Raw genomic sequence first — 84,932 nt, forward strand, 5'->3', positions numbered from 1 at the left:
GGGATGTGTTGCAAGTGGGACGATGGAAGACGATAGGCGATATAGTGGGATTTCATGCGCTATATTGTAATGAAGGATACGTATTGTGTGCTCTAAATTTTGCTTTATAACATGGTACAGTTTGTCTTCTCGTTCTTGCTTGCTAAGTTTCTTAAAACTTGTAAACGTCATTGTTTTGGCAGGAGAACAGTCCCAGAGTGCCATTGCATGTGAGACATATCCAAACCGTATAATCATATGAGATACACCTCTTTTATTCATTGTCTTTCCTATAAAAAGAAAGCAAACATTGTTCCAATCCATTCCTTTCCTCTATCGATAAGAGAAGGCGGGTTTACATCGCTATAGGAAAGTACGGATGCATTCTCTAGATCTTCATGGAATTTATTTTTTACTGTTTGAATGAAATGTTTATTATATAACAGGCAGTTTATTTCATGATTAATATATAAACTTCTCATATCAAAGTTTGCCGTTCCGATATCACAAATATCATCGTCCACTATAATAATTTTGGCGTGAAAAAACCCTTGTTGAAATGCATAAATATTGCAACCAGCCTGTATTAATTTTCGGCAGTACGGGAATTTTGCTTCCCGAACGAGAGGGTGATCAGCTTTTTCTGGAACAAGAATTGTGATTTGAACCCCTCTTTCTCTTGCTTTTAATAAGGCATTCATAATTTTTTTTCCAGGAATGAAATATGGTGTACCGATACAGATTTCTTTTTTTGCCGCGTTAATTAAATGTAAAAAAGTATGCTGTAAATAAGCACCATCAGTCGGAATAAATTGATGCAGGATGGTACCTGGTTGTTGTTTTGGAAAATAAAGAGAAGCATCCAATAAATTCTGTTTCGTATCATCAAACCAATCATGCAAAAATTGCTTTTGTAAATCTTGAACCCCTTCTCCTGTAAGACGTAAATGATAGTCTCGCCATAATCCTAAGTGTTCATTATGCCCTAGATACTCTTCGCCAATATTAAATCCCCCGATATAGCCGGTTTTCCCATCAATCACTGTAATTTTTCTATGATTTCTCTGATTAGCAGAAAAGAAAGGCAGAGGAAATTTTACCTTATGACAAAATGAAAAAGATATACCATGTTTTTGCAGGGAGCGAATAGCTTCGTTTGATAAAGAATGGCTGCCAAATCGATCAAGTAAAAGTCGTACTTCAATTCCTTCCTGAGCCTTATCAATCAGCAATTTTAAAAATTCACGACTGATTTTATCATTTTTTACAATGAAGAATAAAATATGAATGTGATGCTGTGCTTGTTTTATATCAGTAAATAAAGCGTCATATAAATCTTTCCCGTATGTATAAAGGTGAAAATCACTTTGACGTAAAGGGAAAGTGCGAGAGCTTACTCGTTTTAAATGAAGAAGTCGCCCGTATGAAAGGTCAATTGTAATCCAAAGAGCAACGGATATTAACAAAAGAGATAAGTAGAGCATCAGTGAATTCCCTCCTTCGCATTCTTTTCACCTTCAGTATGTTACAAATGATACGGGTAGCACGGCTGTTATTATAAATTTCTTTAGAGGATAGATGTTGTACTAATTAAAGTTTCACTTTATCCTGCTTTAACGGGCAGTAAGCCTTTCACCTCAAAAACTGTTGGATAAGTAGAAGTTAGTTAGGAAATCAACTGCCCGTAAAAGCCCGATTGGTTCAACTAATAATCAGTGGGGGATGAACCACCCCTACTGATTAAAGTTTCACTTTATAGTTTCACCGAAATAAACAGCTTTATGAAAAAATGTGTTGTTCTATAACAAAAAACTGTTGACTGAATGCTCACTCATTATATAATGGGGATAGGGGATATAATTCAGAAAATTATATATTTTTGAAGATTCAAAAAGAAAGAGGGCTTACAAAGAGAGGGGTAGCATAAAAATGAATAGCTTACTGATTATTAATTGGCTGGCTGCCATTGCTGTTATTGCTTATGCAGGATATTTGTTTGTATATCTTATACGGACGAGAATGGCCTACATACAATTAGGAAAAAAAATTGAGTTTGACCGTCGTTTTAAAGAGCGTTGGGATCTCCTTAAGGTCAATGTTTTCGGTCAGAAAAAGCTGCTGAAAGATAAGAAAAGCGGCATCATTCACGTTATGTTCTTTTACGGATTTATTCTTGTCCAATTTGGAGCAATTGACTTCGTTTGGAAAGGACTCGCACCAGGATCACATCTTCCACTTGGACCACTATACCCTGCATTTACATTCTTCCAGGAAATTGTCACACTTGTTATTTTAATTGCAGTATTTTGGGCTTTTCATAGACGTTATGTAGAAAAGCTTGTTCGTTTAAAACGTAACTTCAAATCAGGTCTTGTTCTTATTTTTATCGGTGGTTTAATGATTTCTGTGCTACTTGGTAACGGTATGGGACTTATATGGCATGGCGAGGAGCTTTCATGGAGTGAACCAATTGCTTCTGCAATCGCTTACGTTTTTAGCGGGATAAATGAAACCGTAGCCATTTCAGTGTTCTATTTTTCTTGGTGGGTGCATTTACTAATTTTGTTAACGTTTTTAGTGTATGTTCCACAATCAAAACATGCGCATTTAATTGCAGGACCAGCTAATGTATTCTTCGGTCGTCTTTCAAACCCAGGGAAGCTTGAAAAGATTGATTTTGAAGATGAAACGCAAGAAACATTTGGTGTTGGTAAAATTGAAGACTTTAGACAAAATCAACTTATTGACTTATACGCTTGTGTAGAGTGTGGCCGTTGTACAAATATGTGTCCGGCAACAGGAACAGGAAAAATGTTATCACCGATGGACTTAATTTTAAAACTTCGCGATCATTTAACTGATAAAGGAGCTGCGGTAACATCAAAAGCACCGTGGGTTCCAGTAGTTGCCTTCAATAATACACAAGGAAATCAGTTAGCGATGATGGCAGCTGGAAAAGGGCAACAAGAATCAGCGTCTACAACGCTCGCTTACGATCCGAGTTTAATCGGAGATGTTATTACAGAAGAAGAGATCTGGGCATGTACAACGTGCCGTAACTGTGAAGATCAATGCCCAGTTATGAATGAGCATGTTGACAAAATTATTGACTTACGTCGATATCTCGTTTTGACTGAAGGAAAAATGGACGCGGAAGCACAACGCGCGATGACAAATATCGAGCGTCAAGGAAATCCGTGGGGGCTGAACCGTAAAGAGCGTGAAACATGGCGCCAAGGTGATGACGAAGTAACAGTTCCAACTGTAAAAGAAAAATCAAAAGCTGGGGAGGAATTCGAGTATTTATTCTGGGTTGGTTCAATGGGATCATACGACAATCGTAGTCAGAAGATTGCGATATCGTTTGCGAAGTTAATGAACGAAGCAGGCATTTCATTCGCAATTCTCGGTAATAAAGAAAAGAATTCTGGAGATACACCACGCCGCCTTGGAAATGAATTTGTATTCCAAGAGATGGCGACAAAGAATATCGAAGAATTTGAAAAGGCAGGAGTGAAGAAAATCGTTACGATTGATCCTCATGCTTATAACACATTTAAAAATGAGTATCCGGACTTTGGCTTGCAAGCAGAAGTCTATCATCATACAGAATTGTTAGCTCAGTGGGTGAAAGAAGGGCGCTTAAAGCCTGTTCACGCTATTGAAGAAACAGTTACGTACCATGATTCCTGTTATTTAGGAAGATACAACGAAGTGTATGAAGCGCCACGTGACATTTTGAAAGCGATTCCTGGAGTGAATCTTGTAGAAATGGCACGTAACCGTGAAACGGGAATGTGCTGTGGCGCAGGTGGTGGCTTAATGTGGATGGAAGAAACAACAGGTTCACGTATTAACGTTGCTCGTACAGAACAAGCATTAGCTGTACAGCCATCCATTATCGGTACAGGTTGTCCATATTGCTTAACGATGATCAGTGATGGAACGAAAGCGAAAGAGGTAGAAGAGAAGGTTCAAACTCTTGATGTGACAGAGATTTTAGAACGATCTGTTATCGGACAGAAAAAAGAAGCGATGTAGTTTGTAAGAATGTATACAACTTTAGAAAGAGGTGCAATGATTGCACCTCTTCTCAACGTAGGGATACCGAGCGAGCGCTCAGTGTTAAAAAATGAAATGGGGGAAAGAAACATGAGTAAAACAGTTATTTTAAGTGCTGCAAGAACACCAGTTGGAAAATTTGGAGGATCTTTAAAAGATGTAAAAGCGGCGGAACTTGGAGGAATTGCAATTAAAGCAGCGCTTGAAAGAGCAAATGTTGCGGCTAGTGATGTTGAAGAAGTTATATTTGGAACGGTTATTCAAGGTGGACAGGGGCAAATTCCATCGCGCCAAGCTGCAAGGGCTGCTGGAATCCCATGGGAAGTGCAGACGGAAACAGTGAATAAAGTTTGTGCATCAGGACTTCGTGCGGTTACGTTGGCGGATCAGATTATTCGTACTGGCGATCAATCACTAATTGTAGCTGGCGGTATGGAGTCGATGAGTAACAGTCCTTACATTTTACGCGGAGCAAGATGGGGATACAGAATGGGCAATAACGAAGTTGTTGATTTAAACGTTGCTGACGGTTTAACATGTGCATTTTCAGGTACACACATGGGCGTTTATGGCGGAGAAGTTGCGAAGGAAGATGGAATTTCTCGCGAAGCGCAAGATGAATGGGCATATCGTAGCCATCAGCGTGCGGTTTCAGCGCATAAAGAAGGGCGTTTTGAAGAGGAAATCGTGCCAGTAACGATTCCGCAAAGAAAAGGCGATCCTATTGTCGTTGCAAAGGATGAGGCGCCACGTGAAGATACAACGATTGAAAAGTTAGCAAAGTTAAAACCTGTATTTGATAAGACAGCGACGGTGACAGCTGGTAATGCGCCGGGACTAAATGATGGTGGTGCCGCACTTGTATTAATGAGCGAAGACAGAGCGAAGCAAGAAGGAAGAAAGCCATTAGCGACAATTTTGGCGCATACAGCAATTGCAGTGGAATCTAAAGATTTCCCAAGAACGCCAGGTTATGCAATTAACGCATTGCTTGAAAAAACAGGCAAGAAAATTGAAGACATCGATTTATTCGAGATTAATGAAGCATTTGCAGCGGTAGCAATTGCAAGTACAGAAATCGCAGGAATTGATCCGGAAAAATTGAATGTAAATGGCGGCGCGGTAGCGATGGGGCATCCAATTGGAGCAAGCGGAGCGCGCATTATCGTTACACTAATCCATGCACTTAAGCAGCGCGGCGGCGGAATTGGAATTGCTTCGATTTGTAGCGGTGGCGGTCAAGGGGACGCAGTGATGATTGAAGTCCACTAATTAAAGTTCGAGGGTATAAAATTTATTAACAATTAAGGGGGAAGAAAAAATGGGTGTACAAAACATTGTTGTAATTGGTGCAGGGCAAATGGGATCAGGAATTGCACAAGTATGTGCAATGGCAGGATATGACGTGAAGATACAAGATTTAAAGCAAGAGCAATTAGATAGAGGAATGGCTATCATTACGAAAAACTTAGCGCGCCAAGTAGAAAAAGGACGCATGAAGGAAGAAGAGAAGGAAGCGACATTAAATCGTCTTACAGTAACGCTTGATTTAGATTGTGTGAAAGAAGCGGATCTTATTATTGAAGCAGCTGTTGAGAAAATGGATATTAAAAAGAAAATCTTTGCGAATCTAGATGAAATTGCTCCAGAACACGCAATTTTAGCGACGAATACGTCATCTCTGCCAATTACAGAAATTGCAGCGGTAACGAAGCGTCCGGAAAAAGTAATCGGTATGCACTTTATGAATCCAGTCCCAGTTATGAAGCTTGTTGAGATTATTCGTGGTTTGGCTACCGATGATGCGGTATATGAAGCAATTGAAGATATTACGAAAAAAATTGGGAAAGTACCAGTTGAAGTGAATGATTTCCCAGGTTTTGTATCAAACCGCATTTTACTACCGATGATTAACGAAGCAATTTATACGTTATATGAAGGTGTAGCGACGAAAGAAGCAATTGATGAAGTCATGAAGCTTGGTATGAACCATCCGATGGGGCCTTTGACACTCGCTGATTTTATCGGTTTAGATACGTGTTTATACATTATGGAAGTGTTGCATGAAGGATTAGGAGATAGTAAATATCGCCCATGTCCATTATTACGTAAGTATGTGAATGCAGGATGGTTAGGGCGTAAAACAGGTCGTGGATTCTACGTTTACGAATAAATGCCCCCTTTGTTACAACATAGTGGTCTTACCAAATTATTTAAAGGATATATAGCAAATGGAGGCGGAATATATGAACTTTCGTTTTAATGAAGAGCAGCAAATGATGAGGAAAATGGTTCGGGATTTTGCACAGAAGGAAATAGCTCCCTTTGTTCCTAGTATGGAACAAGGGGTGTTCCCGAAAGAGATTTTGCAAAAGATGGGTGAGCTTGGATTAATGGGTATTCCAGCGCCTGCAAAATACGGCGGGGCAGAAATGGACTTTATTTCTTACATTCTAGCAATTGAGGAAATCTCAAAGGTAAGTGCAACAGTTGGTGTAATTTTAGCTGTACATACGTCAGTTGGAATGAATCCGATTTTATATTTTGGAACAGAAGAACAGAAGAAAAAATATGTTTCTAAACTTGCAACCGGGGAATATTTAGGTGCATTTGCTTTAACAGAGCCAAATGCAGGATCAGATGCAGGGAGTTTGAAATCAAGAGCTGTGAAAAAAGGTGATCATTATATTATTAATGGATCGAAAGTGTTTATTACAAATGGTGGTGAAGCAAGTACATACATTGTATTCGCTTCTACAAATCCAGAGGCAGGAAAAAGTGGTATTTCTGCATTTATAGTAGAGAAAGATACACCTGGTTTAATCATTGGAAAAGATGAACATAAGATGGGACTTCTCGGTTCTCGTACAGTACAACTTACTTTTGAAGATATGAAAGTGCCAGCTGAGAATTTACTTGGGGAAGAAGGACAAGGATTCAAAGTGGCGATGGCGAATTTAGATGTTGGGCGAATTGGAATCGGTGCGCAGGCTTTAGGAATTGCTGAAGCGGCGCTTGGCTGTGCAATTGATTATGCAAAAGAAAGAGAGCAATTCGGGAAGCCAATTGCGGCGCAGCAAGGGATTGGCTTCAAGCTTGCAGATATGGCAACAAGTGTCGAGGCAGCAAGGTTACTCGTATATAGAGCGGCATCTCTTAGGGCACAAGGATTACCATGCGGTAAAGAAGCATCTATTGCGAAATTATTTGCTTCTAAGACAGCGGTTGAAGTCGCGATTGAGGCGGTGCAAGTATTTGGTGGTTACGGTTATACGAAAGACTATCCAGTAGAACGATTTTTCCGTGATGCGAAAATTACGCAAATATATGAAGGAACAAGTGAAATACAGAAACTTGTTATTAGCCGTGCTTTATAAAAGGGCGAGGGGGAGACGGAGATGCATTTTAAACTATCAGAAGAACATGAAATGATAAGAAAAATGGTTCGAGATTTTGCTAAAAATGAAGTGGCACCAACAGCAGCTGAGCGTGATGAAGAAGAGCGATTTGATCGAGAGTTATTTGATCAAATGGCAGAGCTTGGTTTAACTGGTATTCCATGGCCTGAAGAGTACGGTGGAATTGGAAGCGATTACTTAGCATACGTAATCGCTATTGAAGAATTATCTCGCGTTTGTGCTTCAACAGGTGTAACACTGTCTGCGCATACTTCACTTGCGGGATGGCCAATTTTTAAATTTGGGACGGAAGAGCAAAAGCAAAAGTTTTTACGGCCGATGGCTGAAGGGAAGAAAATTGGTGCATACGGCTTAACGGAACCAGGATCTGGATCGGATGCTGGTGGAATGAAGACAATCGCAAAGAGAGATGGCGATCATTATATTTTAAATGGATCAAAAATTTTCATTACAAATGGCGGTATTGCTGATATTTATGTTGTTTTTGCGCTAACTGATCCTGAATCGAAGCAGCGCGGTACGAGTGCATTTATTGTAGAAAGTGATACACCGGGATTTTCAGTTGGGAAGAAGGAGAGCAAGCTAGGGATTCGCTCTTCACCAACGACTGAAATTATGTTTGAAGATTGCCGTATTCCTGTAGAGAATCTACTTGGAGAAGAGGGACAAGGGTTTAAAGTTGCGATGCAAACATTAGATGGAGGTCGTAACGGTATTGCGGCGCAAGCTGTTGGTATTGCACAAGGGGCTTTAGATGCTTCTGTAGAATATGCAAGAGAGCGCCATCAATTTGGAAAACCAATTGCGGCGCAGCAAGGGATTGGCTTTAAACTTGCGGATATGGCAACAGATGTAGAAGCAGCACGCCTTTTAACATATCAAGCGGCTTGGCTTGAATCAGAAGGGCTTCCGTATGGAAAAGAATCAGCGATGTCAAAAGTATTTGCAGGCGATGCAGCGATGAAGGTGACGACTGAAGCGGTGCAAGTATTTGGTGGTTACGGTTATACGAAAGATTATCCAGTAGAGCGTTATATGCGAGATGCAAAGATTACACAAATATATGAAGGAACACAAGAGATTCAGAGGCTTGTAATTTCTCGTATGTTAACGAAGTAGGAACGAAAGCGTAGGTATTTTCCTACGCTTTTTCCTTCCAAAAAATAATAGAGAGAGGTGAAGGGAATGGTTAAACATAATGTGCATGCATCGGTGAAAGATGAAAAATTAGTTGCGTTAAGACGTGAACAAATGATTAAAGGTGCGGTGCAACTGTTTAAACAAAAAGGATTTCCGCGTACAACAACGAGAGAGATTGCAAAAGCGGCTGGGTTTAGTATAGGGACACTTTATGAGTACATTCGTACCAAAGATGATGTTTTATATTTAGTTTGTGATAGTATATATGAACATGTAAAAGAAAGATTAGAGGAAGTAGTGTGTACAGAAAAAGGGAGTATAGAAAGTTTAAAGATAGCAATAACGAATTACTTTAAAGTGATGGACGAATTACAGGAAGAAGTATTGATAATGTATCAAGAGGTACGCTTTTTACCGAAAGAATCACTTCCGTATGTATTAGAAAAGGAGTTTCAAATGGTAGGAATGTTCGAGAATATTTTAGAACAGTGTACGGAAAATGGAACATTTACATTAAATAAAAAAGAAATACAGCTTCTTGCGCATAATATTTTTATACAAGGACAGATGTGGGGATTTAGACGCTGGGCGCTGCAAAAACTGTATACGCTCGAAGAATATACAGAAATGCAAATTAGGTATGTATTGCAAGGGGCCCATATGCTTCCGAAATAAGGAACAGACAAATTATAATTTTACTACCCTATAAAAGTTTCCCGTTTTTTTTGTAGCATATTTGTGCGACTTTTGTTTATAATGAATAGTATGGATTTTTTTAAGCAGGCCGTTATATATAAGGTTATATTTGATGAAAGGAAGTGCCGCATAAGTGGATTTTAAGCAATATTCACCAGAAGAGCTAAAAGAATGTTCAATGATTGAAGTTGTACATAGCGTTTTAGGGGATAAAAAACAAGCAACGACATTCAACGAGTTGGTTCAAGAAATCGCTCAAGTGCTGGGACTATCTCAAGAGCAAGTTAATGCGAAAATCGCACAATTTTATACAGACTTAAACATCGATGGACGTTTCATTAATTTAGGAGAAAATCGTTGGGGACTACGCAGCTGGTACCCATATGAGCAAATTGATGAAGAAATCTTGCCTCAACCAAAACCGAAGAAGAAACGTAAAGTTGAAGAAGACGGTTTTGACGACTACATTGAAGAAGACGAAGATGACTTCGACGATGCAGACGTAAGTGAAGATGAAGACGATGTAGAAGATTTGGACAAGGTTCTTGAAGAAGAAGACGGAGATGACGACGATCTTGATGATTTAGACGAAGATGACGACGACTTCGCTGAAGAAGAACTTGAGTATGATGAAACTGAAGAAGAAGAAGAGGAAGAACTGTAGTTCTTGACTTTTCATTATCGTCCATGTAGAATCATTTTTGGGCTCTTTAAAAAAGGACGATAATACTTTTAAAGTGTAAATATAAAAGAAAATTGCTCCCTACTTATTACTTTTTGTGATGAGGGGAGCAATTTTCTTTTTTGTTTTTTGTTTAGAAAATAAAAAGAGTCTAACAATAAGATGGATACAGTGTTATCTACATACGTTGCGCTTTGCAACGGTGATTATATAACAGCAAAATAGAAGGGAGCTTTTTCATGACTAAGTATATTTTTGTAACAGGCGGTGTAGTATCGTCTTTAGGAAAAGGTATTACAGCAGCATCTCTTGGAAGACTTTTAAAAAATCGTGGTTTAAACGTAACGATTCAAAAGTTTGATCCATACATTAACGTAGACCCAGGGACTATGAGCCCATACCAACACGGTGAGGTATTCGTAACAGATGATGGCGCAGAAACTGACTTAGACCTTGGTCACTATGAGCGTTTCATCGACATTAACTTAAACAAATACAGCAACGTAACAACAGGTAAAATTTACTCTTCAGTTCTTCAAAAAGAGCGTCGCGGTGAATATTTAGGAGGAACAGTTCAAGTTATTCCTCATATTACTAACGAAATTAAAGAACGCGTATATCGTTCTGGTCGTGAAACAAATGCGGATGTTGTTATTACAGAAATCGGTGGAACTGTTGGTGACATCGAGTCTCTACCATTCTTAGAAGCAATCCGTCAAATTAAGAGCGACATCGGTCGTGACAATGTAATGTACATTCACTGTACGTTAATCCCGTACTTAAAAGCAGCGGGTGAAATGAAGACAAAACCAACACAACATAGTGTTAAAGAACTTCGTAGCTTAGGTATTCAACCAAACATTATCGTTGTTCGTACAGAAATGCCTGTTTCTCAAGATATGAAAGACAAGCTTGCATTATTCTGTGACATCGATACAAAAGCAGTTATCGAAGCTCGCGATGCAGATACTTTATATGCGGTTCCATTATCTCTTCAAGAACAAAACATGGACCAAATCGTTTGTGACCACTTAAAATTAGACAATCCAGCTGCAGATATGACAGAGTGGACTGCGCTAGTTAACAAAGTGCGTAATCTTTCTAAGAAAACAAAAATCGCTCTTGTTGGTAAATATGTAGAACTTCAAGATGCTTATATTTCTGTTGTAGAAGCACTTCGTCATGCTGGTTACTCATTCGACACAGATGTAGAAGTAAAATGGGTAAATGCTGAGCACGTAACAGCAGAAAACGTAAAAGAATTAGTTGGCGATACAGATGGTATCCTTGTACCAGGTGGCTTCGGCGATCGTGGTGTAGAAGGTAAAATCGTTGCGATTCAATATGCTCGTGAAAACAAAGTTCCATTCTTAGGAATTTGCTTAGGTATGCAACTTGCATCAATCGAATTCGCACGTAATGTATTAGGTTTAGAAGGTGCTAACTCTTCTGAAATCAACCCTGACACACCATATGCAATCATCGACTTATTACCAGAACAAAAAGATGTAGAGGACCTAGGTGGTACACTTCGTCTTGGTCTATACCCATGTAAGCTTGCTGAAGAAACAAATGCTTACAATGCTTATAATGAGCCGGTTGTATATGAGCGTCATCGTCATCGTTATGAGTTCAACAACCAGTTCCGTCCGGATATGGAAAAAGAAGGATTTGTATTCTCTGGTACAAGCCCAGACGGCCGTCTAGTTGAAATCATTGAATTAAAAGACCACCCTTGGTTCGTGGCAGCACAGTTCCACCCAGAACTTGTTTCTCGTCCAAACCGTCCACAACCATTGTTCCATGACTTCGTAAGAGCTTCTATTACGAATAAAGAGAGCAAGTAATAAAAAAAGCGCCTGAAATAAGGCGCTTTTTTTAATATTCATTTAACATTTCATCGATTGTAAATTTGATTCCGTGATAAGCAAATAAAGCTACTATTAAACTTGGGAATCCGTAGCGATTACCTTCATCGTCTGGAATAAGACCTTTTAACAGTTTTGTATCAATATGTACGTCTGTATATCGTTCGAGTGATTCCGTACCTTCTTGAAGAGCAGAAATGCCGACAATAGAGTGTCCCTCTTCGTGTAGTTTTTTTGCAATTTCTACAACCGCTTCATCTGTTGAAAAACGGCTAATAAGAAGTACACGATCCGCAGAGGTTACTTCTGCTTCTTTACCATTTTCAAATAAGCGTTTTGCTTGCTTCATTGGTTCAGCACCGAATAGTGCCTCGGCAACAACGCCTTCCATTTCATTTGTACCATGTAAATAAATGAAACCATCGCCAACTAGTGCTTGAGCAAGTAAACGAGCACTATCTTCTATATTCATTTCTTCTTTTTGAGAAACTCTGGAGAAATAACCACTTAATTGAGTTGAAAAAATTTTTAACATAATGTTACTCCCTTCGTACGTGTTTGCCGGCTTTCATTATAGTTTATTTTTTTAGAAAGGTGAAATCGTAGGGTAGCATAACAAAATAGGAAACGGTAAAATAAGAAAGAATAGGAAGGAATTTGCCAAAGAATAGCGAAAATAAATCGTTAAGATATAAGAAGCTTTAAATCTTGTACTTACACAGAAAGGTTGGGAATTATGGAAGGTAAAATTTTAATCGTTGATGATCAATATGGGATTCGTGTGCTATTACATGAAGTGTTCCAAAAAGAAGGTTATCAGACATTCCAAGCAGCAAATGGATTTCAAGCTTTAGATATCGTGAAAAAAGATAATCCAGATTTAGTAGTGTTAGATATGAAAATTCCAGGCATGGATGGTATAGAGATTTTAAAGCATGTAAAAGAAATTGATGAGAGTATTAAAGTAATTTTAATGACTGCTTATGGAGAGCTTGATATGATCCAAGAAGCAAAAGATTTAGGTGCTTTAATGCATTTTGCTAAACCATTTGATATTGATGAAATTCGTCAAGCTGTGAGAAATGAGCTCGCTGTAGAGGCGTAAAAATGAATTTTTTATAAAAAATATGGAAAAAAGCGTTTACATGGACTATTGTGCAGGTGAATACGGTTGAGTTTTTGAGTACAAGTTGTTATCCTATTGAGTGTAGAAAAAAGTCCGGTATGTAGATATACATATTTTACCTTATTCTGGTCATACTACCAGCGATAAGAACTTATCGGATACAAAAAACGTTTTTTAGGAGGATTCACCATGCCTTTAGTTTCTATGAAAGAAATGCTAAACAAAGCACTAGAAGGAAAATACGCAGTTGGTCAATTCAACATGAACAACTTAGAGTGGACTCAAGCTATCTTAGCTGCTGCGGAAGAAGAAAAATCTCCTGTAATCCTAGGTGTATCTGAGGGTGCAGCTCGTCATATGACTGGTTTCAAAACAGTTGTAGCTATGGTTAAAGCTTTAATCGAAGAAATGAACATCACTGTTCCTGTAGCGATTCACCTTGATCATGGTTCAAGCTTCGAAAAATGTAAAGAAGCAATCGATGCAGGTTTCACATCTGTAATGATCGACGCTTCTCACCACCCATTCGAAGAAAACGTTGAAACTACTAAACAAGTAGTAGAATACGCACACGCTCGTAACGTATCTGTTGAAGCTGAGCTTGGAACAGTTGGCGGACAAGAAGACGACGTAATCGCTGAAGGCGTAATTTACGCTGACCCAGCAGAGTGTAAGCACCTTGTTGAAGCAACAGGTATCGATTGCCTAGCTCCAGCTTTAGGTTCTGTACACGGTCCTTACAAAGGTGAGCCTAACTTAGGATTCGCTGAAATGGAACAAGTTCGTGACTTCACTGGCGTACCTTTAGTATTACATGGTGGTACTGGTATCCCAACTGCTGATATCGAAAAAGCTATCTCTTTAGGTACTTCAAAAATCAACGTAAACACTGAGAACCAAATCGAGTTTACAAAAGCTGTTCGTGAAGTATTAAACAAAGACCAAGAAGTTTACGATCCTCGTAAATTTATCGGACCTGGCCGCGACGCTATCAAAGCAACTGTTATTGGTAAAATTCGCGAATTCGGTTCTAACGGTAAAGCGTAAGAATAAAATTCCGTTTTGGAAACCGTCTAGTCTTTTAGACGGTTTCCTTTCGTTGTATAATGAAAGCGTGAACAAGTCTAAAGATTTTATCATTTTTGTTTTTAAATAGAAAATAATGTGCATAGTCCTATTAATAAATGTGATAACGTATCTAAATTGATAAAGTGAATTCGATGAATAGTTGATCTTTATCTATTCGTGCTATAGGAGAAATGAAGATAATGGTTTCCTATTTATTGAGTTTTGGGATGGAAAGAGTAATTGAGATTCTTAAGGGGAGCTTTCTATAAAAAGATAGAAAGTAAATACATTCACAAGAAGGGAGCTCAATATGGAAAAATTGCTAATTGAAGGCGGAAGAGCTTTAAATGGAACAATTCGAGTAAGTGGTGCAAAGAACAGCGCCGTTGCATTAATTCCAGCGACAATTTTAGCAGATACTCCAGTAACTATTGGTGGTGTCCCTAATATTTCGGACGTAAAAATGTTAGGAGACTTACTAGAGGAAATTGGAGGGAAAGTAACTTATGGACAGGAGGAAGAGATGGTAGTCGATCCTTCTAACATGGTTGCAATGCCTTTGCCAAATGGAAAAGTGAAAAAATTGCGCGCTTCTTATTATTTAATGGGTGCAATGCTTGGCCGTTTTAAAAAAGCTGTTATTGGGCTTCCGGGTGGATGTCATTTAGGACCGAGGCCGATTGATCAGCATATTAAAGGGTTTGAAGCGCTAGGTGCACATGTTACGAATGAACAAGGTGCCATCTATTTAAGAGCAGATGAGCTACGCGGGGCACGTATTTATTTAGATGTTGTTAGTGTAGGAGCTACGATTAATATTATGCTAGCAGCTGTACGAGCAAAAGGTAGAACTGTTATTGAAAATGCAGCGAAAGAGCCCGAGATTATTGATGTAGCTACATTGTTAACAAGCATGGGGGCACGTATTAAAGGTGCTGGTACAGATGTAATCCGAATAGATGGTGTGGACTCTTTACATGGTTGTCACCATACTATCATCCCAGATCGTATTGAAGCTGGTACGTATATGATTCTAGGAGCTGCATCAGGAGGAGAAGTAACGGTTGATAACGTTATTCCTCAGCATTTAGAATCAGTTACTGCAAAGCTAAGAGAAGCTGGTGTTCAAGTTGAAACGAACGATGATCAAATTACGGTGAACGGTAATAGAAAGTTAAAAGTAGTTGATATCAAAACGCTTGTATATCCAGGTTTTCCAACGGATTTACAACAGCCGTTTACGACGCTTTTAACAAAGGCGCACGGGACGGGAGTTGTAACAGATACAATTTACGGTGCCCGTTTCAAACACATTGATGAATTACGTCGTATGAATGCTCAAATTAAAGTAGAGGGTCGTTCGGCAATTGTAACTGGTCCTGTGTTACTGCAAGGTGCAAAAGTGAAGGCGAGTGATTTACGAGCGGGAGCGGCACTTGTTATTGCAGGTTTAATGGCAGATGGAATTACAGAAGTAACAGGACTTGAGCATATTGATCGAGGTTATGAGAATATAGTGGACAAGCTTAAAGGGCTTGGAGCAAACATTTGGCGAGAACAAATGACAAAGCAAGAAATTGAAGAAATGAAGAACGCATAAGTGATACTTCCGCAAGGGGGAAGCGAAGCATCACTACTTGCGGAAGTACACTTTATAGAAAAACACGGTTCACAAAATACGGCAGAAATATAAAGACTTAAAGGAGAGGGATTATCGTGGAAAGAAGTTTATCTATGGAGTTAGTACGTGTAACAGAGGCTGCAGCTTTATCATCAGCGCGTTGGATGGGGCGCGGGAAAAAGGACGAGGCAGACGGTGCAGCAACATCAGCTATGCGTGATGTATTTGATACAATTCCGATGAAAGGTACAGTTGTAATTGGTGAAGGTGAGATGGATGAAGCACCAATGCTATATATCGGAGAGAAATTAGGTACAGGATATGGACCACGTGTAGACGTTGCGGTTGATCCTTTAGAAGGGACAAACATCGTAGCAGCTGGTGGCTGGAATGCTCTTGCTGTTATTGCAATTGCAGACCACGGTAATTTGTTACATGCCCCTGACATGTACATGGATAAAATCGCGGTTGGCCCAGAAGCAGTCGGGGCGGTCGACATTGATGCGCCTATTATTGATAACTTACGTGCAGTTGCGAAAGCAAAAAATAAAGATATTGAAGATGTTGTAGCGACAGTTTTAAATCGTCCACGTCATCAAGAAATTATCGAAGAAATTCGTAAAGCTGGTGCTCGCATTAAATTAATTAATGATGGAGATGTAGCTGGAGCGATTAATACAGCGTTTGATCGTACAGGTGTAGATATTTTATTTGGATCTGGTGGAGCACCTGAAGGTGTATTAGCAGCAGTTGCTTTAAAATGTTTAGGTGGAGAAATTCACGGAAAACTATTGCCACAAAACGAAGCTGAATTAGCACGTTGTAAAAAAATGGGCATAGAAGACATTAATCGTATCCTTCGTATGGAGGACTTAGTAAAAGGTGACGATGCAATCTTTGCAGCAACAGGCGTAACAGATGGAGAACTATTACGCGGTGTTCAATTTAAAGGTAGCGTAGGAACAACGCAATCCCTTGTTATGCGCGCAAAATCAGGCACAGTACGCTTCGTGGATGGACGTCATAGCTTGAATAAAAAACCAAACTTGGTTATTAAATAAAAAGCGTAAGCAGCTCGTTCAGAAAGGTTAAAATGGTCGACTTTTCTAACTATCGGAGCTGGAACTAAATTAAATAAGAAGCGAAGACAAATTTTCTTGTCTTCGCTTCTTGTATTTGTGTTCCAACGTATTGATTAAAACTAGATAAAAGGGTTACAATAGTGAATATTACCCTACTTGAACTTATTGCCTTTCATTATTAATTATTTGCCTTCCGTATTTTTTCCCTTTACCCATGAAAAAAGAGAATAACGTTAAAGTGTGGTGTCTGAATGAATTTGTCAATTGCAGCATTAGAAAACATGAAATTAAAAGAGTTATACGAGCTTGCGAAAGAATTTAAGATTTCGTATTATAGCAAATTAACGAAAAAAGAGTTAATTTTTTCCATTTTGAAAGCTCGAGCAGAAAAAGAAGGTTTCTTTTTCATGGAAGGCGTATTAGAAATTATTCAATCAGAAGGATTTGGATTCCTACGTCCTATCAACTATTCTCCAAGCTCAGAAGATATTTATATCTCAGCTTCGCAAATTCGTCGTTTCGATTTACGTAATGGAGATAAGGTTTCTGGTAAAGTACGACCTCCGAAAGAAAATGAACGCTATTTTGGGTTATTACAAGTTGAAGCTGTAAACGGAGATGATCCAGATTCAGCAAAAGAGCGTGTGCATTTCCCTGCATTAACACCATTATACCCAGATCGCCAAATGAAATTGGAAACGGAACCTAAAAAGTTACCGACACGCATCATGGATTTAATCGCACCAGTTGGATTTGGACAACGTGGTTTAATTGTTGCGCCTCCAAAGGCTGGTAAAACAAGTCTATTAAAAGAAATCGCGCATAGTGTTACAACAAATCATCCGGAAGCAGAATTAATTGTACTTTTAATTGATGAGCGTCCAGAGGAAGTAACAGACATTGAACGTTCTGTTAAAGGAGATGTTGTAAGTTCTACTTTTGATGAAGTGCCAGAAAATCATATTAAAGTAGCTGAGCTTGTGTTAGAACGTGCGATGCGTCTTGTAGAGCACAAGAAAGATGTTATCATTTTAATGGATAGTATTACCCGTTTAGCTCGAGCTTACAACCTCGTTATTCCACCAAGTGGTAGAACATTATCAGGTGGTATCGATCCAGCTGCCTTCCATAGACCGAAGCGTTTCTTTGGAGCTGCGCGTAATATTGAAGAAGGCGGTAGCTTAACAATTTTAGCGACAGCCCTTGTTGATACAGGATCACGTATGGACGATGTTATTTACGAGGAATTTAAAGGAACTGGAAATATGGAACTTCACTTAGATCGTTCATTAGCTGAACGTCGTATCTTCCCGGCGATCGATATTCGTCGTTCTGGTACACGTAAAGAAGATCTATTAATTCCAAAAGAACATTTAGACAAGTTATGGGGCATTCGTAAAACAATGCGTGATACACCAGACTTCGTTGAAAGTTTCTTACGTAAGCTTCGTCAAACGAAGACAAATGAAGAGTTTTTACAAAACATTGTTGCAGACTCAAAAAGGTATGTAACAACTAAGTAAAGGGAAAAAATCAGGACTCGCTTATTTTATAGTAAGCGAGTTTTTTATGCTGTTTAGGTGATATTAAAGAGAGAAATAAGTGAGAGAACCTTAGCCAGTCAGAGCTAAACGAGCCGTCTCCACTTTAAGATAATATCCAGCTCCAGCGGCTAGAATGGTCGGTGGCTTCGCGTCTTCCTACGAGGTAAAAAGCACCTCTACGTCAGAAGCTCCATCCCCCTCCCATTCTGAACGAGCCGCGTGCGCTTTAAGGTGATATCCAGCTCCAGCGGCTAGAATCTCCGGTCATTTTGCTCTCTCGCATGAAGCAAAAAGCGCTTCAGGGTCGAGAGCTCCAATGCCCTGCGATTTTGAACGAGCCGTCTCCACTTTAAGATAATATCCAGTTCCGGTGGCTAGCTCTTCGCATCTAAGAACCTTCCGCCCAAAAGGTAAAAAGCACCTTTAGGGCGAAAGAACCTTAGCTGGTCAGAGCTGAGCGAGCCACCTCCACTTTAAATTTAATATCCAGCTCCAGCGGCTAGAATGGTCGGTGGCTTCGCGTCTTCCTACGAGGCAAAAAGCGCCTCTACGTCAGAAGCTCCATCCCCCTCCCATTCTGAACGAGCCGCTTGCGCTTTTAAAATTAAAAAGACAAAAACAGGTAGTTGCAAAATGAAGTTAGCCTTGTTATAATTTCATCATATGTGTTTCATCAATATAGTTGTGTATGCAGCTGAAGATGAAAAACTCTGTTTCGAAAATGATTCAGGGCGGAAGGAGATGAAAAGAATGAAAGCAGGAATTCACCCAGATTACAAGAAAGTTGTATTCATGGACACAAACACAGGCTTCAAATTCTTAAGCGGATCTACTAAAGGATCTAACGAAACTGTTGAGTGGGAAGATGGTAACACTTATCCATTACTAAAAGTTGAGATCAGTTCTGATTCTCACCCATTCTACACTGGACGTCAGAAGTTTGCTACTGCAGACGGACGCGTTGACCGCTTCAATAAGAAATACGGTCTTAAGTAATAAAAACATAAAACAGGCAAGTGTATGTATTCGCTTGTCTGTTTTTTTTGCGAAAATATTATACCTTTACCCTACTTTTAACTGAAAAGTAGATGAAAGGAGAGCTTCATGTACTTAATAAATCAAAATGGCTGGATTGAAGTGATTTGCGGTAGTATGTTTTCTGGCAAGTCAGAAGAGCTAATCCGCCGTGTGCGCCGTACGCAATTTGCAAAACAACATGCAATTGTATTTAAACCATGTATTGATAATCGATATAGTGAAGAAGATGTAGTATCACATAACGGATTAAAGGTAAAAGCAGTTCCTGTTTCAGCTTCAAAGGATATATTTGAACATATTACAGAAGAGCTGGATGTTATTGCAATCGATGAGGTGCAATTTTTTGATGGGGACATTGTGGAAGTGGTGCAAGTATTGGCAAATCGTGGCTATCGTGTCATTGTAGCTGGTTTAGACCAAGATTTCCGTGGTCTACCATTTGGACAAGTTCCTCAGCTGATGGCGATTGCTGAACATGTGACAAAACTACAAGCAGTATGTTCTGTATGTGGATCTCCAGCAAGTCGTACACAACGATTAATTGATGGAGAACCAGCGGCATTTGATGATCCAATTATTTTAGTTGGAGCTTCAGAAACGTATGAACCGCGTTGTCGTCATTGTCATGCAGTACCTGCAAACAAAGATAAGTAAAACTCGCTGCGCAAGGCGGGTTTTTTTCAAAATAGAGAGAATGAGCGGTGTGAGCCGCTTCCGCTTTTAAATATATCTAGTTCTGGTGGCTAGCTCTTCGCATCTAAGAACCTTCCGCCCAAAAGGTAAAAAGCACCTTTAGGTCGAAAGAACCTTAGCTGGTCAGAGCTGAAAGAGCCACCGCCACTTTTAAATATAATTTGCGTTTTTTTGAGTAAGTACCATATACTATTTGTATTAGATACTAGGATGTAGAGGTGAATGATGTGTTAGATCGTTTGCAAGCTGTAGAAAATCGTTATGAGAAGTTAAATGAATTGTTAAGTGATCCAGCGATTATTAGTGATTCAAATAAGCTTCGTGAATATTCAAAGGAACAGTCTGATATACAGGAAACGGTAGAGGTGTATCGTGAGTATAAGGATGTTCGTGAGCAATTAAAAGATGCGAAAGCAATGTTAGAAGATAAGTTAGACGCAGAAATGCGTGAAATGGTAAAAGAAGAAGTTTCTGAGTTAGAATCACAAGATAAAACATTATCAGAGCGTCTGAAAATTTTACTTGTTCCAAAAGACCCTAATGATGATAAGAACGTTATCGTTGAGGTTCGTGGAGCTGCTGGTGGAGACGAGGCAGCTTTATTTGCTGGTGACTTATACCGTATGTATAGCCGTTACGCTGAGGTACAGGGCTGGAAAACGGAGATTATTGAGGCTAGCTATACAGAGTTAGGTGGATATAAAGAGATTATCTTTATGATTAATGGTAAAGGTGCTTTCGCGAAGCTGAAATTCGAGAATGGTGCTCACCGTGTACAACGTGTTCCTGAAACGGAATCTGGTGGACGTATTCATACATCTACAGCAACTGTAGCTGTATTACCAGAGGCAGAAGAAGTAGAAATTGATATTCACGAGAAAGATGTTCGTGTTGATACATTCGCTTCTAGTGGACCTGGTGGACAGAGCGTTAATACAACGATGTCAGCGGTGCGTTTAACGCATTTACCGACTGGTGTAGTTGTATCTTGTCAGGATGAGAAATCACAGATCAAGAATAAAGAAAAAGCGATGAAAGTATTACGCGCACGTGTTTATGATAAGTTTAGACAAGAAGCGCAAGCTGAGTATGATCAAAACCGTAAACAAGCTGTTGGTACGGGAGATCGTTCAGAGCGTATTCGTACGTATAACTTCCCGCAAAACCGTGTTACAGACCATCGAATCGGTTTAACGATTCAAAAGCTAGATCAAATCTTACAAGGTAAGTTAGATGATTTCATCAATGCCTTAGTGATGGAAGATCAGGCTCAAAAGATGGAGGCAGCTGAGTAATGCGTGTCTATGAAGCCCTGAAATGGGCTTCTTCTTTTTTACAGGAAAATGGACGAGATGAAAATGCGGGAGAAATTGTCCTTTGTCATGTATTAAAGGTGAACAGAACAGGATTACTTATGAATATGCGTGAAGAAATAACTGAGGATCAAGAGAAAAGCTTTACGGAGTTTATCCACAAGCATGTAGAAGGTATTCCTATTCAATATATGATTGGTTATGAAATGTTTTATGGACGGTCTTTCTTTGTGAATGAAGAAGTATTAATACCAAGACCGGAAACAGAAGAGCTTATAGTGGGAGTATTAGAAAGAATCGAGCGCCATTTTGGTGATGAGAAACTACATGTAGCAGATATAGGTACAGGTAGTGGAGCGATTTCTATTACGCTTGCTTTAGAAAATGAAAATCTTCATGTGTATACAGTAGATATTGCACAAGAGTCGATTGAAGTTGCAAAAGAAAATGCAAAAGCTTTAGGTGCAGAAGTAACGTTCTATCACGGTGATTTATTGTCACCATTTCATAAAACGGGTCAAAAGCTAGATGTTGTTGTTTCAAATCCTCCATATATACCGGAAGAGGATTGGCGTGGTCTTTCTCCTGTTGTGAAAGAGCATGAGCCGAAGAGAGCACTTGTTGGTGGTGAAGACGGATTAGATTTCTATCGCCGTTTTATGGAAGAATTGCCGAATGTGTTGCAGAAGAAAGCGATTGTGGCGTTTGAAATTGGAGTAGGACAAGGTGGGGATGTAAAAAGATTGTTACAACAAGCTTTTCCACATGCTCATGTTGAGGTTGTTTTCGATATTAACGGAAAAGATCGTATGGTATTTGCAGAGATGGAGTAAGGTTCACACCTTACTCTATTTTTTTGTGGAAAAATTCATATAGATTTTGAATTTAATAGTTTAGAAAGATGAAAGTCTGTCCACACTGTTTGTAGAAGGGACGGTGGAGGAAATGAAAAAACAAGTTATTGCTTATCTTCTTATACTATTAATTGGTGCACAGTTACTTGTGCAGTTTGGATATATGAAAGCTGATGCGAAAGGGCCTTCAGTTATTCCGAAAGAGGCCGTTCGATTAAGAATTTTAGCAAATAGTGATTCAGATAAAGACCAGGCATTAAAGCGTAAAGTGCGTGATGAAGTAAAAGCACAAATTGATGGATGGGTAGCGGATTTAACTTCATTTGAAGAGGCACGCAAAGTAATTCAAAGTCATATTCCAGAAATCGAGAAAACGGTGGAAAATACGTTAAAAAGAGAAGGAAGTAAAGATTCATTTCAAGTGAAATTTAGTAAGAATGTAAAGTTTCCTACAAAGGTATACGGGAATTTTATTTATCCAGCAGGAGAATATGAAGCAGTATTAATCACAATTGGAGAAGGTGAAGGGGCGAACTGGTGGTGTGTATTATTTCCACCAATGTGTTTCTTAGATTTTTCGAGTGGGACAGCTGTAAGAAAAGAAGAGCACGTTGTAAAGGCGGAATCTCCTGAAGAGGAGCAGGTGAAACAACTAGATGAGGAAGTAATAGATAAAGAAGAGAAGAAAGTAGATAAGGTAAAAGAAACGAAAGCTGTAAAGCAGGAAGTAGTAAAAAAAGTAACAGCTTCTGAAAAGAAAGTAGTAAAAAATGAAACAAAAGTCGAAGAGCAGCCTGTAAGTAAAGAAGAAATAAAAACTGTGGAAAAAGTGGAGAAACCTGTGGAGAAAAAACAAGAAAAACAAAATGAGTATGTAAAAGTAGAAGAGGAAGAAGAAAAGCCAGAAGTTAAATTGTTTATTGTAGAAGCTTTTACATCTTTATTCTCTAAATAGTACTATTAATAAATCCCTCTTCATATATAAAAATGAGGAGGGATTTATTATGAAGAAAGTGTATTTTGCTACGAAAGCAGATGTGGAAAGATTACATTCTTTTTTCGGACAAGCTAATAAAAAAGATGATAAAATAAATGAGTTGTACGCACAATTTATGATTTTGGAAGAGGCGGAAGAAATACGAGCTGTAATTGGTTATGAACAAAGTGGGGAAGATGTGCTTATTCGTTCTTGTTTATTCACACCTCATGTGGATAAACAGACTTTCTTATATTTTTTTGAAATGTTTTTGCAGTATATGAAAGAAAAAAGTGTTCAACAATTGTACTTACTAACAAATCATCCACAATCTGTACCGATCTTTCAGTTTTTTGACTTTTTTACTATAGAAAAGGATGAGGTTCCAGAGGGAATTCAACAACTAGAACATTTTTGTAAAAATATAAAAGAGCAGAATGCAATAATACTAAATTGTCAGCTATTCACAAAGTTATCCACGGATTAATTAGGTTTATCCACATTTTGTGGATAAACCTTGTTTGTCTTTTGGATAAATCTCATAGTAAACTAAAAATATACAAGTATTTAAGGGTAGAAAAGGACGTGGAAAAAAATGCATACAAACATGTGGGTTGTGGATAATGTTGTGGAAAGAAAAAAATATTATCCACAGTTACAAGAAGCAGCAAAATTATTAAGAGAAAATGAGGCGGTGGCTTTCCCTACGGAAACAGTATATGGGTTAGGTGCAAATGCGATGGATGATGAAGCAATCGCGAAAATTTTCGAAGCGAAAGGAAGACCGAGTGATAATCCACTCATTGTCCATATAGGTACAAAATCTCAGTTAGATGGGATTGTGAAAGAAATTCCACCAGTTGCAGAGAAGTTAATGGCGCATTTTTGGCCAGGACCATTAACAATTATTTTGCCGAGAAAAGAAGGGATTTCAGAGAAGGTGACGGCAGGACTTAATACGGTTGGAGTAAGGATGCCTGATCATCCAATTGCACTTGCTCTTATTGAAGAGGCGAATGTACCTGTTGCAGCACCAAGTGCGAATCGTTCAGGGCGTCCAAGTCCAACATTAGCTTCTCACGTATATGAAGATTTGAATGGGAAGATTGCAGGTATTGTTGATGGTGGTGCAACTGGAGTAGGCGTTGAATCAACTGTAATTGATTGTACAAGCGCGGTTCCAACAATATTACGTCCAGGTGGGATTACGAAAGAACAATTAGAAGCGGTGATAGGTACTGTTTCTTTAGATCCAGCTTTAAAGGATGAGAAGGAAAAACCGAAATCGCCTGGAATGAAATACACACATTATGCGCCGAAAGCACCACTTAGTATTGTTGAGGGTTCACGTGAGTTTATTCAGCATCTTGTGGATGAGAAAAAGGAAGAAGGATTTAAAGTAGGCGTATTAACGACAGAAGAGTATCAGCATGTATATAGTGCAGATGTTATATTATCTTGTGGTGTTAGAAGTGACTTAGCTAGTGTTGCGACTAAATTATATGATGTACTTAGAACATTTGATGCAAGTGAAGTGGATGTTATTTTTAGTGAGTCATTCCCTAATGAAGGAATAGGAAATGCAATTATGAATCGTTTAACAAAAGCGGCAGGACATCATATTATTATTGAATGATAAGGTAAGATTAGCAAACAGAATATTTCTCCTTGGATAAGCATATTGTGAAGTAGCACGTCCAAGGAGGGGCATGAATGACGTTTGAACAGCTAATACCTTTAATAATTATGGCATTCGCCTTAGGGATGGATGCGTTCTCGGTGAGTCTTGGTATGGGGATGATACCCCTAAAGTTAAGACAAATCCTGTATATTGGTATGACGATAGGGATATTTCATATTATTATGCCGTTTATAGGAATGGTACTAGGTCGTTTTTTATCAGAGAAGTATGGAGATATCGCACATTTTGCGGGTGCTATTTTATTAATCGGACTAGGGTTTTATATCGTATATTCGAGCATTTTACAAAATGAAGAGACTAGAACAGCCCCTATTGGAATTAGTTTATTCGTATTTGCATTTGGCGTCAGTATAGATAGTTTCTCAGTAGGACTTAGTCTTGGTATTTATGGAGCACAAACAATTATTACGATTTTACTTTTTGGATTTGTTAGCATGTTATTAGCGTGGATGGGTTTATTAATTGGGAGACATGCGAAAGATATGCTCGGTACATATGGTGAGATAGTAGGTGGTATCATTTTAGTTGGGTTTGGATTATATATCCTTTTTCCTATATAATTTTATGTAGGAGGGAATTATGAACAAGCTATTGGAATGGTATGTTAAATTTTTAACCTTCTATCCTCGATGGCTAAGAAGACTTATAATTTGGGGTATTATTTTGCAAATTTCGATGTTAGGTTGGATTAAGTTAATTCGTGAATGGTGAGATAGTTCCTTTCTGTGAATATTTTGTTTGTACTATATTTATTGCGCTAAAAATTACAGATATAGAAAGGATGAGATGAATGACGAGATTGAAGCAAGTTTTTGGTATTATTATTAGTTTTTTTGTTTTTTGGTTTAGTATGCTCGGTGTACAAATGTTTGCTGAGTTTTTAGATATTGAGTCATTGAAATTTGTTGCGGGAAAGACTGAGGCGGCGCGTGCCTTTTACTCTCCGTACCCGTTTTTAATTGTTTTTCTTATTACATTGCTTTCCCTATACTTCTTCGTAATTAAGCTAGGGAAGCCGAAAAAAGAGAAAATGCCTACTTTAGAGGAAAAGAAGGAAGAATTACAATGATAAAATCCCCTGCTAAAAAGCAGGGGATTTTATATTTGAGTGATGGGAGGAATCTAGCCGCCTTGCTTTTAAATATATCCAGCTCCAGCGGCTAGAATGGTCGGTGGCTTCGCGTCTTCCTGCGAGGCAAAAAGCGCCTCTACGTCAGAAGCTCCATCCCCCTCCCATTCTGAACGAGCCGCTTCCACTTTTAGATATTATCCAGTTCCAGTGGCCAGCTCTTCGCATCTAAGAACCTCCCGCACGAAAGGTAAAAAGCACCTTTTGTGCGAGAGAACCTTAGCTGGTCAGAGCTAAACGGGCCACTTCCACTTTTAAAGATTATCCAGCTTCAGCGGCTAGAATCTCCGGTCATTTCGCTCTCTCGCATGAAGCAAAAAGCGCTTCAAGGTCGAGAGCTTGAAGTGCCCTGCGATTCTGAACGAGCCGCTTCCGCTTTTAGATATTATCCAGTTCCAGTGGCCAGCTCTTCGCATCTAAGAACCTCCCGCACGAAAGGTAAAAAGCACCTTTTGTGCGAGAGAACCTTAGCTGGTCAGAGCTAAACGGGCCACTTCCACTTTTAAACTGGCCTAACCAATTCAAATTGTTCTCCTAATTTTGCATAGTTGTGTCCTGCTAGGCGGCTTATTGGTTTGAGTCCTTCGGCGTGAATGCGCCCTTTTTCATATAGATGTTCGGCAACGTGGAAACGAACGACGCGTCCAATTAGTAGATCACAAGCTGGTGAGTCTTCCGTTCCGCCAAGTGGAATTGCACGTTCTAATACGCATTCCATTCGAATATTTGCTTCTTTTACACCTGGAACAGAGATGACTTCACTTTCGATTGGTGTTAGTTTTGCTAGTTCAATTTCACTTTCATTTGGCGGGAGGTTAGCTGCTGTTTCGTTAATTGCTGCTACATATGATTCGTCAGAAATATGTACGACAAATTCTCCTTTTTCAATTGCGTTTCGGGAAGTGTCCTTTCTTTCTCCGGCTTTTCGTTGTACAGATACTGAGATAAGTGGTGGATTAGCAGCGACAATATTGAAATAACTATATGGTGCTCCGTTTAGTACGCCTTCTTTTGTTACAGAAGTAACGAATGCGACAGGACGAGGGATGATACTTCCAGTAAGTAATTTGTAATTATCTTTTTCAGTTTGTTCATTTGGATTAATGGATAACATGCTTGTAATCCCCTTTCTAAATATGAATACTTATTGTTTGTTTACAAGATAACGATGAGAAAATCCTGCTGGAAATAATATTTTGTTTCATAAAAAGAACTTACTTCAATTGTAATGAAGTAAGTTCTTTTTTCAAGAATCTCAAATTTGAGATAAAAATTAAAGTAAAACGTATGCGCCAGGTCCGATTAAAGCTACACCAACAGCGACAGCGATTAACATTAAGTTATATTCATATCCGTTTTGTGTTACCCAGTAACCATTTTTTCCGTGAACAGTGAAGATAGCCATTAACATTGTTCCAACGATAAATAATGAACCAACTACAATGAAAATACCTGATGCAAATAAGAAACCACCTAGTAATTCAGTTGCGCCAGCCATAAATGCCATAAATACACCAGGACGTAAACCGATTGACTCCATCCAGCCACCTGTTCCTTTTAAACCGTAACCGCCGAACCAACCAAATAATTTTTGAGCGCCATGACCCATGAATGTAATTCCTATAATAAGACGAATAATAAGTAGACCGAAATCCATCATTTTTAAAAACCTCCTAAAAGTTATTAACTTACCTTACGTAAGTAATAATAAAATAGTTACTTACTTTAGTCAAGTGTATTTTGAAAAAAGTTTGAATTAAATTTTACAAATTAACAACAAAAAATAAAATGTAGTAAAGACCTCTAGACAAGTTGGGCAAAAAAAGAGAAAATATGAATAGAAGTTAACTTCTAATTGTTATTCAGACAATCAGAATTGACTGGAATTTTGTGAAGCGCTACAATAAGAGTCTATTAGTAATGACGTAATTTATTTCGAAAGCGTTTTTACAGTATAATATTCGAAGTATGAAGTCTTACATGTATCCCGAGCTTTACTAGGGATTGCCCTATAAACTTTTAGGTAAATTATAAGGAGGACTATCCTATGTTTAAAAAATTATTCGGTCTTGGTTCAAAAACAAATGAAGAAACAATCGTAGCTCCATTAACTGGAGCAGTGAAAAATATTGAAGAAGTACCAGATCCAGTATTTGCTGGTCGTATGATGGGTGACGGTGTTGCAATCGATCCTACTGAAGGTGTAGTTGTATCTCCAGTTGATGGTGAAATCGTACAATTATTCCACACAAAACATGCTATCGGAATTAAAGCGAAAAACGGTACAGAAATTTTAATCCACGTTGGATTAGAAACTGTAAAAATGGAAGGCGAAGGTTTCGAAGCTCACGTTTCTGAAGGCCAAGCTGTAAAAGCTGGAGATAAATTAATCTCATTCGACTTAGAATTAATCCGTGAAAAAGCGAAAAGCACAATTACTCCAATTGTTATTACAAACACAGATGCAGCTGAGTCTATTAAGACAACTGTAGGCGTAGCAGCTACAAAAGGTTCAACAGAAGTAATGAAAGTTACAATGAAATAATTGCAATATAAGAGGAATCCGTTTCGTATGAAATGGATTCCTTATTTTTGTTGCATGTTCAGCATGTATGTTAAAATACTCTAGGCACTTGGAAATAGGGTTTCACATATATGTGGATAAGGCGCATTTTTCTTAGAAAAAATATAAGAGAAATGCGCCTTTTGTATATTCACATTTCTTTTGTTCTATTCTAATGTAAGTTATGATGAATGGTAAGAAATCGAATATAGGGGTGGGTTTGAATGAAACGAGTGTTATTTGTTTGTACTGGCAATACATGTCGTAGTCCAATGGCTGAGGCGTTGCTTCGTCATCACGGAGGAGATAAGTTTGAAGTGCAATCTGCTGGTGTTTTCGCCTATCCTGGGAGCGATGCATCGGTACATGCGAAGGAAGCTTTAGCTGAAAAAGGAATTTTAATTGATCATGCGGCGCAGCAAATAAATGAAACTTTGCTTGATTGGGCTGATATTGTCGTAACGATGACAGAAAACCATAAGCAAATTGTACTTGGGCATTATCCGAGCGTTGAAAAGAAATTAAATACGTTATATGGATTAACTGAAGGTATAGGCAAGGACATTTCAGATCCATTTGGAGGCTCGCTTTCTATTTATAAAGAAACGTTAGATGAGATGGAAAAACTTGTACAAACTTTACTGAAAAAACATTCAGTAGGTTGATGTTTCGTGTATAATACGATATTGGAGATCACTTCTTCCTATGTGAGGTAGCGAGTGTGAAATGAAGATAATTGATTGAAACTTTGGAGGGGTAAAAATGAAAGTAGTAATAGCATCTGATCACGGCGGTATGAATATCCGCAAAGAACTTGTAAGTTTATTAGAAGAGTTAAATATTGAATATATTGATTTAGGTTGTGAATGTGAAGCTGGTTCTGTTGATTACCCTGACTTTGCGTTTCCAGCAGCTGAAATGGTAGCGAATGGTGAAGTAGATCGTGGTATTTTAGTTTGTGGGACAGGCATTGGTATGTCAATCGCAGCAAACAAAGTAAATGGTATCCGTTGTGCGTTAGTTCATGATACTTTCAGCGCGAAAGCAACGAGAGAGCATAATGACACTAATATGCTAGCGATGGGTGAGCGTGTAATTGGTGCTGGTCTAGCGCGTGATATCGCGAAAATCTGGTTAACAACTGACTATGAAGGTGGTCGTCACGAAAACCGCGTAGGAAAAATTAAAACATACGAAACAAAGTAATAGATTCTAACTATCAGTAGTGTGAAATATAATTTGGTGAACCAACCTGTGAAAGGAAGAGGCGTAATGACAGAAATCGTAAAGGTAAGAGAACAGCTACAAATGTCGCTTTCTGATTTCCAAGAACAAGCTTCATTACAAAGCGGTCAAATTTTTGTAGTGGGTTGTAGCACGAGCGAAGTGCTAGGCGAAAGAATTGGAACATCAGGAACGATGGAAGTAGCAGAGGCGATTTTCTCTGAGTTAAAACAATTTCAAGAGCAAACAGGTATTGAATTAGCGTTTCAATGTTGTGAGCATTTAAACCGTGCTTTAGTAGTTGAGAGAGAAGTAGCGATAAAATATCAATTTGAAATTGTAACAGTTACGCCTGTTAGATCAGCAGGTGGTGCATTGGGGACATACGCGTATCACAATTTGAAAGATCCGGTAGTAGTTGAGTTTATTAAAGCTGATGCAGGAATGGATATTGGTGATACATTTATCGGTATGCATTTAAAGCATGTAGCTGTTCCGGTTCGTACAAGTGTGAAGGCAATTGGAAGTGCGCATGTAACGATGGCCAAAACACGTGGAAAACTAATTGGTGGAGCGCGTGCTGTCTATGCGGCAGTGGAAGAGACTATCACTTGCCGTTAAATATGAGAAATTAGGAAGTCATATAGTAACTGTTTATCATAAGATAAAAGGTATGTTGTCTGACTTTATAATAGAAGAAAGAAAAGACCGATTTTCGGTCTTTTTTTTCTTTTATGATATAGAAAGTCATGTTAGAATGTAGTTGAAAACATGAAGGTTCGAAAGAATTACAACCTGAATTTTCGTTTTTTCTGAATAAATAAGAAAAAACTGTTGGGAATCGATGTAATTCGTTCAGAAAAGGGGGATTTTGGTGGATCATTTAAAACGTCAAGATGAAAAGGTATTTGCTGCAATTGAGGCAGAACTAGGAAGACAGCGTTCAAAGATTGAGTTAATTGCTTCGGAAAACTTCGTAAGTGAAGCAGTAATGGAGGCACAAGGTTCTGTTTTAACGAATAAGTATGCTGAAGGATATCCTGGAAAACGTTACTATGGTGGCTGTGAACACGTAGACGTAGTAGAAGATATCGCACGTGATCGCGTGAAAGAAATTTTCGGCGCAGAGCACGTAAATGTTCAACCACACTCTGGTGCACAAGCGAACATGGCAGTATACTTTACGATTTTAGAGCAAGGCGATACAGTACTTGGTATGAACTTATCTCATGGTGGTCACTTAACACACGGAAGCCCTGTTAACTTCAGTGGAGTACAATATAATTTCGTAGAATATGGCGTGGATGCTGACTCTCACCGTATTAATTACGATGATGTATTAGCAAAAGCGAAAGAACATAAACCAAAATTAATCGTTGCAGGTGCAAGTGCATACCCTCGTGTTATCGATTTCAAGCGATTCCGTGAGATTGCAGATGAAGTGGGCGCTTATTTAATGGTTGATATGGCACATATCGCTGGTTTAGTAGCTGCTGGTTTACACCCAAATCCAGTACCACATGCACATTTCGTTACAACGACAACACATAAAACGTTACGTGGTCCGCGTGGTGGTATGATTTTATGTGAAGAGCAATTTGCAAAACAAATTGATAAATCAATCTTCCCTGGTATTCAAGGTGGTCCACTTATGCACGTAATCGCTGCAAAAGCTGTTGCATTTGGTGAAGCACTTCAAGATGATTTCAAAACATATGCACAAAATATCATTAACAATGCGAACCGCTTAGCTGAAGGTCTTCAAAAAGAAGGACTTACACTTGTTTCTGGCGGAACAGACAATCACTTAATCTTGATTGATGTTCGTAACTTAGAAATCACAGGTAAAGTAGCAGAGCACGTATTAGATGAAGTTGGTATTACAGTGAACAAAAATACAATTCCATTTGAAACAGCAAGCCCATTTGTAACAAGTGGTGTACGTATCGGTACAGCAGCTGTAACATCTCGTGGTTTCGGTTTAGAAGAAATGGATGAAATTGCGTCACTTATTGCTTATACATTAAAAAATCATGAAAATGAAGTTGCATTAGAAGAAGTACGTAAGCGTGTAGAAGCGTTAACTAGCAAATTCACAATGTATCCAAATCTATAATAGATTGAAGAAGACTGCCGAGACTTAATTGTTTTGGCGGTCTTTTTTGTGGACATATATTATTTTTAAAGTATGTATACAAATGATGAATAAATTTTGGCGATATAATGAAGGATACAGCTCCCATAATTGGTAAAGATACTAGATAGATTCATCGTAAAATCATGATTTTGCCAAATTTGCCCTTGAATATTAGTAGCGTTTTCTTTACAATCGTAAATAGTGTAAAAAAGCGTGCAAACGCATGAATATCATCTAAAGGAGAGATTCACATGGGAAAACTGTATGTATTTGATCACCCGTTAATTCAACATAAGATTACATATATTCGCGATAAGAATACAGGTACGAAAGATTTTCGTGAATTAGTGGACGAAGTAGCAAGTTTAATGGCTTTCGAAATTACTCGCGACCTTCCACTTAAGGACATTGAAATTGAAACACCTGTAAGCAAAGCGACAACAAAAGTGATCGCTGGTAAAAAACTTGGTTTAATTCCGATTTTACGTGCAGGTTTAGGAATGGTTGATGGAATTCTGAAATTAATTCCAGCAGCAAAAGTAGGACACGTTGGTTTATACCGTGACCCTAAAACATTGCAACCGGTAGAATACTATGTGAAACTTCCAACGGATGTAGAAGAGCGTGACTTTATCGTACTAGATCCGATGCTAGCAACAGGTGGTTCTGCGGCTGAAGCAATTAACTCTCTGAAAAAGCGCGGTGCGAAACAAATTAAATTAATGTGTATCGTTGCAGCTCCAGAAGGGGTAAAAGTAGTACAAGAAGAACATCCTGATGTTGATATTTATGTAGCAGCATTAGATGAGAAATTAAATGACCACGGATATGTAGTACCAGGTCTTGGTGATGCTGGTGACCGTTTATTCGGAACGAAGTAAGACAACTGACGAGCAGGGGAGATTCCCCAGCTCGTCTTTTTTGTTGTAAGCAAGTAGGGGAGGGGGAGAGGATAAATATACATCGTATATACAACATAAGTTGCATACACCTCACATATAATATAGAAGTCTTACGTCTGAGGAACACTATATTATGGAAGAAAAGCGTTATATCTCGAAAATATAATAGTGACAAACTTGTGAACATTTCCTTCTATTATAAAGAGAAAACTGTTAGAAATTGCATATATGTAACCAGTATTTAGAAGGGGAACGTTTTCATTTTTGGGAGGAAATGCCTAATACTCAAATTTTTAGATTTTTTACGATTTCTCGTTGACACTGTTAATACCCTATTGTATGCTAACAACGGGGATAGATGGTAGGGCTTTCAGTGACAAAATTACATCTATTCCGTGACGAAAATGTAAACTTTTTGTTTTGTATAGGATTTATGCAAAAAAATGAGTTATTATTAACACATCGTGAATGAGGGTTACATATTGGAGGGATGAATCCTTGCAAAAAAACGATCGCAGCCATATAAAAGCTTATGCTTTAATGTCAGGTATTCTTGCTCAATTAGTCGGTTCTATTCTTGTTGGAATCTTTGGTGGGCAGTGGATTGATAATAAGGTTGGAACGTTTCCGTTGTTTCTTATTATAGGGTTATTACTCGGACTAGGAACAGGGGTATACGCAATGATTCGACTCATTCGACATTACTATTCGGGAGAGCAATGATGATAGACGTACATGGACTTGTCCAAAGACAAAAGAAATATATGTACTACTTGCTTGCGCTTCTAGTGCTAGGATGGGGATTTACCTCTTACAAGGATGTATTTCTTGGACTGATTATCGGGACGATTTTCAGTTTTCTTAGTTTGCGCATCATTGCACGTAGAACAGACAAGCTGCTAGATCGCGTAACAAATGGAGAAAACGTGAAGTTCAAGGCAACAGCGGTAAGTACATATTCGAGATTCGCCACGATTGGGTTATTAATTTTATTTGCAGCCAAATATCAAGAGTTAATCGCGATGTGGGGCCTAGGTGTAGGATTGCTGACAGGATACCTTGTCATGATCATAGATTTTCTTTATTTAGAGTATAAGAGCAGGGAAGAGAGGTGAATTACTAGTGGAACACGGTAAATTAGTTGAATTTCTAGGTTTAACGTTCGATTTGTCATCAGTTATGATGGTTACTGTAGCAGCAGTTATTGTTTTCTTAATCGCTGTTATCGGAACTCGCAGCTTAGCTCTTCGCCCAACCGGGATGCAAAACTTCATGGAATGGGTGTTTGACTTCGTGAAAGGGATTATCAATAGTACGATGGACTGGAAAACAGGTGGACGTTTCTTAACGCTTGGCGTTACGCTTATCATGTTTATCATCGTATCGAACTTCCTTGGTTTACCATTCATGTATTCAGCAACTGAAGCTGGCGAACATATTGCATGGTGGAGATCACCAACGTCTGATCCAGCAGTTACATTAACATTAGCCGTGATGGTAGTTACCCTCACCCATTATTATGGAATTAAGATGAAGGGTACGAAAGAGTACGTAAAAGGTTATTTCCAACCTATGAAATTCTTATTCCCATTAAAGGTTATTGAGGAGTTTGCTAACACATTAACGTTAGGTCTTCGTTTATTTGGTAACATTTATGCAGGTGAGATCTTATTAGGATTACTTGCTAAGTTGGGCGGAGCATCAGTCCTTGGGGCATTAGGTGCGCTTGTACCAATGTTAGCATGGATGGGATTCAGTGTATTCGTTGGATCAATCCAAGCATTTATTTTCGTTATGTTAACGATGGTTTATATGGCTCATAAAGTAAGCCATGACCATTAATATAATTTAAGTAAGAAAAAATTTATTTTTTTATAATACAAAGGAGGACAAATTAAATGAGTTTAGGTGTAATCGCAGCTGCAATTGCAATTGGTTTATCAGCATTAGGTGCAGGTATTGGTAACGGTCTTATCGTATCACGTACAATCGAAGGTGTTGCTCGTCAACCAGAATTAAAAGGCGCACTTCAAACAATTATGTTCATCGGGGTTGCTTTAGTTGAGGCACTTCCAATCATCGGTGTAGTTATTGCATTCATCGTAATGAACAAATAAGGGAGACTCCCCTTACATAGATGGCGAAGAGTGTTTTTCCGAACTTTCTTCGCCATTGCTTTATGAATGAAACGTATGTCTTTTTTTTTCATATGATCAATTTAGATATTTTGAAGGGAGTGAATCCTTGTGCCAACTTTATTATTAGGTGCTGCCATTCCATTTGGAACGATTGCTTATACATTGTTCATTTTCTTACTTCTATTAGTAATGCTACGCAAATTTGCGTGGGGTCCTTTAATGGGAATTATGAAAGAACGTGAAGAGCATGTTACTAATGAAATCGACGCTGCAGAAAGAAGTAATGCTGAGGCGAAGAAATTAGTAGAAGAACAACGTGAAATGTTAAAACAATCACGTGTTGAAGCACAAGAGTTAATCGAAAGAGCGAAAAAGCAAGCTGTAGATCAAAAAGATGTTATTGTTGCTGCTGCGAAAGAAGAAGCAGAATCAATTAAAGCATCTGCTGTACAAGAAATTCAACGCGAAAAAGAGCAAGCAATTGCTGCTTTACAAGAACAAGTTGCTTCTTTATCTGTTCAAATTGCTTCTAAAGTAATTGAAAAAGAGTTAAAAGAAGAAGATCAAGTGAAGTTAATTCGCGATTATATTAAAGAAGTAGGAGAAGCGCGATGAGCAATGGGATTGTAGCAAAACGTTATGCTGTCGCTCTTTTTAAAATTGCTAAAGAAAAACACGTATTAGAAATGTTTGAAGAGGAATTACGCCTTGTACAAAACGTTTATGTAAAGAACGGAGAACTACATAGCTTTTTAACGCAACCGAACATTTCAAAGGAACAAAAGAAAACGTTTCTTGCAAACGTATTCGGATCTGTTTCTGAATCTATTTTAAATACGTTATATATTTTAATTGATAACAAACGCATTGATATCTTACCTGAAATTGCAGATGAATATGTTGTTCTTGCTAATGAAGAACGTAACGTAGCGGATGCAACTGTATATTCTACTCGTCTTCTATCAGAAGAAGAGAAGCTTAACATTGCTGAAGCATTTGCAAAGAGAACGGGAAAAGATGCAATTCGCGTGAAAAATGTTGTAGATGAAGATTTACTAGGCGGAATTAAAGTACGTATTGGAAATCGCATTTATGACGGAAGTTTACAAGGAAAATTAGCACGTATTCAGCGTGAATTAATGAAGAATAGATAGGGGTGAAGCACATGAGCATCAGAGCTGAAGAAATTAGCGCACTGATAAAGCAACAAATCGAGAACTATCAGTCTGAAATCGAAGTTAGTGATGTTGGTACAGTTATCCAAGTTGGTGACGGTATCGCGCGTGCTCATGGTCTTGATAACGTTATGGCTGGTGAACTTGTAGAGTTCTCTAATGGCGTTATGGGACTAGCACAAAACTTAGAGGAAAACAACGTAGGTATTATCATTTTAGGACCTTACACAGAAATTCGTGAAGGTGACGAAGTTCGTCGTACTGGTCGCATCATGCAAGTACCGGTAGGAAAAGAACTAATTGGTCGTGTTGTAAACCCATTAGGTCAACCAGTTGATGGTTTAGGCCCAATCAATACAACAAACACTCGTCCAATCGAAAGTCCAGCACCAGGTGTAATGGATCGTAAATCTGTTCATGAGCCACTTCAAACAGGTATTAAAGCGATCGATGCTCTTGTACCAATTGGCCGTGGTCAACGTGAGTTAATCATTGGTGACCGTCAAACTGGTAAAACAGCAGTTGCACTTGATACAATCATTAACCAAAAAGATGAAGACATGATTTGTATCTACGTAGCAATTGGACAAAAAGAATCAACTGTACGTAACGTAGTAGAAACACTACGTAAGCACGGTGCATTAGAGTACACAATCGTTGTAACTGCATCTGCTTCTCAACCAGCTCCATTATTATACCTAGCTCCTTACGCTGGTGTAACAATGGGTGAAGAGTTCATGTACAATGGTAAACACGTATTAGTAGTATATGATGACTTATCAAAACAAGCAGCGGCTTACCGTGAGCTGTCATTACTATTACGTCGTCCTCCAGGTCGTGAAGCTTACCCAGGGGATGTATTCTACTTACATTCTCGCTTATTAGAGCGTGCAGCAAAATTAAGTGATGCAAAAGGCGGCGGTTCTTTAACTGCACTACCTTTCATCGAAACACAAGCAGGGGACGTATCAGCATACATCCCAACAAACGTAATTTCTATTACGGATGGACAAATCTTCTTACAATCTGACCTATTCTTCTCTGGCGTACGTCCAGCGATCGATGCGGGTACTTCTGTATCTCGTGTAGGTGGATCTGCTCAGATTAAAGCAATGAGTAAAGTATCAGGTACACTTCGTCTTGACCTTGCATCTTACCGTGAGTTAGAAGCGTTCGCTCAGTTCGGTTCTGACCTTGATAAAGCAACTCAAGCGAAATTAAACCGTGGTGCTCGTACTGTTGAGGTATTAAAACAAGGATTACACAAACCATTACGTGTAGAGAAACAAGTTATCATTCTTTACGCTTTAACACGTGGATTCCTAGATGATATCCCAGTAGTAGATATCACTCGTTTTGAAGAAGAATTCCATGCTTGGTTAGATTCTAATGCGACTGACTTATTAGAAGAAATCCGCACAACTAAGAAACTTGCGGATGACGACAAATTTGCAGCAGCAATCAATGGATTTAAAAAAGTATTTGTAGCTTCTGAATAATAAAAGCGGAAGCGGCTCGTTGTGAATGTGAGGGGGATGGAGCTTCTGACGAAGAGGCGGTGTTTGCCTCGTAGGAAGAAGTGAAGCCACCGAGCATTCAAGCCGCTGGAGCTAGATAGTATATATAAAAGGCATCTCGGGCTCTGAGATTGCTAAAGGTCATGTAAAGGAAAAGAGTAGGTGCACCTATTCTTTTCCTTCAATCATGAGCAAGAATATCTTGCAACGTAGATTAGGAAGAGGATTCTTACTAATCGTGCCAACTTCCGGAAAAAAGGTGGTGAAAACCTGTGGCATCTTTACGCGATATAAAAGCGAAGATTAACTCGACAAAGAAAACGAGTCAAATTACGAAAGCGATGGAGATGGTATCTGCATCTAAGTTAAACCGTGCAGAGCAAAATGCTAAATCTTTCGTTCCGTATATGGAAAAGATTCAAGAAGTAGTAGCGAGCATTGCGCAAGGAAGCAAAGGGATTAATCATCCAATGCTAAATGCGCGTCCTGTAAAGCGTACAGGATACATCGTTATTACGTCTGATCGCGGACTAGCAGGTGGTTATAACAGTAACGTATTACGTACAGTAAGTAACGTAATTCGTGAACGTCATAATATGGATTCAAACCAATATTCTATTATTGTGCTTGGACGACTAGGACGTGATTATTTAAAACGTCGCGGCTTTAACATTATTGATGAAGTAGTTGGATTATCTGACCACCCATCATTTACTGATATTAAAGACCTTGCTTCTCGAGCAATTGCGATGTTTGCAGATGGTGCTTATGATGAGCTGTACATTTACTACAACCATTACGTAAGTAAAATTTCACAAGAGGTAACGGAAAATAAAATTTTACCGCTTACTGATGTGGCGTCTGACAAACCGACGACAGCTTATGAATTCGAACCTTCTGAAGAAGAAATTTTAAAAGTACTATTGCCACAATACGCAGAAAGCTTAGTGTACGGTGCATTACTAGACGGTAAAGCAAGTGAACACGCAGCGCGTATGACAGCAATGAAGAGTGCTACAGACAACGCAATGGAAGTTATCGATTCACTTACACTTTCATTCAACCGTGCGCGTCAGGCAGCGATTACGCAAGAAATTACGGAAATCGTTGGTGGAGCAGCAGCGTTAGAATAGTATTAAAAAGCGGAAGCGGCTCTGTCAAAAGAGTCGCGTAAGCTATAAACCAATAAAAAATTAAAAGCTAGCTGCTCGTAGAAAGTTGGCTAATTAAAAGAAAGCTAGGAGGGAACCCGATGAATAAAGGGCGCGTTACGCAAATCATGGGTCCGGTTGTAGACGTTAAGTTTGATGGCGGAAAGCTACCAGAAATCTACAACGCCCTTACGGTAAAACAAAGCAACGAAAACGGAAGTATTAACTTAACATTTGAAGTTGCACTTCATTTAGGTGATGATACAGTTCGTACAGTTGCAATGTCTTCCACAGATGGACTTGTTCGTGGCACAGAAGTAGAAGATACTGGTAAACCAATCTCTGTACCAGTTGGTGATGTAACACTTGGTCGCGTATTTAACGTATTAGGTGATGCAATTGACTTAGATGGTGAGGTTCCTGCAGATGTACATCGTGATCCAATTCACCGTCAAGCACCTGCATTCGAAGAATTATCTACTAAAGTAGAAATTCTTGAAACTGGTATTAAAGTAGTAGACTTACTTGCTCCTTACATTAAGGGTGGTAAGATCGGCCTATTCGGTGGTGCCGGCGTAGGTAAAACAGTATTAATTCAGGAATTAATTAACAACATCGCACAAGAGCACGGTGGTATCTCTGTATTCGCTGGTGTAGGTGAGCGTACTCGTGAGGGTAATGACTTATACCACGAAATGAGCGATTCTGGCGTAATCAAGAAAACTGCGATGGTATTCGGACAAATGAACGAGCCACCTGGAGCACGTCAACGTGTTGCATTAACAGGTTTAACAATGGCTGAGCATTTCCGTGATGAGCAAGGACAAGACGTACTTCTGTTCATCGATAACATCTTCCGTTTCACGCAAGCGGGTTCTGAAGTATCTGCCCTTCTTGGTCGTATGCCATCTGCGGTAGGTTACCAACCAACACTTGCAACAGAAATGGGTCAATTACAAGAGCGTATTACATCTACAAATAAAGGGTCTATCACGTCTATCCAAGCGGTATATGTACCAGCCGATGACTATACTGACCCAGCACCAGCTACAACGTTCGCTCACTTAGATGCAACAACAAACTTAGAGCGTCGTTTAACGCAAATGGGTATTTACCCAGCCGTAGATCCATTAGCATCTACATCTCGTGCACTTTCTCCAGAAATCGTAGGAGAAGAACATTATGAAGTAGCTCGTCAAGTACAGCAAACTTTACAACGTTATAAAGAGCTTCAAGATATCATCGCTATCTTAGGTATGGATGAGTTATCTGAAGAAGATAAGTTAGTTGTACATCGTGCTCGTCGTATTCAATTCTTCTTATCTCAAAACTTCCACGTAGCTGAGCAGTTTACAGGTCAAAAAGGTTCTTACGTACCTGTAAAGAATACAGTTAGTGGTTTCAAAGAAATTCTAGAAGGAAAATATGATGACCTTCCAGAAGATGCATTCCGCTTAGTAGGTGGCATTGAAGAAGTTATTGAAAACGCGAAGAAAATGATGGCGTAAGGCCTTAGGAGGGACGAAGTATGAAGACATTTCCAGTCAGTATTGTAACTCCTGATGGACCGGTTTACGAAAAAGAAGTAGAAATGGTAAGTGTAAAAGCAGAGAGTGGGGAAATGGGGATCTTACCAGGTCACATTCCAACTGTTGCACCATTAAAAATTAGTGCAGTTCGTCTTAAAAATGGTGGACATACTGATTATGTAGCAGTAAGCGGTGGCTTTATCGAAGTTCGTCCAGATAAAGTGACTGTATTATCATCATCTGCTGAAGAAGCAAACCATATCGATATCCATCGCGCAAATGAAGCGAAGCGTCGCGCTGAGCAACGTCTGCAAGATAAACAAGCACATGTTGACTTTAAACGTGCAGAAATGGCATTACAACGTGCCGTGAACCGTTTAAACGTTTCCGATATGAAGTGAAAAAATCCGTAAGGGCTTTGCCTTTACGGATTTTTTTTGTGTATTTTATGGATAATTTTACAAAACTGGTATAATTATATTGATGCTTGTATAAGTAGAAGTGTACAACAATTTATATTTCATAAAGGGGATGAATCAATGATTGGTGAAATGAAGCGAGAAGCATTGTACTCTTTAAAGGGAAAATGGGGACTAGGTGTTGGATCAACAATTTTATATTTTATTTTAAGTTATGTCGTTTCGATGGCTGCAATGCTTATACTATTAATTCCAGGAATTATTATATTTCTCTCAGTTGCAAGCTTAACTGGATCATTTGAAGAGGAAACGATGTCAATTGGAGCAGGTATTACCTTCGGAATTTTTTATTGCATTATAATAATTTTGAGTAACGCATCGTATGGGATCACGTCATATGGTTATACAAATGTATTTTTACAGATTAGTAAACGAGAAGATGCTAAAGTAGATTACTTATTTGAAGGATTTCGTGGCTTTAAAAGAATGATGAAAACAATGTGGGCAATGCTTGCGATTTTGTTATATACAGGTACATGGATTCCGATGCTGTTAATAGGCTTATTTGCATTGTTAGGTGAAGAAGGGAATACGTCATTTGCAATAGCTTTCTTCGTACTATTAGTAATTTCAATTGTTGGTATGATTGTGATGTATTTTTCTTATGCACTGACGTACTATGTGATGATTGAAAATCCAGAATATAGTGTTTCGCAGGCGATGAAGGAAAGTAAGAATCTTATGAAGGGTCATAAGTTAGATTTGTTTCTTTTATGGCTGAGCTTCATAGGATGGGCTATTTTAGCGCTTCTTACTTTTGGAATAGGATTTCTTTGGTTTAGTCCGTATATGAGTACGACGACAGCACACTTTTATCGCTATATTTCAAAAGGTGAATTTCAATAGGAACATGCTATACTAATAGAATTATTGTGTATAGGAGGCGAGGCTACGCATGATTAGTGATTTAAAAGGAGAAGCACTAGATTCATTAGAAGGGAAATGGGGATTAGCTGTTGGGGCTACACTACTCATTTCAATTCTTATCACAGCTTTTGATTTTAGTGTTGATTGGGGATTTTCTTTAATTTTCGGTTGGCAAAAAACAAACGGTTCAATTTCAATGAATATTCTTACATTTTTCGTTACTGGACCGTTAACTTTAGGTGGATATTACCTTGGTTTAAATATCCTTCGTGAAAAGCAAGCTAGTATCGGTAATGTATTCATTTGGTTTTCAGAGGGAAAGAGATTTCTAAAATCATTTTTATTATATTTATTAGTAAATCTTTATCTTTTCTTATGGACGTTATTGTTCATTATTCCAGGTATTATTAAATCATTTTCTTATGCGATGACATACTTTATTATAAACGATCATCCTGAGTATTCACTGAACCAAGCTATTACAGAAAGTCGTCGTATGATGGATGGACATAAGATGGAGTATTTCATTTTATGTTTAAGTTTTATTGGCTGGTTTATATTAAGTTGTATTACGTTAGGAATTGGATTCTTATGGTTAATTCCATATTTCTATACGACATCTGCAGCTTTTTACGAAGAGATTGCAGAAGAATATTATGAGAAAAATATTTAGCACTAAAAAACCCCCGGTATGAATTATTTGTTCATACTGGGGGTTTTTTGTAGAAACTTTATAAACTGATTACTAGTAAGTGGTTTACTGAAATAGTAACCTTGCATATATTTACAGTTATGTTTTTGCAGAAACTTAAGTTGTTTTTCGGTTTCAATTCCTTCGGCGACGACTGAAAGATTTAAAGTATTCGCGAGGGAAAGAATTGTAGAAACGATGGCTCGTTCTTCAGGACGATGATCAGCTAATTGTGTAAATTCTCTCGGTACTTTTAATGTGTCGATTGGAAAAATTGATAAATAAGCAAGAGAAGAGTACCCAGTACCGAAGTCATCAATGGAAGTTTGGATACCGTATTCTTTTAATTGCTTCAGTCTCAATAACGTTTCTTTCTCGTCAATCATTGCAATTCTTTCTGTTAACTCAAGTGTTACATATTTTGGATCGACTTGCACGTCGTTTAATATTTGTGAAATGTTTTCGATTAATTGATCTTGCCGGAATTCTTTTGCGGATAAATTAACACTTATTTTTAAATTTTGGTAGCCAAAGGTATGCCATATTTTTAATTGGAGACAAGCTTCTTGTAATACCCAATGTCCAAGTGGGACTACTTGTGGCGTCTCTTCTACAATTGGAATAAACTCACATGGTGAAATGTCACCTAATAGTGGGTGTTTCCAACGTATTAAAGCTTCAGCACCGATAATTTTATTTGTTGTCGTATCAATTTGTGGTTGATAAACGAGATAAAATTCTTTGTTTACTAAAGCGATTGGCAAATCTTTTTCAATTCGAGCTTTTCGTTCCATTTTTTTATATAGTTCTTTCGTGTAAAGAGAGCTACCGTTTTTTCCTTTATTCTTTGCTTCGTACATGGCCATATCAGCATGCTGCAAAATGGATAGCGCATCTTCACCTGCTTCAGGATATATTGCAATTCCGATGCTCGGTGAGATTTGTAAATGTTGATTTTCGATTTCAAATGGCTCATTCATGGCCGCTACAATCCTATCAGCTATTTTTTGGACATCTGGCTTTTTTTTGTAATTCTCGATAAGGATTGTGAACTCATCCCCAGCTAGCCGCGCGAGTTTCATATTTGATGTTGCTATTCTTTCGAGCCTTTTTGCTACTGCGATGAGCAATAGGTCTCCTACTCGATGACCGAGGGTATCATTAATAACTTTAAAACGGTCTAGGTCGAGAAACATAACAGCAAAAGGCTTTTTCGATATTTTTGCTCGCGCAATTGCCTGTTCTAAATGTTGATGAAATGCACGTCGATTTGCAAGCTCTGTTAAAGTATCATGGTATGCTAGGAAATTAATTTGTTCTTGTTGTTGTTTGCTTTCCGTAATATCTTTAATCATTAAATAAACCCCAGAAATTTTCTCCTTTAAAAAGATCGGTACGGCGGTAACGTGCAAGTAGTAAATATCTCTGTTTTTATGGTACGCCCGTATTTCTAAAGAGATAGAATGCCCCTTTTTCACGCGATGAAAGGCGTTAATCATTTCTTCTAAATCTTCTTCGTATATGAGTGAATAGTAAGGCTGGTTTAATAATTCATTCGTTTGATAACCGAGTAAAGTAGTACCAGCGTTATTTACTTTGAGAAAATTACCGTACAAATCTAATGTGAAGATTGGATCTGGATGATGCTCGTATAAAGATTTAAACATTTGTTGATTATGATAGAGTTCATTTTTCTGTTCTACTAAATCTTCTGTACGTAGTTTAATTTGTTTCTCGAGTTCTGAGTTGAATTGCATTTGAGCAATCAATAATATTTTATTTTGTTTTCGAACTAAACTATGACGTATGAGGACGAAGGAGAAAGTTATTATAAGTCCGATTACTATAATAGGCGCAAAAACGTATTCAACTAATATGAAAACAATAAGCATTACTACCGAAATATACGGTAATGATAATCGGATTGATTCACCAATTTTAGGTGTTAGTAGTACTTGTTCTTGTTTTTCAGGCTTTTTTGTATGGAGAATACAGGCGATTGCTACTAGTACTAAGGTTACTTGATAGAAAGGAGTAACTGTAAACATAGAATACTCTGGTATGAAGTATTTTATATACGCATAAATCGCATCTGTAGTAGCATATAAAATTAAAGCACTGCCAAGAAGTGCACCGACCTTTTTAGGTAATAAGGATAGTGGTTTGAATAAAAGGTTGATTCCTATTAAGAGAAAGAGTAAATCAGCCATTGGATAGGTAAGTTGAACAAATATGTCGATATAGGATGTTGTAAAGATATGAATAGTTCGTTCAATAAGTAAGTAGTAACTTAAAGTAAATTGGGCTGTAACGATAATACAAATATCACATAGCATAAAAAGTTTTTCTAATAAATCTCGGTTATAAATGATTTCGTATAGAAAGGCAAACGTAAAGCTAACTAAAAAAAGTAAGTAAAAAAAGTCAGATGGATCAACGAACGTATAGAAGTCCTTTACAATTAAACGCTGATAGGCAACGACTATATCACCGATAAAATAAGAGAGAGCTCCAACAGATAATATGATCCAAAATAAACGAGATAGCCCTTCTTTCATGTTTGAAAAATAAAGTATATAACTACAAGCGATAATATCAATTAATAGGGTACTCGTTCCGATTAATAGCTGAAAAGAAAATGAGTATTCATATAGAAAAGGCATCGCTACATAGTGAAGCGTTATAGACAGCAATACAATGCTTATAAGAATACTTACATGTGTTTGTTTTTTCATTTATATCACCTACGGTTTCTTGAAAAGCATATATAAGTTTTATATTTATTTTGCACAATTATAGTAAGTTGTAAAGGTAGATTTTAATAATTCTTGTTTCTGCCTCCCAACATATCGACATAGGAATTTGAAGTTTGCTATAATGATTAGAATAGTTGCATTATTTAGAAAAATTTAAAAATAATAATTACTGCAACTAGGACATATTGTTTACTATGTGAACTTGTTCTTAATTTAGGGGGGAGGGTTTCACAATGGCAAGTGTATATGAAAATAGTTATATGATCGTTTTGATTTTCTTGCTATTAGGTATATTGCTGCCGGTAGTGGCTCTTACATTAGGAAGGATGCTGCGCCCAAATAAACCAAGTGCAGCAAAGGCGACGACGTATGAGAGTGGAATTGAGCCTTTTCATGATGCAAATATTCGGTTTCATGCTCGTTATTATATTTTCGCTTTATTGTTTGTGATCTTTGATGTAGAAACTTTATTTTTATATCCTTGGGCTGTTGCGTATGACAAGCTAGGTTTATTTGCATTAATTGAAATGCTCATCTTTGTTGTAATGTTGCTAGTTGGATTAGCGTATGCTTGGAAAAAGAAGGTGTTACAATGGTTATAAATTTTGAGGAATTACATCCAAATGAGCGAGCAGAATTAGAACGAAATATCTTTTTTTCTACATTGGAACAGTTGAAAGGATGGGCGAGGAGCAATTCTTTATGGCCGATGACATTCGGACTGGCGTGCTGTGCAATTGAAATGATGGGAGTAGGCTCATCACATTATGATTTAGATCGATTTGGGTCATTTTTTCGGACTTCACCAAGGCAATCGGACGTCATGATTGTATCGGGAACGGTAACGAAGAAGATGGCTCCTATTGTTCGGCGCTTATATGATCAAATGCCCGAACCGAAATGGGTTATTGCGATGGGATCTTGTGCAACAGCAGGTGGTCCGTATGTAAATTCATATGCTGTTGTGAAAGGTGTAGACCAAATTGTACCAGTTGATGTGTATATTCCTGGTTGTCCCCCAAATCCAGCTGCTTTAATTTATGGAATTAATAAATTAAAAGAAAAAATTCGTTACGAAGCAAAGACCGGGAAGCAGGTGACGAATAAATGAGCAATCCAAATAAAGATTTAGAGGAGCTGAAAAAAGAAGCAGCTAGGCGTGCAAAAGAAGAAGCGAGAAAACGCCTTGTAGCGAAACACGAGGCGGAAATAAGTGAGCTTGAGGAAGAAGATCAAGAAAAAGAGAAAGCGCTACCAAAAAAAGATGATATTACTATAGAAGAAGCAAAACGACGTGCAGCAGCGGCTGCAAAAGCAAAAGCGGCAGCGTTAGCGAAGCAGAAAAGAGAAGGAACCGAAGAAGTGACGGAAGAAGAAAAAGCGAAAGCCAAGGCGAAGGCAGCAGCGGCTGCAAAAGCAAAAGCGGCGGCGTTAGCGAAGCAGAAAAGAGAAGGGACAGAAGAAGTAACGGAAGAAGAAAAAGCGAAAGCCAAGGCGAAGGCAGCAGCAGCTGCAAAAGCAAAAGCGGCGGCGTTAGCGAAGCAGAAAAGAGAAGGAACCGAAGAAGTAACGGAAGAAGAAAGAGCGAAAGCCAAGGCGAAGGCAGCAGCAGCTGCAAAAGCAAAAGCGGCGGCGTTAGCGAAGCAGAAAAGAGAAGGAACCGAAGAAGTAACGGAAGAAGAAAAAGCGAAAGCCAAGGCGAAGGCGGTGGCAGCTGCCAAGGCAAAAGCGGCAGCATTGGCGAAGCAGAAAGCCTCGCAAGGTGATGGGGATTCGGGAGATGAAAAGGCAAAGGCAATTGCAGCGGCAAAAGCGAAAGCAGCAGCGGCTGCAAGAGCGAAGACAAAGGGGGCTGAAGGTAAGAAAGAGGATGAGCCGAAGCAGGAAGAACTGTCCGTAAATCAGCCGTATTTAAATCAGTATGTTGAGGCTATTAGGGAGAAGTTAGGAGAGGGTGCATTAGTAGATTCCTACATTAATAAACTGTCAAAGGATGTGCCAACTCTTGTGGTGGATCCCGAAAAATATTATGAAGTGATGGAGTCACTGCGATTCCATGAGGGACTTGCTTTTGATTATATGTCAGAGCTACATGCGACGGATTTTGTGACACATATGGAAGTGTATGTTCATTTGTTTTCATATAGTAAGAAACAATCGGTAGCGGTGAAGGTAAAGCTAGACCGGGAAACGCCGCAAGTCGAATCTGTGACAGCGCTTTGGAAAGGGGCTGACTGGCCGGAGCGAGAAGCATACGATTTGCTCGGCATTATATTTAAAGGGCATCCGAATTTAACACGTATTTTAATGCCAGAGGATTGGGTAGGATATCCGCTTAGAAAAGACTATGAACCGTATGATGTGGAGGTGTAGCTATGATCCGCACGGAAGAGATGCTTTTGAATGTAGGACCTCAGCATCCGAGTACACATGGTGTGTTCAGGCTCGTAATTAAGATTGACGGGGAAATTATTAAAGAAGCTACACCTGTTATTGGGTATTTACATCGCGGGACGGAAAAGATCGCTGAGAGCTTACAGTATACGCAAATTATCCCTTATACAGATCGAATGGACTATTTATCAGCTATGACGAATAATTACGTCATTTGCCATGCTGTAGAGACGATGATGGGGCTTGAAATTCCAGAGCGTGCCGAATACTTGCGAGTACTTGCGATGGAGCTAGGAAGAATTGCGAGCCATCTCGTTTGGTGGGGGACGAATCTTCTTGATATAGGAGCGGTTAGCCCGTTTTTGTACGCGTTTCGTGAACGAGAGATGATTATAAATTTATTAAATGAATTATGCGGGGCACGGCTTACTTTTAACTATATGAGAGTTGGTGGTGTGAAGTGGGATGCGCCAGATGGTTGGATTGAAAAGGTGGAAGAGTTTGTTCCGTATATGAGGGAGCAACTGGCAGGTTATCATGATCTTGTTAGCGGTAATGAGATTTTCTTAAATCGTGTGAAAGGCGTTGGTATATATAGCGCGGAAGAAGCGATTTCGTATTCTTTAAGCGGAGCAAATTTGCGGTGCACTGGAGTAAACTGGGATCTTCGCAAAGATGAGCCGTATTCGATTTATGATCGTTTTGATTTTGATATTCCTGTTGGAAGCGTGGGAGATGCTTGGGATCGCTACGTTTGCCGAATGCAAGAAATCGAGGAGTCTTTAAAGATTGTTGAGCAAGCGGTTCAGCAGTTCCCGAAAGATGGAGCTGTGCTGGCAAAAGTACCGAAAATTATTAAGGCACCTAAGGGAGAAGCATTTGTACGTATCGAATCGCCGCGCGGAGAGATTGGTTGCTATATTGCTAGTGACGGAAAGAAAGAGCCGTACCGCTTGAAGTTTCGTAGGCCGTCTTTTTACAATTTGCAAATTTTACCGAAGTTATTGAAAGGTGAAAACATCGCCAATTTAATTACGATTTTAGGTGGAGTTGATATTGTACTTGGGGAGGTTGATGGCTGATGATTGAAACGCTCTTACAATCACCTTCAAGCTGGACGAATTTCTTCATTTTTTTCGGATTAGCGGTACTTCTACTATTTGCAGTCCTTGGCTTTGTTACATATGGAATTTTGGCAGAACGGAAAGTGATGGGGTTTATGCAAGGGCGGATTGGACCAAACCAGGTTGGAGGCCGATTCGGTTTACTGCAAACGGTAGCTGATGTTTTAAAACTATTATTGAAAGAAGATAGTATTCCGAAAGCAGCAGATAAACCGCTGTTTATATTAGCACCTGTCATTGCATTTGCACCAGCATTTATGGTGCTTGCAGTTATCCCGTTCACTGATAAATTTCAATTTGCAGATATTGGAGTCGGGTTACTTTATTATATCGCTGTTTCCGGTATTACGACGATAGGTGTTGTAACTGGGGGATGGGCATCGAATAATAAATATTCCCTTTTAGGAGGGATGCGTGCGGCGGCGCAAATGATTTCTTATGAGATTCCGCTCGTAATGAGTGTAATTGGTATCGTTTTGCTAGCTGGTAGTCTGAATTTAAATGAGATTGTAGCGGCGCAGGAGAAGGTTTGGTACATTTTCGTACAGCCAATTGGCTTCGTCGTTTTCTTAATCGCAGCAGTTGCAGAGTTAAATAGAACGCCATTCGATTTGCCAGAAGCGGAGTCAGAACTTGTTTCTGGATATCATACGGAATACTCAGGGTTTCGCTGGGCGTTTTTCATGCTTTCAGAGTACGTATATTTCTTCGGGATGGCATCGTTAATTACAGTGCTCTTTTTAGGCGGATGGAATCCAGTCATGTTTCTTGGATTTATCCCAGGTGCCGTATGGTTTGCTTTGAAATTTAGCAGTGTAGTCTTTCTATTAATTTGGTTCCGCGTTACGTTCCCGCGTATAAGAGGTGACCAGTTAATGGAGTTTGGTTGGAAAGTATTATTGCCGATTGCACTTACAAATATTTTCTTAACGGCATTGATTAAGGAGTTATTCTTCTAATCTATGAGGGGGGTGCCAGTAAGAGATGAAAGGACTATTTAAAGGATTAAAATATACATTAAGTAATTTGAGCAAGAAGAAGGTAACGTATGATTATCCAAATCAACCGTTGCCGTTGCCAGACCGTTTTCGAGGAATTCAAAAATTTTATCCGGAAAAATGTATTGTTTGTAATCAGTGCTCTAACATTTGTCCGACAGACTGTATTCAGTTAACAGGAAAGAAACATCCGGATCCTACGAAAAAAGGAAAAATTATCGACACGTATGATATTAATTTTGAAATTTGTATTCTTTGTGATTTATGTACAGAAGTTTGTCCGACAGAGGCAATTGTCATGACAAATAACTTTGAACTCGCGGAATATTCACGTGATGACTTATTTAAAAATTTGCAGTGGCTTGACGAAAACGACGAAAACGTCAGGAAGGAGAATAAGGCATGAATGGCGAGTTTGTAGCATTCTTTATACTATCCTTGTCTGCAATTATCGGCGGTGTTCTTATGTTGAACTTAACGAAAGTTATGCACATGATGCTAGCTCTCGTTCTGACATTTCTCAGCATTGCAGGTTTGTATTTTCTTTTATCAGCTGAATTTATAGGCGTTGCACAAATTTTACTTTACTCTGGTGCAATCACAATTATTATGATTTTCGGCATTATGTTAACGAAACATAACGCGGAAAATGAATCGCGTCTTACTCTTCGAAAATGGATTATCTTCTTTGCAGTTGTAGCATTTGGAGCGGTTATGTATTTCGCTGTTAATAATATTGATTTTGCAAATGAAAGCACACAAGGAAGTTTACCTCTCCATGAAAACAACACACTTCAAATCGGTACGCTTCTCTATTCAAAATATATTATCCCATTTGAACTAACTTCAGTTATTTTACTTGTAGCACTCGTTGGCGCGATTGTACTTGCGAAAAAGGATGAGAAAGAGGAGGATTCCAATGAGTAGCGTTCCAGCTTCTGCATATTTAACACTTGCGATTATTTTGTTTTGCATCGGTCTATTTGGAGCTTTAACAAAGCGGAATACAGTAATCGTATTAGTTTGTATCGAATTAATGCTGAATGCTGCCAATTTAAACTTAGTGGCGTTTAGCAAATTAGGCTTATTTCCGAATTTAACAGGTCAAATTTTCTCACTGTTTACGATGGCTGTAGCGGCAGCGGAAGCGGCGGTAGGACTCGCTATTTTAATTGCTTTATATCGTAATCGTACAACAGTTCAGGTGGATGAAATGGATACGCTTAAAGGATAGCATTGTGACCGAAAAAGGGGGAAGGAAACAATGATCGATTATGCATGGCTCATACCGCTTTTCCCACTCGTTTCGTTTTTGTTACTTATTATATTCGGGAAGAAAATTAGAGAAGGAAGCAGCGTACTTAGTATTTTTTTCGTCTTTCTCTCCTTTATACTTGCGGTACTTGTGTTAATAGAAAGGTTTTCAGAAGCAAGCGTGAAGCATAAGTGGGTGTGGCTTAGAGCTGGAGATGTGGATATATCATTCGGCTTTGAAGTGACTGCATTAGGAGCTTTAATGTTATTTATCGTAACGCTTGTGAGTCTACTTGTACATGTGTATTCGAAAGGTTATATGAAAGGTGATGAACGATTACCAACCTTTTACGCATATTTAGGACTCTTTACATTTGCGATGTTAGGGCTTGTTATATCAACGAATTTATTACAGTTTTATATATTTTGGGAATTAGTTGGCCTTGGTTCATTTTTACTTATCGGTTTTTATTTCTTTAAAGAAGAAGCGAAGGCTGCTGCAAAAAAGGCTTTTATTATGACCCGTATTGGGGATGTTGGTTTATTTATCGGGATGATCTTAATTTTTTGGTACGCAGGTAGTTTTGAATATGACGCAATATTTAGGGCGATTTATACAGGGGATCTACCTCCTTACATGATTACAATAACAGCGATATTAATTTTTATCGGGGCGATGGGAAAATCAGGTCAGTTCCCGCTTCATACGTGGTTGCCAGATGCAATGGAGGGGCCAACGCCCGTTTCGGCACTTATTCACGCGGCGACGATGGTCGCGGCTGGCGTATATTTAGTAGCGACGATGTTCCCTCTATTTTCAGCAAGTACAGTGGCGATGCAGACAGTGGCAATCGTTGGAGCTTTCACTGCAATCTTTGCGGCCTCTATCGGTCTTGTGCAAACAGATATAAAGAGGGTGCTTGCTTATTCTACAGTTAGCCAGCTCGGGTATATGATGCTCGCGTTAGGTTCTGCCGGCTATGTAGCTGGTATATTCCATTTAACGACACACGCTTTTTTTAAAGCACTACTATTTTTGGCAGCAGGAAGTGTAATTCATGCTGTGCATACGCAAAACATTAATAAAATGGGCGGTTTACAGAAGAAGATGAAAGTAACTGGTACGCTATTTTTAATAGGTACCCTTGCCATTAGCGGTGTTCCGCTGCTTTCCGGTTTTTTCAGCAAAGATGAAATTTTAGCGGCGACGTGGATGAATGGCAATTACGTTTTATTTACTTTAGCAGTAATTGCGGCGTTTTTAACAGCGTTTTATATGTTCCGCCTATACTTTCTTGTCTTTACTGGAGAAACGAAGACGAAGGAAGAAGTGCATGAATCGCCTCGCGTTATGACGTATCCAATGATTGTTCTCGGCGTTCTTGCGGTAGTGGCAGGATATATAAATACACCGTGGTTTGGGACGTTTCTCGGAGATTGGTTGACGAAAGATGTAGGGTTTAAGGTTGAAGAAGCGCATGGACCAGTTTGGATTATGATTGTTGCGACACTCGTTTCATTTGCGGGAATCGCTCTTGCATATTTCATATATGGCAAGAAATCAATTTCTAGAAATTGGGCTGGGGGTACGGAAACATCTCTTTATAATCTTTTGAAAGAAAAATATTATGTGGATGAACTATACAACATGACGGTGATCCCTATTACGAAAGGAATCGCTCATGTGCTTCGCTTATTTGAAGTGTATGTAGTCGAAGGAATTGCAGTTTTAATTGGAAGTGTAGTTAAAGGCACAAGTAATCTTGGATCGAAACTTCAAAACGGGAATGTACAAGTGTACGGTACTGTAACGGCGGTTTCGCTCGCTGTACTCGTCATTATTTTGCTCTATACGGGAGGGGATTTACGATGAATGATTTGTTGTTAACGTTCTTCATTTTTTCCCCGCTTTTAGGAATTTTATTGCTTGTATTAACACCGAAAAAGGAATTGCGTACAGTGCGAGCGCTTGGCTTATTTGGGACGGCACTTCCATTTGGAATCGCTATCGTCCTCGCTTGTACATATGCTTCTGGAAAGAATTTGTCCCTATTTGATGAGAAGGTGAAATGGATTAAGTTCGGCGATTTCACAGCGGTAGATAAAAGGTGGTTTTCTATTTATTACGAGCTCGGTATTGATGGTTTGTCGCTTGTCATGATGGTACTGACAGCTCTTCTAGCAACGCTTGCAGCAATTGCAGCCTTTTCTATTAAAAGAAATTTAAAAGCATTTTATATGCTGTTACTTATGCTAGAAATAGGAATGCTCGGCGTCTTTGCTGCTCAAAACTTAATGTTGTTTTTTATCTTCTTTGAAATTACGTTGCCACCAATGTTCTTATTAATTGGAAAGTGGGGAAAATTGTCGAGTGAAAAGGCTGCGTATAGTTATTTAATATATAACGGTATTGGCTCAGCTATTTTGCTCATTGTTTTCTCAATTTTGTTCGCGAAAACAGGTACAACAAATATTGTGGAGCTGAAAGAGATATTAAGAAGCGTAAGTGCAGAGGGAGCACTCGTCATCCCAAGTAGTTTGCAGCTTAGTGTATTTATTGCCATAATGATTGCCTTTGCAATTAAACTACCTGTTTTTCCGTTGCACCGCTGGATGGTCAATGTACACATAGAAGCGCATCCAGCTGTAGTTATGCTTCATGCGGGTGTTTTGCTAAAGATTGGAGCGTACGGTATTATTCGCTTCGGGAAAGGGCTATTCCCGGAATATTTTCACGATGTTGCAACGCTAATTGCGATATTAGGCGTAATTAATCTACTATACGGTGCCTTTTTAGCGCTCATCCAAACGGACTTTAGGAAAGTACTGGCTTACTCTAGTATTTCGCATATGGGAATTGTGTTAATGGGACTTGCGTCACTTAATGCACTTGGTACACAAGGAGCGCTATTCCAAGTTGTATCACATGGTTTAATTGCAGCCTTGCTCTTCTTCCTACTGGGTGTTATAGAACAACGATTTGGAACTTCGGATATTACGGTGCTAGGCGGACTTGCGAAAAGTGTACCGATACTTAGCGGATTCTTTTTAGCAGGAGGAATGGCATCGCTTGGATTACCAGGGATGTCTGGGTTTGTTAGTGAATTTCTTGCCTTTCTCGGTTTATTTCAAGGAGAGCCCGTCATTGCTGCAGTCGGTGTGATTGGCATCATTTTAACCGCTGTATACGTATTAAGGGCGACACTTCAAGTGACATTTGGAAAGAAAGAGTGGGAAGAAAAATCTGATATACACGGATGGGAGTATGTCCCTGTTTTACTACTTATCTTTTGTATTATTGCAATTGGAGTTATGCCAGAGTTACTAGGGGATCCGCTTCAAAATACATTGAAAACATTGGGGGTGAAGTAGGATGGATATGAATACGTTACTTAGCTTATCGTGGCATCTAATGGTGCCAGAATTTATTATTCTCGGCGCCGCCATCCTCCTTTCCATATGTGATTTGTTTTTTAAGCTGAATCATAGATATGTAGCTCTTGGTGCGATTGCTGCTATCGTATTAGCAATCGTGTCATTAATTACGCTATATAGCGAACCAGCTGGAGATATTTTAAACGGATCGTTTGTGTTAGATGGATTTTCAAAAGGGTTTAAAACATTGCTATTAGGTGCCTCAGCTCTCATTTTATGTACCGCAATGAGCGATGATAAGAAGAATCCAATTGAAGATAAGGGTGAATATTATTACTTATTTTTAATGGCACTTCTTGGTGCGATGTTCATGGCTTCTAGTGTTGATTTCATTACCCTTTTCGTTGGTTTGGAGTTACTTTCACTTTCTTCCTATATTTTAGTAGGAATACGAAAAAAGAGCCGTGCATCAAATGAAGCGGCAATGAAATACGTCATTAGCGGAGGAATTGGAACGGCGATTACGCTCTTCGGAATGAGTTATTTATACGGTATTACAGGTTCAACTAACATTGTAGATATGCAAAAGGTACTCACTGGGGAACTCGCTAGTGGTATTCAGTTATTGTTAGCTCTCGCATTTCTTTTATTGCTAGTTGGTCTCTCATTTAAAATTGCCACAGTGCCGTTTCATATGTGGGCACCTGATGTGTATGAAGGAGCGGCTACACCTGTTACTGCTTTTCTTGGAACGATTTCTAAAATTGCTGGTTTCCTACTCATTATTCGTTTGTTCCTTATGGTTTTTGCAAGTGTATTAATACAAGGAGATATGCAATCTTTATATGGGCATATGAGTATATATATTGCGGTGCTAGCAAGTATTACGATGATTGTTGGGAATGTAGTCGCGTTAAAACAATACAATATAAAGCGTTTATTTGCTTATTCGGGCATTGCTCATGCAGGGTATTTACTCGTTCCACTTGTCGCATTATCACCATTTACGATGGATAGCATGTGGTTTTATATGCTGGCATACATGCTTATGAATATAGGTGCATTTGCTATCATCCACGGCTTAATCTTACAAAATGATGAGGAAAATATAACAATTTTCACAGGTTTATATAAAAGGTCGCCATTTGCAGCGATTATGATGACAATTTTTATTTTATCGTTGGCTGGGATACCAGGAACGGCTGGCTTCATTGGAAAGATTAATATCTTTTTAGGCGCGCTTCATGTAGAGCCAGCACATTACGTACTAGCTTCGATTATGATGGGTACGACAGTTGTTTCATTCGTATATTATTTCCGTATTTTACAACAAATGTTTTTCCGCACAGGAGAGACAGAAGAGAGGATACGGTTACCGTTAAATATAAAGGTTGTTATGAGTCTTTGTGCAATTTCGATTGTAATACTAGGGATTATGCCGCTGATTGGGTACAATTTCTTTTATGAATATTTTCCATTAATGAAAGATTTCTTCTTCTTAGGGAACGTGGTACAATAGTGAAAATAAAAGGTGTGGAGTCAGTACTCTGCGCTTTTTATTTTGTGTTAACTTGTAATGTAGATATACGTTTTTGGAAAGAAAATCACGATGTAAAATGTAAGATGTCTATGTGCATTTGAAAAAGTGTAGCTCCTACTTATTATGGTATCGTTTTTATATTCTTTCATAAGTAGTAGCTGAGTAAAAAGGGGTCGATTTTTTGGCACAACTTTTAGGGCAACAAGCACTGATTGCCATTGTTTCGCATTTATTGTTTATTACCATTACGTGGTGGGCCTTACAAGGCATTCACATTGAGCGTTTAATGAAGTCCGGAAAAGTGCTGCAGACGCGAGTATTACTCATCTTAATTACAATTGCAATTGGGACATCTGTAAGTAACTTTTTCCTTGATTATTTAGGCTATTCGAAGAGTTTAACGTATTTAGTAAAGTAAGTGTATAGAACCTCAAATCTCCGTTAACAATGGGGATAGGAGGGGATGAAATTGAAGCTTAAAGCCATTCTTATTGTTGCACTTAGTGTTGTTTTATTTTTGGTTGGATATAGAGAGATGAAACCGATAAGCGATGAACAGAAAATGGAGAGCATGATCAAGGCTTTAGAGAAAAATGATGCTAAAGTAGAAAAATGGTCATGGTTAGCGAGAGAAACAAAAACAATTTCTAACATACATACGTTTCAAAAGTTGTTAAACGATGTGAAGGAAAAAGCAAATATTCAAAAGTGGGAAGTAGAGCAATCTCCAGATGGATATAAAGCTACATCCTATAAAAAGCTTTCTTCTTATGAAGAACGAGTAGTAGTAACTTGGAGTAAAGAAAATACTAAAGAAAACACTTTCATTATCTTTGAAGTAAGTGGGGCGAAATGGGACCCGAAGTATGTTCAAAACATGAATAAAATTTTTAGTGAAAAACCTATAATTTACACTTGTGTTCAAGGTGTACTGAATGATAAGATTGAAGGTGTTTTGCAAAATAAAACCAATCAGGTTTTGAAAGATCTTTCAGCAAGAGCGATCGAACAAGTAGAAGAAAGAGCATTTGTGTCAGTCTCCGCATACAATAAAAAGTGGGATGACGCTCTTTCAACAAATAGAGAGAAAATAAATGTGCAAATAGCAATACGTTCTACAGACAACAAAGATACAATTGTGGTTGGCACACCGATCATAACTTCTGAGTATTGAGTGAATAGATACTGAAAAAAGGACACGGAGGGGAATAATTTGGAAAAGATCATCGTCCGTGGCGGAAAGCGGTTAAACGGCACAGTGCGTGTTGAGGGCGCAAAAAATGCTGTATTACCTATAATCGCTGCAGCCCTATTAGCGAGTGATGGAAAGAATGTACTATCTGAAGTACCAGTTTTGTCTGATGTATACACAATTAATGAGGTATTACGTCATTTAAATGCTGAAGTCGTATTTGAAAATAATCAAGTAACAATCGATTCTTCTAAAGAACTAAACATTGAAGCACCATTTGAATATGTACGTAAAATGCGTGCATCTGTTCAAGTAATGGGACCATTATTAGCACGTAACGGTCGTGCTCGTATTGCACTTCCTGGTGGATGTGCAATTGGTTCACGTCCAATTGACCAACATTTAAAAGGCTTCGAAGCAATGGGAGCAAAAGTACAGGTTGGTAACGGTTTTGTTGAGGCATATGTTGAGGGAGAACTAAAAGGAGCTAAAATCTACTTAGACTTCCCAAGCGTAGGCGCGACAGAAAACATTATGTCTGCAGCTACATTAGCAAAAGGGACAACAATTCTTGAAAACGCAGCGAAAGAACCAGAAATCGTTGACTTAGCTAACTTCTTAAATGCGATGGGAGCAAAAGTACGCGGAGCTGGAACTGGAACGATTCGTATCGAAGGCGTTGATAAATTATATGGTGCAAACCACTCTATTATTCCTGACCGTATTGAAGCGGGAACATTCATGGTTGCAGCAGCAATTACTGGTGGAGACATCTTAATTGAAAATGCTGTACCTGAACATTTACGCTCAATTACAGCGAAAATGGAAGAAATGGGTGTTAAAATTATTGAGGAAAACGAAGGTGTACGTGTTATCGGCCCAGATAAGTTAAAAGCGGTTGATATTAAAACTATGCCTCACCCAGGTTTCCCAACAGACATGCAATCACAAATGATGGCATTATTACTACAAGCTGATGGAACAAGCATGATTACAGAAACGGTATTCGAAAACCGCTTTATGCACGTTGAAGAATTCCGTCGTATGAATGCTGATATTAAAATTGAAGGTCGTTCTGTTATTATGAACGGTCCAAACAGCTTACAAGGTGCTGAAGTAGCAGCAACTGACTTACGTGCTGCAGCTGCATTAATCTTAGCTGGTTTAGTATCAGAAGGTTATACTCGTGTAACTGAGTTAAAACATCTTGACCGTGGCTATGTAAACTTCCATAAGAAATTAGCTGCATTAGGTGCAACTATTGAACGTGTAAACGAAAAAGTAGAAGAAGTGAAAGAACAAGAAGTTTCTGATCTTCACGCTTAATTGAAATAGTCTCTATGTCTTTTGACATAGGGGCTATTTTTTTGGGTTATTACTGTTATAGTCAATAAATTCTATACTTATGCACGTACCAGTAAAAATATTTAGAAAATTTCTGTTTTATACTCTTCCCCTTAAGTATGTTCTAAAAGAAAGAGTTGTTCCATAAGAATGAATGGAGTAAAGCTTTTATATTGGGGGAAATAGGATGAAATTTTCAAAGCCACTTTTTATTACAGTAGCGCTCTTAATAGCGCTCGTTATCATTGTACCTGCAGCCCTTGTTATTCCATTTGCGAAAGCAAAAGTAGGGGAAGAAACGGCCTCTAAAACTCCTCCAGCGATAGAAAGCATACCAGCTCCAGGAAAAGTAGATACAGCTGTTCAAGTTGCTGTATATCGCGAAAAACAAAAGAAGGTAGAAACATTACCAGTGGAGGAGTATGTGACAGGTGTAGTAGCTTCTGAGATGAATGCCAGTTTTGAAATAGAGGCACTAAAGGCGCAGGCATTAGCAGCAAGAACATTTGTAGTACAACGTATGCTAAGCGGAGGAAAGAAAAATAATGCGGACGTGACAGATACGGTGAAAGATCAAGTGTACAAAAGCAAAGATGAATTGAAGAAGCAATGGGGCAATAACTACGAAAATAATTTGAAGAAAATCGAAGAAGCCGTTTCGAAAACAGCAGGACAAGTTTTAACGTATGATGGAAAACCAATTTCAGCATCCTTCTTTTCAACGAGTAATGGCCGAACAGAAAATGCAGCTGACTATTGGGGAAATGATTATCCGTACTTGAAAAGTGTAGATAGTCCGTGGGATCAAGCCTCTCCAAAGTTTACGAGTGAGCAAACATTTACAGTAGCTGATTTTCAAAAACGTCTCGGTGTGAAAGTGCTAGCAGACGGGAAGGTTGGAAATATTAAAGACCTTACGGAAGGAAAGCGCGTAAAGGATGTAGCTTTTCAAGGAAAAACATTAACAGGAAAAGAAGTTCGTGAAAAGTTAGATTTACGTTCTTCTGATTTCACGTGGAAACAACAAGGAGATAAAATCATCGTTACGACGAAAGGGTTCGGTCACGGCGTTGGTATGAGTCAATACGGGGCGAACGGCATGGCAGCGGAAGGAAAGAAATATACAGATATCGTCGCTCATTACTATAAAGGCGTTGAAATAAAGACGATGAATGATTATGAAGGAAAACTGATGGTGAAGAAATAGGTGTCAGAACTCTGGCACCTATTTTTTTCTGTTTAAAATATCATAATTTTCCATTAACTGTTTGATATAATAGGATAAAAAGGCATTTGGGGGAAATGAAATGGCGTTACTAGAGTTGAAACAGTTAGGGAAGGCGAACCAGTTACCGGAAATGGAGCTAAAGGTTGAAAAAGGGCAATGTATTGTTTTGCAATGCAATAATCATACAGCTAAAGTGTTACACCGCATTATTATTGGTGAAGAAGAAGCTTCAACTGGCAACGTACTGTTTGAAGGGGAAGCAATTGGAAAGAAAAATTATTCCCGCATAGGCTTTTGTTTTTTGAAGGATGAAGCATATGATCGTTTGAAGGTGAAGGAATACTTTAAGTTTTTAATAGGGCTTTATGAATCAAAGATAAGTATAGAAGAAGTTGTGCAGTCTGTTGGTCTCCTAGATAAGCTAAACGTTAAAATAGAAAAACTATCATTTTCAGAGAAGCGTCGTCTTCATATTGGGCGAGTGATGATTCATAATCCGGATCTAATCATTTTGGAAGAACCGGAGCAAAATGTAGATATAGAGAGTACGGTTATTATTCGAAAAGCAATTATGAAAATGAAAGAACAAGGAAAGGCAATTTTTATTACGTCATCTTTTCTATCGGATGCCCTTTCGTTAACAGAGGATGTATACATATTAAACAACGATGGTGTGAAAAAAGTAGAAATTGAACAAGAGGAAGCAGAAGAAGTCGATGAAGAGAAGGTCGTTCAAATAATTCCGCAAATGAAGTTAGAAAGAATACCTGCGAAAGTGAACGATAAAATCATTTTACTTGATCCGATGGAAATCCATTTCATTGAAACACAAAACGGAGTAACACATATTCACGTTCGTGAAGGAGATTTCGTATGTGCATTAACATTAAGCGAACTAGAAGCAAGGTTAACAGGTTTTGGTTTCTTTAGATGTCATCGCTCGTACCTTGTGAATTTACAAAGAGTGCGAGAAGTGATTACTTGGACTCGTAACAGTTTTAGCTTAATTTTAGACGACGAAAGAAAAAGTTCAATCCCGCTTTCAAAAGGACGAATGGATGAATTAAAAGGTGTTATTGGACTATAAAAGTGCTCCAATAAGCTCAACATGCGATTCATTCACCGGTAAAAATACTCCTTTTACCGGTATTTTAATGCGCCTACCCTTTGTTTTTCATATGATTGAGTCAAGAAAAGCGAAACAAACGAACGAAAAGCGCTAAAGCGACTTTCATCTATAAAGAAGAAAAACAAAGGGGATGAAGAAATGACATTGGCAATTGAAATGAAAGATGTAATGAAAAGTTTCAACGAAAAAACGGCACTTCGAAATGTAAATATTGAGGTGAAGCAAGGAGAGATATTCGGATTCCTTGGACCGAGTGGATCTGGTAAGACGACAACAGTAAAAATTTTAACTTCTCAATTGCTTCATAGTGTTGGAACGGTAAGAGTATTAGGGAAAGATATTACAGGACCAAGTAGCATCGATTACAAACGAATTGGTATTTTAACAGATAACAGCGGCTTATATGAAAGACTTAGCATTTATGATAACTTACTATTATTTTGTGACTTATATGATTGCAAAAAAGAACGAATCGATGAAGTACTAGCACAAGTGAATTTATTAGATGATAAAAAAACACCAGTAAAAAAATTATCAAAGGGAATGAAGCAACGTGTCACACTAGCAAGAGCAATCCTTCATAAACCAGATATCCTCTTCTTAGACGAACCAACATCTGCACTTGATCCAGTAAACGTACAAAACATTCATAAAATCTTAAAAGACTTAAATAAAGAAGGAACGACGATTTTCTTAACGACTCACAACATGGACGAAGCAGAAACGCTTTGTAACCGCATTGCCTTCCTGTGTGGCGGAGAGATTGTAGCACTTGATACACCGGAGAACCTTCGCTTACAATACGCGAAAGATCAAATACAAGTCGTGTTAAAGGATAAGAAGAAAGAAACGGTACAAAAAGATGAATTAGGTGCAAAACGTATTTCAGAATGGATGAACAAAGGAGAATTACTATCCATTCATTCACACGAACCAACTTTAGGCGATATCTTTATTGAAGTTACTGGGAGGGGATTATAATGACATTTTCAATGAGACGTGTATCAGCTATTTTTAGAAAAGAAGTACAAGATTTTAAGACAAATTCACAAGTGTTGTTAATGGCATTTTTACCAATTATACTTTCATTTTTGTTTAGCAGATTTGGAGTGGGAAAGGAAATGTTAGGCATTACTACTATAACGGCCTTCCTATTTGTCGCAGGCTTTGTTCAATCTATGGTAATTGCAGAAGAAAAAGAAAAACATACATTGCGTGTATTAATGCTATCACCGGCATCTTCGGTTGAAGTTCTACTTGGAAAAAGTATATTAACAGTATGTTTGACATTGGGCATTTGTATTGTGAACTTATTTATTTTGGATCAATTCAGTGGAAATCTATTATTGCTAGGATTTATTTTCTTATGTGGAACAATTTTATTTATTGTGATTGGAACAATGATTGGATTGTTAGCTGCATCTGTACCACAAACATCAATAATTGGAATGCCGATATTAATGACGATGTATTTGGCTGTACAGTTTGAGCCAATGGTTGAAAATAAAGTAATTAAGACGATGATTGGATATCTTCCAACATCTCATATTGTGAAAGCACTTAACAGTTTAGTAGGTGGGGCGGGATTTGGTAGTATTAGTGGGCATGTATTAAATGTTGCAGTTTGGCTTATTATATCGCTCTTTGTATGTTTAATCGTATATAAAAAGAAACAATTAGATTAAAAACTGAGCCAAAAGTGCTCAGTTTTTTCTTTTTTCTATCATTTCCTCGGAAATTTTACAATTCTTATACATATTTTTACATATTTTGTCGAAAAGTAATTAGTTATACGTTGTATAGGATACGTGAATATTGTTCAAAATGATTGCTGAGGTGATGATGGAATGCGAGGAAGAAATAATAAAAAGTCGCAAAAGGTAGTACATTTATTTCAAAAAAGATGGGTGTTTCCGGCACTATACATTGCTTGTGCAGCGGTAATCTTAATGGTTGCGCTATGGTTCCAAGGAGCTAATCCGAAGAAGACTCCAAACCACGATCAAGCAACACCGTATACACAATCGGAAGATCCAGCAGTACCAGTAACAAAATCTTCAGAAGTAGTGAAAATGCCAGCTGCCGCGAATGCGGAAGTAGTCGTACAGAAGAAATTCTATGAAGATGCAGCAACTGAGGCGGAACAAGAAAAAGCACTTGTCTTTTATAACAACACATATTCCCCGAATAAAGGAATTGACATTGCTGCGAAGAATGGAAAAGAATTCAATGTTGCTGCTGCTTTAAGTGGTACAGTAACGAAAGCTGAAAAAGATTCACTTCTTGGTTATGTTGTAACAGTTGATAGTGGAAATGGTGTAGCGGTATCTTATCAAAGCTTAGGCAGTGTGAAAGTAGAAAAAGGTGCAAGAGTTGCACAAGGTGAAGTATTAGGAACATCCGGTCTAAGTGCAATGAATAAAGAGGCAGGCTCTCACGTTCACTTTGAAGTACGTAAAGACAATGTGGCTGTGAACCCTGAACGTTACTTAAATAAATCAGTAACAGAAATTAAAGCTGATGCAGGTGCTGCAAAGGCTACGAATGCTTCTGGTAAAAAAGCTGATGACAAATCTCAAAAAGAAGAGAAGTCAACGAGCACGAAACCTGAAAGTAAAACAGAAGACAAGTCTCAAAAAGAAGAGAAATCAACAAGCGGTTCAACTAGTGACAAAAAAGAAGAACCGAAGAAAGAAGAAAAATCAACAAATGGTTCTACAGAATCATCTAACGATTCTTCTTCACAAGAATAAGAAAGTGAAAAAATCAGTTCCCACTAGGGGAGCTGATTTTTTTATTTTTATATAAAAATACTCAATTTCGAGAAAAAAGTTGCAATAACAAGGAAAAATGACGAGATTCTCGAATATATATTACAAAAGGGAGGGGATACTGTGTCATTTTTGTTTGTTCTGTCGACTGCTATTATTTTATTGTTTGTTTTATTCACTTTATATTATTACATTGCCGGTAAGAAAGAGGTTCCCCACCATCAATTATTAGAAGAAGAGTTTGAAAGAGAAGAATGACGCCTTACATATAAGGTGTCATTTTTTTCGCCAAAATAGTCACTGTTAACGTATTTCTCACAAAAAAACGTAATTTTTCTTAACTTAGTCCGCAAAAATAGTGAACATGTAGCATATATCAGTAGTGCGGGCAATACAATGGTATAAACCAAAGCAAAGAGAGTGTTTGAGGTGAGAAATCGTGAATCATTTCATTATAAATCCAAGAATGTTTAACGCTTACAAACAGCACTCACACTTACTTCTTAGTCGTATGCAGCGAGGCTCATTTCACCCTTCTCACATCCAAATTAGGGAGGCGAGTGGTGTGCACGATTACATCAAAGAGAGAACTATCAAGATTGGTAAGTATATCGTGGAGACAAGAAAGACAGTGCGTGTCATTGCAAAGGAATTTGGGGTATCAAAGAGTACAGTCCATAAAGATTTAACAGAACGTCTACCAGAAATTAATCCAGAGCTCGCAAATGAAGTGAAAGAAATTCTTGATTATCATAAGTCTATTCGTCATTTAAGAGGTGGAGAAGCAACAAAACAAAAGTATAGAAAAGAAGATGTAGAGAAGCCTGTACGTCAATAATGTTACAGTAGCAAACATTCCGTTCACATTCGGTAATATTTTTCAGAAGAATTCTTTTTGCGAATATTACGTTTCTGTTAAATTTATGATAAAATCAGAAATTAGGTGAAAAGAATTCGGGTGTAACCTGATTTTGAATATCGAGGAGGAAAAAACGGGAATGTTTGCGCGAGATATCGGAATTGACCTAGGTACGGCTAACGTATTAATTCATGTTAAAGGTAAGGGTATTGTATTAAATGAGCCATCTGTTGTGGCGATTGATCGTAATAGTGGTAAAGTATTAGCAGTAGGTGAAGAAGCGAGAAGCATGGTGGGACGTACGCCTGGTAATATTGTAGCAATTCGTCCACTTAAAGATGGTGTAATCGCAGACTTCGAAATTACAGAAGCAATGTTAAAGTATTTCATTAACAAATTGGACGTAAAGAGCTTCTTTTCAAAACCTCGTATTTTAATTTGTTGTCCAACAAATATTACATCAGTAGAACAAAAAGCAATTCGTGAAGCTGCTGAACGTTCAGGTGGTAAAACAGTATTTTTAGAAGAAGAACCAAAAGTAGCCGCAGTTGGTGCTGGTATGGAAATCTTCCAACCAAGCGGTAACATGGTTGTTGATATTGGTGGAGGTACAACAGATATCGCTGTACTATCTATGGGTGATATTGTTACCTCTTCCTCTATCAAAATGGCTGGCGATAAGTTTGATATGGAGATCTTAAACTATATTAAACGTAAGTATAAGCTATTAATCGGAGAACGTACTTCAGAAGATATTAAAATTAAAGTTGGTACAGTATTCCCAGGTGCACGTAGCGAAGAACTTGAAATTCGCGGACGTGACATGGTAACAGGCTTACCACGTACAATTACAGTATGCTCTGAAGAAATTACAGAAGCGTTAAAAGAAAATGCAGCTGTTATTGTACAAGCTGCAAAAGGCGTATTAGAGCGCACACCACCAGAACTATCTGCAGATATCATCGACCGCGGTGTTATTCTAACAGGCGGTGGAGCTTTACTACACGGTATCGACATGCTTCTAGCAGAAGAACTAAAAGTACCAGTATTAATTGCTGAAAACCCAATGCACTGCGTTGCGGTTGGTACAGGTATTATGTTAGAGAATATCGACAGATTACCAAAGCGTGCTTTGAGATAATTTGAAAGAACTAAGGCTAATGCCTTAGTTCTTTTTTCGTTTTTATATTTTTTTATTTTGTTTTTTTGCGAAAATGGAAGGAAAATAGAGAAATATGAAGGAAACAGGTAAAATATTCATATATATGGTTAAATTTAATATTTCCTTAATTGAAAACGTTTATAATATAATGAGTCGAATACGACATTAAGGCAAATAATGTTTCAATACATATTGCCTTTCCCTAATTTGGGCATACACTCTTTTCCACCTCCGTGTCAGTTGCAAAAATGTGCAACTATTTTAATGGAATAGAGTGTGTGCATTTTTTTTAGGAAGTTGTGCTAAATATAAAATGTTACTTTGTAATGACAAACAATAAACAAAATGGGATAATAGCAATATGTCCAAGTGGTAAGACCAATATTACAAAAGGGGCGATTGTTACATGCTAAATATAGAACAAATTAAAGAAATCATTCCTCACCGCTATCCATTTTTACTTGTTGATAAAATATTAGAAGTAGATGAAGGAAAAAGAGCGGTTGGGATTAAAAATGTATCCGCAAACGAAGAATTCTTTAACGGACACTTCCCTGACTATGCAGTTATGCCTGGTGTACTTATTGTAGAAGCATTAGCACAAGTCGGAGCAGTTGCAGTATTAAAGAAAGAAGAAAACCGCGGAAGACTTGCTTTCTTTGCAGGTATCGACAATTGCCGTTTCAAAAAACAAGTACGCCCAGGTGATCAGCTTCGTCTAGAAGTAGAAATGACACGCGTACGCGGCCCGATTGGAAAAGGAAAAGCAATCGCAACAGTAGATGGTGAAGTTGCATGTGAGGCAGAAATTACATTTGCGATTGGTGATAAAAAAGAATAGATAGTACTAAAAAATCTCCTTGTAAAAAGACAAGGAGATTTTTTTAATTTCCGCTATATAACGATGAAACGATAATATACAAACTAATCAGAAAATTACTTGTAAATAGATGTAAATTACCATATACTTACTTTATTGTTTATCTAGAAAACAGGATAAGTGATAAAGGTAATAAAGAAATAAGGGCATTGTCATATTGTTAAGGTACTTAAATAAGACAAAGTAGAATGTTATTGATTATGATGAGATATAGGGAAATCAGCAAAAATATTAATTAGACGTATGAAATCGAGCATAAGAGAGAGAAAAGGGAAATGTCGCATTTCACAAAAGGAGATTATGAATATGTTCGGGAGAAAGAAAAGAAAACCATTACGACAATTAATTACACATAAAGAGCCTAAATCGCGTATTACAGAACAATACCGTAACATTCGTACAAACATTGAGTTTACATCTGTAGATAATTATGTTCGTTCTATTATTGTTACTTCAGCCGATCCAGGTGATGGGAAAACAACGACAATCTCAAACTTAGCGGTTGTTTTCGGACAACAAGGAAAGAAAGTTTTATTAATTGGAGCTGACTTGCGTAAGCCGACGATACAAAACTTATTTGCTGTTCATAGTTCAAATGGATTAACAAACTTATTATCGGGACAAGCGAAACTTATGCAATGCATTCAAAAAACAGATATAGAGAACGTATACTTAATGGCAGCAGGCCCAATTCCGCCAAACCCAGCTGAATTATTAGGGAGCCGGATAATGGATGAGGCATTACTAGAAGCATATAACATGTTTGATATTATATTAATCGACACACCACCTGTCCTTGCGGTTACAGATGCACAAATACTAGCGAATAAATGTGATGGAATCGTACTCGTTGTACGAAGTGAAAAGACGGAAAAAGATAAAATCGTAAAAGCGAAACAAATATTAGATAAAGCATCAGGAAAACTACTAGGTGTTGTTTTGAACGATAAAAGAGAAGAAAAAGAGCAGTATGGTTATTACTAAAATAGAAAAAAGCCAATAAGAAATACTTGTTGGCTTTTTTTCTCATTTTGAAATTTATTTCTCAAGTTACATAGCATAAAAAACGTGATATGATAAATAATTTGGAAAACCATTGGAATGTGTTGTCATATTTAAGATTATTTTGTAAGATTATACTTGTTTGTTATGAACAAATATAGAACTGAATTATTAAAAATAAAAAATGTAAGATTTATATGTTATAATTTTTCCTATGTGTAAATTTTAGAAAGTTGGAGGAACTTATGGAAGAAACAATTAGTTTAAAAGAGTTATTTCATATTTTTAAAAAACGTTTAGCAATGATCCTCGTAATTGCCTTTGGTGCAGCAATAGTAAGTGCTATTATTAGCTTCTTCTTTATGACACCAATCTATCAATCTTCGACGCAAATTCTTGTTAACCAGAAGAAACAAGAGGGGGCAATGTTCCAAGCTGGTGAAATTCAAACGAATATTCAATTAACGAATACATATAAGGTTATTATTAAAAGCCCAGTAATCTTAGAACAAGTGAATGAAAAATTAAATTTAAATATGACAGCGCAAGAGTTAACAAAAAAGGTTAATGTTGCGAATGAAAAGGATTCACAAGTAATCGCTGTAACAGCTGAGGATAAAGATCCTAAAATAGCTCGTGATATCGCTAATGCAACTGCAGATGTATTTAAAGGTGAAGTTGCAAAAATTATGAACGTTGATAACGTAACAGTAATATCTAAAGCAGAAGTTACAGAAAATCAATCTCCGATTAAACCAGCTCCTATGCTTAATGTAGCAATTGCTTTCATTGTTGGTTTAATAGCTTCAGTTGGTCTTGCATTCTTACTTGAATACTTAGATAACACAGTGAAAAAAGAAGAAGATGTAGAAAATTTACTTGGTTTACCAGTGTTAGGTATTGTAGCTCGTATGGATGAAGAAACAATGAACGTGAAATCACACGCTCCATCATCAAGAAAAGTGAGGGGACAAACAATTGGCTCTTAATTTATTTAAAAAGAAAAAGAATCATCGTCAACGCCGTCAATTAATTGCTCATCAACAACCGAAATCACCAATTTCAGAACAATATCGTAATATTCGAACGAATATTGAATTTGCAGCTATTGATACAAATTTACATTCATTAATGGTAACGTCTGCGAATCCGAGTGAAGGGAAAACGACAACGACAGCGAATATGGCAGTTGTGTTTGCACAACAAGGAAAGAAAGTATTATTAATTGATGCAGATATGCGTAAACCAGCAATGCATCAAATGTTCCAAGTAGATAATATTTTTGGACTCACGAACGTATTAACACATAGTGAACGTTTAGAAAAATGTGTACAAACAACATTAGTTGATAATCTACACTTTTTAGCTTGTGGTCCAATCCCACCAAACCCGGCCGAATTGTTAGGTTCAAAGTCAATGAAGGAACTTCTTGGACAAGCATACAGTATGTATGATTTAGTTATTTTTGATATGCCACCAATTTTAGCTGTAACCGATGCGCAAATTATGGCAAATGTATGTGATGCTTCTGTTCTTGTTGTTCGTAGTGAATCAACAGAGAAAGAAACAGCAGTAAAAGCAAAAGGATTATTGGAGTCTGCAAAAGGTAAATTGTTAGGTGTTGTTCTAAACGACCGTGAACGTGAACAAGGCTTATATTATTATTACGGTGCAAACTAGTTTTAAAGTGAGATATGGTAAAAACATATCTCCTTTTTTCCCTTGAACATGAGAAATCTCTTATATTCAAGGGAAAAAAGATCTTTATAGGAGAGAGGGAGGATGAAACAAATGATAGATTTACATTGTCACATTTTACCTGGTATCGATGATGGTGCACAGACAGTAACAGATAGTTTAGCAATGGCACAACAAGCCGTAGCAGAAGGAATACATACAATTGTCGCAACGCCGCACCACAAAAATGGCAAATATGTAAACGAACGTACCTCAATTATTCATCACGTAAAACAATTAAATGATGAACTACAACAACATAATATCCCACTTACTATTTTACCGGGGCAAGAGGTCAGATTATATGGTGATTTATTAGAAGACTATGAATCTGGTAAAATCGTTACTTTAAATGAAACAAATAAATATATATTCATTGAATTCCCGTCGAATCACGTACCTCGTTATGCAGAACAACTATTATATGAACTACGTGTAAAAGGAATGATCCCAATTATTGTTCACCCGGAACGTAATGCCGAGTTAATCGAGCGGCCAGATAAGTTATATAACATTGTAAATAAAGGGGCATTAACGCAAGTAACGGCAGGTAGTTTATTAGGGAAATTCGGTAAAAAAATTAAAAAGTTTTCACTTCAACTTGTAGAACATAATTTAACACATATGGTGGCTTCAGATGCACATAACACAACTTCAAGAGGATTTCATTTAGCAGAAAGCTATGAACTAATTGAGAAAGAATTTGGGACGAATGTTATGGGTGATTTAAAAGAGAATCCATATTTATTAATTAGTGGAAAAGCAATTTATAAAGAAGATCCAGAACAAATTCGCCGTAAAAAGTTGTTCGGTATTTTTTAAATGAAAAATTGGTGATGCCTCCTAACCGTTATCAACGGGGGCACTCGGTCGTGCTGTGGGTAGAAAATTTTATTTCGAACCTACCTTAGACGCTTGTCGTCGGGAGTATGACGTGAGGATGGGTTAGATGCCCATAATTTATTTATGGTAGAAACTCTACCTATGGAGTTATAACTATGACTCCATAGATAGGGTTTTTGTTATTGCTACATATAAATATTAAAATGCGGAGGGTTATAATTGAAAAAAGTAAGAAAGGCAATTATTCCAGCGGCTGGTCTTGGGACAAGATTTTTACCAGCAACGAAAGCGATGCCGAAAGAAATGTTACCTATCGTTGATAAACCGACAATTCAATACATAGTAGAAGAAGCGATAGAATCAGGAATTGAAGATATTATTATTGTTACTGGAAAAGGTAAACGTGCTATTGAAGATCATTTTGATCATTCCTTTGAATTAGAGCAAAACCTTTTAGAAAAAGGGAAGTATGAAATGCTTGAAAAAGTACAAGCATCTTCAAAAATTAATATTCATTACATAAGACAAAAAGAACCAAAGGGTCTAGGACACGCAGTGTGGTGCGCACGTAAGTTTATTGGAAATGAACCATTTGCAGTATTACTTGGTGATGATATTGTACAAGCAGAAACACCATGTTTACGTCAATTGATGGATCAATATGAAGGTACACAGTCTTCTGTTATAGGTGTACAAACAGTACCAGAAAATGAAACTCATCGTTACGGTATTATTGACCCAGTTGAACAAGATGACCGTCGTTATCAAGTGCGACAATTTGTTGAAAAGCCAGCAGAAGGTACAGCACCATCGAATTTAGCAATTATGGGTCGTTATGTGTTAACGCCAGAAATCTTTATGTTCCTTGAAAATCAGCAGACAGGTGCTGGTGGGGAAATTCAATTAACAGATGCGATTCAACGATTAAATGAAATTCAACGAGTATTTGCATATGACTTCGAAGGTACTCGTTATGATGTTGGGGAGAAATTTGGATTTATTAAGACAACTATTGAGATGGCACTTCAGCATGCAAATTTAAATAAAGAATTAATAAAGTACATGAATGAGATTATAAAAAGGGAAAAATTACACGCATAAGGGAAAGGTGATATATTTGGATAGTCGTGAAATAGTTAGTGAGCCATTGGAAGGAAGTACATTGGAGGTAAAAAAATCTAGTGGAATATATTTATGTTTAAAGAGAACTATGGATCTCATTGGGGCTATAGTGGGATTAATAATTTTTTCTCCAATATTTCTTTTAATTTCAATTTTATATATGACAGGGGATAATAAAGGGCCTATCTTTTTTAAACAGATTCGTATGGGGAAGAATGGAAAAGAATTTTATATTTATAAATTTAGATCAATGATTGTAAATGCGGAAGAAAAATTAAAGAGAAATGAAATATTATATAGAAAATACATAGATAATAATTACAAATTAGAACCAAGTGAAGATCCACGCATAACAAAAGTAGGACAGTTTTTAAGAAAGACTAGTTTAGATGAACTGCCACAGTTTTTAAATGTTTTAAAAGGTGATATGAGCCTTGTTGGCCCAAGACCAGTAGTCCAAGAAGAGTTAATAGAGTATGGTAAAAGAAAAGATGAATTTTTATCTGTAAAGCCAGGTCTTACAGGTTATTGGCAAGTAAGTGGTAGAAGTGATGTAGGATACCCAGAGAGAGTAGAATTAGAACTCCATTATATTTATAATTGCTCTATTTTGTTTGACATGAAAATAATCTTTTTAACAATGGTACATGTAATAATGAGAAAAGGAGCATATTGAATAGATGAATAAAATCTCTGTATTAATACCGACTTATAACGCGGAACAGTACATATATGATTTGTTAACTAGGTTATATAATCAAGATTTAAGAAATAATCAAGAGTTAGAAATTATCATTGTAGATTCTGCATCTAAAGACAGAACGATTTCAATTATAGAGGAAAAATTCCCTGAAACGATTGTAAAATCAATTAATAATCAAGACTTTGATCATGGGGGGACACGCAATTATTTGGCTTCACTAGCGAAAGGGAATATTTTATTGTTTATGACACAGGATGCTATACCTTGTGATAATCAATTAATATCCAAATTGGTAGATTCCTTAGGAGATGAAGAGATAGTTGTAAGTTATGCAAGGCAAATTCCAAGGGAAGATGCGAATCTTTTAGAAAAATTCGCTAGATCATTTAATTATCCAAAGGTTTCGATAGCAAAAAATAAGGACTCAATTGAAAAAATGGGAGTAAAGACTTTCTTTAATTCTAATGTATGTAGTGCATATAAAAGAGATTGGTTTTTACAGTTAGGAAAATTTCCAACGAAAGTTATCCTTAATGAGGATATGATTTTTGCAGCTAAATCAATTTTTAGTAATAAAAAAGTTTATTATTGTGCAGAAGCTAAAGTTTTTCATTCCCATAATTATGGACTTATTCAACAATTTAAAAGATATTTTGATATAGGTATGGCTTTTGAGGAGACAAAATACCTTTTAGAGCATGTTTCTAATGAAAAAGAAGGTATTAAAATGATAAAAAAACAAATGTCTTATTTAATTGAGAATAGAAAATATCATTTAATAATATACGCTTTAATAGAATCAGGTATAAAATTGATAGCATATCGTTTAGGGAAAATTCATAAAATATTTCCGTATAAATTAAAGAAAAAATTATCAGCCTATATGAAATGAATTAGTGAGGGATATAATATTGGAATTACTATTTTATTTAGTTATATCACTAAGTATATTAATGACTATCTTGATCATAGGTTATACAAAAGATTTATTTAATCCAGTGAGTTTAACTTGTTTCTTTTGGATATTACCAGTACTATTTAGTAGTTTTAAATTATCAGGATTACAGCAGGATGAATGGACAGATTTGACCTATGTTTTATTAATATATAGTATGTTAGCATTTGTTATATTACCGTCAATTTTTATATTTGCAAGTTATAAAAAAGACGTATTAAATAATTCAAAAGAAAAATTGAAAAAACTAAGCATGAGAGTTAATAAAAATTTTGTATTAGTTCTTATGTTTATTGTCGTTGGTGCGTATTTCTTAGAAAATAAGATTTCTTCAGGGTATATATTCCCTATACTATTAACTAATAGCTCAATAGATATTCATACAGTTTCTGTAAGTGTTTTGTCAATTATTACGAGGAGTTTTGTTCCGGTTGTTAGTTTATTATTATTCATGGTATACCTTAATGAGAAAAAGAAGTTGTATATATTCTTTATTATTTTAGTGATGTTATTACCAGTTACTAGATTAGCGCGTTTTGATATCGTAATGGCAGTAATACCCTTAATGGGATTGTTATTTACTATTGCCAAAAATAAAAGGAAATTTATGTTTAGATTTGGAATAGTTTTTGCCATTATGTTAATATCGGGGGCTGCTATTGGTGAATTGAGAATGACCCATGGGTATAAGTATGATATTAGTTATTCAGAAGGAATTTCTTTTCATGGATACGGAGGACCTTTTGATGTTTTTGCTATATTATATGGATATTTTGCATTGTCTGTAGAAAATTTAGATAGATTTATTAGTGCCAACTATCAATTTGCAGATTTCCAGTATGGAAAATTTATGTTAAGGCCAGTATTTGTGGGGATTTTAAAATTTAATAATATATTTGCTGATTATCCTTTATATGAATATGTTAATGAAATGCGAAATCCAGTTGCCGGTTTTGCTACAGTTCATACTGCATTAGTTGATTTTAGTATGGACTTTGGATATTATTTAGCAATTATTCCCATGGTTCTGTTCTCGATGATAGGAGTATATATGTATGTTAATTCATATAAGAGTATTAAGAGTAAAATTATGTATCTAGCGTATTCACAAGTTTATATTTTTATGGCATTTCAAAACCTGTTTATAGAGCCTAGATTATGGTATCAGTTGTTATTTTTCTTCTTATTATTTAGGTTTATAGGAAAAGAAAAGAATGGATAGTAGATTATAAAAGTTTAAGGAGTATGTTATGGGGAAAATAGGTATTGTAATTTTAAATTGGAATAATTTTTTGGCAACTATAAATTTAATAGATAATATAATGGATAATATTGGAGGGGAATTCGTTTATAAATTATATGTAGTTGATAATGGGTCTGAAGATAATTCTGTGAATATAATAAAAGAACATTTATCAAGGTATCCTAAATCTTTATTCCAAGTAATTGAAAGTGATATTAATTTAGGATATGCACAAGGGAATAACTTAGGAATAGAGGAATGTATAAAGGAAGAATGTGAATATATTACTATATTAAATAACGATATAATTTTAAAAGCTTCAATTTTTGAGGAAATGGCAGATTTTTTATCTCTTAACGATGATATAGGACTAGTTACTCCCAAAATACTAAATGAAGATCAAAGTATTCAAAAATGGTGTGCTAGAAAAGAAACAAAAATAATACATAGATTTGTTGTGTACAGTCCATTACAACGCTTATTATCAAAAACAAAAACTTATCAAGAATATTTTTATGATGTTCAAATGATGGATAGTCCAACTGAAATAGAATTATTTTCAGGAGCAGCTTTTATGATGAAAAGAGAAATTTTCGAACGGGTTAAAATGTTTGATCCAAATACATTTTTATATGAAGAGGAACTGATTTTAGCGCACAAAATAAGAGCAATAGATAAAAAGATATATCTATTGCCTAACGTTAGTGTTATTCATGAAGATGGTGGAACAACTAGTAGATTAGGCCTAATAAAGTATAAATATATGCTTGAAAGTGAAGATTATTATCTTAATAAATATGCAGAAGAGCGATTTTTGTTTTTTAAAAAAGTCACATTAAAATTATTTAGAAATGTGATTTTTTTATTGAAAAAATGTAAGGCTTAATTATTTTGTTGAGGAGAGCGTATCAAATGAAAGTATTATACATGAGTAGGAGTGATTTATTTACCAAAAGGGGAGGAGATACGGTACAAATTGAAAATACTGCAAGGGAATTAAGAGGGAAAAATGTTGAAGTAGAATTTTATTCCGGGCCCATGGATTTGAAGAGTAAGAAATATGACATTGTTCATATATTTAACTCATACAACGTGGCTGAAACATTATGTAATATTAAAATAGCAAAGAATTTGGGGAAGAAAGTGGTTTTAACTCCTATATATCATCCTGATTTTTATTTAAAAAATATGTTGGAAGCTGGTATTGATAAGAAAAAGAAATTTTTATTTTCATTTTCGTCATATCAATTTTATATGACAATTAATAATTTTATTAAAGATTTAGTATTAAATAAAAGAATTAATTTATCTTTATTAGCACAGGGGTATAGGATAAAAAGAAAAAAAATCTTTAATTCAGTAGATGGTATCTTGCCAAATTCTCAAATGGAAAAGGATTATATATTAAAGGAAAACAATTTAAAATCGCACCCTTTCATACAAATTATTCCTAATGGTGTAGATAATCATATTTTTAATATAGTTCAAAATGTGAGGGAAAAAAAAGATAAGAAAATAGTATGTATCGGGAGAATAGAACCACTAAAAAATCAAAGTTTAATACTAAAAGCTTTTCAAAAATCCGTCCTATATAAGGATGGGTATCAATTATTATTTTTTGGTGCAACTAATAATAATCATCATAATTATGTTGAAGATTTCATTACAAATGTTAATCGGGATCCGCAGGTTCAATATATAGGTGAGGTAAAACAAGAAGTATTGTTTGAACATTTGTCTAAAGCAAGGGGCTTAGTGCATGCAAGTTGGTTTGAGACAACTGGATTAATAGGATTAGAGGCAGGTATTTTTGAAATACCTGTTGTAATGACTAATTCAGGATTTACTAAAAGTTATTTTAAAAATAATGTTATTTATTGCTCGCCTAATGATGAGATATCGATAGAGCATGCATTAAATGCATTACAGAATATTAATGAGGAAAAAGTGAGTGAATTAAAAAAAGACATAGATAATTTTTATAACTGGGATTATATTTCGGGCGTAACTTTATCTGCTTATGATACAGTTTTAAATAAAGATTATAAGGAATGTTAGCATGATTAAAGATTCATTATATATGATGGTAACGATGTTTGTTAGGATAATGGCCAATACTTTGCTTTTCATTGTTTTAGCTAGGACATGGGGAGTAGAGGGATTTGGCCAATTTATGTTTTGTTTTACTATTGGTGCAATACTAGTAGTCATTGTAGACTATGGCTTTGGTTTAAAATTAGTTAAAGATATAAGTAAAAAACCAAATAAAATTAAAGAATATGTTAATGAAGCATTTTATTCCAAACTAATTTTAACCATATTCTTACTAATTTTAAGCTACCTAAGTTTATATACTTTTGAATGGCGTGAAGGAAACTTCGGAATATTCTTTTTATTGATAGTATCTCACATATTTTGGAGTTTTGGAACATTTTTATGTTTACCTTTGAGAAGCCTCTCTTATTTTAATGTGGAGGCAAAAATCAACCTTTATGGAAATATAGTACATATATTGGTAGTTATGATATCCCTATATATGAATGCGGATAAAACTATGGTAGCAGTTGCTTTCATATGTTCACGTTTATTCAACTTTGTATATGCGTATAGAATCTACATGATATATGTAGGAAAAATAGCAATAAAGCATATAAAAATAAAAAAAATAATATTAAATTTAAAGCAAAACTTTCCGTATGCAATTCACTTAGCAATAGGAACATTATATTTTCAAGTAGATACTATAGTTGTACAGTACTATATCGGTAATACGGGACTTGGTTTATATCAAGCTGGTATAAAGATCTTAACAGCAGGGTTAATATTTAGTGATGCCCTAACTAATGTATATATTACGCGTTTATCTAAAGTAGAATCTAATGAAAAACTAATTATATTAGGTACTCAAATGAATACTTATATGCTTTTAGTTGGTGGAATCCTATCAATAGGAATCATTAATTTTGCAGATTTAATTATAAATATTATGTATGGTGAGCAGTTTATAAGTACAATTCCATTATTATATGGATTTGCTATTACATTATTTTTACGTTATTTTGCTTCTACCCATGGTGCAGTTTTAACAATTTCGAATAAGCAGGGGCTAAGGGCGTTAGGAGTAACCTTATCATTATTGATTAACGTAGTTTGTAATGTGATTTTAATCCCTAAATTTGGATTGAATGGTGCTTTGTTATCAGGAATGATTACAGTCGTTTTTCTAAATGTGCTATATTTTGTGGCTGTACATCGATTAATTAGAAGTGTATTTTTGGATAAAAAAAATATACTTCTATTAATTTTATATGGCATCTTATTAGTTTTATCTATTGCATATTTAATTCACTATGATATTTTTATACGAATTGTTATATGGATAATAGTCGCCATTCCTTTAATGGTATTTTTATTGATTAAAATGCGAAAAGTGAAAAGGAGATAATATGAAAAGAAGAAAAATATTAAATTTTTTATCTATTATACTGAAATACCCACTTTTTTTGTTATCTTTTTTAGTTCCTAAATCTTCTAAGATATGGGTTATGGGTGCATGGTATGGTGAAAGGTATTCTGATAATAGTAAATATTTGTTTGAGCACATAGTTACAAATGAAGATAATATTATACCAATATGGCTAACTCATAATCAAGAAATCCTAATAAAATTAAGATCTAGAGGCCAAAGAGTATATTTAATAAATTCCATTCTAGGATATTGGTATTCTTGTAGGGCATCTGTAGCAATTTTTTCATCAGGTTTAGTGGATGTAAATTCATTAGGGTTATATAGAGCCAAGAAGGTTCAGCTTTGGCATGGTATTCCTTTAAAAAAGATTGGTTATGATGATAAATTTTCTTATCCACAGGGTAAGAAAAAAAAGTTGATTGGTTATATAAAAAGTATAATTTTCCCTTATACTGATGAAAAATGGGACGCTATGATTTCTACAAGTCCTTTGGTATCAAAGTATTTTCATTCGGCTTTTAATATAGCAGAAGATAATATATATGTTACTGGATATCCGAGAAATGACATTCTTTTTGAAAAAAACATCCCTGAGATTAAAATAATAAGTGAGTTAAAAGTGAGGTATAAATGCAATAAGATAATTGGTTATGTACCTACTTTTAGGAATGGTCAATTCAATTTATTAACAACTAAGGATAGAGAAAAATTGGAGCAATTTTTAGAGAAAGAAAATTGCATTCTTTTAGTAAAATTACATTTTGTAGATATGGTTAGAAATAATTTTAAGGTTAATAATTTTAATTCTCGACTGGTATTTTTAGGGGAAGAAGTTAGTGACGTTAATATTCTTTTACCACACTTTGATATTTTATTAACAGATTATTCTAGTGTATATTTTGATTATTTATTATTAGATAGACCAATAGTATTTACGCCATTTGATTTACAAGAATATAAAAATAGTAGTCGTGAACTATATGAAGATTATGAGAATGTAACACCTGGTAGTAAATGTGCTAATTGGACAGAAGTTGAAGATGCATTAATGGAATTAATAAATGGTCACGATGACTATAAACTAGAAAGAAGTTTAGTGAGAGCGAAGCATTTTAGTTATGTAGATAATAAAAATAGTGTGCGAGTTGTGGATGTAATTAATAATTTGAAAAATAAAGGTCAGAGAGGGGAAAAGGAATGAAAGGAATAATTTTAGCAGGTGGTAGTGGTACACGTCTATATCCATTAACAATGGTAACAAGTAAACAATTGTTACCTATATACGATAAACCAATGATCTATTACCCACTATCTACACTGATGTTAGCGGGAATTCGTGAAATTTTAATTATTTCAACACCAGAGGATACACCACGTTTTGAATCTTTGTTAGGAGATGGATCTCAATTTGGTATTTCTCTTCAATATAAAGTACAACCAAGTCCAGATGGATTAGCGCAAGCATTTATTATTGGTGAAGAATTTATTGGTGATGATTCTGTAGCGATGGTACTAGGGGACAACATTTATTATGGTAGCGGAATGCGTAAAATGTTACAGCGTGCAGCTCAGAAAGAAAGTGGAGCTACAGTGTTTGGTTATCACGTACATGATCCAGAGCGTTTTGGTGTAGTTGAATTTGATGAGAACGGAAAAGTATTGAGTGTAGAAGAAAAACCGAAAGAACCAAAATCTAATTATGCAATTACTGGTCTATATTTCTATGATAATCGTGTAGTTGAAATTGCAAAAAATGTTAAACCATCGGCACGTGGAGAATTAGAAATTACATCTATAAATGAAGCGTATTTAAATAGTGGTGAGTTAGAAGTTGAATTATTAGGTCGTGGTTATACATGGTTAGATACGGGTACGCACCAAAGTCTAGTGGATGCAACAAACTTTGTAAAAACAGTTGAAGATCATCAAGGAATTAAAATTGCAGCACTTGAAGAGATTGGATTTATTAATGGTTGGATTAATAAAGAAACTTTAATTGAATCAGGTGATCAGTGCTCTAAAAATGGCTATGGTCAATATTTATTAAAAGTAGCAAACGGCAGTATTAAATATTAAGTTGGAGTGAACATAATGAAAGTTTTAGATACAAACTTATTAGGTGTAAAAGTAATTGAGCCAAAAGTATTTGGAGATCATCGTGGTTGGTTTATGGAAACGTATAGCGATAAGGCAATGAAAGAAGCTGGAATTGATCTGCAATTTGTACAAGACAATCAATCCTTTTCTGCAACAAAAGGAACACTTCGTGGTTTACACTATCAGTTAAATCCTAAAGCACAAACTAAGCTTGTACGTTGTACACGTGGATCAATCTTTGATGTAGCGGTCGACATTCGTAAGGGAAGTCCTACATACGGTCAATGGTTCGGTATTGAGCTAAGTGCAGAAAATAAAAAACAGTTATTAGTTCCAAAAGGATTTGCACATGGATTTATGACATTAACAGACGATGTTGAGGTTCAGTATAAAGTTGATGAATTATATGCTCCGGAATGCGATCGAGGCATTGTTTGGAACGACGCTGAAATTGGTGTTGAGTGGCCAATGGAAATTCAACCAGTGCTATCTGAAAAAGATGAAAAAGCACCTTCATTAAAAGAAGCAGAAACAAACTTTGTATACGGGGAGTAAAAAAAATGAAAATTTTAGTAACCGGTTATAATGGTCAGCTTGGATATGACGTAGTAAAACGTGGAGAGAAGCAAGGACTAGAAATGCAAGGTATTGGAATAGAAGATTTAGATATTACAAACGAAGCTGCGGTTTATGAATTTGTAGATAAAGTAAAACCAGATGCAATTATTCATTGTGCAGCATATACGGCTGTTGATAAATCTGAAGATGATAAAGAACTTTGTTGGAACGTGAATGTAGAAGGTACAAAATACCTTGCTACAGCAGCAAAAAAATTAAATGCTAAATTTGTTTATATTAGTACGGATTATGTATTTGATGGAGAAGGAACGCATGCATTTTTAGAAACTGACGAACCTAATCCGGTTGGATACTATGGTTTAACAAAGTATGAGGGAGAAAAAGTAGTTAGAAGCCTAATAGATAGCAACTTTATTGTGCGTATTTCATGGGTGTTCGGTATTAATGGAAATAACTTTATTAAAACAATGCTTCGTTTAGGCGAAACACGTAATGAACTGAACGTTGTGGGAGATCAAATAGGATCACCAACTTACACATATGACTTAGCTCATTTGTTAGTTGATATGGTCGTAACAGAGAAATATGGTACATATCATGCTACAAATGAAGGTTTCTGCAGTTGGGCTGAATTTGCACAAGAAATTTTTGAGATTGCAGGACAAGATGTAAAAGTAAATAGTATTACAACAGAAGAGTATCCTACTCGCGCAGTACGTCCTAAAAATTCACGTATGTCGAAGCAGAAATTAATTGATAATGGATTTAAACCATTGCCGGTTTGGCAAGAGGCAACAAAACATTATATTACACAATTACAGCAAGAGGTGAAATAAGATGGAAAAAAAGAAAGTATTAGTAACAGGTGGCGCAGGTTTTATTGGGGGGAACTTTGTTCAGTATATGGTAAATAAATATCCTCAATACCATATTGTTAATTTAGACGTACTAACATATGCGGGAGATTTAACAAAACATAAAGATATTGAGAATAAAGATAACTATTCATTTGCTAAGGTTGATATCGTAGACCGTCAAGCGGTAAACCAATTATTTGAACAAGAAAAATTCGAATATGTTGTTCATTTTGCTGCAGAAAGCCATGTCGATCGTTCAATTACTGAACCTGAAGTATTTATTAGCACAAATGTATTAGGGACACAAGTGTTATTAGATGCAGCAAAAGAGTATGGCATTACTAAATTTGTTCACGTATCAACAGATGAAGTATACGGCGAATTAGATTTTGATCCAACTACATTCTTCACAGAAGATACACCTTTACAACCAAATAGCCCATATAGTGCAAGTAAAGCTTCTTCTGACTTATTAGTTCGAGCATATCATGAGACATTCGGTTTACCAATTAACATTACACGCTGCTCAAACAATTATGGACCATTCCATTTCCCAGAAAAATTAATTCCATTAACAATTTCACGTGTATTAAATGATGAAAAGGTTCCTGTATATGGGGACGGTAAAAATATTCGCGACTGGTTACACGTTATTGATCATTGTGCTGCAATTGATTTAGTTATGCATGAGGGTGCAAATGGAGAGGTTTATAATGTTGGTGGACATAATGAGCGTACAAATTTAGAAGTAGTAAAAACTATTATTAGTACACTTGGCAAATCGGAAGAACTAATCGAGTTTGTTCAAGATCGACTAGGTCACGATAAGCGTTACGCAATTGATCCGACAAAACTAGAGGAATTAGGTTGGAAACCAACTTACACATTTGAAACAGGAATTGCTCAAACAATCCAGTGGTATTTAGATAATGAAGAATGGTGGAAAGCAATTGTATCGGGTGAATATCAGAATTATTTTGTTAATCAATATAAAACATTATTAAATAAGTGATGAATTATATTAATTATATTAATTTATAAAAGCCCAAGATCTAAATATAAGGAAAAATAGGAGAGATATATTAAAATCTCTTAATAAAAAATCATGCATATAAGAAATCAATTGATAGGAGTGAAACTTTTATAATGCGAAGAGTTTTGACATATGGAACATTTGATTTACTACATTATGGTCATATAAATTTAGTAAGGCGAGCAAAAGATCTAGGTGATTATTTAATAGTTGGATTATCAACAGATGAATTTAATGCATTAAAAGGAAAAGAATCATATTTTAAATTTGAAGAAAGAAAAATGCTACTGGAAAGCATTAGATATGTTGATTTAGTGATATCGGAAAATACTTGGGAACAAAAGATTGAAGATATTGTAAAGTATGAAATTGATATTTTTGTTATGGGGGACGATTGGGAAGGGAAATTTGACTTTTTAAAAGAATATTGTGAAGTGATTTATTTACCACGAACTGAAGATATATCAACTACTCAAATAAAAAGTGAACTTTCATTACAATCATAAGGAATAAAAAAGCTTTTATTTATAAATGTATTTGTTGTAATATGGTGAATAACAATAATGCATAATTAGTTATAAATAAAAATTAAAGAAGGTATAAGTTATGAAAAAGAAAATTTTATTTTGGATTCTAGGTATAATAGGTTTTCTAGTAATTGCAGGTGGAGTATATGCATATTATGTCTATTCTAATGTATCAAATACATTAGATGCAGTGCATAAACCACTGGATCGTGATAAGTCTGAAAAACGCGATAAGAAAGTAGATGTTGCAGATAATAAGCCAATATCTATTTTACTAATGGGTGTGGATCAAAGAGCAGAAGAGACAGGGCGTTCAGATTCAATGATGTTATTCACGCTAAACCCACAAAAAAAGTCTATGAAAATCACTAGTATTCCACGTGATTCTTATACAGAAATTGTAGGTAAAGGTAAAAAGGATAAGATTAATCATGCGTATGCCTTTGGTGGAATTGATATGTCTGTAAAAACGGTAGAGAATTTTCTTGATATACCAGTTGATCATTATATTGAAGTGAACATGGCTGGTTTTAAAGATGTTGTTGATGCAGTTGGTGGAGTAGATGTTAATAATGATTTAGAATTCAAATATGAAGGATCACAATTCGCTAAAGGAAATATACATCTTAATGGTACGGAAGCATTAAGATATTCCCGTATGCGTTATGAAGATCCACGTGGTGACTTCGGCCGCCAAATGCGTCAACGTCAAGTTATCCAAGCTGTAATTAAAAAGGGTGCAAGTGTATCTTCTCTAGCAAGTTACGGTAATGTGTTAACAGCAATTGAGAAAAACGTTAAAACAAGTTTAACTCAAGATCAAATGTTTGATATTCAAAAGAACTATAAAGATTGCATGGAGAATAGTGAAGAAATCCAAATCCCGGGTGACGGCCACAAAGCTGCTGATGGTATTTGGTACTACTACGTTCCAGATGCAGCGAAACAAGATATTACGAATAAGTTAAGAGCGCATCTTGAATTGACTAAGTAATATGTAATAACCCAACTCCTTTGGTAGGAGTTGGGTTTATTTTTGCATGGATTTATATTAGTATTATATATTGTGAGATTAATAGATGAGGTGAATCGATGAATAAGAAAGCGGTACTTGTCCTTGTTATTTTTGTATTGTTTGTCGCTTCGATTGTGAGCGGTAAATTGTACTGGAATAAGAAGATTGCGAATGCAACAGGGCAAACGAGTGAAGTAACGAAAACAAAGGCTGAAGTGAAAGATAGTGGGGCAAAGAAAGAAGAGAAAAAGGAAGAGAAAAAACAAGATGCGAGGTCATCTTTTAATGAGACATACGCGAAGAACTTGCCAGATGCAGTGAAAGAGAAGTTAAAGAAAGCTGCTGAGGATAAAAAGGCAGTAAATCTTGTTATTGTTGGTGATGAAGGTTCTTCATCTGAAAAAGGTACTTGGGCAGCTAAGTTAACAGCTAATTTAGAAACTGCTTACGGTAAAGGTTTATGGAATGTGACTGTAAAGGAATATAAGGGTGAAAGCACAGAAGAATTAATTACGAATAAACGTGATAAAGAGATTGCAAAAGAGAATCCAGATGTGATTTTATTTGAACCACCATTTATTACTGATAATGGTAAAACTGGTAATGGTAACTCTGTAGTAAATACACAGAAGTTTGTTCAAGCACTTTCTACTAGTGCAAAGGGTGCTACGATTATGATTCAACCATCAAATCCAGTGTATGGTGCGAAGAATTATCCGAAAGCGATTGAAGCATTAAAGCAATTTGCGGTGCAAAATAATTATACATATATTGATCATTGGGGAGCATGGCCTGATGCAACAACAAAGGCAATTTTACCATACTTACAAGAAGAGTTTGGTTTCCCAAGTGCGAAAGGGTATGACGTTTGGGCGAAATATGTAACTGATTATTTCGTTGCTAAGTAAAAAGGAAGTTTCATGGGGTAATCATTTCTGTTGTGATTGCCTCTTTTTTGTTAATAAGCTATAACAATGGAGGTATACTCATGACAATACTTGTAACAGGTGGAGCAGGATATATTGGTAGTCATACATGTGTAGAATTACTAAATAGCGGTTACGAAGTTATAGTAGTGGATAATCTTTCGAATAGCTCGGTAGAATCTATAAATCGAGTGAAAGAAATAACAGGAAAACAATTTAAGTTTTATAAAGAAGACGTTTTAAATCGCGAAGCGCTTGACGCAATTTTTGAAGAAAATGCAATTGAAGCAGTTATTCACTTTGCAGGATTTAAAGCTGTAGGGGAGTCAGTAGCGATTCCATTAACATATTATCATAACAACATTACAAGCATGTTAGTGCTATGTGAAGTAATGCAGAAACATAATGTAAAGAAGATAATCTTTAGTTCATCTGCAACTGTATATGGTATCC

Annotated in this window: 91 protein-coding genes (1 of these 91 cut by a window edge); 85 read left to right on the top strand and 6 right to left on the bottom strand. The window is 36.8% G+C overall.

Features of this window, described 5'->3' with window-relative positions; translation table 11 throughout:
• Positions 1 to 237, bottom strand: the beginning of a protein-coding gene (uvsE, locus tag HFD78_RS16790; RefSeq protein ID WP_002101584.1) for a UV DNA damage repair endonuclease UvsE. Its footprint begins 717 nt before the window's first position; only the first 237 of its 954 coding nucleotides appear in the window; its start codon is at positions 235 to 237; its stop codon lies beyond the left edge, outside the window.
• 32 nt (positions 238 to 269) lie between these two features.
• Positions 270 to 1,463 carry a cardiolipin synthase gene (cls, locus tag HFD78_RS16795; RefSeq protein WP_097863087.1) on the bottom strand — a complete coding sequence of 398 codons (1,194 nt, stop codon included), beginning with the start codon at positions 1,461 to 1,463 and terminating at the stop codon, positions 270 to 272.
• A gap of 445 nt (positions 1,464 to 1,908) precedes the next feature.
• On the opposite strand from cls, the gene HFD78_RS16800 reads away from it, so the two are divergent.
• The 8 genes from HFD78_RS16800 to pyrG all read left to right on the top strand — a co-directional run bounded on the left by HFD78_RS16800 (position 1,909) and on the right by pyrG (position 11,825).
• Positions 1,909 to 4,020 (top strand): (Fe-S)-binding protein, encoded by a 2,112-nt coding sequence (locus HFD78_RS16800; protein WP_001086776.1) that lies wholly within the window; start codon positions 1,909 to 1,911, stop codon positions 4,018 to 4,020.
• A gap of 9 nt (positions 4,021 to 4,029) precedes the next feature.
• Positions 4,030 to 5,313 carry an acetyl-CoA C-acetyltransferase gene (locus HFD78_RS16805; RefSeq protein ID WP_002025101.1) on the top strand — a complete coding sequence of 428 codons (1,284 nt, stop codon included), beginning with the start codon at positions 4,030 to 4,032 and terminating at the stop codon, positions 5,311 to 5,313.
• A gap of 49 nt (positions 5,314 to 5,362) precedes the next feature.
• Positions 5,363 to 6,214 carry a 3-hydroxybutyryl-CoA dehydrogenase gene (locus tag HFD78_RS16810; RefSeq protein ID WP_000538871.1) on the top strand — a complete coding sequence of 284 codons (852 nt, stop codon included), beginning with the start codon at positions 5,363 to 5,365 and terminating at the stop codon, positions 6,212 to 6,214.
• 73 nt (positions 6,215 to 6,287) lie between these two features.
• Positions 6,288 to 7,418 (top strand): acyl-CoA dehydrogenase, encoded by a 1,131-nt coding sequence (locus HFD78_RS16815; RefSeq protein ID WP_001011179.1) that lies wholly within the window; start codon positions 6,288 to 6,290, stop codon positions 7,416 to 7,418.
• A gap of 21 nt (positions 7,419 to 7,439) precedes the next feature.
• Positions 7,440 to 8,579 (top strand): acyl-CoA dehydrogenase AcdA, encoded by a 1,140-nt coding sequence (gene acdA / locus HFD78_RS16820; RefSeq protein ID WP_000545542.1) that lies wholly within the window; start codon positions 7,440 to 7,442, stop codon positions 8,577 to 8,579.
• A 66-nt stretch (positions 8,580 to 8,645) separates the two neighbouring features.
• The gene (locus tag HFD78_RS16825; RefSeq protein ID WP_000238599.1) at positions 8,646 to 9,275 is read left to right on the top strand and encodes a TetR/AcrR family transcriptional regulator; all 630 of its coding nucleotides are present in this window, start codon (positions 8,646 to 8,648) and stop codon (positions 9,273 to 9,275) included.
• A 154-nt stretch (positions 9,276 to 9,429) separates the two neighbouring features.
• The gene (rpoE, locus tag HFD78_RS16830; protein ID WP_000346280.1) at positions 9,430 to 9,960 is read left to right on the top strand and encodes a DNA-directed RNA polymerase subunit delta; all 531 of its coding nucleotides are present in this window, start codon (positions 9,430 to 9,432) and stop codon (positions 9,958 to 9,960) included.
• A gap of 257 nt (positions 9,961 to 10,217) precedes the next feature.
• A complete protein-coding gene (pyrG, locus tag HFD78_RS16835; protein ID WP_000170460.1) occupies positions 10,218 to 11,825 on the top strand; it encodes a CTP synthase in 1,608 nt (535 codons plus the stop codon).
• Between the two features lie 31 nt (positions 11,826 to 11,856).
• Here the strand turns inward: pyrG and HFD78_RS16840 are convergent, their stop codons facing one another.
• The gene (locus HFD78_RS16840) at positions 11,857 to 12,381 is read right to left on the bottom strand and encodes a DUF2529 domain-containing protein (RefSeq protein WP_097863086.1); all 525 of its coding nucleotides are present in this window, start codon (positions 12,379 to 12,381) and stop codon (positions 11,857 to 11,859) included.
• Positions 12,382 to 12,582: 201 nt separating this feature from the next.
• Here HFD78_RS16840 and spo0F point away from each other — a divergent pair, with 201 nt between their 5' ends.
• The 15 genes from spo0F to HFD78_RS16910 all read left to right on the top strand — a co-directional run bounded on the left by spo0F (position 12,583) and on the right by HFD78_RS16910 (position 25,932).
• Entirely contained in the window at positions 12,583 to 12,951 is a 369-nt protein-coding gene (gene spo0F, locus HFD78_RS16845) for a sporulation initiation phosphotransferase Spo0F (RefSeq protein WP_000398594.1), read from the top strand.
• A gap of 210 nt (positions 12,952 to 13,161) precedes the next feature.
• Positions 13,162 to 14,019, top strand: a complete 858-nt coding sequence (locus HFD78_RS16850) for a class II fructose-bisphosphate aldolase (protein ID WP_001131855.1) — start codon at positions 13,162 to 13,164, stop codon at positions 14,017 to 14,019.
• Between the two features lie 331 nt (positions 14,020 to 14,350).
• Positions 14,351 to 15,640 carry a UDP-N-acetylglucosamine 1-carboxyvinyltransferase gene (gene murA, locus HFD78_RS16855; protein WP_000413254.1) on the top strand — a complete coding sequence of 430 codons (1,290 nt, stop codon included), beginning with the start codon at positions 14,351 to 14,353 and terminating at the stop codon, positions 15,638 to 15,640.
• A 116-nt stretch (positions 15,641 to 15,756) separates the two neighbouring features.
• Complete coding sequence (gene glpX, locus HFD78_RS16860) at positions 15,757 to 16,722, top strand: class II fructose-bisphosphatase (protein ID WP_000442340.1); 966 nt, start codon at positions 15,757 to 15,759, stop codon at positions 16,720 to 16,722.
• A gap of 272 nt (positions 16,723 to 16,994) precedes the next feature.
• Positions 16,995 to 18,266 carry a transcription termination factor Rho gene (rho, locus tag HFD78_RS16865; protein ID WP_001053903.1) on the top strand — a complete coding sequence of 424 codons (1,272 nt, stop codon included), beginning with the start codon at positions 16,995 to 16,997 and terminating at the stop codon, positions 18,264 to 18,266.
• Between the two features lie 771 nt (positions 18,267 to 19,037).
• Positions 19,038 to 19,283, top strand: coding sequence for a type B 50S ribosomal protein L31 (locus tag HFD78_RS16870; RefSeq protein WP_000643433.1), 246 nt, complete (start codon positions 19,038 to 19,040; stop codon positions 19,281 to 19,283).
• Positions 19,284 to 19,391: 108 nt separating this feature from the next.
• Complete coding sequence (locus tag HFD78_RS16875) at positions 19,392 to 19,979, top strand: thymidine kinase (protein WP_000280860.1); 588 nt, start codon at positions 19,392 to 19,394, stop codon at positions 19,977 to 19,979.
• A 266-nt stretch (positions 19,980 to 20,245) separates the two neighbouring features.
• Complete coding sequence (gene prfA, locus HFD78_RS16880; RefSeq protein WP_000887064.1) at positions 20,246 to 21,313, top strand: peptide chain release factor 1; 1,068 nt, start codon at positions 20,246 to 20,248, stop codon at positions 21,311 to 21,313.
• Complete coding sequence (prmC, locus tag HFD78_RS16885; RefSeq protein WP_001267056.1) at positions 21,313 to 22,164, top strand: peptide chain release factor N(5)-glutamine methyltransferase; 852 nt, start codon at positions 21,313 to 21,315, stop codon at positions 22,162 to 22,164. Before prfA ends, prmC begins: the two co-directional genes overlap by 1 nt.
• 112 nt (positions 22,165 to 22,276) lie before the next feature.
• Positions 22,277 to 23,140 (top strand): stage II sporulation protein R, encoded by an 864-nt coding sequence (spoIIR, locus tag HFD78_RS16890; protein ID WP_000745063.1) that lies wholly within the window; start codon positions 22,277 to 22,279, stop codon positions 23,138 to 23,140.
• Positions 23,141 to 23,189: 49 nt separating this feature from the next.
• Positions 23,190 to 23,648: a GNAT family N-acetyltransferase gene (locus HFD78_RS16895; protein WP_000758437.1), complete on the top strand. Its 459-nt coding sequence runs from the start codon at positions 23,190 to 23,192 to the stop codon at positions 23,646 to 23,648.
• Between the two features lie 108 nt (positions 23,649 to 23,756).
• The gene (locus HFD78_RS16900; RefSeq protein WP_000557351.1) at positions 23,757 to 24,797 is read left to right on the top strand and encodes an L-threonylcarbamoyladenylate synthase; all 1,041 of its coding nucleotides are present in this window, start codon (positions 23,757 to 23,759) and stop codon (positions 24,795 to 24,797) included.
• Between the two features lie 77 nt (positions 24,798 to 24,874).
• Entirely contained in the window at positions 24,875 to 25,423 is a 549-nt protein-coding gene (locus HFD78_RS16905) for a manganese efflux pump MntP (protein WP_000142463.1), read from the top strand.
• A gap of 19 nt (positions 25,424 to 25,442) precedes the next feature.
• Positions 25,443 to 25,574 carry a hypothetical protein gene (locus HFD78_RS29820; RefSeq protein ID WP_001037636.1) on the top strand — a complete coding sequence of 44 codons (132 nt, stop codon included), beginning with the start codon at positions 25,443 to 25,445 and terminating at the stop codon, positions 25,572 to 25,574.
• Positions 25,575 to 25,653: 79 nt separating this feature from the next.
• Positions 25,654 to 25,932, top strand: coding sequence for a DUF3935 domain-containing protein (locus HFD78_RS16910; RefSeq protein WP_000197472.1), 279 nt, complete (start codon positions 25,654 to 25,656; stop codon positions 25,930 to 25,932).
• Positions 25,933 to 26,494: 562 nt separating this feature from the next.
• On the opposite strand, the gene HFD78_RS16915 is transcribed toward HFD78_RS16910, so the two are convergent.
• Entirely contained in the window at positions 26,495 to 27,106 is a 612-nt protein-coding gene (locus tag HFD78_RS16915) for a flavin reductase family protein (protein ID WP_000949055.1), read from the bottom strand.
• 159 nt (positions 27,107 to 27,265) lie between these two features.
• Positions 27,266 to 27,652, bottom strand: a complete 387-nt coding sequence (locus HFD78_RS16920) for a DoxX family protein (RefSeq protein WP_000968616.1) — start codon at positions 27,650 to 27,652, stop codon at positions 27,266 to 27,268.
• Positions 27,653 to 28,039: 387 nt separating this feature from the next.
• Here HFD78_RS16920 and HFD78_RS16925 point away from each other — a divergent pair, with 387 nt between their 5' ends.
• From HFD78_RS16925 to HFD78_RS17015, 19 genes are all read left to right on the top strand, one after another.
• Positions 28,040 to 28,537 carry a PTS sugar transporter subunit IIA gene (locus HFD78_RS16925; RefSeq protein ID WP_000473665.1) on the top strand — a complete coding sequence of 166 codons (498 nt, stop codon included), beginning with the start codon at positions 28,040 to 28,042 and terminating at the stop codon, positions 28,535 to 28,537.
• A gap of 242 nt (positions 28,538 to 28,779) precedes the next feature.
• Entirely contained in the window at positions 28,780 to 29,220 is a 441-nt protein-coding gene (locus HFD78_RS16930; protein ID WP_000832368.1) for a low molecular weight protein arginine phosphatase, read from the top strand.
• Between the two features lie 97 nt (positions 29,221 to 29,317).
• Complete coding sequence (gene rpiB / locus HFD78_RS16935; RefSeq protein ID WP_000869542.1) at positions 29,318 to 29,761, top strand: ribose 5-phosphate isomerase B; 444 nt, start codon at positions 29,318 to 29,320, stop codon at positions 29,759 to 29,761.
• 66 nt (positions 29,762 to 29,827) lie between these two features.
• Positions 29,828 to 30,400 carry a TIGR01440 family protein gene (locus tag HFD78_RS16940; protein ID WP_000136375.1) on the top strand — a complete coding sequence of 191 codons (573 nt, stop codon included), beginning with the start codon at positions 29,828 to 29,830 and terminating at the stop codon, positions 30,398 to 30,400.
• A 253-nt stretch (positions 30,401 to 30,653) separates the two neighbouring features.
• A complete protein-coding gene (gene glyA / locus HFD78_RS16945; protein WP_000349809.1) occupies positions 30,654 to 31,895 on the top strand; it encodes a serine hydroxymethyltransferase in 1,242 nt (413 codons plus the stop codon).
• Positions 31,896 to 32,167: 272 nt separating this feature from the next.
• On the top strand, positions 32,168 to 32,797 hold the full coding sequence (gene upp / locus HFD78_RS16950) for a uracil phosphoribosyltransferase (RefSeq protein WP_000517539.1): 630 nt from the start codon (positions 32,168 to 32,170) through the stop codon (positions 32,795 to 32,797).
• Between the two features lie 379 nt (positions 32,798 to 33,176).
• Positions 33,177 to 33,290, top strand: a complete 114-nt coding sequence (locus HFD78_RS16955) for a DUF4024 domain-containing protein (RefSeq protein WP_000232962.1) — start codon at positions 33,177 to 33,179, stop codon at positions 33,288 to 33,290.
• Positions 33,291 to 33,316: 26 nt separating this feature from the next.
• Positions 33,317 to 33,541, top strand: coding sequence for an AtpZ/AtpI family protein (locus tag HFD78_RS16960; protein WP_001171223.1), 225 nt, complete (start codon positions 33,317 to 33,319; stop codon positions 33,539 to 33,541).
• On the top strand, positions 33,541 to 33,933 hold the full coding sequence (locus tag HFD78_RS16965; protein ID WP_000567600.1) for an ATP synthase subunit I: 393 nt from the start codon (positions 33,541 to 33,543) through the stop codon (positions 33,931 to 33,933). Before HFD78_RS16960 ends, HFD78_RS16965 begins: the two co-directional genes overlap by 1 nt.
• Before the next feature lie 7 nt (positions 33,934 to 33,940).
• The gene (atpB, locus tag HFD78_RS16970) at positions 33,941 to 34,660 is read left to right on the top strand and encodes a F0F1 ATP synthase subunit A (protein WP_000399871.1); all 720 of its coding nucleotides are present in this window, start codon (positions 33,941 to 33,943) and stop codon (positions 34,658 to 34,660) included.
• Positions 34,661 to 34,716: 56 nt separating this feature from the next.
• Positions 34,717 to 34,935 (top strand): F0F1 ATP synthase subunit C, encoded by a 219-nt coding sequence (gene atpE / locus HFD78_RS16975; protein WP_000052064.1) that lies wholly within the window; start codon positions 34,717 to 34,719, stop codon positions 34,933 to 34,935.
• Positions 34,936 to 35,064: 129 nt separating this feature from the next.
• Complete coding sequence (atpF, locus tag HFD78_RS16980; RefSeq protein ID WP_001142618.1) at positions 35,065 to 35,571, top strand: F0F1 ATP synthase subunit B; 507 nt, start codon at positions 35,065 to 35,067, stop codon at positions 35,569 to 35,571.
• Positions 35,568 to 36,110: a F0F1 ATP synthase subunit delta gene (atpH, locus tag HFD78_RS16985; RefSeq protein ID WP_000064683.1), complete on the top strand. Its 543-nt coding sequence runs from the start codon at positions 35,568 to 35,570 to the stop codon at positions 36,108 to 36,110. Before atpF ends, atpH begins: the two co-directional genes overlap by 4 nt.
• Before the next feature lie 11 nt (positions 36,111 to 36,121).
• The gene (atpA, locus tag HFD78_RS16990; RefSeq protein ID WP_000027518.1) at positions 36,122 to 37,630 is read left to right on the top strand and encodes a F0F1 ATP synthase subunit alpha; all 1,509 of its coding nucleotides are present in this window, start codon (positions 36,122 to 36,124) and stop codon (positions 37,628 to 37,630) included.
• Between the two features lie 290 nt (positions 37,631 to 37,920).
• Positions 37,921 to 38,781 carry a F0F1 ATP synthase subunit gamma gene (gene atpG, locus HFD78_RS16995; protein ID WP_000157696.1) on the top strand — a complete coding sequence of 287 codons (861 nt, stop codon included), beginning with the start codon at positions 37,921 to 37,923 and terminating at the stop codon, positions 38,779 to 38,781.
• A 119-nt stretch (positions 38,782 to 38,900) separates the two neighbouring features.
• Entirely contained in the window at positions 38,901 to 40,307 is a 1,407-nt protein-coding gene (gene atpD, locus HFD78_RS17000; RefSeq protein ID WP_001032593.1) for a F0F1 ATP synthase subunit beta, read from the top strand.
• Positions 40,308 to 40,327: 20 nt separating this feature from the next.
• On the top strand, positions 40,328 to 40,729 hold the full coding sequence (gene atpC, locus HFD78_RS17005) for a F0F1 ATP synthase subunit epsilon (protein WP_000847211.1): 402 nt from the start codon (positions 40,328 to 40,330) through the stop codon (positions 40,727 to 40,729).
• A 138-nt stretch (positions 40,730 to 40,867) separates the two neighbouring features.
• A complete protein-coding gene (locus HFD78_RS17010) occupies positions 40,868 to 41,653 on the top strand; it encodes a DUF975 family protein (protein WP_098219250.1) in 786 nt (261 codons plus the stop codon).
• 49 nt (positions 41,654 to 41,702) lie between these two features.
• On the top strand, positions 41,703 to 42,347 hold the full coding sequence (locus HFD78_RS17015) for a DUF975 family protein (protein WP_000622458.1): 645 nt from the start codon (positions 41,703 to 41,705) through the stop codon (positions 42,345 to 42,347).
• 23 nt (positions 42,348 to 42,370) lie between these two features.
• Here the strand turns inward: HFD78_RS17015 and HFD78_RS17020 are convergent, their stop codons facing one another.
• On the bottom strand, positions 42,371 to 45,100 hold the full coding sequence (locus tag HFD78_RS17020) for an EAL domain-containing protein (protein ID WP_191968094.1): 2,730 nt from the start codon (positions 45,098 to 45,100) through the stop codon (positions 42,371 to 42,373).
• 254 nt (positions 45,101 to 45,354) lie between these two features.
• Between HFD78_RS17020 and nuoA the strand changes: the two genes are divergently transcribed.
• From nuoA to HFD78_RS17235, 43 genes are all read left to right on the top strand, one after another.
• Complete coding sequence (gene nuoA, locus HFD78_RS17025) at positions 45,355 to 45,723, top strand: NADH-quinone oxidoreductase subunit NuoA (RefSeq protein WP_000179273.1); 369 nt, start codon at positions 45,355 to 45,357, stop codon at positions 45,721 to 45,723.
• Positions 45,714 to 46,232, top strand: a complete 519-nt coding sequence (nuoB, locus tag HFD78_RS17030; protein WP_000236331.1) for an NADH-quinone oxidoreductase subunit NuoB — start codon at positions 45,714 to 45,716, stop codon at positions 46,230 to 46,232. Before nuoA ends, nuoB begins: the two co-directional genes overlap by 10 nt.
• Positions 46,229 to 47,494 (top strand): NADH-quinone oxidoreductase subunit C, encoded by a 1,266-nt coding sequence (locus HFD78_RS17035; RefSeq protein WP_098782082.1) that lies wholly within the window; start codon positions 46,229 to 46,231, stop codon positions 47,492 to 47,494. Before nuoB ends, HFD78_RS17035 begins: the two co-directional genes overlap by 4 nt.
• Before the next feature lie 2 nt (positions 47,495 to 47,496).
• Entirely contained in the window at positions 47,497 to 48,597 is a 1,101-nt protein-coding gene (gene nuoD / locus HFD78_RS17040) for an NADH-quinone oxidoreductase subunit NuoD (RefSeq protein ID WP_000621434.1), read from the top strand.
• Positions 48,597 to 49,598 carry an NADH-quinone oxidoreductase subunit NuoH gene (gene nuoH, locus HFD78_RS17045; protein WP_098919504.1) on the top strand — a complete coding sequence of 334 codons (1,002 nt, stop codon included), beginning with the start codon at positions 48,597 to 48,599 and terminating at the stop codon, positions 49,596 to 49,598. Before nuoD ends, nuoH begins: the two co-directional genes overlap by 1 nt.
• A gap of 25 nt (positions 49,599 to 49,623) precedes the next feature.
• On the top strand, positions 49,624 to 50,043 hold the full coding sequence (gene nuoI / locus HFD78_RS17050) for an NADH-quinone oxidoreductase subunit NuoI (RefSeq protein WP_000677191.1): 420 nt from the start codon (positions 49,624 to 49,626) through the stop codon (positions 50,041 to 50,043).
• Complete coding sequence (locus HFD78_RS17055; protein ID WP_001012811.1) at positions 50,040 to 50,564, top strand: NADH-quinone oxidoreductase subunit J; 525 nt, start codon at positions 50,040 to 50,042, stop codon at positions 50,562 to 50,564. Before nuoI ends, HFD78_RS17055 begins: the two co-directional genes overlap by 4 nt.
• Positions 50,557 to 50,871 carry an NADH-quinone oxidoreductase subunit NuoK gene (gene nuoK, locus HFD78_RS17060; protein ID WP_000100079.1) on the top strand — a complete coding sequence of 105 codons (315 nt, stop codon included), beginning with the start codon at positions 50,557 to 50,559 and terminating at the stop codon, positions 50,869 to 50,871. Before HFD78_RS17055 ends, nuoK begins: the two co-directional genes overlap by 8 nt.
• A 30-nt stretch (positions 50,872 to 50,901) precedes the next feature.
• Positions 50,902 to 52,764 (top strand): NADH-quinone oxidoreductase subunit L, encoded by a 1,863-nt coding sequence (gene nuoL / locus HFD78_RS17065; RefSeq protein ID WP_097813940.1) that lies wholly within the window; start codon positions 50,902 to 50,904, stop codon positions 52,762 to 52,764.
• Positions 52,761 to 54,263, top strand: coding sequence for an NADH-quinone oxidoreductase subunit M (locus tag HFD78_RS17070; RefSeq protein WP_098431874.1), 1,503 nt, complete (start codon positions 52,761 to 52,763; stop codon positions 54,261 to 54,263). Before nuoL ends, HFD78_RS17070 begins: the two co-directional genes overlap by 4 nt.
• A gap of 7 nt (positions 54,264 to 54,270) precedes the next feature.
• Complete coding sequence (gene nuoN / locus HFD78_RS17075; protein WP_325849592.1) at positions 54,271 to 55,785, top strand: NADH-quinone oxidoreductase subunit NuoN; 1,515 nt, start codon at positions 54,271 to 54,273, stop codon at positions 55,783 to 55,785.
• A gap of 202 nt (positions 55,786 to 55,987) precedes the next feature.
• Positions 55,988 to 56,224: a DUF1146 family protein gene (locus HFD78_RS17080; protein ID WP_000057889.1), complete on the top strand. Its 237-nt coding sequence runs from the start codon at positions 55,988 to 55,990 to the stop codon at positions 56,222 to 56,224.
• 51 nt (positions 56,225 to 56,275) lie between these two features.
• Positions 56,276 to 56,980 carry a YwmB family TATA-box binding protein gene (locus HFD78_RS17085; RefSeq protein WP_000767916.1) on the top strand — a complete coding sequence of 235 codons (705 nt, stop codon included), beginning with the start codon at positions 56,276 to 56,278 and terminating at the stop codon, positions 56,978 to 56,980.
• Between the two features lie 39 nt (positions 56,981 to 57,019).
• The gene (gene murA, locus HFD78_RS17090) at positions 57,020 to 58,324 is read left to right on the top strand and encodes a UDP-N-acetylglucosamine 1-carboxyvinyltransferase (protein WP_000411274.1); all 1,305 of its coding nucleotides are present in this window, start codon (positions 57,020 to 57,022) and stop codon (positions 58,322 to 58,324) included.
• Positions 58,325 to 58,529: 205 nt separating this feature from the next.
• Positions 58,530 to 59,549: a stage II sporulation protein D gene (gene spoIID, locus HFD78_RS17095; RefSeq protein ID WP_000672663.1), complete on the top strand. Its 1,020-nt coding sequence runs from the start codon at positions 58,530 to 58,532 to the stop codon at positions 59,547 to 59,549.
• Positions 59,550 to 59,649: 100 nt separating this feature from the next.
• Positions 59,650 to 60,657: a LytTR family transcriptional regulator DNA-binding domain-containing protein gene (locus HFD78_RS17100; RefSeq protein ID WP_097863080.1), complete on the top strand. Its 1,008-nt coding sequence runs from the start codon at positions 59,650 to 59,652 to the stop codon at positions 60,655 to 60,657.
• Positions 60,658 to 60,837: 180 nt separating this feature from the next.
• On the top strand, positions 60,838 to 61,680 hold the full coding sequence (locus HFD78_RS17105) for an ABC transporter ATP-binding protein (RefSeq protein WP_000170855.1): 843 nt from the start codon (positions 60,838 to 60,840) through the stop codon (positions 61,678 to 61,680).
• A complete protein-coding gene (locus tag HFD78_RS17110; RefSeq protein ID WP_000144447.1) occupies positions 61,680 to 62,384 on the top strand; it encodes an ABC transporter permease in 705 nt (234 codons plus the stop codon). Before HFD78_RS17105 ends, HFD78_RS17110 begins: the two co-directional genes overlap by 1 nt.
• A gap of 162 nt (positions 62,385 to 62,546) precedes the next feature.
• Entirely contained in the window at positions 62,547 to 63,452 is a 906-nt protein-coding gene (gene spoIIQ / locus HFD78_RS17115) for a stage II sporulation protein SpoIIQ (protein ID WP_001214926.1), read from the top strand.
• 141 nt (positions 63,453 to 63,593) lie between these two features.
• A complete protein-coding gene (locus HFD78_RS17120) occupies positions 63,594 to 63,728 on the top strand; it encodes a hypothetical protein (protein ID WP_000008901.1) in 135 nt (44 codons plus the stop codon).
• 307 nt (positions 63,729 to 64,035) lie between these two features.
• Complete coding sequence (gene spoIIID / locus HFD78_RS17125) at positions 64,036 to 64,308, top strand: sporulation transcriptional regulator SpoIIID (protein WP_000544012.1); 273 nt, start codon at positions 64,036 to 64,038, stop codon at positions 64,306 to 64,308.
• 160 nt (positions 64,309 to 64,468) lie between these two features.
• On the top strand, positions 64,469 to 65,470 hold the full coding sequence (mreB, locus tag HFD78_RS17130; protein WP_000457978.1) for a rod shape-determining protein: 1,002 nt from the start codon (positions 64,469 to 64,471) through the stop codon (positions 65,468 to 65,470).
• Between the two features lie 427 nt (positions 65,471 to 65,897).
• Positions 65,898 to 66,332 carry a 3-hydroxyacyl-ACP dehydratase FabZ gene (gene fabZ / locus HFD78_RS17135; protein WP_000931959.1) on the top strand — a complete coding sequence of 145 codons (435 nt, stop codon included), beginning with the start codon at positions 65,898 to 65,900 and terminating at the stop codon, positions 66,330 to 66,332.
• Positions 66,333 to 66,677: 345 nt separating this feature from the next.
• The gene (locus HFD78_RS17140) at positions 66,678 to 67,355 is read left to right on the top strand and encodes a CpsD/CapB family tyrosine-protein kinase (RefSeq protein WP_141551780.1); all 678 of its coding nucleotides are present in this window, start codon (positions 66,678 to 66,680) and stop codon (positions 67,353 to 67,355) included.
• 263 nt (positions 67,356 to 67,618) lie between these two features.
• Positions 67,619 to 68,362 (top strand): YveK family protein, encoded by a 744-nt coding sequence (locus HFD78_RS17145; protein WP_030029446.1) that lies wholly within the window; start codon positions 67,619 to 67,621, stop codon positions 68,360 to 68,362.
• Positions 68,352 to 69,053 (top strand): CpsD/CapB family tyrosine-protein kinase, encoded by a 702-nt coding sequence (locus HFD78_RS17150; RefSeq protein ID WP_030029444.1) that lies wholly within the window; start codon positions 68,352 to 68,354, stop codon positions 69,051 to 69,053. Before HFD78_RS17145 ends, HFD78_RS17150 begins: the two co-directional genes overlap by 11 nt.
• 111 nt (positions 69,054 to 69,164) lie before the next feature.
• A complete protein-coding gene (locus HFD78_RS17155; protein ID WP_098794330.1) occupies positions 69,165 to 69,932 on the top strand; it encodes a tyrosine-protein phosphatase in 768 nt (255 codons plus the stop codon).
• A 240-nt stretch (positions 69,933 to 70,172) separates the two neighbouring features.
• The gene (gene bpsC, locus HFD78_RS17160; protein ID WP_070184491.1) at positions 70,173 to 71,054 is read left to right on the top strand and encodes a UTP--glucose-1-phosphate uridylyltransferase BpsC; all 882 of its coding nucleotides are present in this window, start codon (positions 70,173 to 70,175) and stop codon (positions 71,052 to 71,054) included.
• A 16-nt stretch (positions 71,055 to 71,070) separates the two neighbouring features.
• Positions 71,071 to 71,751: a sugar transferase gene (locus tag HFD78_RS17165; protein WP_070184490.1), complete on the top strand. Its 681-nt coding sequence runs from the start codon at positions 71,071 to 71,073 to the stop codon at positions 71,749 to 71,751.
• A gap of 4 nt (positions 71,752 to 71,755) precedes the next feature.
• On the top strand, positions 71,756 to 72,670 hold the full coding sequence (locus HFD78_RS17170) for a glycosyltransferase family 2 protein (protein ID WP_030029438.1): 915 nt from the start codon (positions 71,756 to 71,758) through the stop codon (positions 72,668 to 72,670).
• 19 nt (positions 72,671 to 72,689) lie between these two features.
• On the top strand, positions 72,690 to 73,955 hold the full coding sequence (locus tag HFD78_RS17175; RefSeq protein WP_030029437.1) for an O-antigen polymerase: 1,266 nt from the start codon (positions 72,690 to 72,692) through the stop codon (positions 73,953 to 73,955).
• A 28-nt stretch (positions 73,956 to 73,983) separates the two neighbouring features.
• Complete coding sequence (locus tag HFD78_RS17180) at positions 73,984 to 74,862, top strand: glycosyltransferase (protein ID WP_098794323.1); 879 nt, start codon at positions 73,984 to 73,986, stop codon at positions 74,860 to 74,862.
• 26 nt (positions 74,863 to 74,888) lie between these two features.
• Positions 74,889 to 76,034 (top strand): glycosyltransferase family 4 protein, encoded by a 1,146-nt coding sequence (locus tag HFD78_RS17185; protein WP_070184488.1) that lies wholly within the window; start codon positions 74,889 to 74,891, stop codon positions 76,032 to 76,034.
• A 1-nt stretch (position 76,035) separates the two neighbouring features.
• Positions 76,036 to 77,421, top strand: coding sequence for an oligosaccharide flippase family protein (locus HFD78_RS17190; RefSeq protein WP_098794322.1), 1,386 nt, complete (start codon positions 76,036 to 76,038; stop codon positions 77,419 to 77,421).
• Between the two features lies 1 nt (position 77,422).
• Positions 77,423 to 78,646: a CDP-glycerol glycerophosphotransferase family protein gene (locus tag HFD78_RS17195; RefSeq protein ID WP_030029427.1), complete on the top strand. Its 1,224-nt coding sequence runs from the start codon at positions 77,423 to 77,425 to the stop codon at positions 78,644 to 78,646.
• Positions 78,643 to 79,521: a glucose-1-phosphate thymidylyltransferase RfbA gene (gene rfbA, locus HFD78_RS17200; RefSeq protein WP_023523537.1), complete on the top strand. Its 879-nt coding sequence runs from the start codon at positions 78,643 to 78,645 to the stop codon at positions 79,519 to 79,521. Before HFD78_RS17195 ends, rfbA begins: the two co-directional genes overlap by 4 nt.
• A 15-nt stretch (positions 79,522 to 79,536) precedes the next feature.
• On the top strand, positions 79,537 to 80,097 hold the full coding sequence (rfbC, locus tag HFD78_RS17205; RefSeq protein ID WP_030029423.1) for a dTDP-4-dehydrorhamnose 3,5-epimerase: 561 nt from the start codon (positions 79,537 to 79,539) through the stop codon (positions 80,095 to 80,097).
• A gap of 5 nt (positions 80,098 to 80,102) precedes the next feature.
• Entirely contained in the window at positions 80,103 to 80,957 is an 855-nt protein-coding gene (gene rfbD, locus HFD78_RS17210) for a dTDP-4-dehydrorhamnose reductase (RefSeq protein WP_030029421.1), read from the top strand.
• A gap of 1 nt (position 80,958) precedes the next feature.
• Positions 80,959 to 81,990 (top strand): dTDP-glucose 4,6-dehydratase, encoded by a 1,032-nt coding sequence (gene rfbB, locus HFD78_RS17215; RefSeq protein ID WP_030029419.1) that lies wholly within the window; start codon positions 80,959 to 80,961, stop codon positions 81,988 to 81,990.
• A gap of 134 nt (positions 81,991 to 82,124) precedes the next feature.
• Positions 82,125 to 82,517, top strand: a complete 393-nt coding sequence (tagD, locus tag HFD78_RS17220; RefSeq protein ID WP_030029417.1) for a glycerol-3-phosphate cytidylyltransferase — start codon at positions 82,125 to 82,127, stop codon at positions 82,515 to 82,517.
• Positions 82,518 to 82,617: 100 nt separating this feature from the next.
• Complete coding sequence (gene tagU, locus HFD78_RS17225; RefSeq protein WP_030029416.1) at positions 82,618 to 83,532, top strand: polyisoprenyl-teichoic acid--peptidoglycan teichoic acid transferase TagU; 915 nt, start codon at positions 82,618 to 82,620, stop codon at positions 83,530 to 83,532.
• A 98-nt stretch (positions 83,533 to 83,630) separates the two neighbouring features.
• A complete protein-coding gene (locus HFD78_RS17230) occupies positions 83,631 to 84,461 on the top strand; it encodes an SGNH/GDSL hydrolase family protein (RefSeq protein WP_030029415.1) in 831 nt (276 codons plus the stop codon).
• Positions 84,462 to 84,541: 80 nt separating this feature from the next.
• On the top strand, positions 84,542 to 84,932 hold a 391-nt coding region (locus HFD78_RS17235), incomplete at its 3' end, for an SDR family NAD(P)-dependent oxidoreductase (RefSeq protein WP_191968095.1).

Origin of the sequence: Bacillus sp. EKM501B (assembly GCF_011800505.1) — a bacterium.
GTDB classification, from domain to species: Bacteria; Bacillota; Bacilli; order Bacillales; family Bacillaceae_G; genus Bacillus_A; species Bacillus_A cereus.

What these genes read in the sequence shown, in the direction of transcription:
- cls (WP_097863087.1), bottom strand. Translation starts at nt 1,463, where the DNA reads ATGCTCTACTTATCTCTTTTGTTAATATCCGTTGCTCTTTGGATTACA.
- HFD78_RS16800 (WP_001086776.1), top strand. Translation starts at nt 1,909, where the DNA reads ATGAATAGCTTACTGATTATTAATTGGCTGGCTGCCATTGCTGTTATT.
- HFD78_RS16805 (WP_002025101.1), top strand. Translation starts at nt 4,030, where the DNA reads ATGTATACAACTTTAGAAAGAGGTGCAATGATTGCACCTCTTCTCAAC.
- HFD78_RS16810 (WP_000538871.1), top strand. Translation starts at nt 5,363, where the DNA reads ATGGGTGTACAAAACATTGTTGTAATTGGTGCAGGGCAAATGGGATCA.
- HFD78_RS16815 (WP_001011179.1), top strand. Translation starts at nt 6,288, where the DNA reads ATGAACTTTCGTTTTAATGAAGAGCAGCAAATGATGAGGAAAATGGTT.
- acdA (WP_000545542.1), top strand. Translation starts at nt 7,440, where the DNA reads ATGCATTTTAAACTATCAGAAGAACATGAAATGATAAGAAAAATGGTT.
- HFD78_RS16825 (WP_000238599.1), top strand. Translation starts at nt 8,646, where the DNA reads ATGGTTAAACATAATGTGCATGCATCGGTGAAAGATGAAAAATTAGTT.
- pyrG (WP_000170460.1), top strand. Translation starts at nt 10,218, where the DNA reads ATGACTAAGTATATTTTTGTAACAGGCGGTGTAGTATCGTCTTTAGGA.
- HFD78_RS16840 (WP_097863086.1), bottom strand. Translation starts at nt 12,381, where the DNA reads ATGTTAAAAATTTTTTCAACTCAATTAAGTGGTTATTTCTCCAGAGTT.
- spo0F (WP_000398594.1), top strand. Translation starts at nt 12,583, where the DNA reads ATGGAAGGTAAAATTTTAATCGTTGATGATCAATATGGGATTCGTGTG.
- HFD78_RS16850 (WP_001131855.1), top strand. Translation starts at nt 13,162, where the DNA reads ATGCCTTTAGTTTCTATGAAAGAAATGCTAAACAAAGCACTAGAAGGA.
- murA (WP_000413254.1), top strand. Translation starts at nt 14,351, where the DNA reads ATGGAAAAATTGCTAATTGAAGGCGGAAGAGCTTTAAATGGAACAATT.
- rho (WP_001053903.1), top strand. Translation starts at nt 16,995, where the DNA reads ATGAATTTGTCAATTGCAGCATTAGAAAACATGAAATTAAAAGAGTTA.
- HFD78_RS16870 (WP_000643433.1), top strand. Translation starts at nt 19,038, where the DNA reads ATGAAAGCAGGAATTCACCCAGATTACAAGAAAGTTGTATTCATGGAC.
- HFD78_RS16875 (WP_000280860.1), top strand. Translation starts at nt 19,392, where the DNA reads ATGTACTTAATAAATCAAAATGGCTGGATTGAAGTGATTTGCGGTAGT.
- prmC (WP_001267056.1), top strand. Translation starts at nt 21,313, where the DNA reads ATGCGTGTCTATGAAGCCCTGAAATGGGCTTCTTCTTTTTTACAGGAA.
- spoIIR (WP_000745063.1), top strand. Translation starts at nt 22,277, where the DNA reads ATGAAAAAACAAGTTATTGCTTATCTTCTTATACTATTAATTGGTGCA.
- HFD78_RS16895 (WP_000758437.1), top strand. Translation starts at nt 23,190, where the DNA reads ATGAAGAAAGTGTATTTTGCTACGAAAGCAGATGTGGAAAGATTACAT.
- HFD78_RS16900 (WP_000557351.1), top strand. Translation starts at nt 23,757, where the DNA reads ATGCATACAAACATGTGGGTTGTGGATAATGTTGTGGAAAGAAAAAAA.
- HFD78_RS16905 (WP_000142463.1), top strand. Translation starts at nt 24,875, where the DNA reads ATGACGTTTGAACAGCTAATACCTTTAATAATTATGGCATTCGCCTTA.
- HFD78_RS29820 (WP_001037636.1), top strand. Translation starts at nt 25,443, where the DNA reads ATGAACAAGCTATTGGAATGGTATGTTAAATTTTTAACCTTCTATCCT.
- HFD78_RS16910 (WP_000197472.1), top strand. Translation starts at nt 25,654, where the DNA reads ATGACGAGATTGAAGCAAGTTTTTGGTATTATTATTAGTTTTTTTGTT.
- HFD78_RS16915 (WP_000949055.1), bottom strand. Translation starts at nt 27,106, where the DNA reads ATGTTATCCATTAATCCAAATGAACAAACTGAAAAAGATAATTACAAA.
- HFD78_RS16920 (WP_000968616.1), bottom strand. Translation starts at nt 27,652, where the DNA reads ATGATGGATTTCGGTCTACTTATTATTCGTCTTATTATAGGAATTACA.
- HFD78_RS16925 (WP_000473665.1), top strand. Translation starts at nt 28,040, where the DNA reads ATGTTTAAAAAATTATTCGGTCTTGGTTCAAAAACAAATGAAGAAACA.
- HFD78_RS16930 (WP_000832368.1), top strand. Translation starts at nt 28,780, where the DNA reads ATGAAACGAGTGTTATTTGTTTGTACTGGCAATACATGTCGTAGTCCA.
- rpiB (WP_000869542.1), top strand. Translation starts at nt 29,318, where the DNA reads ATGAAAGTAGTAATAGCATCTGATCACGGCGGTATGAATATCCGCAAA.
- HFD78_RS16940 (WP_000136375.1), top strand. Translation starts at nt 29,828, where the DNA reads ATGACAGAAATCGTAAAGGTAAGAGAACAGCTACAAATGTCGCTTTCT.
- upp (WP_000517539.1), top strand. Translation starts at nt 32,168, where the DNA reads ATGGGAAAACTGTATGTATTTGATCACCCGTTAATTCAACATAAGATT.
- HFD78_RS16955 (WP_000232962.1), top strand. Translation starts at nt 33,177, where the DNA reads ATGGTAGGGCTTTCAGTGACAAAATTACATCTATTCCGTGACGAAAAT.
- HFD78_RS16965 (WP_000567600.1), top strand. Translation starts at nt 33,541, where the DNA reads ATGATAGACGTACATGGACTTGTCCAAAGACAAAAGAAATATATGTAC.
- atpE (WP_000052064.1), top strand. Translation starts at nt 34,717, where the DNA reads ATGAGTTTAGGTGTAATCGCAGCTGCAATTGCAATTGGTTTATCAGCA.
- atpH (WP_000064683.1), top strand. Translation starts at nt 35,568, where the DNA reads ATGAGCAATGGGATTGTAGCAAAACGTTATGCTGTCGCTCTTTTTAAA.
- atpA (WP_000027518.1), top strand. Translation starts at nt 36,122, where the DNA reads ATGAGCATCAGAGCTGAAGAAATTAGCGCACTGATAAAGCAACAAATC.
- atpD (WP_001032593.1), top strand. Translation starts at nt 38,901, where the DNA reads ATGAATAAAGGGCGCGTTACGCAAATCATGGGTCCGGTTGTAGACGTT.
- atpC (WP_000847211.1), top strand. Translation starts at nt 40,328, where the DNA reads ATGAAGACATTTCCAGTCAGTATTGTAACTCCTGATGGACCGGTTTAC.
- HFD78_RS17010 (WP_098219250.1), top strand. Translation starts at nt 40,868, where the DNA reads ATGATTGGTGAAATGAAGCGAGAAGCATTGTACTCTTTAAAGGGAAAA.
- HFD78_RS17015 (WP_000622458.1), top strand. Translation starts at nt 41,703, where the DNA reads ATGATTAGTGATTTAAAAGGAGAAGCACTAGATTCATTAGAAGGGAAA.
- HFD78_RS17020 (WP_191968094.1), bottom strand. Translation starts at nt 45,100, where the DNA reads ATGAAAAAACAAACACATGTAAGTATTCTTATAAGCATTGTATTGCTG.
- nuoA (WP_000179273.1), top strand. Translation starts at nt 45,355, where the DNA reads ATGGCAAGTGTATATGAAAATAGTTATATGATCGTTTTGATTTTCTTG.
- nuoB (WP_000236331.1), top strand. Translation starts at nt 45,714, where the DNA reads ATGGTTATAAATTTTGAGGAATTACATCCAAATGAGCGAGCAGAATTA.
- HFD78_RS17035 (WP_098782082.1), top strand. Translation starts at nt 46,229, where the DNA reads ATGAGCAATCCAAATAAAGATTTAGAGGAGCTGAAAAAAGAAGCAGCT.
- nuoD (WP_000621434.1), top strand. Translation starts at nt 47,497, where the DNA reads ATGATCCGCACGGAAGAGATGCTTTTGAATGTAGGACCTCAGCATCCG.
- nuoH (WP_098919504.1), top strand. Translation starts at nt 48,597, where the DNA reads ATGATTGAAACGCTCTTACAATCACCTTCAAGCTGGACGAATTTCTTC.
- nuoI (WP_000677191.1), top strand. Translation starts at nt 49,624, where the DNA reads ATGAAAGGACTATTTAAAGGATTAAAATATACATTAAGTAATTTGAGC.
- HFD78_RS17055 (WP_001012811.1), top strand. Translation starts at nt 50,040, where the DNA reads ATGAATGGCGAGTTTGTAGCATTCTTTATACTATCCTTGTCTGCAATT.
- nuoK (WP_000100079.1), top strand. Translation starts at nt 50,557, where the DNA reads ATGAGTAGCGTTCCAGCTTCTGCATATTTAACACTTGCGATTATTTTG.
- nuoL (WP_097813940.1), top strand. Translation starts at nt 50,902, where the DNA reads ATGATCGATTATGCATGGCTCATACCGCTTTTCCCACTCGTTTCGTTT.
- HFD78_RS17070 (WP_098431874.1), top strand. Translation starts at nt 52,761, where the DNA reads ATGAATGATTTGTTGTTAACGTTCTTCATTTTTTCCCCGCTTTTAGGA.
- nuoN (WP_325849592.1), top strand. Translation starts at nt 54,271, where the DNA reads ATGAATACGTTACTTAGCTTATCGTGGCATCTAATGGTGCCAGAATTT.
- spoIID (WP_000672663.1), top strand. Translation starts at nt 58,530, where the DNA reads ATGAAATTTTCAAAGCCACTTTTTATTACAGTAGCGCTCTTAATAGCG.
- HFD78_RS17100 (WP_097863080.1), top strand. Translation starts at nt 59,650, where the DNA reads ATGGCGTTACTAGAGTTGAAACAGTTAGGGAAGGCGAACCAGTTACCG.
- HFD78_RS17105 (WP_000170855.1), top strand. Translation starts at nt 60,838, where the DNA reads ATGACATTGGCAATTGAAATGAAAGATGTAATGAAAAGTTTCAACGAA.
- HFD78_RS17110 (WP_000144447.1), top strand. Translation starts at nt 61,680, where the DNA reads ATGACATTTTCAATGAGACGTGTATCAGCTATTTTTAGAAAAGAAGTA.
- spoIIQ (WP_001214926.1), top strand. Translation starts at nt 62,547, where the DNA reads ATGCGAGGAAGAAATAATAAAAAGTCGCAAAAGGTAGTACATTTATTT.
- mreB (WP_000457978.1), top strand. Translation starts at nt 64,469, where the DNA reads ATGTTTGCGCGAGATATCGGAATTGACCTAGGTACGGCTAACGTATTA.
- fabZ (WP_000931959.1), top strand. Translation starts at nt 65,898, where the DNA reads ATGCTAAATATAGAACAAATTAAAGAAATCATTCCTCACCGCTATCCA.
- HFD78_RS17140 (WP_141551780.1), top strand. Translation starts at nt 66,678, where the DNA reads ATGTTCGGGAGAAAGAAAAGAAAACCATTACGACAATTAATTACACAT.
- HFD78_RS17145 (WP_030029446.1), top strand. Translation starts at nt 67,619, where the DNA reads ATGGAAGAAACAATTAGTTTAAAAGAGTTATTTCATATTTTTAAAAAA.
- HFD78_RS17155 (WP_098794330.1), top strand. Translation starts at nt 69,165, where the DNA reads ATGATAGATTTACATTGTCACATTTTACCTGGTATCGATGATGGTGCA.
- HFD78_RS17170 (WP_030029438.1), top strand. Translation starts at nt 71,756, where the DNA reads ATGAATAAAATCTCTGTATTAATACCGACTTATAACGCGGAACAGTAC.
- HFD78_RS17180 (WP_098794323.1), top strand. Translation starts at nt 73,984, where the DNA reads ATGGGGAAAATAGGTATTGTAATTTTAAATTGGAATAATTTTTTGGCA.
- HFD78_RS17185 (WP_070184488.1), top strand. Translation starts at nt 74,889, where the DNA reads ATGAAAGTATTATACATGAGTAGGAGTGATTTATTTACCAAAAGGGGA.
- HFD78_RS17190 (WP_098794322.1), top strand. Translation starts at nt 76,036, where the DNA reads ATGATTAAAGATTCATTATATATGATGGTAACGATGTTTGTTAGGATA.
- HFD78_RS17195 (WP_030029427.1), top strand. Translation starts at nt 77,423, where the DNA reads ATGAAAAGAAGAAAAATATTAAATTTTTTATCTATTATACTGAAATAC.
- rfbA (WP_023523537.1), top strand. Translation starts at nt 78,643, where the DNA reads ATGAAAGGAATAATTTTAGCAGGTGGTAGTGGTACACGTCTATATCCA.
- rfbC (WP_030029423.1), top strand. Translation starts at nt 79,537, where the DNA reads ATGAAAGTTTTAGATACAAACTTATTAGGTGTAAAAGTAATTGAGCCA.
- rfbD (WP_030029421.1), top strand. Translation starts at nt 80,103, where the DNA reads ATGAAAATTTTAGTAACCGGTTATAATGGTCAGCTTGGATATGACGTA.
- rfbB (WP_030029419.1), top strand. Translation starts at nt 80,959, where the DNA reads ATGGAAAAAAAGAAAGTATTAGTAACAGGTGGCGCAGGTTTTATTGGG.
- tagD (WP_030029417.1), top strand. Translation starts at nt 82,125, where the DNA reads ATGCGAAGAGTTTTGACATATGGAACATTTGATTTACTACATTATGGT.
- tagU (WP_030029416.1), top strand. Translation starts at nt 82,618, where the DNA reads ATGAAAAAGAAAATTTTATTTTGGATTCTAGGTATAATAGGTTTTCTA.
- HFD78_RS17230 (WP_030029415.1), top strand. Translation starts at nt 83,631, where the DNA reads ATGAATAAGAAAGCGGTACTTGTCCTTGTTATTTTTGTATTGTTTGTC.